This window comes from Pseudomonas sp. SWRI99, assembly GCF_014270125.1.
Taxonomy (GTDB): Bacteria; Pseudomonadota; Gammaproteobacteria; order Pseudomonadales; family Pseudomonadaceae; genus Aquipseudomonas; species Aquipseudomonas hamedanensis.
Genome location: NZ_JABWQR010000024.1, coordinates 1 through 115343, shown reverse-complemented (window position 1 = coordinate 115343; position 115343 = coordinate 1). Strand labels below are relative to the sequence as shown.

The following is a 115343-nucleotide window of genomic DNA, read 5'->3' as shown; positions in this document are numbered from 1 at the left end:
CTCAGCACCTACAACACCAACTTCGGCGGTTCGTACGGCCCGTTGATCCAGCTGCCATCGGTGGCCACTTCGGTTGCCATTCCGTACAAAAAAGCCGGCAACACCACCCTCAACCTCACCAGCGCTCAGTTGTGCGACGCGTTGTCGGGCGCCAAGACCACCTGGGGCCAGTTGTTGGGTACCGCTGATACCACCGCCATTCGCGTGGTTTATCGCTCGACTTCGAGCGGCACCACCGAAATCCTCAGCCGTCACCTGAACTCGGTCTGCCCGACCAAATTCGCCGTTAACACCACCTTCACCAACGCTCGTCTGCCAGCAGGTTCGGCCCTGCCGTCGAACTGGGTAGGGGTGGCCAACACTGCTGACGTTGCTACGGCCGTGAACGCGGTTGACGGCTCGATCGGTTACGTCGGTCCAGACGGTGTCAACGCTGCGAGCAACGCTGTGGTTGCCCGCATCAACGGCGTTCAGCCAACCAGCGCCAACGTCAACACTGCTCTGGCTTCGGCTCCGTTGCCAACCAACGCGGCCAACCCGGCGCAGTGGTCCCCTGTGGTTGCCAATCCATCCAGCGGTTACGCCATGGCGGCTTACACCAACTTCATCTTCGGCCAGTGCTACAAGGATGCAGCCGTGGCCGCTGATGTCAAAGCGTTCCTGACCCAGCACTACAGCACTCCGGGCAACGCCGTAGCCACCGCTGCTCACGGTTTCATTCCGGTTCCGACCAACTGGAAAAACGCTGTGACCGCCAACTTCATCACCAACACCACGGGCAACAACCTGAACATCAACAACGCCAGCGTCTGCAACGCTGTGGGTCGTCCTCTGTAAACCCTGCTTCACTCGCAATGACTGCAGCAGCCTTCGGGCTGCTGCTTTTTTTTGGCTGGCCTTGGTTGATACCGGCAAACCGTGTGCGGTCTCTGACCCGGTCTTTATCGCCGGTTCTGGCCGATCTACTCCTCAATCATGAAGTTTGTGTGACATCCGTTCGGTCTCGCCCCTCGCCAACGGCCTATGTCCTGACAGCAGGTTTTTGCCGGCCTGCAGCTTTATGTGGCAATCAAAAAGGATCTCGTAGTGATGCTCGCTCGCCCATCCCGTCGCAGTACCCGTGCCCAGATTCTCAAGCGTGAGGCCGCCGAACCGGCCTTGTGGCTGCTCAAGCCGCTGGCGCACGCGGTGGCGCTCTGTCTGGTGGCGGGCAGTGCGCAGGCGCAAACGGCGTTCAGTTCCAACTGGTTCGCCGCCAAGGGCGCCGCACAACAAGCGGCGGCAGCGCGGCCGAGTATGGGAGGGCTGCCGGGGATGACGCCGCCGCTGGCGCAGCAGCAGAAAGCCAACCAGCAGTTGCAGCGTTCACTGCAGACGCTCAACAACACCGTGGTGGCGATCGCCGCGCAACAGGCGGCTCAGGCGGCCGGACGCGCGGTGGCGTTGGGCAGTGTGCAAACCGTGCCGGATGGCGTGGGTGAGGGCGGGTTGAAGGTCGACAACAGCCTCACCCAGGGTTGGCTGAACGCCAAGGGGCCGCAGCAGACTCAGGCTGATGGCAAGACCACGGTGAAGATCGAGCAGACCGCCGACAAGGCAATTCTCAACTGGGAAACCTTCAACGTCGGCCGCAACACCACGGTCGAATTCGCTCAGCAGTCCAACTGGGCGGTACTCAACCGGGTCAACGATCCGAACGCGCGCGCCAGTCAGATCCAGGGCCAGATCAAAGGCGACGGCACGGTGATGCTGATCAACCGCAACGGCATCGTGTTCAGCGGCAGCAGCCAGGTGAATGTGCGCAATCTGGTGGCCGCCGCGGCCAACATCACCGATATCCAGTTCCGCGACCGGGGCCTGTACTTCGACAGCAGCGCCACCCAGCCGACCTTCACTGACGCGGCCGGCAAGGTGCTGGTGGAACGTGGCGCCAGTATCCAGACCCGTTCACCCAAGGCATCGACGGACGCGGGTGGCTACGCCTTGCTGTTGGGCAACGAGGTGCAGAACGATGGCAACATCAGCACCCCCAAAGGCCAGGCGCTACTCGGTGCGGGCGATCGCTTTTACATTCGCAAGGGTTCAGGTACCGATGGCAACGCCGTATCCACGACCTTCGGCAACGAAGTTACACCGGGCTTCAAAGCCGGCGCCGTGGCCGGCAAGGTCAGCAACAACGGCCTGATCCAGGCCGCCACTGGCGACATCACCCTGACTGGCCATGAAGTGCTGCAAAACGGTGTATTGCTGTCGAGCACCTCGGTGGCCACGCGCGGCACTGTGCACTTGCTCAACCCGGCGAGCGACAGCGACGGCAGCGTCACGCTCGCTCAGGGCAGCGTCACCGCGATCATGCTCGACAGCAGCGACCTCACCGCGCTCGACAGTCAGCGTGACGCATCGCTACAGGCTGTCAGTGCCAACAACCGAATCCGGGGTGATCAGTCGCGCATCGAGATCGGCAGTGGCGGCAGCGTCGAATTTCAAAACGGTTCGATCACCCTCGCCACCGGTGGCCAGGTGGCGGTATCGGCGGGGCGTCGCAGCCTGGTCCGCGATGGCGCGTTGATCGATGTGGCTGGCGCTGTCGGGGTGAAAGTGGCGATGGAAGCCAACAACATCAAGATCAACGTGCAGGGCAACGAGCAGCGCGATGCACCGGTCAATCGCGAAGGCGGCGCGCTCAACAGTAACGATATCTGGGTCGATGTCCGCGAACTGGTGTACGTGCCGGCCGGCACCAACGGCTATGCCACCGACCGCTGGTACACCGCTGGCGGTTTGCTCGAAGTCGGCGGTTATCTGGGCACTCAGGGGCACACGATCGGCGAGTGGATGGCGCAGGGCGGCAGCGTGAATTTTTCCGGGAATGACGTGGTCACCGAGAAAGGTTCGCTGATCAATTTGTCGGGTGGCACCCTTGATGTGCAGAGCGGCGAGATCCGTCAGAGCTGGTTACGAGGGGCTGATGGACGTTTGTACGAAGTCTCGCGGGCGCCGGGGGATCTGCTCTATACCGGGTTGTACAAAGGCTATGAAGACAGCAGCGAGCGTTGGGGCCAGACGCAGATTTTCTATAATCCGCTGATTGCACCGACATCGCGCCAAGAGTCGGGCTACACCGTCGGCCGCGACGCAGGTCAATTGGTGATTGGTACCCGTAACGCGATGGTCGATGGGCAGATTCTCGGCGACGTGTTCCAGGGCGACCGCCAGACCCAAGCCCCCCGCGCGGTGCTTGATGGTTATGAGCAGAGTCAGACGGCGCGGGCGCGCCGGGCCCAGTTGATCGTGGGGCAATACGATCCGGCCTGGTCGGCGACTGCCGGTGGCCTGCAATACCAGCTCGATGCGCTATTGAACCAAGTGCAGATCGGCGCAAACCCTGCGGCGGTCACAACGCCCGGCCTGGCGGATGCCGTGGCGCAGGAACGGCTCGGTAAACTGTTTCTCGACAGCGACCTGCTCAACGGCTTTCAACTCGGCGCGTTGAAGGTTTCTGCCGCGAAAACCATCGTCATCGATCAGGCCGTGACAGTTGATGCGGGTGGCGACATCACCCTGTTCGGGCCGCAAGTGCAGGTCAATGCGAACCTCACGGCGCGCGGTGGCAGCCTGAATCTGGGTGATGTTTTGACGGGTAACCCCGGATTGACCACGCCAGCCGGGACGCCTGTCGGGGTCACGGTGGCCAGGGATGCGCAACTCGATGCTCGCGGTCTGTGGAGCAATCTGGGCACCGACCCGGACGACGTCAACAGTCTGGCCTACCTCAACGGCGGTGTAGTGTCGCTGCGCAGTACCGGCAAGGTCAGCCTGGGCAGTGGCAGTCTGCTTGACGTGTCGTCCGGCGGTGCGCTGTTGGCCAATGGCAAGACGCGCGGCGGCAAGGGTGGCGACGTCACCCTGGAGTCTACGCCGCTGACAAGCGCGACGCCGTCACAGGTGATCCTTGATGGCGACGTGCGTGGCTACGGTGTGACCGGGGGCGGCAGTCTGACGATTCAGTCCGGCAAGGTTGTGATCGGTGGATCCGGCGTGGCACTCGCCGACAACGCGCTGCATCTGGCCCCGAGTCTGTTCAGCACAGGTTTTGCCCGTTATAGCGTCACCGGCCTGAATGGGCTGGAAGTCGCTGAGGGCGCTCAGGTCGATGTGGTGATGCCGGTTTATCGTTTCCGCGATGTGGCGCCGAACCAGGCCAGCGGCGTCGATCCGCGTGCGGCCCTGGAATCGTGGACCCCGCCGCTGTTTCAGGAGAACCCGGCCAAAGGCGTTCTGACCCAGCGTGGCGGCGCCAGTCTGGCGCTCCAGGCCGGTTCCAGCGATCTGGCGCTGATTGACCCGGCGAGCAGTCCGCTGTCGATCGGCCACGGTGCACGGATCAGCGTCGACCCAGGGCAGCGCATTAATCTGCGCGGTGCCGGACAGATCACGGTCGACGGGCAATTGCAGGCCTGGGGCGGCACCCTCGATATTCGTCAGCAACAGTTTGGCTCGCTGGACGTCGCGACCAGGCTGCAGAACGCCGACCCGCAGGCCCACAACCGGTCGATCTGGATCGGCGAAGACGCGGTGCTGGATGTTGCCGGTCGCGCTTATACCGCCGTGGATGCGTTGGGTCGGGTGTACGGTCAGGTCGGCAAGGGCGGCAGCATTATTCTCGGTGGCGAGATCGATTCGAAGAAACTCACCGCGACGTCGGCCGACGCCTACGTGATCGTGCGCGACGGCGCGCGGCTGGATGCCTCCGGCACGCACGCAGTCCTGGACCTCGCCGGGCTCGGAATGACCGACGTCGCCACCGATGGCGGGCGCATTGCCTTGAGCTCGTACAACGGGGTGTTTCTCGACGGCCAATTGAAGGCTGCTGCGGGCGGCATCGGTGCCTCGGGTGGGCGTCTGGAGATTGTCCAGGACGCGCCGCTCTACCAGATGAATCTGGCGAGCAACGAAGTGCGTGCGCCGCGTGAAATGATCATCAGCCAACGCGCGGATGGATCGTTGCTGCCGGCCGATCTGCAAGCCGGTGAAGGTGCTGCGCAGCTGCGTTACGGTCAGACCCGGTTGAGTGCGGAGCGCTTGATGTCGGCTGGCTTCGATCACCTGAGCCTGATGAGTAACGGCTTGCTGACGTTCGCCGATGATGTCGATCTGCGCATGAATCAAAGCCTGAATGTGTACGCCGGCTCGATCTCGCTGGCGCAGACCGCCCGCGATACGACACGGGTCAATCTGGCCGCGTCGAACATGCGTTTGTCGGGGCTGGGTTTTTACTTGTCGTCGGATATCAGCATGCGCCCACGGGTGCTGGCCACCCCGACCACACAGGTATCGAACGCTCGATTCACCGCCACCGCTGATTTGCTCGATCTGAGCAACACCTTGTCGTTCGGCGCCGAAGGCACGCTTGCGCAGCTCGGTGCGCCGGCCCTTGCCGTCGTCCGTCGAGGTTTCGATCAGGTCACTCTCGAGAGTCGTGGCGACATGCGGTTTCTCGCACCGAACGACAACGAACGCAGCTCGCGCTTGTGGACAGCCGGTGACCTCAATTTGCGCGCGGCGCAGATTTATCCCGCTACCGGGGTGTCGGCCGATGTCCGGGCCGGTTATCAGGGCCCTGTCCCGATCGCCGAGGATGCCCGCACATTGCGCATCAGCGGCCATGGCGAAGCACCGCAGGCCTTGCCGTATTCCGCGTTCGGCAGCCTGTTGCTGGTGGCCGGGAATATCGAGCAGGGCGGCGTCATTCGCGCCCCGTTGGGGTTGATCCAGTTGGGGGAGAACTCGCTGGGCAAAACCCGTGAGCTGCATCTGTTGCCAGGGAGTGTCACCTCGGTCAGCGGCGCGGGTCTGGTCATGCCCTATGGCGGCACCACCGACGGCATCGACTATCGCTACAACGGCAAATCCGTGGCGTTGCACGGCATCGCCGGCGCTCTGGATGGCGTGATCCTCACCGGGCAGTACGTCGATGTACAAAACGATGCGTTGATTGATTTGTCGGGCGGCGGTGATCTGCGAGGCGCAGGTTTCATCTCCGGGCGCGGCGGTTCCACCGACGCCCGGTTCAATCCGCTGGTGCGTAACGCTGCCGATGGCACGTTCAGCTTTCCGGGGCTTGGCAGCAACCCGGTGTACGCCATTGTGCCGGGCAACCAAAGTGCTTTTGCTCCGGCACTTGCCGAGGCGGGTGCGAGCGATCCGCGTCTTGGCCAACAAATCACCGTCGGCGCCGGTGTTCCTGGCCTGGCCGCCGGAACCTACACCTTGCTGCCTTCAACCTTTGCCTTGCTGCCTGGCGCGTTCCGGGTCGAGGTCAATGGCCAGGCAACTCCAGGCATGACCACCGGTGCGCTGAAAATGCGCAACGGGTCCTGGTCCAGTGCGGGGGTGATGTCGATTGCCAACAGCGGTTTGCGCGACAGTCTGCCGAGCCAGGTGATCTTGACCTCGGCCGAGGTTCTGCGCCGCTACTCGCAGTACAACGAAACCAGCTTCACCCAGTTCGTTCAGAGCGATGCAGCCCGTCGGGGTGTGCCACGGGCCTTGGCGCCGATGGATGCGAAGTCGCTGATATTCAAACTGACTGCCGACGATCAATACGACATCGGCATGAATTTCCAGGGCAAGGCCATGTTTGCGCCCGGTGCAGGCGGCGTTGCCGGCACGGCGACCGTGTCAGCCACGCAACTGGAAGTGCTCGGTCAAGGAAAGTCCCACACCCCAGGCTTTGGCGGCGTTTCGGTGTACGCCGACAGCCTCAATCGCCTCGGTGCCGGTCGCCTGAGCCTCGGCGCGACGCCGACAGTCGAGTACGGCACGGCGGGTAACTTCATACGGTTTGACGGTAATGCGTCCGACATTGCTTTGCGTAACGGCGCGGTGTTGTCTGCGCCCGAGGTGCTGATACGCACGACCACCACCAGCGGCGGTATCACCGTCGAAGCGGGGGCGGGTATCAACACGCTTGGCCTGGGCAAAGCACCTTTCGACTCGAACGACGGTTTCATTTATCAGCCGGGCGCCGCCAGCCTGCTGGTCGTGTCCAACGGCTGGACCAATGTCCTTGCGCCGACCGTCGGGAACAGTGTTGATGGGGCCGGCAGTATCCGCATCGGCACGTGCGCAGCACAGCCGTGCACCCAGCCGTCTGTGCTGTATTCCAATGGCAGCATCAGCGCCGCCACCGATAACCGGTTCGAACTCAACGAGGCCGTACGATTTGGTACCCGTCACCTTGCTCTGGCGGTCGGTGCGATTAACGCCGGTAGCGCTGAAGCGATCGCGGCGGCGGGGAACGTTCCGAGTGGTTTGAACCTGAACCAGAACGTTCTGGACCGTCTGTTGCGCGGCGACACGCAGTTCGGTGCGCCGGCGTTGGAAACCCTGAGCCTGACCACCCGCGATGCGTTCAATTTCTACGGTAATGTCAGCCTCGATACGCTCGATCCACAGACCGGCGTCAGTCGCTTGCAGAATCTGGCTCTCTCTACGCCTGCCATTTATGGCATGGGCCAGGCCGGAGACGTGGCGACCATTCGCACCGCCAATCTGATCTGGAGCGGTGCGACCCAGGCGCCGGGTGCGGTGGCCAGCGGCGGGGCGGGAACGGGAAGCGGCACGCTGGACATTCAGGCGCAACGCATCGAGTTCGGTTATGGCCCGAATCCGCAGCCCAACGGCCTGGATCAGAACAACCGGTTGGCGTTGGGCTTTGCCACCGTCAATCTCACCGCCAGCGAGCGCATCACCGCCAACCACATGGGCAGCCTCGCGGTGTACCAGACGCAGGGGGCTTACGATCCTCTGACGGGTTATGCCTACAGCGGCGGCGACCTCAATCTGCGCACGCCGTTGCTCACCGGTGAAGCGGCGTCAGTCAATCTGCTCAAGGCGGGGGGCAACCTGACGGTGAGTGGCGGTGCGAATGCTGCGGTGGCCAATGCCTTGGGTGCGGAGTTGACGCTTGACGGGCGCAATGTGGTGCTCGACGGTCGCATTGCGCTGGCTAGCGGCAAACTGGTGGTCAAGGCGCAAAACGATCTGACCCTGACCGCCGCGGCACAGCTGGACCTGGCCGGGCGCACCTTGCCATTCAATGACATCAGCAAATACAGCTGGGGCGGCGATGTGGCGCTGTACAGCAGCGATGGCAATATCCGCCAGGCCGCCGGTTCGCGTATCGACCTGTCGGCGCACAACAATCAGGCCGGCCATCTCAGTGCGGTGGCGCTGGCAGCGGACGCGGGTGTGGTCGATTTGCAAGGCGAGATCCGTGGCGCCAGCAGCGGTTATTACGATGCCGGTGGCACGCTGGTGCCGTACAAGGCCGGTGGTGTGGACATTCGCGCACAACGACTGGGCGACAATTTGAGCCAGGACTTCGCTGCGTTGAACCAGCGCCTGAACGCCGGCCAGGTGTTCGGCAGCCGCAGCTTCCAGCTCAAGCAGGGCAGCCTGGTGATTGGCGAGGGTTTGAAGGCCGGTGAGGTCAACGTTTCCGTGGACAACGGCAGCTTGACTGTGACCGGGCTGATCGACGCCAGTGGCGAGCGGGTCGGCAGCATTCGTCTGGCCGCCAATAACGGTCTGACGCTGACCGGCAATGCCGTGCTCGATGCCCATGGTCGCGTGCTGCGGGTCGACAGCTACGGCAAGATCATCGATGCCCCCAACCGCGCCATGGTCGAGCTCGATTCCGGTGATGGCCCGCTGACGTTGGCTGCCGGCGCACGGATCGATTTGCGCCACGGCACCGACGCTCCGGTGGGCAGCGCGGCCGGTCAGAACGACGGTTTGCCGCTCGGTACGCTGGAGCTCAATGCCCCGCGTATCGGCGCAGGCGACATTGCCATCGATGCCGGTAGCGTGCTGAATATTCAGGGCGCGCGTTCCATCGGTCTGAATGCCATGCGGCGCTACACCGATGCTGCCGACGGCACCGATGCGGCAGTCAGCGGCCGCCCGTATCAGGTGATCGATCAGGCTTATCTTGACCGTATTCATGGCGACAGCACTGCATTCATCGATGCCGCGCTGGGCAACAGCCAATTGCTTCAGGGCAAACTGGCCGGGCTGAACAATGCCATCTACGCCGACGCTTTCCATGTGCGCCCTGGCGTAGAGATCGCCAGCAAAACCGTCGACGGCGATCTGGTGGTCCAAGGCGATCTGGATTTGTCCGGTTATCGCTATGCCAGCCTCAATCCACACACGCCAAAAACCGCTGTTTATGGTTCGGGAGAATCCGGCAGCCTGCTGATCCGCGCGGGTGGCAATCTGGATATTTACGGCAGCATCAACGATGGCTTCGCACCGCCACCGGAAACCGTGGACGACGCCGGGTGGAAACTGGTTCCGGGCATTCAGCCCTTCGGTGGCGACTTGATCGTTCCGGGCGCCGGGGTGACGCTGGCACCAGGCACTTTGTTTCCGGTCGGCACGACCCTCAATTACGACTTGCCGATACAGGGCGCGACGCTGGCCAGCGGCACGCTGCTGCCAACCCAAGGCATTCTCGCCGGGCCTTACACAATGACCGCCGGCACGGTGTTGGCGGGTGCGGTGCAGGATGCCGCTGGCAACCTGTTATACGCCGCCGGCACCGTGCTCAACGACACCGTGACCTTGCCGGCCGGCAGCCGTCTCGGGGCCGGAACCCGGTTGAACGCCGCCACAGACATGCAGGCGATGCTGTGGCCCAAAGGCGTGCCGTTGCCGGGCACGTTTGCCGATAACCAGATCGTCGGGGTGACATTAAGCACCGAACTGGCATTGTTGCGCGGCTCGCTGATTCCATCGATGACTGACGTCGTGCTGGCCGACGGCACGGCGTACATCGATTTACGTCCGTTGAACGGCACGCAACAGGGACGCAACTGGGCCTTGGCGAGCATGCTGCCGTCGGGCAGCACGTCGTGGTCGATGCGCGTGGTTGCCGGGGCAGATCTTGACGCTGCCGACAGCCGCACCGTGAAACCGCTGACCAGCGAAGGTCACTTGCGCCTGGCGGATACGCATTACGGCATGCTCGTCACCACGAAAGCGCTCGACACCACCTGGGCGGTCGACAATGCGTTGGGGTTCCCCGCCGGGGAGGTGGTCAAGGAAGACGAAATGTTCTGGTGCGATATGATCCCCGGCGTCTGCATCGCGCCTGCCAAGTTCCTCTGGGCGGATGGCAACGTGTTGGGCATGCCGACTGGCACCCCGGTTTCCGAAGGCGATTTGTTCTGGTGCGACATAGATCCCAATTGGTGCCTGCCCAATGTCGGCGGTACCACGGTGTCGACGCATACGCAGATGTTCAGCGTACTGCGCACCGGCACCGGTGACCTCGATGTGCTGGCGGCTGGCAACCTGAGTATGGAATCCCCCTTTGGTGTTTACACGGCGGGTACGCAGTCAGGCGATGTCGAGGCGGGTTACAACCAGCCACGTGGTCGCCTGTCGGACAACGGTTCAGTGCTTGGCAGCGCTGGCAGTGACAACGAGAAATGGGTTGATGGCGGCAGTGACAGCCTCTATCAAGCGTGGTACCCGCAACTGGGCGGCAATCTGACGATCGGGGCCGGCGGGTCGGTGTCGGGCGATGTCGTCGGGCAACGTACGGTGAGCAACAAAGTCGAAACCCGCGAGCAAGTAGCCAGCGTGGCCGTGGGCAATTGGTTGTGGCGTCAGGGCACGGGCAACGACGAGATACCGACCGCCTGGTGGATCAACTTCGGCAGCTACGCAACGCAGCCGTTATCAGGCGAGACTGGTACGGCGCCTTATCTTGTCGGTTTCACCGGGTTCGGTACCCTCGGCGGCGGCAACATCAGCCTGCGCGCGGGTGCCGACGGCGGCATGCTTGATCCGGTCGGCGATGGTCGCTCCAATCTTTATCCAAGGGGGCAGGGGCTGATCGTTGCGGTGGGCAGCACCGGACGAGTGGGGAGCGATGGCAGCCTGCAATTGACCGGTGGCGGCGACATCGATATGCGTTTGGGCGGTTCGCTCAACCCATCGCTACTGGCGCGGGCGCGGGAAACCGGAACGCAAGCGCCGCGCCACGATCTGCAAGGTGCGGTGATCAACCTGCGGGGGGCTGCGCAGGTCAGCGCGAGTGCGTTGGGCGGCGTCAATTTGCAATATGGCGCGTTTGCACAGGATCAGGATCCGAGCGAAGTCCGCGCCTACGACCCGTTCAGCTCAACCCTCAGCAGCGCCACCGGCGGGCTGGTGTTGATTCCCGGTGACTCGGGCATGCGCCTGAGTACGCGAGGCGATCTGGTGCTGGGCGGCGCCGCGGATCCGGGGCGTGTGCGCCTGCAAAACTCCACGGCATTTACCGACGGCAATGGCGTGGCCCATGCGGGCGGCGGTTTGACTGGCTTCTCGCTGTGGACCGAGCACACCGCGATCGATCTGTTCTCGGCGGGGGGCAACCTGACGCCGAGCACGCAGTTGGCCGAAAGCGATCTGCTGACCAATGCCAGCTATAACGTTTCACCCACCGACGGACGCTTTGTATATCCGTCGATCCTGCGTGCGGTGGCGGCCCAGGGCTCCATCTATGCCGGTCCTTCTGCGGCCTACAGTCCCGGCAATGCCCCACCTGCGTTGGGCTACTCGTTGTTGCTGGCGCCGTCCGGTTCGGGTCAGCTGGAAATGCTGGCAGGCGACTCGATCTATGCCGGTGGTTACGCGATCAATCAATCGGGCGCCAGTCCTTCGGCAATCACTACAGTGTTTGCGCCATCCTTTAACGGCTATGACAACAACAATGCGAGCCGGCCGGTCATGACCAATAACAGCCCGGACGGCGTCGCGACGAAAACCAATGCGTTGTACCCGTTGTTTGTGTTCGGGGCCAACAGTTATTCGGGGCTTGCTGGTGTGCGGGGACCGGCTCGGTTCTATGCGTTGACCGGGGACCTGGTGGGGGGGCGCAGCGGCGAAACGCTGACATTCAGCCGATTCGGCGTACCACAGCGCACCTGGTACGAAGCGGCCGGCCCGGTCTGGATGCTCGCCGGCCGCGATATCGTCGCATCCGGCACCTATCTGGGCCAGCCAACCAAAGCACCCACTGACGGGATGGGGCGTAGCGACGAAGACATCGTTTCCAGCGGCAACCTGTTCATTCATAACCGGCCAAACGATGTGTCGCGGGTTTCGGCGGGGCGCGACATTCTTTACAGCAGCTTCGATATCGGCGGCCCAGGCGTACTTGACGTCAGTGCAGGACGCAACATTCTGATGGAAGACCGTGCCAGTATCACCAGCATCGGGCCGGTGTTGGCAGGCGACCGCCGCCCTGGCGCGAGTGTGGTGTTGCAGGCCGGTGTCGGCGCGCAAGGGGCGGACTATTCGCGCTTCATTGCGCGTTATCTGAACCCGCAAAACGTAGCGGACTCAGCGGTGGCCCTCAGCGCGCAGCCGGGCAAAGTGGTGAAGACCTACGTCGAAGAATTGCACAGTTGGCTGAGCCTCGGTTATGGCTTCAAGGGCAGCGATGAACAGGCGCAAGCCTTCTACGCCACACTGCCGAGCACTGAACAAGCCATCTTCGCTCGCCAGGTGTATTTCGCCGAATTGCGTGCCGGTGGCCTGGAATACACCGATGCCAACGGCCCGCGCACAGGCAGTTATCTGCGCGGTCGCAACGCCATTGCGGCGCTGTTCCCGACCACGGATGTCGCGGGCAATCCGATCCGCTACGACGGCGATATCACGATGTACGGCGGCGCCGGGGTCAAGACGCTGTTTGGCGGCGACATCCAGATGCTCACGCCGGGCGGTGGTCAGGTGTTCGGCATCGAAGGCGCGGCGCCGCCGTCCACGGCGGGGATCATCACTCAGGGCTCGGGCGACATTCAGCTGTACTCGCAGGGCAGCATCCTGCTCGGCCAGAGCCGGATCATGACCACCTTCGGCGGCTCTATTCTCGGCTGGTCCGCCGAGGGCGACATCAACGCCGGTCGCGGCTCGAAAACCACCGTGGTCTACACCCCGCCGAAACGCGTCTATGACACGTGGGGCAACGTCACGCTGTCGCCATCGGTGCCGAGTACCGGCGCGGGGATCGCCACGCTCAACCCGATCGCCGAAGTGGCACCGGGCAACATCGACCTGATCGCGCCACTGGGCACCATTGATGCGGGCGAGGCGGGGATTCGCGTGTCAGGCAACGTCAACATCGCCGCGCTGACGGTGGTCAACGCCGCGAACATCTCGGTGCAGGGCAAGGCGACCGGCGTGCCGGTGGTGTCGGCGGTGAATACCGGCGCAATCACCTCGGCCAGCTCGGCGGCTTCCTCGGCCACCCAAGCGGCAGAAGACGTCGCTCGTCAGCAACAAGCGGCGGCGCGGCAGAATCAGGCTTCGGTGTTTACCGTGCAGGTGCTTAGCTTCGGCAACGAGCAACTGTCGCCGTCGCGCGATGGCGCCAGTCGCACGCCGGCGACGGGCTACAACCCGGACAGCCCGGTGCAGGTACTGGGCGCCGGGGCGCTGGATGAACAGGCGAAACAGCAGCTGACCGAGGAGGAGCGTGGGCAGCTGACGTTGTAAAGGACTCTCGTGCAGTACGTTTGGGCGGCCGGTTGGCCGCCTTTTTTTAGAGTGTTTATGGATATTTTTTTCGGGCGTGCAACACGGTCAGAATGTTGATGTGGTCTGTCACCCGATAGACCAGTAAATAATTCGAGTTAATGATCATTTCGCGAGTGCCCGGTATTCGACCGGAGCGAAAACCATGCGGTACCCACGAAAGCCTTTGCGCTGCGGCGCTGAGCTTTTGCTGCAGTGCAACTGAAGCGACAGTGTTGCGTTGTTCAACGTATTCGATGATGTCAGCCAGATCTCCAAGAGCCGGTTTACTCCAGTTAACCGGCAGCGCGTCGATTCTTGCGTCTCTCTTCGAGCATCTGATCGACCAGCACCATTGCCTCATCGTGGGGAACAGGCGGCCGTGGATCATCAAGTGCGGCTTGTACCTTGGCGCGATACCAAAGGTCGTAGCTCGCAGCCTCTTCTTCGGTTTCGAAGTCTGAAACGATAAGTGAAAGTTCAGCGCTCATAATGACCTCCATGATCAATGTGCAGCAGTCTAAGGGGGATGTGGGCTCGTTGTCGTCACTGGCAGGACGAGGAACACATCATCCCTGAACAGACCGTTCATATCTGTCAGACGCTTCGCTTGTGATGGGCGTGAAGTCGATCAGGGGTGTAGTTCGATTCTGTAGGAAATTATCACTTTTCATTGGGCTGATATAAGCCTCCAACGCATGACTCAGCGCCAACCCAAGTCGTCATGGGGCGGCCGGTTGGCCGCCTTTTTCAGGTTGAAGGGGTTCGAGGATATTTTTGTCGAGCGTGAAGCACCCTGAGTATGTCGATCTCCCCATTCACCCGATAAATCAGCAGATAGTTCGGATGAACCACCATTTCGCGAGTGCCAGGCACCCGACCGGATCGGTAGCCATGAGGTATGGAAGAAAGTTTTTGCGCTGCGGCAAGGGCTTTGCGTTGCAAGGAAACCGAAGCAATGGAGTTGTGCTGGTCGATGTAATCAATGATGTCAGCCAGTTGACGAATAGCCTTGTAGCTCCATTTAACCCGCAGCGCGGCGTTTCCTGCGGTTTTCTTCAATCATCTGGTCGAGCATCACCATGGCTTCGGTATGGGGAATGCCCGGGTGCGGATCATCAAGTGCTTCCTGTACCTCAGCACGAAACCAAAGGTCATAATCCGCAGCCTCTTCTTCGGTTTCGAAGTCTGAAACGATAAGTGAAAGTTCAGCGCTCATAATGACCCCCATGATCAATGTGCAGCAGTCTAAGGGGGATGTGGGCTCGTTGTCGTCACTGGCAGGACGAGGAACACATCATCCCTGAACAGACCATTCATATCTGTCAGACGCTTCGTTTGTGATGGGCGTGAAGTCGATCAGGGGTGTAGTTCGATTCTGTAGGAAATGAGCTTTTGGTCATCGAGCTGACAGCCGCCGCTCAAAGCAACGGCCACAGCTACGCCGCCTTCAATTGCCGTCCGCCACCTTGCGCTCGATCTCGTCGACCTTGCGCTGCAACTCTTCCGCTTCCTGCTCTTTGACCCGGTTGGAAGAAGGCGTAATGGTCTTGTCCACGCCCTCGGTGCTGCCGTCGCGGTCCTGAAGATCGCGCTCGACCACGTTCACCGGTTTGCCGCTGGCATCGGTGGGCGGGGCGTTGGGGGTTTTGTCGTCATTGGGATTCATGTCGCTGGCCTCCTGTGGGTGTAAATATTGGAGACAGCGCGGCGGCAGACGTTCGAAATTTTTCAGCGCTACGGCCCTCTCCCGAAGGAGAGGGCACAGCGGCGACTTTTTCAGTCTTTGAGAATGTCGCGATCTTTGGTTTCCGGCAAAAAGAACGTGCCGAGGATCGCGGTCGCCACGGCGATCACGATCGGGTACCACAGCCCGTAATAGATATCGCCGGTGGCCGCGACCATGGCGAACGCGACGGTCGGCAGGAAGCCGCCGAACCAGCCATTACCGATGTGGTAGGGCAGCGACATCGAGGTGTAGCGGATACGTGTCGGGAACAACTCGACCAGCCACGCGGCAATCGGGCCATAAACCATGGTCACGTAGATCACCAGGATTGTCAGCAGAAGCAGCAGCATCGGGTAGTTGGCTTTTGCCGGATCGGCTTTTTCCGGATAGCCGGCTTCTTTCAGCGCGCTGCCCAGGCTGGCGGTGAAGGTGTCGTTGCGGGCCTTGAAGTCGGCGGCCGGCAATGCGCTGCCTTCAAAACTCTCGATGACTTTGTCACCGATGCGCACCTGCGCCACAGTCCCCGGCTCGGCCGTGACGTTCTCGTAAGGAATCGCCCGCTTCGCCAGCAGGGTCTTGGCGACGTCGCAGGAACTGGTGAATCGCGCCTTGCCGACCGGGTCGAACTGGAACGAGCACTGGTCCGGGTTGGCGATGACCTTGACCGGGTTTTTCTCTTGCGCGACGAACACGTCAGGGTTGCCGAATTGGGTCAGCGCAGTAAAGATCGGGAAGTACGTCAGTGCCGCCAGCAGGCAGCCGACCATGATGATCGGCTTGCGTCCGATGCGATCAGACAGGCTGCCGAAAATCACGAAAAACGGCGTGCCGATCAGCAACGAACCGGCGATGAGCAGGTTGGCGGTCTGTGGGTCGATCTTCAGCGTCTGCAACAGGAAAAACAACGCGTAAAACTGTCCGGTGTACCAGACCACCGCTTGCCCGGCGGTGCCGCCGAGCAGCGACATGATCACCACTTTGAGGTTGTCCCAACGGGCGAAGGATTCGGTCAGCGGCGCCTTCGAGGCCTTGCCTTCGTCCTTCATTTTCTGGAACACCGGCGACTCGCTCAGTTGCAGGCGGATGTACACCGACACGGCCAGCAGAATGATCGACAGCAGAAACGGAATCCGCCAGCCCCAGGCTTCGAAAGCTTCGGTGCCCAGCGCCGTGCGGCAGGCGAGGATCACCAGCAGCGACATGAACAGACCGAGGGTGGCGGTGGTTTGAATCCACGAGGTAAAGAAACCGCGCCTGTTACGCGGCGCGTGTTCGGCCACGTAGGTCGCGGCGCCGCCGTATTCGCCACCCAAGGCCAGGCCTTGGAGCAGACGCAGGGTAATCAGGATGACCGGTGCCGCCACGCCAATGGTCGCGTAGCCGGGGAGCAGACCGACGATGGCGGTGGACACGCCCATGATGACGATCGTGATCAGGAAGGTGTGCTTGCGTCCGATCATGTCGCCCAGGCGGCCGAACACGATGGCACCGAACGGCCGTACCGCGAAGCCGGCAGCAAAGGCCAGCAGGGCGAAAATGAACGCGGTGGTTTCGTTGACGCCGGCGAAGAAGTGCTTGGCGATGATCGCCGCCAGAGAGCCGTACAGGTAAAAGTCGTACCACTCGAAAACCGTGCCCAGCGAGGAGGCAAAAATGACTTTGCGTTCCTCCTTGGTGATGCCGCCGCTGCGCGGTGGCGTGCCGGTGGATGCTGTGTCGATTGTGGCCATGGGTGTTCTCCGTCGTGCTTATTGTTGTAGGCCGGAGTCCCCCGTTACTGCCTGTCGCACTCTGGCCCGTTGGCATCTGCCGCCATTGCTGTCGCGTGAAGCTTGCACAGTCTGACCGCCTCGCAGGGCTGCAAGGTTTCCTCAAGCATAATCAGCTTTTGCCAGATATCCACTCGGCCTACGCTTTCACCCAACGCTGGCGGCTCCAGGCACTCAACCAGTCGACCAGAAACACCAGTAACAGCATCGCCAGAATCACCGTACTGGCCTGTGCTTCCTGGAACAGGCTCAGGCTGACATAGAGCATCTGCCCCAGGCCGCCGGCGCCGACAAAACCCAGCACGCTGGCCATGCGGATGTTGTTTTCCCAGCGATACAGGCAGTAGGCGAGCAGTTGCGGGGCGAGGTTGGGCAGCGTGCCGTAGCAGAACGCGAGAATCGGATTACCGCCCTGCAAACGGATCGCTTCGGCCGGTTGCGGCGGGGTGTTTTCCAGCGCTTCGGCAAACAACCGACCGAGTACGCCGGTGGTGTGCAGGGCGAGGGCCAGGGTGCCGGCGTTCGGTCCCAGCCCAGCAGCCAGCACCATCAGCGCCGCCCAGACGAGCTCCGGAATCGCCCGCAAGCCGTTGAGCAGCAGGCGCGCCGCGCTTTGCAGTGGCCAGCCGAAACGCCCGGCGGCGGGCAGCGCCAGAACGATACCAAACAGCGCCGCGAGCAGGGTGCCAAGGGCGGACATGGCCAGGGTTTCCAGCGAACCGTGAGCGACGGCTTTCAGGTAACCAGCGCTTAAGTCGGGGCTGAGAAAACGCTGCACATAAGCACCCATCTGCTTGAGGCTGTTGGCGCTGCCCAGCTCGCCGAGATCCAGCTCCAGATAAGCGAAGGAGGCGACCACGGCGACGGCAATGCCGAGGATCAGCAGTATATTGATCAGGCGGCTCATGTCAGTCTCCAGCGCAACAGACGGCTGAGCTGATCGGCGCACAGCACCAGCAGCAAAAACGTCAGCAACATGCTGGCGACTTCACCGCCGGCGAACATGCGGATCGATAAGTCGATTTGCTGGCCCAGACCGCCGGCCCCGACAAAGCCCATCACCACCGACGCGCGGATTGCACATTCCCAGCGATAGACCGTGTACGACAGCAGCTCTGCGGCAACATTGGGCAGCGTGCCGTAGGCGAACGCCGCCAGCCGACCGCTGCCGGCCTGCAGCAAGGCGTGCGCCGGGCGCTGGTCGGTGGATTCGAAAATCTCCGCGTAAACCTTGCCGAGCATGCCGCTGTAAGTGATGGCGATGGCCAACACACCCGCTGCCGGGCCGAGGCCAACCGCTCGCACGAATAACAGCGCCCAGACGATTTCCGGCACGCTGCGCAGGAAGATCAGCAAGCCGCGCACCGGCCAGCGCAGCAAACGCCCGGGCAGGCTCGGCACGCCGCCGCGTGAGGCGGCAGAAAGTGACAACGCGCGGCTGGCGATCAGGCTTGCCGGCACTGCCAGCAGCAAGGCCAGCGCCATGCCCGCCGTGGCAATCGCCAAGGTTTGCAGGGTGGCTTTGAGCAGCAATTGCAGGAACGCTTCATCGTGCGCAGGCGGCCAGAACGCCGAGACGAAACGGCCCATCTCGCTTTGGCTGTCGGCTTGAAACAGCACACCCAGATCGAGTTCACTGAGGAGAATGCCCGGCCACAGCAGGGCAATCGCCAGGACGGTGAGCAGTAATCGCGGCCACGCCGCAGGGTCGCGTGTATCCGTTTTCAGCATCGCGGGATCTGCACAATCAACGGCGCCACCGCAGCGGTTGGCGATTGCAGTTGTTCGTTGGCGTACAGCGCATCGAGCTTGTCGCGGCTGACCTGATCGGAAGGGCAGTCGAAAAGGACCTGCCCGTCGCGCAAACCGATGATCCGTGGGAAGTGCGCCAGCGCCAGTTCCACCGCGTGCAGATTCGCCACCAGCGTCACGTTATGCTCGCGGGCATGGCGCGCCAGGATCGACAGCGTATGCCCGGCCAGCACCGGGTCCATCGCCGAGACCGGCTCGTCGGCCAGCAGAATTTCCGGCGCCTGATACAACACCCGGGCAATACCGACGCGCTGCAATTGCCCGCCAGACAATTGCTGGCAATGGGCGAATAATTTGTCGCCCAGGTCCAGTTGCGCCAGTGCGGCGCGCGCACCGGCCACATCCAGCGGATGTAGCAGATTCAACAGACTTTTGCCCAGGCTCCACTGACCGAGCTTGCCGGCCAGCACCGCGGTGATGACCCGTTGACGCGGCGGAATCGGCGGCGCCTGATGCACCAGGCCGATGCGCGCCCGCAGGCGCTGGCGTTGCCGGGACGACACGTGCCAGGCGCGTTCGCCAAGCACCTCGATCTCTCCGCCGCTGGGCTTCAGCGCGGTTGCCAGCAGGTTGAGCAAACTCGACTTGCCGGCACCGGACGGGCCGATGATCGCGACCTGTTCGCCGACGCCAATCTGCACGTCGATACCGCGAAGGGCTTCGACGCCGTTGGCATGACGCAGGCTGCCTTGGTGAAGGCGTAGGGTCATTTCAGCAGTTCGGCGGCGCGGGCGGCTTCCTCGATGCCCTTGTAGTTGTCGGGCTGGGTGTCGATAAAGCGGCTGGCGGCTTGCAGGTCGAGGATTTTCTTCTGCTCAGGCTTGGCCGGATCGAGGTCGAGGAAGGCCTTTTTGATCTTCGCCGCAAGCGCCGGGTCGAGGGTACCGCGCACGGTCCAGTTGTAATCGAAGTAGGTTGGCGTGGTGGCGAAGACCTTGACCTTGTTGGTGTCGACCTTGCCGGCATCGACCAGCTTCTGCCAGACGCTGGCGTTCAACACACCGGCATCGACCTTGCCGGCCTGGACCCAGGCGACAGTGGCGTCGTGAGCGCCGGAGTAGGCGACGCGACTGAAATAGGCTTCTGGCTTGATGCCGTCATTCTTGAGCATGAAGTAACGCGGCATCAGGCTGCCGGACGTGGAAGAGACGGAACCGAAAGCGAAGGTCTTGCCCTTCAGATCAGCGAGGCTTTTCACGTTCGGGTCGGCGGTGATGAACTTGCTGGTGAACTGCGCATCCTGTTCGCGCTGCACCAACGGGATTACCGGGGTGGTCGCGTCAGTCTTCAAACGTGCCTGGACAAAAGTGAAACCGCCGAGCCAGGCCATGTCGAGGCGATCGGTGGCCAGGGCTTCAACCACCGCCGGGTAATCGGCAACGGGTACGAACTGCACCTTCATGCCCAGTTGCTGCTCAAGATAGGCACCCAGCGGTTCGAACTTGCGCAGCAGCTCGGTCGGGGCTTCGTCGGGAATCGCGCTGACGCGCAACACATCAGCGGCTTGCGTCATCAGGGCAGAAAAGGACAGCGCCAGACCGGCGGTGAGGGCGAGGGTACGCTTGAACATAGAATTCTCCGTTTCGTAAGCGTCAACATTCGAAGGGCCACCGGTAGTTAACGGCGCGCCACGTCAGGGTAGACGAAACGGCGAGGTTATACGCATTCGCGAGGAGATTGGCCAGCCTCCGTGCCGGCGCGTTGTGTCTGTTTATGTGCTGTACCGGTCAGACCGCTTCGGGCAGTTTCGCAATCACCTTGATTTCAAAATCGAAACCCGCCAGCCAGGTCACGCCGACAGCGGTGACAGTCGGGAACGGTGCTTCGCCCCAGAACTCCGGCACCACACTCCAGATCGTTTCGAACGTCGACTGCGGATCGACCATGAACACCGTGACATCCACTGCATCATCGAAGCTGCAACCAGCCTCAGCGAGAATTGCATTGAGGTTATTAAAAGCCGTGCGCACCTGATCACGCAGATCTGCCTCGGGTGAACCGTCCTCCCGGCTGCCGACTTGTCCCGAGACAAACAGAAAGCCGTTGGAGCGAATCGCCGGCGAATAGCGGTGGCGCTCGTAAAGAGCATGGCGTGCTGGTGGGAAAACAACGTCGCGCTTGGACATGGCATAATTCCATCAGGGGGTTGATGGGGTGACTTTAGGTATTTGCAGTCGCGTGATAAACGCGCAAGCTTGGCGTTCACTGTTTGTTATTCCCAAACAATCGAGGGGCGCGAATGGACCGGTTCGATGCGATGCAGGCCTTTGCCCGGGTGGTCGAGGCGGGCAGTTTCACCAAAGCCGCCGAGACCTTGCACATGAGCAAGACCACCGTTACCCAACTGGTGCAGCAACTGGAGGCCCGCTTGCGGGTCAGGTTGCTCAATCGCACCACGCGCAAAGTCAACGTCACCGCCGACGGCGCGGCGTATTACGAGCGGGTGATCAAGCTGCTGGCCGATCTGGACGACGCCGAAACCAGCCTGCCCGGCGCTGCAGCACTGCCGCGGGGGCGCTTGCGGGTCGACGTACCGAGCCCGTTCGCGCGGCTGATTCTCGTGCCGGCCTTGCCAGCGTTTCATGCACGCTATCCGGATATCCAGATCGACATGGGCGTCAGCGACCGCATCGTCGACATCATTGATGAAAACGTCGATTGCGTGGTGCGCGGCGGCGAACTGCTCGACCAATCGTTGATGGCGCGCAAGGTCGCTGATCTGCCATTGGGCGTGTTTGCCGCGCCAGCGTATCTGGCTCGCGAGGGCACGCCGGCGCATCCGCTGGAACTGGAAGACTCCCATCACCGCGTGGTCGCTTTTCTCTGGGCACGCACGGGCAAACCCGTGCCCTATGCCTTGCACAACGGTACTGAGCGATTGCAAATCAAAGGCCGCCACGTGCTCGCGGTCGACGACGGCAACGCCTACCTCGCGGCGGGCCTCGCCGGGTTGGGCGTGCTGTGGTTGCCCACGTACATGTCTGACGCGCCTGTGGCAAACGGGGAATTGCTGCCGCTATTCGAAGACTGGCAGCTTGAACCGATGCCCCTTTACATCGCCTACCCGCCGAACCGGCATGTCAGCCTCAAGTTGCGGGTGTTTATTGATTGGGTGGTGGAGTTGATGGCGCTGCGAGTGCCGGTTGTGACGCGCCAGTCACTGGCATGATTGACTCCGGCGCATATCCGGCCAACTATCGACGGATAACAACACCATCGATGGACCCGACCTTGATCGAACGACGTCAATTCAGCGGAGGCATGAAGGGCAAAAACCTCCGCTATCTGAATGAGCAGGACACCGCCAGCAGCGGTGTGACCCGCACCGGTTTTTTGCTCCTCGAACATTTTTCGCTACCGGCCTTCACCCAGGCACTGGACACGGTGGTCACCACCAACCTGTTGCGTCCGGGGCTTTTCTCGTCGCGCACTTTCGGCCTGGGCGACGGCGAGGTGATCAGCGATCTGGGTCTGGTCATCCGCCCCGATGCCCGTCTGGATTCTGCTGCGCTTCACGAGCTGGATCTGCTGGTGGTCTGCGGTGGTTATCGCACCGAGCTGCGCGCCAGCGACGAATTCATCGGCTTGCTCAAGTCCGCAGCGGAGCGGGGCGTGAGCCTCGCCGGTTTGTGGAACGGTTCGTGGTTTCTCGGTCGCGCCGGTTTGCTCGACGGCTATCGCTGCGCAATCCACCCGGAACATCGCCCGGCGCTCACCGAGATCGCCAAGAGCACCCACGTCAGCAGCGAACCCTACGTCATTGATCGCGACCGCCTCACCGCCTCCAGCCCGTCCGGGGCGTTCCACATGGCGCTCGACTGGATCAAGGGCTTGCATGGCAAAGCGTTGGTCGAGGGCATTGAAGACATTCTGGCCTTCGAGGAGTCGCGCTACCGGCGGATCAAACCGGACGAAAACATCTGCGTCAGCGCGCCGTTGCGTGAAGTGATCAAGCTGATGGATGCCAACCTCGAAGAGCCGCTGGAACTGGAACAACTGGCGGTCTACGCCGGGCGCTCGCGGCGTCAGCTGGAGCGCCTGTTCAAGGAGCAACTGGGCACCACGCCGCAGCGCTATTACCTGGAGCTGCGCATCACCGAAGCGCGGCGCCTGCTGCAACACACTGAACTGTCGCAGGTGGAAGTGCTGGTGGCCTGCGGATTCGTCTCGCCGAGCCATTTCAGCAAGTGCTACAGCTCATACTTCGGTTATCGCCCGTCGAAAGAAAAACGACTGGTCAAATAGACCCCGCCGTTTTTGCCCTTGAGGATTTTTCTTCAGAGGTGATCGGCATCCACCACAGCCTGGGCGAACGCTTTCGGAGCCTCTTGAGGCAAATTATGCCCAACCCCACCCTCGATCAACCGGAACTGATATTTGCCGGTAAAACGCTTCGCATAATCCTCAGGCTTGGGGTGCGGCGCACCGTTAGCGTCGCCCTCAAGGGTGATGGTCGGCACGCTGATTGACGGCGCGGTGGCGAGTTTCTGTTCCAGCGCTGCGTATTTCGCCTCGCCCTGAACCAGACCGAGCCGCCAGCGATAGTTGAACACGGTGATGTCGACGTGATCGGGGTTCTGCAAGGCCTTGGCGCTGCGGTCGAAGGTCGCGTCATCGAACTTCCACTGTGGCGAAGCGAGTTGCCAGATCAATTTGGCGAAGTCATGGGTGTTTTTCTCGTAGCCGGCGCGGCCCCGGTCGGTGGCGAAGTAGAACTGATACCACCATTGCAGTTCCGCTGCGGGCGGCAACGGGTTCTGCCCGGCAGCCTGATTGCCGATCAGATAACCGCTGACGGCCACCAGCGCCTTCACCCGTTCCGGCCAGAGCGCCGCGACGATGTCGGCCGAACGGGCGCCCCAGTCATAACCGCCGAGCACCGCTTGCTTGATCTTCAGCGCATCCATGAAGTCGATGACGTCGCTGGCCAGCGCCGCCGGTTGGCCGTTGCGCAGGGTGTCTTTGGAGAGGAAGTGCGTATCGCCATAACCGCGCGCATACGGCATCAACACCCGATAACCCTTGGCTGCGAGTAACGGCGCGACGTCGTCGTAGCTGTGAATGTCGTACGGCCATCCGTGCAGCAGGATGACCACCGGGCCATCGGCGGGGCCGGTTTCGGCGTAAGCCACGTCAAGCACGCCGGCCTTGACGTGTTTCAGCGGGCCGAACGGCGAGGGCGTGGTGTAGCTGACGGCCGCCGGTTCAACGGTTTGCGCCTGGACGGCGCTGATTGAACCGAACAGCGACAAGGCCAGCATCGATAAACCGACAGCGGTTTTACGCAAGGGTTGAGCCTTTTTCATGATGACGTCTCCTGCAATTATTGGGTCAGGGGGCTGGACGAGACCCTTGAAACCTTGGCTGCATTGGAGCGCGCAGACGTATCCGCCATGTGTCGAGGGACGGCCATTTTGCAAGGCGTTGTACGGCAGAGGGGCGCGTACACAGTGTGATACACGAGGCGAAGAGGGCATGGCCGCTGCCCGGTTTTCGGCAAAAATAATAAGTCGCTGTTTTAAAACAAAAAATATTTCATTTCGGGCTTCCCAAACGAAATGAATGTTGATAAATTGCGCCCCGTTCTCACAGCGATCTTCTAGGAGTCGCTGGACAGAGCTACAGGGGCGTCGCCAAGCGGTAAGGCAGCAGGTTTTGATCCTGCCATGCGTTGGTTCGAATCCAGCCGCCCCTGCCATCTATTAAGAAACGCCAACTTCGCAAGAAGTTGGCGTTTTTTTATGCCTGCGATTCGCTCAGGCAGAGCGGGGCAGGCGTGCGCGATGCCGAAGCACCGCGCACGCCGTTCACTCAGTGCGGTGCGCGCGGGATGGTTTTCATCAAGTCTTCGGGGCTGATGTGGCCGACCACGCTGCCCGGTTGCGGCAGATTGAGGATATGGCCTTTCATTTTGCCGATGATGTGCATCTCGCACGGCTTGCAGTCGAATTTCAACGTCAGTACCTCGTCGCCGTGGATCAACTGCATCGGGGCGACCTTGGTACGTACGCCGGTCACGCCTTTGGCCTGCTTCGGGCACAGGTTGAAGGAGAAGCGCAGGCAGTGCTTGGTGATCATCACCGGCACTTCGCCCGGTTCTTCGTGCGCTTCATAGGCCGCGTCGATCAGCTTGACGCCGTGGCGGTGATAGAAGTCGCGCGCCTTCTGGTTGTAGACGTTGGCGAGGAAGGTCAGGTGCGAATCCGGGTACACCGGCGGCGGGCTGGTTTCGGCTTTGCGGCTGCCTCGCGGGTGGGCGGCAACACGCGCGGCCGTCAGCGCTTCGATCACTTCGCGGCGCAGGGCCTTGAGCTGCGAGTTGGGGACGAAGAACGCTTGCGGCGCATCGAGTTTGACGTCGGTGGCGTGGTACTGGGTGGTACCGAGCTGGCCGAGCAGGTCGCGCAGTTGTTCCAGCGCCTGTTCCGGTTTGTTGGCGACGCCAAACGGTCCGTTGAGGCTGACGCTGGCGCTGATGCCTTCCTCGCTGGTTGCGGTCACTTCCAGCTGATCTTCACGCAGACGGGCAACCCAGCTCAGGGCCACGCGACGTTCCGACGAGGTCTTTTGCAGCGCCTGTTGCCAGTTGTGATCGAGGTTGCGATTCAACGGGTGGTTCGGCCGCAGCTTGAACAGGCCTTCGGGCATTTCGTTCGGCTCGACGCGATAGCGGTAGCGCTTCTCGCCGTCTTCTTCGAACTCGCCTTTGGCCTCAGCAATGTTGGCGCGGAAACCGACCACTTCGCGTTTGACCAGCACGTTCAGGCCGTCACCGTTGGACAGTGGTTCTTGGGTCACGACCTGCATGTCACGCTTGCCGACTTTTTCCACCGTACCGACCGGCAGGCCGGTAAAGGTTGGCGAGTCGAAAGCGCCGATGTCGATCTTGCGATCAGTGACGAAGTAATCGGTGCTGCCGCGGTGGAAGGTTTTTTCCGGGTCGGGCATGAAGAAATGCACGGTGCGGCCGCTGGAGGCGCGGGCCAGGTCCGGGCGATCTTCGAGCACATCGTCGAGGCGCTGGCGGTAATAGGCCGTGATGTTCTTCACATAGCCCATGTCCTTGTAGCGACCTTCGATCTTGAACGAACGCACACCGGCTTCAACCAGCGCACGAATGTTCGCGCTCTGGTTGTTGTCCTTCATCGACAGCAGGTGCTTTTCGTAGGCGATCACGCCACCTTTTTCGTCTTTGAGGGTGTACGGCAAGCGGCACGCCTGGGAGCAGTCGCCACGGTTGGCACTGCGCCCGGTCTGCGCGTGGGAAATGTTGCATTGGCCGGAGAAGGCCACGCACAACGCGCCATGAATGAAGAATTCGATGGCCGCGTCGGTTTCATCGGCGATGGCACGGATTTCCTGCAGGTTCAGCTCGCGGGCCAGTACCAGTTGCGAAAAGCCGGCCTGATCAAGGAACTTCGCTCGCTCGAGCGTGCGGATGTCGGTCTGGGTCGAGGCGTGCAGTTCGATGGGCGGAATGTCCAGTTCCATTACGCCCAGGTCCTGGACGATCAGCGCATCGACGCCGGCGTCGTACAACTGATGGATCAGCTTGCGCGCCGGCTCCAGTTCGTTGTCGTGCAGGATGGTGTTGATGGTGGTGAAAATCCGCGCATGGTAGCGGCGGGCGAACTCCACCAGATCGGCGATTTCACCGACTTCGTTGCAGGCGTTGTGGCGCGCGCCGAAGCTCGGGCCGCCGATGTACACGGCGTCGGCGCCATGCAGGATCGCCTCACGGGCGATGGCAACATCGCGGGCAGGGCTGAGCAATTCCAGATGATGCTTGGGCAAGGACATAGTTTTTTTAGTCAGGCAGTCACGGTCAGGCGCGCATTCTACTCGCGAAATGCACGGCGGGCACGCATGCGCTGCCCGATGGCGAAAGCCATGCTCAGTTGGCATCGGTCGGCATGGGCCAGGGACCCGTGTCGCTCGGACGAATGCCATCTGTCAGCGACAGATGTGCTGCCTGACCCGGCGCTTTCGCGGGCAAGCCCGCTCCCACAGTTTTTCGGGGTGTCAGGCAGTTTTGTGGATGGCGACAGTCCCTGTGGGAGCGAGCCTGCTCGCGAAGGGGCCATGTCAGGCGACAAATCTGCTCACAGGCTGAACAATCAGGCCTTGGCCGCCATTGCCGTCACTTCCACACGCATCCCCTCGACAGCCAGCGACGCCACGCCCACCGCCGCACGCACCGGCCATGGTTTGGCGAAGAAACGCTGGTAAACCTCATTGAACGCGGCGCGATCGGCCATGTCGGTGAGGTAGATGGTCAGGTGCATGACCCGGTCCATCGAACTGCCGGCGCGCTCCAGAGCGACTTTCAATGCTTGCAGTGTGCATTCGCTTTGCGCGGTGATATCGCCCAGTTCCAGACTGCCGTCGGCGCGGGTCGGGATCTGCGTAGAGACCATGATTCCGCCGAAGGTGGCAACGTCGGAAGAAATCGAGTCAGCGTCCGGATCGGGCGTGAACGTGATGTCTGGAGTGGTCATGGTGGTCCCTTTGAACAAGTTGAGAGCGCGCCAGTTTACAGATTCCATGACGACATGGCCTGCCTGGCAGCGCTTGAGTAAAACTGTGAAGCATTTGTATGAGCGTGTATCAATCCCGCCCGGGTATACACCGCAATAATCAACGCGGTATTCCGGACACATCCCGCGTACATGCCGTGCTCAAAGTAGGGCCACAACCACTACGTTTGAGAGGGTACTACCATGAATCGTCCACTGTTTCTCGCCACCGCTGCTGTCTTCGCTTGTCTGATCGGCTCGGCACAGGCCGCTGACAGCGGGGCCATGAGCTGGCAGAAGGGGCTGAGCCGCACGGACCTGGTGCGCCAGGACGTGGGCGCGGTCGACAGCGAAGTGATCCAGGCGCGGATCGATTTCGAACCGGGTGTCACTTCGCCGAGACACGCCCACCCAGGCGTGGAAATCGCGCACGTGCTCAGCGGCACGTTCGAATACCAACTGGAAGGCCGTGCGCCGGTGATCCTCAAGGCCGGTGAGTCGTTGTTGATTCCACAAGGCGTGGCGCATGTGGCGAAAAACGTCGGCAGCGACAAGGCCTCGGAACTGGCCACTTACGTCGTCAAAAAGGGCGAACCGGTGCTGATTCTCAAGCCCTGAATCGGATGGCCGCATGATCGGGATTGTGAATGGCTGCTCGGGCATCGCCTGGGCAGCCTCCATCCGTCGCCTCGCTTGAACTGTATCGGCGTTGTCGCGTCTTAATTTCGCGATATCAACCTTTATGGAAGCAATCATGCTTTTAAAGAACAAGAGTCTCGTTGCTGTAATGTCCTGCGCCCTGATGCTTGCAGCCGCGCCTCTTCTGCCTGCCGACCTGTCCGTGATGGGTTCGGCATACGCCAAAGACGGTGGCGGCGGCGGTAACGGTGGCGGCGGTGGTGGTAATGGTGGTGGCAACGGTGGCGGTAACGGCGGTGGCAATGGCGGCGGCAACGCTGGCGGTCGCGGCGGCTCAAGCCACTCCGGCGATGCCGGCAGCAATCGTGGCGGAATGAGCAGCGACCCCGCCGGGAAAGCCGTTCGCGATCACGGCCTGAGTGGCAATCACTACGGCGGTGACAAGAATGCGAACAGCAATGGCCACGGTTCGACCACCTCTGCAGTCGCCAACTCCCGAGACACTCGCGGCATCAGCAAAGCCCGGGCCATCTCGACGACCACGCCGGGCGATCACAACGCCAAAGGCTTGAGCAATGCGGGCTCCTCGGTGTCGAAGAAGTCCCACTGAGTTCCAGCATGAAAAAACAAAGCCCTGACTTGTCAGGGCTTTGTTGTATGGGCGAACCGCAAAGACCGTTACGGTCCGCCGGCGATCAGGCCTGTTCCAGCGTCTCGGTCAGCCCCTGATCCTCGCCCAGGAAGCCGCCACTCTGGTGCTGCCAGAGCCGTGCATAGGTGCCGTTCTTTTCCAGCAATTGGGCGTGGGTGCCTTGCTCGATGATGCGCCCTTCATCCATGACAATCAGGCGATCCATGGCCGCAATCGTCGACAATCGATGGGCGATGGCGATGACCGTCTTGCCCTTCATCATCTCATCGAGACTTTCCTGAATCGCGACTTCGACTTCGGAGTCCAGCGCGCTGGTGGCCTCGTCGAGTAACAGAATCGGCGCGTTCTTGAGCATCACCCGGGCGATGGCGATACGTTGGCGCTGGCCTCCCGAAAGCTTGATGCCGCGCTCACCCACCAGGGTGTCGTAACCGTTGTGGCCTTGTTTGTCGCTCAGTTGGCTGATGAAACCGTCGGCCTGGGCATGTGCGGCGGCGCGGCGGATTTGTTCGTCGGTTGCATCCGGGCGGCCATAGGCGATGTTGTCGCGAATCGAACGGTGCAGCAGGGACGTGTCTTGCGTGACCATGCCGATTACGCTGCGCAGGCTGTCTTGCGTGACGTGCGCGATATTTTGCCCATCGATGCGGATCTCGCCGCTGTTCACGTCATAGAATCGCAGCAACAGGTTGATCAGGGTCGATTTGCCCGCACCGGAACGGCCGACCAGGCCGATTTTTTCCCCGGCACGAATGTTCAGGCTCAAACCATCGAGCACCTGGCGTTCACCGTTGTAGTTGAAGCTGACGTTATCGAACGTCACTGCGCCGCCCGCCGGCACCAATACCTTGGCGTCCGGCGCATCCTGCACTTTCGGGCCGCGGGTCAAGGTGTCCATGCCGTCCTGCACGGTGCCGATGTTCTCGAACAGTGAAGTCATCTGCCACATGATCCAGTGCGACATGCCGTTGATGCGCAACGCCATCGCCGTGATTGCCGCCACGGCACCCGTGCCGACCTGGCCCTGGTGCCACAGCCACAGGGCGTAGCCGCCAGCGCCAAGAATCAGCCCGACCACCAGGGCCTGATTGACGATCTCGAACTGGCTGACCAGCCGCATCTGGCGAAATCCGGTGAGCTTGAAATCTTCCATGGCCGCGCGCGCAAAGTGCGCTTCACGTTTGGAATGGGAGAACAGTTTCACCGTGGTGATGTTGGTGTAGGCGTCGGCAATGCGCCCGGTCATCGACGAGCGTGCATCGGCCTGTTCCTGGCCGACCTGGCCCAGGCGCGGTACGAAATACAGCATCGCCAGGCCGAACAGCACGATCCAGGCAAGAAACGGCAGCATGAGCTTGAGCGCGAAGCCGCCGGCCAGAGCGATGATCGCAATGAAATAAACGCCAATGCCGGGCAGGATCTCGATCAGCGTGAACAGCACTTCGCGCACGGCCAGCGCTGTCTGCATCACCTTGGTCGTGACCCGGCCGGAAAATTCATCGGAGAAGAACGACAGGCTTTGTCGCAGCATCAATCGATGGAAATCCCAGCGCAGGCGCAGCGGCAGATTGATCGCCAGGATCTGGTGCTGCACCATCGTGCGCAGCGCCACCAGCCCGATGCTGACAACCAGCACAATGCCGATGCCCCACAGCACACGGCTTTCCTCGTCGCTCGCCGCGCCCCCGGTCTGCCAGGTCGACAGCAGATCGACCACTTGCCCGAGAAAGGAAAACAGCCAGGCCTCGTAGATGGACACGCTGGCGCTGAGCAGGGCGAAGACAAGAATGTAGCGGCGCGCACCGCGCGTACAGGCCCACAGAAACTGGAACAGACCGACTGGCGGTGGTGGGGCCTCGTCGGGAGGAAAGGGGTCAAGCCTTTGTTCAAACAGGCGAAGCATCGTGGTCTCCGAAATGATCAGGGCAGGAAAATGCTGCCATTTAACGGTTGCCTTGAGGGGTTGCAGGTTGGCCGGACAGTACCGGCCAGGTTGTGCTGCATGTTCGAAACGCAATAGCCAAACAGTCTATACCCTACGCCGTACGATCACCCGCCCGAAGCGTTGGTTCAGTCGCAGGTCGGTAGGCGGGGATTGGCCTTCACCACGCAGGCAAAAAATCGAACTGTCGGCGTTGACCTGTCGTCCATTTTGTTAGGAACAACCAGACAAAGGGCGGGCAGAACAATGGATCAGCAGAAAAACGATCTGGTGGTGATTTGTGGCGCGAGCGCAGGCGTAGGGCGTGCCACGGCCCAGCGCTTCGCCGCCGGCGGTTACCGCATCGGCCTGCTGGCACGCGATGAGGTTGCGCTGGCCGAGACGTGCGAAGAACTGGCGCAGTACGGCGTCGCGGTGAAGGCCATCAGTGTCGATGTGGCCGATGCGCAAGCCGTGCAAGCGGCGGCGGATGAACTGGAAACGCAATTGGGGCCGCTGCGGATCTGGATCAATTGCGCCATGACCACGGTGTTTTCACCGGTGGCGACACTCACCGCAGAGGAGATCCGCCGAGTCACCGAAGTGACTTATCTGGGCGCTGTCCACGGCACCTTGGCCGCCTTGCGCTTGATGCGCCCGCGTAATCAGGGGCTGATCATTCAGGTCGGCTCGGCGCTGGCCTATCGGGCAATCCCGTTGCAGGCAGCCTATTGCGCCGCGAAGTTCGCCGTGCGCGGTTTCACCGACGCGTTGCGCTGTGAACTGTTGCATGACCACAGCAGGATTCGCCTGTGCATGGTGCAGCTGCCAGCGGTCAACACGCCGCAGTTCGACTGGGCGCGCAACAAGCTGGAAAAGCGCCCGCAACCGGTGCCGCCTATCCACGATCCCGACGTCGCTGCCCGTGCGATTTTTAGTGTTGTGCGGCGTCCACCCCGAGAGTTGTGGCTGGGCATGGCAACGATCAAAGCAATCGTCGGAACCTGTCTGATGCCAGGCCTGCTCGACCGCATGCTGGCGCGCCAGGCCTGGTCTGGGCAGATGTGCAACGAAAGTGACGACGCCGACCGTGGCGATAATCTATACGAGGCGCAGAGCACTGACCTGCACCGCACACGCGGACGGTTTGTCGGCCGCTCGAAGGACTCGGCGCTGGCGCTGACATCGACGCAGGTCACGGCATTGTCTGCGTTATTGGCGCTGGTGTGCGCGGCGGTGCTGTTGCTGTTTTGAACCGCCGTGGCGAAACCAGCGGTAGCCAAATCCGTTCAGTGTCAGCGCCGTGTTGGCGCTGGCCGGCGGAGGGTAAGTGCCGTCTGCGAGAATCTCTTCGAACCCCTGTAGCGCCTGAATCATTGTCTGCTCAAGCGCGGCTGGAGGGTGCCCGAGATTGGCCAGCATGATCGTCGTCGCCTCGCCCTCGTGGCGAATGGCAAAAACCGCCGGGTGCTCGCAGGGTAGCGGGTGCGCCGTGCCGCTGCCGACTTCTGTCAGCACGGCACGCATCTGGAAAATCGCCTGACAACGGCTGAGCAGAGATTCGGGTTTTTCCTGCTGCATCGCGACATTCAGCATTGGGTAACCGAACGGTCCCTGGTCGATCAGCGGCGCGGGAAAATTTTTCGGTGTCGCCCGGGAAAAACCGCCGTTGCGTTCAGCGCTCCACTGCATCGGCGTGCGCACCGCCAGGCGCTCGGGCCGCAGCAAATCATCGCCCATGCCGATCTCCTCGCCGTAGCGGATGATCGGCGTACCCGGCAACGACGCCAGCAGCGCGTGCGCCAGCGCCTGGTGCCGCACATCCCCGTTGAGCATGGGCGCCAGGCGCCGACGAATGCCGCGACCGTAAGCGCGCATGTGCGGTTGTGGGGCAAACACTTGCATGACTTCCTCGCGCTCCTGTTCCGTCAGGCGCTCCAGATCCAGCTCGTCATGATTGCGCAGCCACAGCGCATAACCGGTACCGTCCGGTGCTGCCGGGCGATGTTGCAAGGCGCGCCACAGCGGCTCCGCGCGCGCTCGGGCGAGTGCCAGAAACACGTGATTGTTGAGCCAGAAATCCAGCGCCAGTTGCAAGCGATTGCCCGTGCCGAAGTAGTGGCGGAAGCGCGCCGGTTCGACATCCACTTCGCCCATCAGCAGGCAGTCGGGATTGATCGAGCGGGCGTGCGCCGCCAGCCGCTCCAGCAGCCACACGCCGTGCTCCTCATTGCCGCCGCCGGCCTGTTCGACCGCATGGGACGCCGCATCGAGCCGAAACCCGGCAACGCCCAGGTGCAGCCAGTGGGCGATGATCTGCTCGATCTCCTCAACCACCGCAGGATTCGCCAGGTTCAGGTCCGGCTCATGTCGGTAAAACAGATGCCGATAAAACTGCCCGGCCTGTTCATCCCACTGCCAGATGCTGTCCTCGACGCCGGGAAAGATCGGCTGGTTGCCGTCGTCGATCGGTTCGTCCGCCCAGATGTAGTAATCGCGATAACGACTGGTGCGGTCCTGACGTGCCTGTTCGAACCAGGGATGTTGCTCGCTGGTGTGTTGCAACACCAATTCGAGGATGACGCGCATGCCGCGTTTGTTCGCCTCGTCAATCAATAGACGAAAATCGTCTTCGCGGCCAAAACGCGGTGCGACGACCCGGTGATCGTCCACGTCATAGCCGCCGTCGCGAAACGGCGAACCAAAGATTGGCAGCAGCCAGAGCGCGCCGACACCCAGCGAGCGCAAGTAATCAAGGCGCTCGACGATGCCGGCGAGGTCGCCGCAGCCATCGTCGTTGCGGTCGAAAAACAGTGAGGGATCGATCTGGTAGATCACCGTGGTGTGCGGCCATTCAGCGCTCATGGGCGACTCCTGTGCGACGCAATATGACGGCTTGCAGCGGGCCGACAATCCCGGCAAACGGCCGGTTCTCACCGTGACGATCACTGGCGACTTCGATCAGCCAGTCACCGGCCAGGGCAAAGGTGTGCTCGGCCTCGTCGAAGTTGATGCAGACAATGCGCTCGTCCTCCTCGCAGTGTCGGCGGTACGCCAGCAATTGCGGGTGCGAGGGCAGCTCCGTCCAGTCGCCGACCCGCAAGGCCGGGCTGTCCTGGCGGCAGCGCAGCAGACGCCGGTACAGGTTGAGCGTCGAGTCGTTGGGGTTTTCCTGCGCCTGCACGGCCAGGGCGGCGGCATCTGGCGGGAAGGGCAGCCACGGCGTTTTGCCGGTCCAGCCGTGAGGCGGTTGCGCTGTCCACGGCAGCGGCGCGCGGCTGCCATCGCGTCCGCCGGGGTCGACGCGGGTTTGCGCGGTCACTTGGGTGTCTTCCAGCGCGAGTTCATCTCCCTGAAAAATAAATGGCGTACCGCGCAGGCTCAGCAGCATGACCGCCGCGGCGTGCGCCTTGGCCCGCGAACCGCCGTAGCGGCTGCGAATCCGGCTGTTGTCGTGGTTGGACAATGCCCAGGTCGGCCACGCTTGCTGCTCGCCCAGGCAACGCTCGACCTCACGGATACACAGGCGGAACACCACCGGATCCCAAGGCGCATCGAGCGGCGGAAAATTGAATGACATGTGTAACTCATCGCTGGCGCCGTAATACGCCGCAACCCGCGCGGTCGAGCGAATATTCACTTCGCCGATCAACACACGGTCGCCGGGATAACGGTCGACCAGGCGCCGTAGCCCGCGCAGCACTTCATGGCTGTAGGGCTGATCATTGATCTGCACCATGGTTTCGCCGGCCAGACAGCGTGGGTCATCGGCGAAACTCGGGTCCTTGCCGACGCAATGCACGACATCGATCCGAAAGCCGTCGACGCCGCGATCCAGCCAGAACCTCAGCACGTTGTGCATGGCTTCGACGACCTGCGGGTTATGCCAGTTGAGGTCGGGCTGCTGCGGCAGAAAAAAATGCAGGAAATACTGCTGACTGCCTTCATCCCACGTCCAGGCGCTGCCGCCGTCGATCGAGGCGCGCCAGTTGTTCGGCTGGTCGCGCCAGATGTACCAGTCGCGCTTGGGATTGTCGCGACTGGCGCGCGATTCGACAAACCAGGGGTGCTGATCCGAGGTGTGATTGGGCACGAAATCCATCAGCACCTTGAGGCCGCGATTGTGTGCCTGCGAAACCAGCTGATCGAGGTCGGCGAGGCTGCCGAACAGCGGATCGATGCCGGTGTAATCGCAAATGTCGTACCCGGCGTCGCACATGGGCGACGGGTAAACCGGTGACAACCACAAGGCGCTGACGCCCAACGCCTTGAGGTAATCGAGCCGGCCGATCAACCCGGGCAGATCGCCAACACCGTCGCCGTTGCCGTCGGCGAATGAACGTGGATACACCTGATAAATCACGACGTTTTTCCACCACGTCAAATGCGGTTCGACAGACATGGTCTTCTCCTTGCATTGACTCCCGCTGATGCCAAGGGGCACTTGGGTGCGCAGTTTCAGGGCTGCTGGTAGTGCCCGGGGATGTTGTCGTCTTCGTCGGGTTTGGTGCGTTTTTGCACTTGAACGTCACTCAGGCGCGCGTCCTTGAGTTCAGAAAAAGTGGTTTTGAGCAGCGCTTCGGCCTGTTGGGGATCGAGGGTGTCGCCGTCGTGTTCCAGCGTTCTGTTATCCGGCTGGTTGTCGATGATGAAACTGACGATGTAGCGGTGCTTTTTATCAAACATGAGTGCCGTCCTTTTTCTGATACATCAAAGGTCAAAGCTCAGCGCCTGGCTTGCCGGTCCTGATCGGCCGGACCCGGCTTGACGCGGGCCCCGTCCTGGCGATCGGACTGTTCGCGACTCGCCCGCTGATCATCTGTCAGGCCGTCGCCGTGGTCTTCAATGTGCAGTTGTCGTTCAGGTTGATCGGTGACGTGTTCAGTCGATGTATCGCGGTTACTGGCGGACATGGGCGCACCTTCAGTTGGTGGGTTTGTGCACGCGCGAGGCAGACAAATTTTCTCGCGCTTTTAGTGATGACGCTGCAAGCGGCAGGTTGTTCCCCTGGATTGACTGAGGCGATGGGCTGCAACGTCGATGAGCGGATCCCTGGCACGATGAATGGCGTTTGTGGCCGGGCGGTAGCGGTTCACGGTGCCACACGTCGATTGGTTCGAGCAGTGTCCGTGCGAGCCGGGTCAACCTCAGACGAAGGTCGACAGCGCATCCGGCGCGAGGAAGGTTTGACATGCGTGTGCATCATTTGAATTGCGGCTGTATGTGCCCACTGGGTGGCGCTTTGTTTGATGGCTACAGCCGCGGCCTGACCGCGTCGGTGGTGTGTCACTGCCTGCTGATCGAAACCGCCAGCAACGGCTTGATTCTGGTGGACACCGGGTTCGGCCAGCAGGACGTGCAGCATCCGCAGCGCCTGAGCGGTTTTTTCCGAACGCTTAATAACATTCGCCTGGAGCACCGCTTTACCGCGCTGGAGCAGATCCGTCGGCTGGGCTTCGACGCCAACGATGTGCACCATATCCTGCTGACCCACCTGGATTTTGATCACGCCGGCGCCCTGCAGGATTTTCCACGTGCGCGCGTGCATGTCATGCAGCAGGAACTTCAGCATGCCACGCGGGCGGGTGGCTGGATCGCGCGGCGGCGCTTTGTGCCCGCGCAATGGCGCGATGTCGTGGATTGGGAGCTGTATGCCCCACAGGGCGATACCTGGTTTGGCTTTGATTCGGTGCGCGCGGTGTTCGGCGCCGAAGAAGAGGACATCTTGCTGGTACCGCTAAGCGGGCACACCGCCGGACACGCCGGCATCGCCTTGCGCACTGCCGAAGGCTGGCAACTGCACGCCGGCGATGCCTATTTTCATCATGACGAAGTGCACCTGCCCACACGCCGCTGCCCACCCGGCATGCGGCTTTACCAATACATGATGGACACCGACCGCCACGCACGCTTGCACAACCAGCAGCGCCTGCGCCAATTGGCGGCGGATCAGCGTGCGGCGGTGAAGATCTATTGCAGCCATGATGCGCGGGAACTGCAGCATGCGACCCATCCTGGCAGTGACGCAGCGGCGCGGGCGAGTGGGCAGGTGGATCGGCTTCGGCATTGGTGAAGGTTCACGGTGGTGCCGCGCCAGACGCGCCGATCAGCCCTTGTCTTGTTCTGCGCCAGCGGCCTGGACGGCGGCTCTTTCGCGGCGCCGACGAAGCCAGCTGAACAAGGCATGGACGGGATGTAAAACGGCCGCCAGCACGCCCAGCAGCATGATGATGAAAATGACAATGAGGGGAAGGCTTTCGTGCGAGAACATGGTGGGGTTACTCCTGTAGTCACTATGTCGGAACCCGCAGGGTAGACGCGTCGAAGGCTCATTTCGATGAACGTATGTTCATCCTTGCGCGGCACAATTGTGCTACGGCAGGGCTTGCTGGATATTCGATCGGTTGCGCGACATGGCCTTGTCCGGAGCTGGCGTGGTGAAGCTTGCCGATTTTCACATCGGGGCGCGGTGCTGGTGACGGCGGGTTCGCTACTGTGCGCGCAAGCGACTCGGCAACGAAAGCCGCCTCCACCATCCGTTGAGATGCTGGAGGCGGAGGGTGAACGTCCCGGGATTCAATAGAACAGGCGCTTTACGGCAGCCCTCTACAACTTGAGGCGCGTCGGTCAGCCAACAGATTTCAACGCAATCGGCCCTTTGAGCCGGTCCAGCATCGTCGCGCAATACCAGTCATCGAACTGACACACGCCGGTCTCGGCCGTTTCCGAATACGGGCCGGGCTCGTACGAGGGCGAGGTCACGCCGCGCTGGGTGCCCTCGACCAGCGTGCGGTCCTGATCATTGGTGGCAATCCATACTTTGGTCAGACGTTCGATGTCGTAGTCAATACCTTCCACGGCGGTGTTGGGCACCAGCCATTTGGTGGTGACCAACGTCTGCGTGGCGCTGATTGGCAGAACGCGGAAACTCAGCGCGTGGTCGCCGAGGAAGTGATTCCAGGTGGAGGGGTAGTGGAAATACAGCAGCGCGCCAATGTCCGCTTCGGTGGTCTTGTCCAGGCGACCGGCCACGGCAGGTTTTCCGTCCATGGTGTAGCTGACGGCACCGGATGACAGGGGAATGCGTGTCATGCGGAACTGGCCGTTGATATCCATGACCAGCCGGCTTGGCAACCCGGCCTTCTCGCACTTGGCCCAATAGGCCGACAGCTCGGGGTCATCTTCGCCACTGATGCCACCCACCGAAAGATTGTCGACGAACGAATGCAGGAGTTCGGGGTGGGAACCGTCGCAGTGATAGCACTCGCGGTTGTTTTCGAAGACCAGTTTCCAGTTGCCTTTCTCGATGATGTTCGACTCGAACGCGACTTTGCAGTTTTCAAGATAATGCGGCGCGATGAAAGGGCTGACGGCTTTGCGGAAACCGTCGAACTCAGGGGCTTTGGCGGCGACGCAGACGTAAATGTAGGTATCGACGATCTCGCAGTGAACGCTTTTCAGGTTGTATTGCGACTTGTCGAAATCCTGGCCCATGTTGCCGGCAAACAACAAGTTGCCATCCAGCTCATAAGTCCACTTGTGGTACGGGCAAACCATTTTCGCGACTTTGCCGTGGTCGGCTTCGCAGATTTTTGCGCCTCGGTGACGGCACGCGTTATGGAACGCGCGAACCTCTCCATCCTTGCCTCGGACGACGGCGACGGGATAGTCACCGATCTGCAGAGTGAAATACTGCCCCGGCTTGGTGATTTCGAACGTGTGGCCGGCAAAGATCCACTCCTTGTGCCAGATTTGCTCAAGGTCCTGACGGTAAACGCTCTCACTGCTGTAAAGCGCGCCCGGCAGTGAGTGCCACGGTTTGCGCTGTGCGATCAGGTCAAATACGGATTCGTTGTTGTTCATTGTTATCCTCCCGGGACATCAATCTTGTGCGGTCACCTTTAACCGTGACTTTTAAAAATCAGCCATCGATAGAACTCAGCCTATCGGGCGCGGGCTGATCATCACAAACGACATTTGCTAGGGGTTATCGATGATGTGTAGTTATGAGTGATTGGCTAGCGGCAAGGCCTGAACCGCTTGGAAAACTGCATCGAGGGCGCTAACAGCGCAGTTCGCTTGAGCGATGTGCCTGATCGTGGTTTTCAACGCATCACTGCGTTGATGGCCGAGGCCACGGGCGAACAGATCAAACTTTTCGTTCAGCTCTTCAGCGCTCAAAGGCGATTCGGGGTCGCCACGTGCGGCGGTAAGCGGACTCACCAGCACTGTGCCGTTCTTCAGCGTGACGCTCACTCGGGAGAGGATTTCGTCAGGGAATCGGGCCGAGATATCAGCGGCTTCAACAATTTCGATGCGGCGGCTCAACGCCAGAATATCCGCCGCGAAAATGGCTTCACCGGTGACTTCTTCCGGCCCCACTTTACCCCTGACAAGCAGCGCAGCGAGTGGAAAGGCAAGGGCGTATTGCGCCTGATCGGCATTACGCGGTGTATGGCCCTGTAAACACATCGACTCGTAGAATGTTTCCACGCGAAGGGTTTCAATCCAATCGGCATCGAGCAGTGGATTTTCACGCCGCAGCTCAAGCATCGCAGTCAGCGCCGGTTGTGCCCAGCGGCAGACCGGCCAGGGCTTGAAGTACTGACTGTCGATCTCCCAGCGGCCACCGATATCGACCCAATGTTCGGCGACCGTGACGTCTTCCACCGTTTCTGCCGGCGCACCGGTGATGCCTGCCATTGCCATGAACAGCGCGTTCAAACCGGTAAAGGCCCCAGCGCCGTGGGCGTCGCGCAGCATCGTCGGCGCTTGCACCACGCGCATCATCGGACAACGCGCGCTGAAGTACTCGGCGATGCCCAGGGCGTGGCGAAACGTCGATTCATCCAGACCCAGCAACCGTGCTCCGGCGCAGACAACTCCGACCGCCGAGAACCCCCCGGATGCGTGATACGTCGGCGAGGTCGCCATCAATGCAGACCCGGCCCGCAACGCGGTTTCGTAACCGATGCACAAGGCAGTCAGTAACTCACGGCCGGTGATTGACTGGCCTTGATGATGCAGCGCATCGGCAAGCGCCAGCACGGCAGGCACCACGGTGGCGCCGGCGTGGCCCTTGGATTTGAAATGGCCTTCATGGGCGTCGAGGCTGTCGGCACTGAACCCGCCGGCCCAGGCTGCGCCGAGCACGTTGACACGCTGCCCGCCGAAGATCAGACGGCTGTTATAAACGCCTGTCGGGTAATGTTGCTGGGCAAAGCGCCGCATCGCGACAGTGGTGTCATTGCTGGCCGCGCCGGCCATGACGCCAACGATATCCAGCAGACTGTCTTGCACGATTGCTTGGGTGTTGCGCGGAGCATCCAGAAAATCAAAGTGGCGACAGAATTCGAAGAGTGACATTCAGCAAGCCCTTCCAGTGAGTTGAGCCGGGCCGGTCTGAACCGGCGGCGCTCAACAATGAGTCAGGGCAGGGCGCCGCTCCAGCGACATTTTCGTCGGGCAATTGATAACCAAAACGCCCGAACGAGTGGCGGGTTGAGTCAACGGCGGGGAAACTTCGTCAGGATCCATTCACGAAAGCGCCGCAATTCATCTTCATTGTCCGAGTTTTCTCGACAGCTGAGGTAATGCCAGCTGTTGCGCAACTGCACCTGTTGCTCGATCGGTCGCACCAGCAGGCCTTGCTGCACCAGCGAGGTGACGAGGTGATTCCAGCCCAGGGCGATGCCCTGATGGGTGAGCACCATGCTGATCAGCAGGTTGTAATCGTTGGCATTGAAAATCTGTGGGCTGTTCGTCGGCCGGTCGTCGATATCGATGGCCTGAAACGCCAGCCACACCCCCCAGTCGACGTGTTCGGCGACTTGCGAGCGGCCGTACGGGCTGAGGTTGAGCAGCGCCGAATCGCGTACACCTTCAATGGTCGAAATCTCCGGGTGCTTCTCCAGGTACTGCGGCGTGCACACTGGATAAATCACATCGTGGCACAGCGGATAGCTTCTATAACCTTCGCGGATGCGTGAAATCTTGGTGATGAAAATGTCCGGCTGCACGCCGGGTTCCATGGTCAAAAAATTCTGCGTGGTGATCAGGTTCAGTTCGATGTCCGGGCACTGGGCGAAGAATTCCTGCAGGTGGTTCGACAGCCACAGTGCGGAAAAGGCCGGTGAGCAGCAGACGGTCAGCACTTTTTTACTCGATTGGCTGCTGCGGATGCGTTCGGCGGCCTGGGCAATGTTAACAAACGAGAGCTGCGCGGCATCAAAGAACACCGCGCCGGCGGCGGTCAATTCAACTGCACGGCCCACGCGGGTAAACAGTTGCGCGCCCAAATAGCTTTCCAGCTCGCGAATCTGTCGGCTGATCGCAGCTTGAGAAACGCATAAAGCCTCGGCGGCACGGGTGAAGCTTTCGTATTTGGCAGCGGCGACAAATGCCTTTACAGCCCTCAAGGAAGGCATTTTCAGCAAGATAGTGTCAGGGTCGACATGCTTGGTCATTCGTACACTCTCCTAACGATAAAGCTCCCCAACGAAGCGCGAGGAGGGTAACGGAACCGACCGCGGACGGCCACGCCAGCGTCGTTTTGGGAATAGACCCGGTCGCTGAGGATGCGAGGCAGCCGATCCTTCATGGCCGCGTCGCAAACCGATAACCCGACGTTATCAAATTGTCCCTGTAAATGTAGTTGGATTAAGCGGGGCGATGCTAATAGATTTGCAACATCCCTTTTTCCTGGGTCCCCAAAAATAATAAAAGGAAGCCCGTCGTGAAAACATTTCTTCATTACCGCTGCCGTTTAAAAACAGTTTCGCTGATTTGCTTGTCGTGCAAAGCAAAAGAGGCGCGACGCGAAGGAGGCAAGGTATGACAAGTTCCGACGAGATCATCTGCGTAAAGAATGTTTTCAAAGTCTTTGGTACGCAGCCGGCCCTGGCGATGAAAATGATAGAAGAGGGCGCCTCGAAAGCCGAAGTATTCAAAAAGACCGGTCAGGCAATTGGTGTTTTCGATGCCAACTTCTCCGTTCGTCGAGGTGAAATCTTTGTGATCATGGGATTGTCCGGCTCCGGCAAATCGACCATGGTCCGATTGTTCAACCGGCTGATCGAACCGACCTGCGGCCACATCTTTCTCAACGGCAAGGAGATCACCGGTCTAGCCGACAAGGACTTGCTGCAGGTCCGGCGCAAGGACATGGGCATGGTCTTCCAGTCGTTCGCGCTGATGCCGCACATGAGCGTCATCGATAATGTCAGTTTCGGCCTGGAAATCAGCGGCGTCAGCGAGAAAGAGCGCTACTGCCGCGCGATGGGCGCGCTCGAGCAGGTCGGGCTTACAGGTCAGGAGTTCAGCTTCCCGCATCAACTCTCCGGCGGTATGCAGCAACGCGTCGGTCTGGCCCGCGCCCTGGCCAACGACCCTGCCATTCTGCTGATGGATGAAGCGTTTTCGGCACTCGATCCGATGATTCGCAGCGAGATGCAGGGCGAGCTGATCAAGCTTCAGGCCGAGCAGGATCGCACCATCATTTTCATTTCCCACGACATTGAAGAGGCGGTTCGCATCGGTCATCGGATCGCGATCATGGAAGGCGGACGCGTGGTGCAGATCGGCACGCCGCGTGAATTGCTGTGCAGTCCCGCGAATAAATATGTGCGCGACTTCTTTAATGGCTTCGACACCAGTCGAATATTGAAAGCCGGCGATATAGCACAGCAGGACTCCAATGTTGTTTATCTGCCAGGCAATCAAGCAACTATCAGGGCCGAAGCTTCATTGCGCGACATCTTTCATATTGTCGCTGCCTCGGCAACACCGATGCCGGTGGTCGACGAAGTTGGCCTTTATAAAGGTTCGATTTCACAGGGCCATTTGCTGAGCTGCCTAAGTAACAGCTGAACACCGAAGAGTCAGGATTGATAAAAGCAGTTTTTGCGGGCGAGGTAGCACCATGTCAGATTTCAATATTCTGGATCCATTCCACAGCATCAATATACCCTTGGGCTCGTGGGTCGAAACCGCACTCAAATATCTGGTCAGTAACTTTCGCGAAGTCTTCCGCTCGATTCGCTGGCCGGTCGACCAGGTTCTGGATGGCGTGCAGTGGGGACTGCTTTCGGTGCCTCCCACGGTCTTCATCATCATTGCCGGACTGATCAGTTGGCAGATCGGCGGCAAGCGTATCGCCATCTTCAGCATCGCGACGCTCACTGGGCTTGGCCTGATCGGCGTATGGAACGATGCCATGGTCACGCTGGCCCTGGTGCTGACATCGCTGTTGTTTTGCGCAGTCATCGGCATCCCGCTGGGCATCCTCTGTGCACGCAGTGATCGCACCGAAATGATCATCCGTCCGGTGCTCGACGCCATGCAGACGCTGCCGGCGTTCGTTTATCTGGTGCCGGTGGTCATGCTCTTTGGCATCGGTAACGTGCCCGGAGTGATCGTCACCATCATCTTCTCTGTCGCGCCGTTGGTGCGGCTGACCAACCTCGGCATCCGCCAAGTGCCTGCCGACAAGGTCGAGGCTGCACGAGCGTTCGGCTGCACGGCCACGCAAGTGTTGCTGAAAGTGCAGTTGCCGCTGGCGGCGCCGACGATGATGGCCGGACTCAACCAGACGTTGATGTTGTCGCTGTCGATGGTGGTGGTCGCCTCGATGATCTCGGTCGGTGGTTTGGGCCTGATGGTGTTGAGCGGCATCGGTCGTCTCGACATGGGCCTGGCCAGTGTTGGCGGCGCCGGGCTGGTACTGCTGGCGGTGTTCCTTGACCGGCTGACCCAGGCCATGGGTGAACGCAGCAGCGATCTGGCCACCGGTCAGCGCTGGTATGAAACCGGCCCGCTGGGGCTGGTGATGAAGCTCAGGAAAAAGAAAACCGTTGCACGTCCGGTGACGAATTAAGTTGGCCTGCTCACCCCTCAAACATTCCAAGCGTGGTGAAAAATGAAACTGACAAATCTGAAGAAAAGCCTGATTGCGAGCCTGGTGGCTACGGTGTTCGGCACGGTGTTGGGCTCGGCGGTTTACGCAGCAGACGCCAACAAACCGGGCGCCGGCGTGTCGATCACACCGATTTTCCCGAGCATCGCCGAAGAGCGCTTCCGGGGTGAGGTCGTGCTCGCCGGTCTCAAGGAACTGGGCTATGACGTCAAGCCGCCGAAAGAGGTCGACTATCCGGCGATGTTCCTCGCGCTCTCTTACGGCGATGCGGATTTCACCGTGCATGAATGGGAACACCTGCACCAAGCGTTTTACGAGAAGGCCGGCGGCGATGACGTAATGGTCAAGGTCGGGCAGATCATGAAAGGCGTGCTGCAGGGCTACATGATCGACAAAAAAACCGCCGAGGCCTACCAGATCAAGGATCTGTCTGACCTGAAGAAACCTGAAATCGCCAAACTGTTCGACAGCAACGGCGATGGCAAAGCCGACCTGACCGGCTGCAACCCGGGCTGGGGCTGCGAGATCATGATCGAGCACCACATGAAAGCCTACGGCCTGGGGCCGACCGTGGTCGATAACCGCGGCTCCTACTTCGCGCTGATGGCCGACACCATTGCGCGTTATCAGCAGGGCAAGCCGGTGCTGTTTTTCACCTGGGTGCCGCAGTGGATTGCCGGCGTGCTGGTGGAAGGGCGGGACGTGGTGTGGCTGCCGGTACCGTTCACTGCGCTGCCCGATGGCAAGGACAGCAAAGAGACTTTCCATGACGGTAAAAATCTCGGATTCCCGGTGGACACCGTCAATGCCGTGATGAACAAGGAGTTCGCCGAGAAAAATCCGGTAGCACGCAAGTTTCTCTCCGAAGTCAGCATTCCCACCAGCGCTGAGAGTGCGCAAAACCTGCGCATGCAAAACGGTGAAAAGTCGCTCGCCGACATCAAGCGTCACGCGGCCGAATGGATCAAGGCCAACCAGCAGGCCTACGACGGCTGGTTGAGCGATGCACGTGCGGCGGCAAAGTAATCGGTTCGACTGCACGTGGCGGCGGGTCAGCCGGTCGCCACTGTTCGCGCCGCGGGTAAGCGTTCAGGCGAGTGAGTAACGAAAGATGGAAACCTTTCAGAGTCCGTTGAAGCAACAGAACATCCGGTTTCGACAATCCACGTCGGTCCCGGGACGTGAACGTGTCGTTCGGGTGGCCTTTGTTCTGCTCGACCATTTTTCGTTGACAACCCTTTCCACGGCGATGGATGCGCTGGTCACGGGTAACCTGATCAATGGTGAGACGCTTTACCAAGTGGCGACCTGCTCGCTCAAGGGCGGGCTGGTCGAAAGCGATATCGGCGTGCCGGTGTCTTCGCAGAGACTGGTCGCGGAAGGCTTAACTCATGATGCGGTGATTGTGGTCGGCGGTCAGCGTGTCAGGCTTGCGTCTCAACCGCTGCTGCGCCGAGTGCTGAAAAAAACTGCCAGCAAAGGCATCGTCGCCGGATGCTGGAACGCCGCGTTCTATCTGGCCGATGCCGGGTTGCTGGACACTCATGAGTTTGCCTGTCACAGCGACAGTTGCGCTTTGATCAGCGAATATTTCCCGCGGTTGAAGGCGTCCGGTCTCGACTTCATCTGCGCTCAGCGCCGAGCCACTTGTGCCAGTGCTCATGCAGCGCTGGGTATGACCCTGGCGATCATGCAGGAACTGGGCTCGCGGAGCGATGCTGCACTGGTCGATGAAATCAAACGGCTTCACCAGCCTGGACAGGGCGAGCCTGCGATAACTGCCGAGAGTGTTCGTCCGGCAGCGATTCCAAAGCCGCTGAACATCGCCCTCGACCTGATGGAAAACAACATTGAGGAGCCGATGGAAATCGATGAGATCGCCAGTCAGACCGGCGTGTCCCGCCGGCAGCTGGAAAGACGGTTTTCCCGCTACCTCAACGCAGCGCCGAATCGGTACTACCTGGAGCTGCGGCTGACTCGGGCTCGACAACTTATTGTGCAAAGTGACCGGTCGCTGACAGATGTAGCGCTGGCCACCGGATTCATCAGTTATCCGCACTTCTATAAGCGTTTCAAGGATCTGTTCGGCTTATCGCCCATGACCTTCAGGGATTATTACTACGCCAGCGATTGTGCCAGCCGCGGACACGCCCTGGCTGCCAGTTCCTGAGTCGAACGGTTAACCCTGACGATAGGGAAAAAGCCGGTTTTGCAAGTTTTCCAAACAACGCCACTGCGTGCGTTTGCTGTGTGCCGCGTGCGTTTTGCAACTTCAACGAATAACGGTTGAACATTATGAAAGTCAGTTCATTGCCTGCCGATGATGATAGTTGTGGCTGGTTTCATCTGAGCAAGCCGCGCAGTCCCCAGCCCGCGCACCGCGGCCACCGTTCGGCGCGCTGGGTGATTATCGGTGCCGGTTTCACCGGACTGGCCTGCGCGCGGCAACTGGCGTTGAATTTCCCCGGCGACGAAGTGGTACTTGTAGAAGCTCAGGAAGTAGGGCTGGGGCCTTCAGGTCGCAACGCCGGTTTTGCGATTGATCTTCCCCATGATATTGGTGCGGATGATTACATCGGCGACATCGCACTTGCCAGGACCAGTCTGAAACTCAATCTGGCCGGACAATCGATACTTCGCGGGCTGGTCGATCAATTCAATATCGACTGTCAGATGAAAGCGTGCGGTAAGTATCAGGCGGCGGTGGAAGATCGCGGTGTTGCGGTACTTGATGCCTATCGACGCGGCCTGGAAAAACTCGATCAGCCATTTCAAATGATCGATGCCGAGGAATTGCCCGAACATCTGGGCACGCGGTTTTACCGCCAGGCATTGTTCACTCCGGGTGCCGTATTGCTGCAGCCGTCCGGCCTGGTGAAAGGTTTGGCCGATCATTTACCGTCGAACGTCACGCTGTATGAACGTACGCCGATTCTCGAAGTGGAATATGGCGCCAAGACCCTTCTTAAACACGCCCACGGCAGCATCACCACCGACAAACTGATTCTGGCGAATAACTCGTTCGGCATGCGCTTCGGTTTTCTGCAGGGGCGCATGTTGCCGATCTACACCTACGCGAGCATCACTCGACCGCTGGCGGATGAAGAACAGGCGCGCCTGGGCGGCAAACCTTTCTGGGGCGCGATCCCGGCAGATCCGTTCGGCACTACCGTGCGCCGCACGCCGGATAACCGCTTGCTCATTCGCAACAGTTTCACCTTCAACCCCGATGGCCGTAGCAACCGCAAATACAACGAGCGTTTCGTTCGTCGGCACAAGGCCTCTTTTGATCAGCGCTTTCCGATGTTGCCGAACGTGACCTTCGACTACACCTGGGGTGGCGCGCTGGCCATGTCGCGCAATCACAACGGCTTCTTCGGTGAACTGGCGCCGAATGTCTATGGCGCGCTGGGCTGCAACGGGCTCGGGGTGACGCGCGGAACTGTCACCGGCAAGTTGCTGGCCGACTGGCTGGGAGGGCAGCGTGACGAACTGATCAATTTTCTGCTGCAAACCCCGGGGCCCAACAGCAACCCGCCAGAACCGTTCCTTTCGCTTGGGGTGAACATGAACCTCAAGTGGGGGCAGTACCGCGCCGGGAGAGAGAGCTGAACCTCCTGTTGCCCGAGTATTTTTTACATTGAACCCCTGGAGAAAACGCGATGAACTTTGATGGAATTTTTACCCCGGCCATTACCCCGTTATCCGCCGATGGCCAGCTCGACTATTCGGCCTTCTCCGACGTGATCGAGTACCTGATCGAGTCCATGGTTCACGGCATCGTGATTGGCGGTTCGACCGGCGAGTACTATGCGCATACCGCTGAGGAGCGCGTGGCAGTGGCCAAGCGGGCAAAAGAGGTGATTGGCGGGCGCTTGCCACTGGTGGTCGGCACTGGCGGCATCCGCACTGAAGACTCGGTGTACTTCGCCGAGAAGGCAAAGACACTGAAAGCGGACGCGATTCTGGTCGGCTCGCCGCCCTATGCCTTGCCAACTCAGAAGGAGATCGCCGCCCACGTGCTCGCTGTCGACAAGGCCGCCGGGCTGCCGATCATGCTGTACAACTATCCGTCGCGCATGGGCGTTGCGATGGGCGATGAGTTTTTCCAGGCCATTGCCGGTTGCAAGAACATCGCTGCCATCAAGGAAAGCTCCGGCGAAATGAGCCGTCTGCATCGACTGGCTCACGCACATCCGCAGATCCAGATCTCCTGCGGCTGGGATGATCAGGCGCTGGAGTTTTTTGCCTGGGGAGCGCGCAGTTGGGTGTGCGCCGGTTCGAACTTCATCCCCCGTGAGCACATTGCGCTTTACGAAGCCTGCGTGATCGAGAAGAACTTCGATAAGGGCCGTCGGATCATGTCGGCGATGTTGCCGCTGATGGATGTCCTTGAAAGTGGCAAGTTTGTCCAATCGATCAAACATGGCAGCGAACTCAGCGGTCTGCGTGCCGGTGGCGTTCGTGCGCCCCTGCAGCCGCTGGAACCTTGCGAAAAGGACGAACTGCAGAGCGTGATCAAAACCCTGCAGTCGAACGTCGCGCGCATCATCGAGGAAGCTTGAAATGGCAGACTTGCTGAGTAAAGAGCAATACCGTGAGCTGGCGGCGACGCTTGAGTTTCGCCATCAAGCGTTTATCAATGGCAGGTTTAGCGCCGCAAAGTCGGGCCAGACCTTTACCACAACCAACCCCGCCACTGGACAGGTCCTGACCGAGATTGCCGCGTGCAATGCCGATGATGTCGATGAGGCCGTCGCGGCGGCTAAAGAGTCGTTCGAAGACGGCCGCTGGCACTCATTGGCGCCGTCAGCCCGTAAATCGGTACTGCTGCGTTTTGCCCGGTTGCTGGAGGACAACGCCCATGAACTGGCGGTGCTCGAAAGCCTGGACAGCGGCAAACCCATTCGCGAATGCCAGAACATCGACGTGCCGGAGACCATCCACACATTGCGGTGGCACGCCGAGCTGATCGACAAGATTTACGACGCGACGGCGCCCGTCGGATCCGGGGCCGTCACCATGGTTGTGCGCGAGCCGATTGGCGTCGTCGGGCTGGTGTTGCCATGGAACTTCCCGCTGCTGATGCTCGCCTGGAAAATCGGCCCTTCGCTGGCCGCAGGCTGTTCGATTGTGGTCAAACCGGCCAAGGAAACCACGCTGAGCACCTTGCGCGTGGCCGAACTGGCGCATCAGGCAGGTATTCCCGCCGGTGTCTTCAACGTCGTGCCCGGCGGCGGCAAAGAAGCGGGCGAACCGCTGGGGCGTCACCCCGACGTGGCGATGGTCAGCTTCACCGGTTCGACCGACACCGGGCGGCTGTTCCTCAAATATTCCAGCGAATCCAACCTCAAGCGCATCGTGCTCGAATGTGGCGGCAAGAACCCCGCCGTCGTGATGAATGATGTCGAAGATATCGACCTGGTCGCCCAGCACGTGGTCAACGGTGCGTTCTGGAATATGGGCGAAAACTGCTCGGCCTCGTCCCGCTTGCTCGTTCATACCGACATCAAGGACGAGCTGTTACAGCGTGTGCAGGTGCATCTTGGCGACTGGAAAATGGGCGACCCACTGGACCCTGAAAACCGCTTGGGTTCGATGATCAGCAAAGCGCACTTCGACAAGGTACGGTCTTATCTTGACGTGGCCAGGGACGAAAACCTCAGCGTACTGGCGGGCGGCAATACGACTAACGATATTTTCGTCGAGCCCACCATCATCGATGGCGTGAGCCGCGACAGTCGCCTGTTCCAGGAAGAAATCTTCGGCCCGGTCTTGAGCGTCACCACTTTCCGGACGGTAGACGAAGCCATCGCTCTGGCCAATGACACTGCCTATGGTCTGGCGGCCTCTGCGTACACCGGCAACCTGCGCCATGCACTGAAACTCTCGCGTGGCATCCGCGCCGGGATTGTCACGGTTAATTGCTTCGGCGAGGGTGACGCTTCGACGCCGTTCGGCGGCTATAAAGAATCGGGATTTGGCGGCCGCGACAAATCGATCTGGGCGCACGACCAGTACACTGAAATAAAGACGATATGGATTGATGCATCCTGAGGCCAGAGCGTCGGGGAAGCTAAACCGCAACAAACGACAAAGCCCTGATAATCAGGGCTTTGTCGTACATAAGACGCTCAAATCTTCCAAGCGCAGGATTACATTCTTTCGCTCGCGGCCTCTGCAGAACGATAGCGTTCGGCCAAAAGCGGACACTGAGCTCCGCGTATTTACCTGAGACCCGTCGCGCGAGTAGAATGCGAGTAATTATCAGTTATGTACTTTCCGGGATTCCGATGCGCAGCGATGAAACACTAGGTACTGCAGATCTAGGGCTGCTCTATCGCACCCATCACTCGTGGTTACACGGCTGGCTAGTCCGACGCATTGGATGTCGTGATAACGCAGCAGATTTGGCGCAGGACACCTTCGTGCGTCTGCTCAAATCCCGCCAGGCCAGCCCCTTGCGCGAACCACGCGCCTATTTGAGCAGTATCGCCCGCGGACTGATGATCGATCAGTATCGTCGTCGCGAACTCGAACGTGCCTACCTGGAAAGCATCACGTTGCTGCCTCAACACGAGGTTCCCTCGGAAGAGAGCCGGCTGATGATTCTTGATGCGCTCGAGCGCATAGACCGCATGCTCGGTTCGCTTAAACCGAGAGTTCGCCAGGCGTTTTTATTGGCCCGACTCGACGGCCTGACGTGCGCGCAAATAGCCGAAAAGCTGGGTGTTTCCCGCGCGACGGTGGAGCGCGACCTCGCCACGGCCCTGCAACACTGCTATCGCGTGCGTTATGTCGAGTCGTGAGCCGCAGGCGCCAGATCCGGCGATTGTCGAGCAGGCGATCCAATGGCTGGTGCGCCTTCGCTTCAATCAAGCCGATGAACAGACACAGCGCACTTTTGAGCACTGGCTGCAGCAGCACCCGGAGCATGGGTTGGCGTGGCAGCGTGTGGAAACGCTTGGGGATGAACTCGCAGGCGTGCCAGCTCAGCTGGCCCGACAAACCCTTAACGGCACCCATCAAGGAATGCGACGGCGGGAAAGCCTGAAGCTACTGGGCCTATTGGCGACTGTTGGCACGGCAGCCTGGCTCGGCCGGGACTACACGCCCGTACCCGCCATGCTTGCGCAACAGCGCAGCAGCACCGGCGAGCAACGACGCTTCCAGCTCGATGATGGCAGCCTTGTCCAGCTCAATAGCGATAGCGCCGTCGACAGCGATTTCGACGCCCAGCGACGCCTGATCATTCTGCGACGTGGTGAAATCATCGTGAATGTCGGTGCGGATCAACACTCGCCTCAAGCGCGACCGTTCTGGGTGCAATCACGTGACGGGATCATGCGTGCTCAGAGTTCCCGCTTTCTGGTCCGCGAGCGTGACGATGGCACTCTCATCGCGGCTCAGCAAGGATCGGTCACGGTTTTCCCCGGCTCCAGCCAAACGGCTGCGAGTCCCAGCGTCCAGGCGGGAAATCAGCTGCTGTTCACATCAAGTGGTGCCCGAATGCTTGGGGACAATGGCCTTGATTTGTGGAGTTGGGGGGACGGAGTAATCAGTGCGCGCAATATGCGCCTCAGTGATTTCATCGCGGAGTTGTCGCGTTATCGTCCCGGGATACTGCGCTGCGCCGACGAAGTCGCTGATCGTCGCGTTTCCGGCACCTTCCAGCTCGCCGACAATGATCAGGTCCTGGCATTGATCGCGCAGTCACTGCGCTTGCACATTGATTACCGGACCCGTTACTGGGTGACCCTGACCGCTGCCACCTGAATCCATCAGAACGTGTGCACCCTGAAAAATAATGAGGTGGTTTCTCATTCTCGTTCGACCTCTAAGGAAGGCCGGAATACAGGCCAGTTGCCGATGTCCTTTCTTGGAGCGAGAAAATGAGTTCGTCCCCTGTTTCACAGCGCCATCCATTAAATCGTGCCTTGCACGGCGCGATTCTAGGTTTGATCGTGAGCAGCTACGCATTGCCATCGCTGGCGCAAACCTCAGGCGCTGACCACAGCAATCAAGTCAAGCAGTGGAACATCGCAGCCGGCCCACTGGCGCCGGCGCTTGACCGCTTTGCGCGCGAGGCGGGCATCAGTCTTTCCTTCGACGCATCGAGTGTAATGAACCGCACCACGGCCGGCGTGAATGGCACGCTCGATACGTCGGCAGCGCTGTCATCGTTGCTACAGGGAAGCGAACTGCAGGTCGAACAGCAAGGCCCGAATGCTTACCTGCTGGTCCCTCAAGCAAAGTCCGCCGGCCCGCTGGAGCTCGACGCAACGGCCGTCGAGGACTATCGCCTTGCTCCCCTCATCATCAATGCCAAGGTCAGGGTCAGCGCCGACGACGACGCCAACTCGGTGGTCGCCAAGGAGCTTTGGGTTGGCGGCAAAGTGGCAACCAGCATTCTCAATACACCGGCATCGGTATCAGTTGTTACCAACAAGGAAATGCAACAGCGCAGCGTCAGCACCACGGAGGAGGCGCTGCAATACACGCCGGGCGTGGTCAGTGACTTCTATGGCACGGATGACCGCAACGACTATTTCCAGATCCGCGGCTTCCAGGCCACCACCTACCGTGACGGCTTGACCCTGAGTTCGATGCGCGGCGTACGCGAAGATCCATTCGCTTATGAGCGCATCGAGATTCTGCGGGGCGCCAACTCCACGCTGTTTGGCCCCGCGGACCCGGGCGGCTCGGTGAATTTCGTGACCAAACAGCCGCGCTTCGAGCAGTTTGGCCAAGGCTATGTGACCTACGGTTCGTTTGACCATGTCGAGACAGGCATCGATGTGGGGGACGCACTGAACGACGAGAAAACCCTGGCTGGCCGCTTTACTGCCAAAGGTCAAAACAGCGATCGCGAGTACGATCACTCACAGGACGACAACCAGTTGTTTATGGGGGGCCTGACCTGGGCACCGACGGATTACACGTCCGCCACCGTGATTCTGGACTATCTGAAAACTGAAAGTTCGCCCAACAGCGGCGGTTATCCGCTGGATAAAGAGTACGACCGCAGCAAGTTTTATGGCGAGCCCAGCTACAACTTCCACGATGTCGAGCGCACCAGCCTCAGCGGTAACGTCACCCATGATTTCGACAACGGCTTCGTACTGCGCAGCAATCTGCGTTACAGCAAGTTGACCGATGATTTTGGCTACGTTTATATCAGCGACAGCGCCGCACGTGTCGGTACTAGCGTTGACCGGTACCTGTTTGGAACAGACACTGAAGCCGACCAGTTCAACGGCAATCTGATGCTGCAATACGATGCGCGTTTCGAGAACATCGACAGCAGCAGCCTGGTGGGCGTGGAGTACCTCGATTCGACCACCAAGGAAAGCTCGGTCTACGCCCTGACGGCCCCGATTGACATTGCAAACCCCGTGTTTACGGGCGTTTCTCGCTCAATCACGCCGTATGCGGTCAACAAGCGAGACGCGACCACCAAGGCTGTATTCCTTCAGCAGAACCTGTCGTTCTACGAGCGGTTCATCGTCACCGGGGGGGTGCGCAACGACTCGATGGACCTTACCAGCAAAGGTTTGCAGTCCACTGAGAAAGACACCTTCTCCGAAACCTCCTACCGAGGTGCGTTGACCTATATCGTCAACGATGAGGTGTCCACCTATGTGAGCATGGTCGAATCCGTATCGCCGCCGCAGGTTGGCGTAACACCGCAGACGGGCAGGCAGTACGAAGTGGGCGTGAAGTATGCGCCGATGGGGATGGACGCCCTGTTTTCCGCCGCCGTTTACGACCTGACCCAGGAAAACGTGACCATCGCCGTGGTGCTGCCGAGCGGCATCATTGAGCAACAGACAGTGGGCGAGTCGCGGGCGCGTGGCCTCGACCTGGAGGCCAAGGCGCAAGTGACGCAGAACCTCAGCCTGATCGGTGGCTATTCCTATATGGAGTCCGAGGTACTGCGCGGTTCGTTGTACGACGGCACTTCTTTGAAGGGTAATGAGTTCTCCACGGCGCCCAAGCATTCCGCGTCGCTCTGGAGTTATTACGACGTGCCCGGCACTGACGTCAGCGTTGGCCTGGGGGCGCGCTACGTCGGCTCTTATTACTTCGATGCAGCCAACTCCGGCAAAAGCGATGGCACCACGCTGTTCGACGCCGCCTTCAACTACAAGATCGCCAAGGGCACCGACCTTGCGGTGAACGTCAGCAACTTGCTGGATGAGCAACACGTGGTCGGTTCCGGCACCGCGAACTTCTACAACCCGGGTCGCGAGATTACCGCCAAAGTGAGTTACAACTGGTAAGCAGGCGTCGAGGACTTTTTCCCATACAGGAAGCGGTGCCCGCTTTAGGGCGGGCACCGTTAACCTGGCCAGCAATCGGCGAGGTGAAAGCAAGGGCGATGGGTTTCATCGTTGCGCGCGCTTTCGGCCATAAGCTGCCATTCGCTGACCCCGAACAAGTCACCATACATCTTATAGATGCAGAACCGGGGCGCCCCCTGCGCCGTGCCTTGGCGCTTCGACCTTGACTCGCATCCCGATCAACAGCGCTGCGAGCAGCATCAGGATGCCAGCGGCGACAAATACGCCTGCGATGCCGCTGACACTGAACATAGCGCCCCCGGCAGCAGCACCCGCAGCGATCGCAGACTGCACCGAGGCCACTACCATTCCTCCCGCACTTTCCGCCTGATCTGGCACCGACCGGGCTACCCAGTTTGACCACGCCACTGGTACACCGCCGAAAGCCATGCCCCAGAGTGCCAACAACAACGCCTGACACGGCACAGAAGCAGGCAGCAACACCAGGGCTAAAGCTGCAACACCGACCAGCGCAGGCATCATTACCATCGTCCCGCGCGGGCTGCGTTCAAGTAGCCAGCCAGCCAGCAGCGTGCCGACGAAATTAGCCGCGCCGAAACCCAGCAGCATCAACGCCAACCCTTCTGCCCCTACGCCGGTTGTGCTTTCCAGAAACGGCCGGATGTAGGTGAACAACGCGAAGTGCCCTGTGTGCACCAGCACGCAACCCAGCATGCCCACGGCAATGCCCGGACGCAGCAGCACTTCAAGCACCGTTCTCAACCGCGCCGTCCTGCGCGGTGCCAAAGGCGGCAGCGTGAAAAGCTGAAAAACCAGCGTCACTACCCCGACGGCGGCGGCGGCCACAAAAGCACTGCGCCAGCCATACAGCCCGCCCAAATAGCTGCCGAGCGGCACCGCCACCACAGTGCCCACTGCAATACCGCTGAAAATAATCGACAGGGCTCGTGGCAGCAGCGCCGCCGGCACCAGGCGCATCGCCACTGCCGCCGCCATGCTCCAGAAGCCGCCCAGTGCGATGCCCAGCAAAATCCGCATGATCAATAGCACCATCAGGCTGGAGGAGAAAGCCACCAGCAAGTTAGAGGCAATCATCAGCGTGGAAAAACACAGCAATACCACTCGCCGGTCGATCCCTCGCGTCAAGCCTGGCACCAGTAGTCCGGAGAACAGGGCCACTACCGCCGTCACTGTCACCGCCTGCCCCGCCAAGGCCTCCGACACCCCCAATTCACCGGCCATCGGCGTCAGCAAGCTGGCCGGAAGGTACTCCGCCGTCAACAATCCAAACACGCCCATCGCCAGCGAGAATACCGCCATCCAGGCCGGCATCGCTGGCTCGACATCAGTCTCATTGCCAAAGCGCGCATCAGCTACAACGTCACACACCCCATTACTCATCATTAAATACCTCTGGAAATTATCTCAACCAGAAGTCTATGGACGCAGACCAGGATGTTCTATGATGCAAAGTCTTTAGTTTTTGACCGAAACCCCGAAATGACACCTCTAAATCAGTTCGCCTTATCGTCCGATCTCATCAGCGAACTATTACGCGGTATGCGCCTGCGGGGCGTCGAGTACCATCGCATCCAGGCCGGACCCTCCTTCGGGCTGGGTTTTGCTGCCAAACCGGGACACGCTTACTTCCACTTCCTCGCCGTCGGCACAGCCGTCCTGCGTGCGCAGAACGGCTCTTTGTACGAGTTGTCGGCCGGCAACGCCGTGTTCATGGCCCAGGGTGAAGCCCATCAGCTTCTCTCAAGCCAGGACGTACCCGCCCATGACATCGGCAGCTTCGACGCGGCCCCACTCAGCGAGGCGGTCTGCGCGGTGGATGCTTCCCCTGGTGCCGAAGTCAGCCCCAGCACCCTTATCTTTAGCGGCTGCATGGAGTTCGAACTCGGAAGCATGCAAGGCCTCGGCGGGTTGATGCCAGATCTGATGCTGATTGATGCCAGGGGGCAGCGTTACCCTGGGCTTATGCCAATTCTCGCGACCATGGAGCACGAAGTTCGCTCCGCACGCATCGGCTTCGCAGGCATCCTCGCTCGTCTCGCCGACGTAGTGGCAGCGATGATCGTCCGTGGCTGGGTTGAATGCGCCTGCGGCAACGCCTCTGGCCTGGTGGCCGCGTTACGAGACCCCAGGCTGGCCCGCGCGCTCCTGGCCTTGCATCGGGAGCCGGCGCGTGACTGGACGGTAGCGGGACTGGCTGCGCAATGTAACACCTCTCGCTCGGTCTTCGCGGAACGCTTCCAGGCCACTATCGGCATCCCCCCGCTGCGCTATGTGACTGAACTGCGGATGCGCCTCGCCAATCAATGGCTAAGTCTCGAGCGACTGCCTATTGAGGCCGTGGCGCAGCGCCTGGGCTACACCTCTCAGGCAGCCTTCAGCCGCGCCTTCAAGCGCATCACCGGACAGCCACCCGGCGCCAGCCGGCAAATGGCTCGTTCTATTGCACCCTGAAGAACGAAGACGTGGAGTGTGCATTGACACTTGTATCGATCTGGTAATCCCCGATGTGTAGAAAAGGGGACTGATTTATTTTCTGAGAAATAAATCTGAGAAATAAATCAGTCCCCTTTTGTTTTAGAGCGGCAACGAATCCTGTGCCCTTTAACGCTGATTCATCGCTCTAGATACCCCACCGTCGCTCACCGGTTCAGGAACTTGATGACAGCACTGGCGAACAGTTCTGGCTGATCAAGCATGATGAAGTGAAAACTGCCGTCAATGCGCCTGAAGCTGATATTTGGGGTCGAGGCATAGGCGTTATGGAACATTGCATCAATGTGGGATGCCTCTACGCCGTAAAGCAGGTCGTAGGCATAGACGACCTCGACAGGCACCTTGATGCGTTCAAGCTCAGGCCGGAGGTCGGTGACCATCAGTTCATACATGGCATCGGCCATCGTCTTTCGGTCCGAGTTCATCCCAGCTGCGACCAGGCCTGGCCTGACCGCTTCAGTTTTAGCGAGACGGGCGATGGCGGCCTGCTGCATGGCGTGCGCCTGCTCAGGCGTTGCCGCCAACATTGCATCGCGCATCGCAGCAGCATGCGGGGTCGCCGTTTCACTGGTCGCGGACGGGTAAAAGAGCAACGTATAGAAGGGCATCGCATCGACAATCATCAGGCGTCCCACTTGATCGGGATGACGCGCACCCAGCATCAGTGCCACCTCACCACCCAACGAATGACCGATGATCACCGGCGCCTCGATGCGCTGGCTGCGGAGGTATTCAGCGATCGCCTCGACCGTCGGCGCGACGACTCTCCCGTCTGGATTGGATACGGCAGGCGAGCCGGCAAAGCCAGCTACCTGCACGAGATGGAGACGGTGGCTGTGCCGTAATCCGGAGGCCAAATCAGCCCAGACTTCGTAGGACGACGCAAATCCTGGAATTAAGATGATATCTGTTCCCGAGCCTTGTACCAGCACTGAGATACCACCCTGGTTGACAGTGACTGGCGGCAGGGGTGCAGGCTGGGCTGGCGATGCAGACAACAGCGCCAACGTGGTGCCAATCCCGGCAAGAGTCACGCCTGCACGCATGGCGTTCTCCTTTTCGCGCAATGCGACGTGACATTTACAGTGTCACGGTCGCCGATCACACCGACGGGTAGGCCGCTTAGCGGGTTCATAGCCATTCCTTTGACCGAAAAAAGTATTGCCACTATACGGCGCACAAAGGCATCAGGAAACTCTCCCCGCCGGCAATCCTTGGCGTCCGCTTCGGGTCGAAAGCTGCCCATTTTCCGGAGTTAATGCAACGAATGCGCTTTGCTTGGATTGATTTGATCAACGCCAACGTAACGGTGCCGGAAGGGCAGGGTGGCGGAAATGGCTGAGAATGCGGAAGCGATCTTCGTGAGGGGAGCCGGTTTTCCTGAACGCCAGAAACGACAAAGCCCTGAATAATCAGGGCTTTGTCGGTACAAATATGGCGGAGGCGATGGGATTCGAACTCATGGACCTGTTACAGTCGACGGTTTTCAAGACCGTTGCCTTAAACCACTCGGCCACACCTCCGTTTGCGTTGCGGGCGCCATAATACCTGAATGAAACACACTGTCAAACTCTCTGCATGGCTTGTTACAGAGCGTCTGTTATGATCTTTGCATCTGAACGTTTCCAACCAACAGGAGTGTCGCCATGCGCGAACAGGATTACGCAGTTAATAACAGCGTGCAGGCTGAGCAGCTAGAGGTTAGCCGCGTCCTGCGCAACACTTACGGCCTGCTGGCTCTGACCCTCGCATTCAGCGGCGTGATGGCTTTCGTGGCGCAGCAGATGCGTGTCGGCTACCCGAATATCTTCGTGGTGCTGATCGGCTTCTACGGGCTGTTCTTCCTCACCAACAAACTCCGTGACTCCGCGTGGGGCCTGGTGTCGGCGTTTGCGCTGACCGGTTTCATGGGCTTCCTGCTCGGTCCGATTCTCAACCGTTACCTGGGCATGCAGGGCGGCGCCGAAGTGGTCAGCTCGGCTTTCGCCATGACCGCACTGGTATTCGGTGGTCTGTCGGCCTACGTGCTGATCTCCCGCAAGGACATGAGCTTCCTCAGCGGCTTCATCACCGCCGGGTTCTTCGTGTTACTGGGCGCGGTCGTCGCAAGCTTCTTCTTCCAGATCAGCGGTCTGCAACTGGCGATCAGCGCCGGCTTCGTGCTGTTCTCGTCGGTCTGCATTCTGTTCCAGACCAGCGCGATCATCCACGGCGGCGAACGCAACTACATCATGGCGACCATCAGCCTGTATGTATCGATCTACAACCTGTTCGTCAGCCTGCTGCAACTGTTTGGCATCATGAGCCGCGACGACTGATCGCAGCCACGCAACAACGGAAAAACCCGCTTCGGCGGGTTTTTTCTTGTCCGCAAAAAAGTGCCTCGGCTACGCCATCGGCGGCAAACGACGTTTGACCGGGGTTTTCTTGACGATGGCGGTGTTGGTTTCCGCCAGGGTATTGAGGCGGTCGAGGAGGGTGTCGAGCTGTTCCATCGAACGCACATGCAGGCGCGCGATGAAGCAATCTTCGCCGGTGACCTTGTCGCATTCGGTAAATTCGGGGATCGACAGGATCTGCCGTTCGACCTCCTGCAACTGCCCCGGCAGCGGCCGCACTCGGACGATTGCCTGCAACTGATAGCCGAAGCACTTTGGATCGATCTCCACCGTGTAGCCCTTGAGCACGCCGCGTTCTTCCAGACGGCGCAAGCGTTCGGCAACGCTCGGCGAAGACAAACCGCTTATCTGCGCCAGTGCTTTGAGCGAGCGCCGCGAATCTTCCATCAGCGCGCTGATGAGAATCTGATCAATATCATCAGTCATGAGCAACTCCGGCATTAGGCGTTTGTTAAAAAACACCCGCGATAAAAAAGGTGAAGCGCAAGTTTAGCCTTGTTTATGCGCTGGAGAAGCCCCGCGCGCGCCGGGCATACTTTTGCCATGTTTTCGCCACAGGCTCAGGAGATAAAAGATGGACAAGACACTCCGTCGCGGTTCGCTGGAAATGACCGCTGCCATGCTGATATCCGGGACGATCGGCTGGTTTGTGCTGGTCTCCGGGCAACCGGTACTCGACGTGGTGTTCTGGCGTTGCGTGTTCGGCGCCGGGACGTTGTTGCTGATTTGCGCGGCGTTCGGCTTTCTGCGCCCGGGCATTCTGACCCGTACCACGTTTCTGCTGGCGGTGCTCAGCGGCATGGCGATTGTCGGCAACTGGGTGTTGTTGTTTGCCTCGTACTCCAAAGCCTCTATCGCGATCGGCACGGCGGTCTACAACGTACAGCCGTTTATGCTGGTAGGGCTGGCGGCGCTGTTTCTGGGGGAAAAAATCACTCTGCAGAAGCTGTTCTGGCTGGTGATTTCGTTCATGGGCATGCTGGCGATTGTCAGCGCTCACGGCACTCAAGGTGAGAGCGGCAACGATTATCTGACGGGTATCGCCCTGGCATTGGGCGCGGCGCTGCTCTATGCGATTGCGGCGCTGATCATCAAGCGCCTGACGGGCACGCCGCCTCATCTGATTGCACTGATTCAAGTATGCACCGGGGTGCTGTTGCTGGCGCCGTTTGCGCATTTCAGCGCATTGCCGCAAGCGCCGAGTGCCTGGGCCAGTCTGATCACGCTGGGGATCGTGCACACCGGCCTGATGTATGTCTTGCTCTACGGCGCGATTCAGAAATTGCCAACCGCGTTGACCGGCGCGCTGTCATTCATCTACCCGATTGCCGCGATCTTTGTTGACTGGTTCGCCTTCGGTCATCGCCTCGAAACCCTGCAATGGCTCGGCGTCGCCGCGATTCTGCTGGCCGCGGCGGGTATGCAACAGGGCTGGGGCCTGAAGACGCGGCGCCTGGCTGCGCAATGACGGTCAGATGTTCCAGCGCGGTGCGGTCACGGCCAGGCGCTGGCGCAGTTCGCTGACATTCGCCGCCAATTGGCGGGTCAGTAACCGGTAACCGTCCAGCGTGTTGTCAACCGGTGCATCCAGATGGACCTGCAGCAGTTCCACAGGCCGATCCAGACGCTGGGTCGCGCCGCTTTTCAAGGCGCGGGCCATGCCGATCAGTTGCACGCGAATCTGCCGATGCTCGGCCTTCAACGCGGTTTGCAAATGGGCCATGGCGTGCGCATCGCTGGCGTTCGGGCGGATGTTGCCGAGGATCTCCAGGGTGCTGATGCACATGCGCAGGTTGCGCTGGATCGCATCGAGTTCGGTCATGGAAATTTTCACTTCCTTGGACACTGACGGCATCAGCGAGCGCAGTTGCACCATCACCGCGCCGAGGCGGCTCATCAGCTTCACGTGCTCGTCGGCACTGACCGGTTGGCCGCTGATGATGCGCCCGTACACCGTGGCGCAGTCGCGCAGGGCATCAGCGAGGTTGTAGCGCCACGAGTACACCGCATACAGCGGCAAGGCAAACGAGAAGGCGAGGGCGAGGGCGATGCCGATCAGGATATCGACGCCGCGCCACAAACCATCGGTGATCGGGTTGTCGCCGTGTCCGGCCACGATAAACACGGTAATGGCTGAAAGTAGCGCGGTGTAGCCGCCCTTGCCAATGGCGTGATAGGAAAAGAACCCGCAGACCACAGCCATCGAGAAATAGGTCAGCCAGGGCATGCCGAGCCACGCGTGCTGGGCTACCAGAGCCAACCCGACTCCGGCACCGATCAACGTGCCAATGGCTCGCTCGGCGGCTTTTTTGCCGATATTTCCGTGATGCTGCAAGCCGCCGATCACCACCAGCATGGTCACCGAAGCCCATTCACCGTGGGGCAGGTTGATGCCGGTGGTCAACAGAATCGTCGCCAGCAACCCCAGCGCCACCCGCACCGCATGTATCAGACGGGCGTGGCGATAGCGCCGAAACGGATCGAGCAACGGCCGCAGGACGCGGCGTAAAAGCGGTGGCAGTCGATGGGTGCGGAAAGTGCTCAGTGCGAACCTCGCTTTCAAACCTGCAATCAATGGAAAGGGAAAATGTAATTCATCCATGCCGACATGCGCAGCAGGATTTTGCGCATCGCGCCGATGTGATGAAAGTGCTGGCTGTACAGCGCCGCCTGCCCGTAAGCGCCTCCCGGCATGAGTTGGCTGTATTGGGCGAAGTTGGGGTCGGTGATTTCGATGATCACCGGCACCCGCCCGGCCGGCGGGGAACCGGTATAGCCGATCAGCGTGCCGGAAGGCTGCACCTGGCCTTCGGCGATCACCCCAATGACATTTTTTACCCGACCGGCGAAGACCTTGCCGGGAATGCCATCGAACGCAACTTCGGCTTCATCGCCGACGGTCAGGCGCAACAGGCTGTTCTGGCGCATCCACGCAGCGAAATACTGGCCTTCCTGCGGAATAAACACCATCGAGGGGCGCAACGGCAGCTTGCTCGCCATCATGCCCGGGCGCAGCGACACATGGGTCACGAAGCCCTTGCTTGGCGCGCGCACCACGGTGTTGTCGAGTTCAAACTGGGCGTTGTCCAACTGCGCTTGCAGATCATCGGTGCGCGCGATGGCGGCATCCAGTTCGCGTTGAGTGCCGAAGTTGCGGCGGATCAGTTCGGTGATGCGATAACGATCGCCTTTGGCCGCGATCAATTGTGCCTTGAGCGATTTCACCCGGTTTTCAAAAGGCGTCGGGTCGATGCGAAACAGCACATCACCTTTTTCCAGGGGTTCGTTGCCCTGTACCGGCACCTCGATGACCTGGCCGCTGATAATCGGAATCACCGGCACCGAGACGAAATACGAGCGCGCCACCTCAGAGTACGGGTGGTTGTAGTTCATCGTAAAAATCAGCGCGCCGACCAGCACAATGCCACCGAGCACCGCCGTGGGCACGGTCCATTTGTTCAGCGGAATGCGAAAAATCTTGAACAGCGCGACGCAGAAAGCGGCATAGGTCAGGACAAGGAGAAGATCCATGGTTCAGATCCCCTCGCCGTGTGGACGGGCGGGCGGTTCAGTTCCGGGAGAGCGGGTTTCCAGTTTCTCCAACCGGGTTTGCAGTTGCAGCACTTGCTGTTCCAGGCGCAGCACATGGCTCTGCACCGACTTGCCGTCGCCGAAGCCCCAGCCGCGATCTTCTCGATAGGCCATCGCCCAGATCCACAGGAACGGCCAGAGCGCATGCAAGGTGAACAGACTGACCCAGCCGGTGGCATGGATCGCATCCTGGTGCGGATGCTTGCGGTGAACGGCGATCTCGTACGGAATGTCATGCAACACGATGATCCCGTAAAACAGCACGAGACCGACGAACACCAACAAACCCAACGCGAAGTAGTCGAGCATCATCGCCTCCCGGCATCCAGCAGTGCTGGCCTCAGTGTAGACACTGGTTTTACCGGGAGCGGTGTGTTTCAGGCGGGAATTTTCAATCCTGCCGGTTTGCCGGTCAGAAGATGTAGTCGGTGGTCAGGAAGCTCGAATCGCGCCCGCGAATGATCTCGCTGATCAGGTCCTTGTTGCTCTCCTGGAATTTCGTCGCCACCAGCGTACGGATTGAAAACACGCGCAACGCATCGTGCACCGAAAGCGTACCTTCGGCGGAGTTTTTGCGGCCGTTGAACGGGTAGGTGTCCGGGCCGCGCTGGCACTGCGCGTTGAGGTTGATTCGTCCGACCTGATTGGCGAAGGTGTCGACCAGACGGCCGACGGCCACCGGGTTGGTGCCAAAGATACTCAGCTGTTGACCGAAGTCCGACTCCAGCACGTAATCGATCACGGTATCGAGGTGACGGTACGGCACGATCGGCACCACCGGGCCGAACTGCTCTTCCTGGTAGACACGCATCTGCGGCGTGACCGGATAGAGCACTGCCGGGTAGAAGAACGAAGCCCGGGATGCACCACCATTCGGGTTGACCACCTGCGCGCCCTTGCTTTGCGCGTCGGCGACCAGCGCGTGCAGGTAATCGACCTTGCCCGATTCCGGCAGCGGCGTCAGCGACACACCGCTGTCCCATGGCATGCCCGGTTTCAGCGTGGCCAGGCGGGCGTTGAATTTTTCGATGAAGCGATCGACCACGTCTTCATGAACAAAGAGGATTTTCAGCGCGGTGCAGCGCTGGCCGTTGAACGACAACGAGCCGGTCACCGCTTCGCTGACTGCGTTATCCAGATCGACCTCCGGCAGCACGATGCCAGGGTTCTTCGCATCCAGGCCAAGGGCAGCACGCAAGCGGTGCGGTTTGGGGTGCAGTTTTTTCAGGTCGCTGGCGGCCTTGTTGGTGCCGATGAAGGCGAAGATGTCGATCTTGCCGCTGGCCATCAGCGCGCTGACGGTCTCGCGGCCGCTGCCGTAGATCACGTTGATCACGCCAGTGGGGAAGCTGTCGCGGAACGCTTCGAGCAGCGGGCGAATCAGCAAAACGCCGAGCTTGGCCGGTTTGAACACCACGGTGTTGCCCATGATCAGCGCCGGGATCAGCGTGGTGAACGTCTCGTTCAGCGGATAGTTGTAAGGGCCCATGCACAGGGCGACGCCGAGCGGCACGCGGCGGATCTGGCCGAGGGTGTCCTGTTCCAGTTCGAAACGGCTGGAGCGGCGGTCGAGTTCTTTCAGGGCATTGATGGTGTCGACGATGTAATCGCAGGTGCGGTCGAACTCTTTTTCCGAGTCCTTGAGATTTTTGCCGATCTCCCACATCAGCAGCTTTACCACCGCTTCGCGCTGCTCGCGCATACGGCTGAGGAAAGCTTCGACATGCTGGATGCGCTCGGCGACGCGCATGGTTGGCCACAAGCCCTGGCCCCGGTCATAGGCGCGCACTGCAGCGTCGAGGGCGGTGAGGGCGGTGTCGGCATCCAGCAGCGGCGTGCTGCCGAGAATCACTTGTTCGTCGCCGTTGGCGCCTTGCAAATACACCGGGCTGCGCACTTGCGCGAGCGGGCCGTCCCAGCGGCGCAACTCACCGTCGACCAGGTATTCGCGCTGCTCAAGCTGCGCATCGAGGCGGTATTTTTCCGGGATGTCGCTGACTGAAGGGAACAGGTTGCCAAGGATGTTTGCTGTGGTCATGTCGCTACCCCGTGTTGATTTGCGCATGTAGATCAAAAAGTCTCTACAGGTTATACGCCTGAATGCCTGTGGATTTAACCCCGCAAATGTCATGTGAATGTCACGCAGAGGTGCAGAACAGAAGGGCAGGTGCAACGCCGATCCCCTGTAGGAGTGAGCCTGCTCGCGATAGCGTCAGGTCAGCCAACTCCTTTTTGACGGACACACCGCCATCGGGAGCAGGCTCACTCCCACAGGGTTTTTGCGTGGCGTGTAATGAAGCTTTTATGACAAAAGTTCGGTAGCACATAGCCAGTCCGGTCATGCCTGTGTAACGCGCTTGAGGGGCCCAACGGGGCGCTTTTCACAAGCCGAGGCGGGACGCCGGGAGTGAGGCAGTGGGGACTATGGAACGCTACTCGAAAGTGGGCATGCAGGAGCTTGATCAACGCCTGTCGAAGATCGTCGAAGCCGCGCGCAAGAAGCCGGTTTCGGTGTATCGCTACGGCGCGCCGTGGGTCTGGATCGTCTCGCAGGATGACTGGCAAGGCGCCTTGAAGGAAGTGTCGAGCTACATTCCGCCGGGGCATTCGCTGGTCTTGTTGCGCCCGCAGATCGACGACCTGCTCGACGCCCACCGCGACCTGCTGCACGACCTCAATGCCGAACCCGGCATGCTCATTCCCGCGCAAACGGTCATGCACATCCTGCTCCTGCAACTGCTGTATTCGGTGCCCAGTGAACAACAACTCTATGAGCAACTGAACTACAACCTGCTGTTCCGCTGGTTCGTCGGCCTGGGCCTGAACCAGAAAGTCTGGAGCTTCAACGCCCTCAGTCGCGACATCGCCACGCTGCTCAACGAGCCGCGGGCGGTGCTGCTCATTCAGAAAATCATCGGCGAAGTGTTCTGTGGTGCCTTGCTGCAAATGCCCGAGTTCTCCTTGAACTTCGCGCTCTTGCACACCTGGCTGGGCAAGCACGCCTGCGCGACAACGATCAGCAATTGACGCAACACACCGGGGCGACAAACGCCAACAGGTCATCGCGAATTTCAGGGGGTAGTGTGGAACGGATTTTCACGTCACGGCTGGCGCTGTGGGGCTGGTTGCTGGTGGCGGCGGGCGCGCAGCCGGCGTTGGCCGAGGAGGGCGCAGAAGCGCCGGCCGCTCCGCGTCTGGTCGACGTCAACGAATACTTCGTGCGCGGCAACACCGTGCTCGATGCGCGGGCCATCGAGGAAGCGGTGTACCCGTTCCTCGGCCCGCAAAAAGCCCTGAGCGACATTGAAGGCGCGCGCGACGCGTTGCAGAAGGCCTATCAGGAACGCGGCTATCAGTCGGTGTTCGTCGAGTTGCCCGAACAGGCTGTGGCCGATGGCATCGTCTACCTGCAAGTCAGCGAAACCAAGGTCGGTCGCGTGCGTGTGGTCGGCGCAAAACACTATTCGCCACTGGACATTCGCGACAACGTGCCGGCGCTGAAGGAGGGCGAGGTGCCGGACTTCGCCAAGGTTCAGGGCGAACTGGCGCAGCTCAACAAAACCCCCGGCCGCCAAGTCATGCCGCTGGTGCGCGAAGGTCAGCGCCCCGGCACCATGGATGTTGATTTGCAGGTCGAAGACCAGAACCCGTGGACCGCCAGCGTCGGCCTGAACAACGACTACAGCGCCGACACCGAAAAGCTGCGCACGGTCACCAGCCTCGGTTACAACAACCTCTGGCAACTGGGGCACAGCGTCAACCTGACGTTCTTCACCGCGCCGCAGGAAACCGACAATGCCAAGGTCTGGTCCGGTTCCTATACCGCGCCGTTGAGCGAGCGCTGGAGTGTGCAGTTCTCCGGTTATCAGTCCGACAGCAACGTCGCCACCATCGGCGGCAGCAACGTCCTCGGCAAGGGTCACAGCTACGGCGTCGCAGCGATCTACACGCTGCCCTCAAGCGGCAACTGGTCGAACTCGCTGTCGGCCGGCATCGACTTCAAGGACTTCGACGAGCGCCTGAGCCTGTCCGGCGAAAGCGACAAGGTGCCGCTGCAATACGCACCGTTCACCTTCGCCTACAACGGTTATCGCTACAGCGAAAAGAGCCAGCTCGGCCTTGGCCTGAGCCTCGTCGCAGCCACGCGCAGCGTCTTCGGCTACGGCAGCGACGATGAAGATTTCGACTACAAACGCTACCGCGCCAAGCCGAGTTTCGCCGTGCTCAAGGGCGACACGAATTACACCTGGACCTTCGACAGCGACTGGCAGAGCGCAAGCAAAGCCGCGTTTCAACTGGCCTCCGGTCCATTGGTTTCCAACGAACAATTCTCCGCCGGCGGCGCCACGTCGGTGCGCGGCTATCTGGCCGCCGAACGCACGGCGGACGACGGCTATCTGCTCAGCCAGGAACTGCGCACGCCGTCGCTGGCGAAGTACGCCGGCACCTGGATGCAGGACTGGCGCTTCTACGCCTTCGCCGAGGGCGCGCAACTGTACCTGCGCGACGAACTGCCGGATCAGGACGCCAATTACGCCCTCGCCAGTGTCGGCCTCGGCACCCGCGCCAGCCTCAGCAAATGGCTGTCCGGCAGCCTCGACTGGGGCTATCCGCTACTCGAAGGGCCGAACACCTCGAAACAGGAATCGCGCCTGCACTTCAACCTTCAAGCCACTTTCTAACGGAGCACGTCCATGCAACGCCTCTTTCTTTCGTTGTTGATCTGCCTGGGCTTCGTGCTCCCGGCCACGGCCCAGGCCTGGTGGCAGGACGACTGGCATTACCGCAAACAGATTGCCGTCGACACCACACCGCAAGGCGCGGCGATCAATCAGGCTCTGGGCCGCACCGCGCTGCTGGTGCGCCTGCACACCGGCAACTTCACGTTCGATGGTGTGAAAGAGGACGGCTCGGATCTGCGCTTTGTTGCCGCCGATGACAAAACCGTGCTCAACCACCAGATCGAAAGTTTCGATGCGCTGATGGGCATGGCGCTGATCTGGGTCGATGTGCCGAACGTCGAGGGCGGTCAGCGTCAGGACATCTGGATGTACTACGGCAACCAGAAGGCGCCGGCCACCGGCAACGGCCAATTGACCTTCGATCCGAATTACACCGCGCTCTATCACTTCGACGGCGCCACCGGCACGCCGGCCAAAGACACCACCGCCTACGGCAACACCGCACAAAGCGCGACCGGCGCGGCAATTGACGGCGTAGTAGGGCGCGCATTGCAGCTCAGTGGTCAGCCATTGCTGCTGCCGGCCAGTCCTTCGCTGCAACACAACACCGATAGTGCGTTTACGTTCAGTGCCTGGTTGCGTCTGGATCAGGCCAATGGCGAACAATTGATTCTCGCTCGTCGCGAGGGCACGCAAAGTCTGCTGATCGGTGTCAACCAGGGCGTGCCGTTCGTGGAGATCGACGGCCAGCGCGCCGCTGCCACGCAAGCGCTGACTCCGGCGCAATGGCAACACGTCGCCCTGACCGCTCAAGGCTCGAAGGTGACGCTGTACCTCAACGGTCGTGAAAGCGCAGTGTTGGCCCAAGCGATGCCGGCATTCAACTCGGTCATGGCCATCGGCGCCGATCTGCACGAAGGTGCGTTCCAGCCATTCGTGGGCGCCATCGATGAGCTGCGCCTGTCCAAAGTCGCCCGCCCGGCCGCGCTGTTGCTGGCCGATGCGACCTCGCAAGGCGCCGAGTCGAAACTGGTGGCTTACGGTGTCGATGAAGAACAGTCCGGTTTTGGTTTCGGCAGCCTCGGCTTTCTGCTCAACGCAGTACCAATCGACGCCTGGGTGATCATCGCGGTGCTGGTGCTGATGATGTTCCAGTCGTGGGTCATCATGCTGCGCAAGAACCGCACCCTCGGCCGCGTCACCGCCGCCAATGAAGATTTCCGCGTGCAATTCGCCAAGGTCGGCACGCGCCTGGAGATGTTCGCCGACGACGCGCAACTCGCCCAGCGCTTGCAGCATTCGCCATTGTGGCGCCTGTATCTGGTGGCGGTAAAAGAGATCCGCACCCGCCGCGAGCAGGGCGCCGACACGTCATCGGTTTCCGGGGCAACCATCGAAGCGATCCGCTGTTCCATGGACGGCGTGCGCACCCGCGAAAACCAGCAACTGAGTTCGAAACTCTCGACCCTGTCCAACGCCATCGCTGGCGGTCCGTATATCGGCCTGCTCGGCACGGTGCTGGGGATCATGGTGGTGTTTCTCGGCACGGCCATGGCCGGCGACGTCAACATCAACGCCATTGCGCCGGGCATGGCCGCCGCTCTGCTGGCCACGGCGATGGGCCTGTTCGTCGCGATCCCGGCGCTGTTTGGCTACAACCGCCTGATCACCCGCAACAAGGAAGTCAGTGCCGACATGCGCATCTTCGTCGACGAGTTCATCACTCGCCTGGCGGAGTTGCACGGCGAGAGCCAGCTCAGTGAGTCGGCGCATGCGCGCGGCCATCACGCCAACCACTCTGTACCGGCCTGAGGAGCACTGACATGGCGTCCGTAAATGCCTCCCACGACGATGAAGAAGATGCCGCCGTCGACAGCATCAACATCACTCCGCTGGTCGATGTGCTGATGGTGGTGCTGGTGATGTTCATTCTTACCGCCACGGCGCAGGTTTCCGGGATTCAGATCAACCTGCCCAAAGCCAGCGCCTCGGTGTCGCTGTCGGAAGCGAAAACCAAGGCGATTTCGGTCAACGACGGCGGCCAGGTGTTTCTCGATGCCTACCCGGTGACGCTCGCCGAGCTGGAAGAGCGCCTGCGCATCGAGAAGGCGCAGAGCCCGGATTTTCCGGTGATCGTGCGCGGTGACGCGACCGTGCAATACCAGAAAGTCATTGAGGTGCTGGACCTGTTGCGCCGGCTGGAACTGTCGCAAGTCGGTCTCGTGACCGGCAAACCGAGCCAGGGCTGAGCCATGACTGCACAACTCCCGATCGAGCCGCCGCCCGTGAAAAAGTCGCCGCTGCGCTTTGCCAAGTGGGGCGCCGGGTTGCTGATCGGCGCGCTCGCCGCGTGGTTCCTCTGGCAGTGGGCCAACGACATGAGCGGTATCCGCCGTGAAGCGCCGAAGGTGCCGACGATCATTCCGCTGCCGCCACCACCGCCTCCGCCGCCGGAGAAACCGCCGGAGCCGGAAACCCCGGTGGAAGAAAAAGTCGTCGAGCCAGAACCGACGCCTGAACCGCAAGAGGTCAAGCCTGAAGAAGAGGCGCCGCCATCGCCGGCGGATGATCTGGCCAACCCGATGCAAATGGACGGCGATGCGCAAAGTGGCAACGACGCGTTCAACATCGGCGCGGGCAAGGGCGGCGGCATGGCCGGTGCTGGCGGCGGGCGTCTGGGCACGGGTACGTACAGCCAGTTTCTGGCGTTCACTTTTCAGCGTCTGCTGCGCGAGAACCCCGACCTGCGCAACCTCGCGTTTTCGCTGCAAGCGGATGTGTGGCTGAGCAGCGTCGGCGAGATCACCCGCGTCGAGCTGATCAAGTCCAGCGGCAATCCGCAAATCGATACCCAGGTGCTGGCCGCGTTACGCGGCGCGCCGGCCCTCAGCGAACGGCCTCCGGCCTCCATTACTTTGCCTGTGCGCTTGTCCCTGCAAGGGCGACGTCCGGGTTAATTCATTTATTCGAGCTTTGGCAAAAGGAGTTGTGTGCAGATGATTTCCAACGTGAATCGATTGTCCCTGGCGGTCGGCATGGTCATTGCGACCCTGATCGGTCAGGCCGTGGCAGCGCCTGCGCCCTCGGAAAACGCCACGATCAATCTGATCCGCTTGCTGGTCGAGCAGGGCATTCTGAAACAGGACAAGGCTGACGCGCTGATCGCTCAGGCGCAGAACGAAGCGGCCCAGGCCAAGCAGGCTGCGGCGTCTACCGCTGTGGCGGCCGGGCCGGTCGCGGCGCCGGGCGATGTACGCGTGCAATATGTGCCAGCGGCGGTGCGTGACCAGATCCGCGATCAGGTCAAAGCCGAAGTCATGGCCACCGCCAAACAGGAGAACTGGGCGGCGCCCAACAGCTTCCCGGAATGGGCTGCGCGCATCAGCTTCGACGGCGACATCCGCCTGCGTGACGAATCGCGTTATTACTCGGGCAACAACAGTAACGAAATCGTCGACTTCGCCAAGCTCAACAACAACGGCCCGTACGACGTGAACCCCAACAGCAGCACCAGCCTGCCGCCGTTGCTCAATACCCGCGAAGATCGCGAAAACCTGTTCCGCCTGCGCGCCCGGCTGGGCATGAAAGCGGTGATATCGCCCGAGTGGACCGCCGGTATCCGCATCGGCACCGGCTCGGACAACAACCCGGTTTCGACCACGCAAAACCTCGGCGGCGGTTTCGCCAAGAAAGACATCTGGCTCGATCAGGGCTATCTGAGCTGGAAGCCGATGGATGAATTGACGCTGACGGGCGGGCGCTTCGCCAACCCGTTCATGTCCACCGACATGCTCTATTCCAACGACTTGAACTTCGACGGTGTGGCAGCGATTTTCGACCACAAGCTCAACCACGATTGGGGCGTGTTCGGCACGGTCGGCGCGTTCCCGGTCGATTACACCAACGACAGCGCCAGCAGCAATGGCTTCGATAAGGAAGAGAGCGACAACAAGTGGCTGTACGGCGCGCAACTCGGCGCGAAATGGGCGATCAACAGCAACAACCGCTTGAAAGGTGCGCTGGCTTACTACCGCTTCGACGACATTCAGGGCCAGCGCTCCAGCCCTTGCGAGCCGTGGGCCGGTGCGCCGGGCTGCGACAGCGACGGCACGCGCGCGGCGTTCATGCAGAAGGGTAACAGCGTGTTCCTGCTGCGTGACATCACACCGAACCCGCTCAACCCGACCACGACGCCACAACCGCAGTACGTGGGGCTGGCGTCCGAGTTCAACCTGCTCGACCTCAACCTGGTCTGGGACGCCGACCTGCCGCAAGACTTCAAGCTGCGCAGCCAGGGCAACTACATCCACAACCTCAGCTACGACGAAGGCGAGATGCGCAAGCGCTCGGCCGGGCAGATCGTCAACAACCTCGACAGCAATGGCGACATCGAAAGCGGCGCCAACGCGTGGATGGTGCAGTTCACCCTTGGCAACGCGCTGGACCTCAAACGCAAGGGCGACTGGAACCTGTTCGCCGGCTACAAGTACATCCAGCCGGACGCCTTGCCGGACGGCTTCAACGACTCGTCATTCCACCTCGGCGGCACCAACGCCAAGGGCTATTTCATGGGCGGCAACTATGGCCTGGCGAAAAACGTGTCGGCCACCGGACGCTGGATGAGTACCGAGGCGGTGTATGGCGCGCCGTTCGACATCGACGTCTTGCAGCTTGAGATCAACACGCGCTTTTAAGCGCCGGGAGAGGTTATGAAAAACCGCTTGTTAGGGCTCGGACTCGGCCTGTTGATCGCCACCGGGGCGAGCGCCGAAGGCATGGAAGAACGCTTGCGCACGCAACTGCGCAGCACCGCCCAACAGTTGCAGGCCCTGCAAAGCCAGCAGGCCCAGGCCAGCGCCGCGCAATTGGCGGCGCAAAACGAGGCCCAGGCTGCCCAGGCGCAAATCAAGCAATTGACGGCCGAACTGGCCAAAGCCAAAGGCCTCGCCGAGCAACTGGCCGGGCAACAACAGAGCCTGCACAGTCAGGCCCAGGCGCAAGTCGCGGCCAGTGCCGAGCAGACCGGCAAGTTCAAAAAGGCCTATGACGATTTGCTGGTTCTCGCGCGCGGCAAAGAAGCCGAACGCGCGAAGCTGCAAGCGCAATTGGCTGAACGTGACACACAAGTGCAGCAATGTTCAGTCAAGAATCAGCAAATGTACGACGTCGCCAAACAGATCCTCACGGCCTACGAAAACATCGATGTCGCCGAGGTGATGAAAATCCGCCAGCCCTTTGCCGGTAGCGCCCGGGTCAAGTTCGAAGAGCTGGCCCAAGGCTTTGGCGACGACCTTTACAAGACGCAATTCGACGCGCCGCAAGCAGCGCTCGCTCACTGATGAACAAGGAAGCAGTCATGACTCAATTGATCACCCACGTTTCACCGCAATCACTGACCGATGTGCTGCAAGCCGCCGGTTATCGCGTCAACCCGAGTGAGCAGAACGGCATCGTCCAGTTGCTCAGCGCCAGCCAGGGCATTGGCTACGCCGTACGTTTCGGTAATGCGGCGGTGGAGCAGGGCAGTTACGTCGATTTCACGTTCAGTTGCGCGCTGCGTGTGCAAGGTGAGTTGCCCCAAGGCGTAGCCGAGGAATGGAACGCTACCCGACGTTTTGCCCGGTTGTCGTTGCAAGGCGAATTTCTGGTCATGGAAATGGACGTGGTGGTGGCTGCGGGTGTGAGCAACGATCACCTGCGTGGCAATCTGGAGTTGTGGGATCGGCTGTTGCAGGAATTCATCGTTTACCTGCGCGACTTCAGTCAGGCCCCGGCGGCGCAGGCGGCGAAAGTTGTCGTTACTGAAGAAGAGGAAGTGACGCTGTGAAAAAGCCTGCCATGGTAGTCAGCGCTGCCGCCGTGGCGCTGTTGGTGGTGGCCGTGGCGCTGGTGCTGCGACCTGGAAGTGATCCGGTCGCTGCCCAGCAACCGTCGTCGGCAGCCGCGATTGCGAGCGGGCCAGCGGTGGCACGACTGGGCAATCAACAGGTCTCGCCTGAAGAATTGCAAGCATTGCTCGCGGCGGTCCCGCAGCAGACCCGCGAGCAACTGCGCGGCAACCGTGAGGCGCTGGAGCGCTGGATTCGCACACGTCTGGCCGAGAAAGCAGTGTTGGAGCAGGCGGATGCGCAGGGCTGGGCGCAGCGGCCCGACATCGCCCGGCAGACCCGGGCGGCGACCGAGCAGATCGTGTTTCGTGATTATTTGCGCTCGGTGAGTCAGGTGCCGGCCGACTATCCGAGTGCGGCCGAGTTGCAGCAGGCGTATGACTCCGGCAAGGCCAACTGGCAGACGCCGGCGCTGTACCGGGTCAGTCAGATTTTCCTCGGCGTCAGTGAGGCTTCGAATGTGGAATCGGTGCGCAAACAAGCGCTTGAGTTGAGCAAGAAAGCCCAGTCAGCACCGGGCGAATTTGCAGCGCTCGCTACGCAATATTCGCAGGATCGCGTGACGGCAGAGCGGGGTGGTGATACCGGCCTGCAACCGTTGCAGCAACTGGTGCCAGAAGTGCGCGGCGCGGTGGCGCGGCTCAAGGTGGGCGCCGTCTCCGATCCCGTACAAAGCATTGCCGGATTCCACATCATCAAACTCACCGAGCAACAACCGGCGCGCACTGCGACGCTGGACGAACTGCGCGACCAACTGACCCAGGCCTTGCGCGCGCAACGTCAGGAGCAGATCGCCCAGGCCTACCTCGACGGCATGCTCAACACCGCCACGCTGAGCATCGATGGTGCTGAACTCAACAAAATTCTTGAGGAAAAACCCTGATCCCAGCCCCCACACAAATCCCCCTGTAGGAGTGAGCCTGCTCGCGATAGCAGTGTGTCAGGTTTAGTGATGTCGACTGAAACACCGCTATCGCGGGCAGGCTCACTCCTACAAGGGAATTGCGTAACGACAACCACATAGATCGACAGGGAGTCATCGATGTCATTCACCGAACCCGCAGGACGCGCCAACACCGGCGATTACCGCTCGCCGTCCAACAAACCCGAACCCTGGCTCACCCAGGCCGCGACCATCGACAATGAAGTCGCGCAATACTTCCTGGTCAGCGCCCGCTGCGGCTGTTTCATGCAAGCAGCGCGCAGCCTCAACGTACGCTCGACCCTGTTGCGCAAACAACTGGCGCAACTCGAACAGCAACTGCAACACAGTCTGTTCAGCTTCCAGGGCAGCGCCCTCAGCCTGACCCGCGAAGGCCAGCAGCTACAGGCGAAACTGATCGCCCTGGCCCATGAACGCAAACTTCCGGTGGTCGAGCAGCCACTGATTCGCCTGGCCGTCGCCGAATCGATCCTCCACGACATCCTCGGTCGCGACCTCATCGCATTGCTGCGCCGCAACGCCAGCGTGCGCCTGGAAATCATCGCGCTGGACAGCGAACTGTCGCTACGCGCCGTCAGCGCCGACGTCGTCCTCTGGCTGGCTCATGGCGACACTCCACAACCCGGCCCGACCTTCGCCACCAGCGAACCCCAACAACTCGCGCGTCTCGACTATCTGCCCCACATCGCCAAACGCTACAGCCGCGTCACCGCCCGCCCCGAAACCACCGACGACCTCGCCGATTTCATGCTGGTGCAATGGCAGCATGATCGACAGATCGATAGTTTTCGCCCGTGGAATGAATTGGTCGAACAGCGTCTGGCCGGGGTGGTGCAGATGCAGAGTTATGAGCTGATGCTTGAGATGATTCGCTGCAGCGCGTGCATCGGGTTGTTGCCTGCGTATATGAGCCGGTTTGATCGGGGGTTGATTGCGTTGCCTGGGTTGTTTGCCGAGCCCATGCAGCTACAAGCATGGCTGGCGATCAGTACCGATTCGCAACACACGCCCGAAGTCCGGATGCTCGCCGACCTCATCCATCACACCTTTTCCGAGCGCCTGGACTGGTTTCAGTCCTGACCTTGATCCCAAAGGATCTGCACTGGGCCACATTTTTTGCGTCCGACAGAGATCAAATGTGGGAGCGAGCCTGCTCGCGAAGAGGCCAGCACGGCCACCGCCTGATTCAGCCGGCCGACATCACCCCGGCAACTCCGGATTATCCAGTACCCGGTTCGTGGATTGGATGTGGGTTCAGTAGAACCCACATTTTTAATCTCGCCAGACTCAATACCTCCAGTTTAGAGTGATCGGCCACACCTCGATCACGGACAGATCCTCATGCCAGACCCGAACCCCGTCATCCACCTCGATCGCTTCAACGAATCCCATCTCGAGGGTATTACCGCGCTATACAACGACCCCGCCGTGGCGCGGCAGGTGTTGCAGATGCCGTTCCAGTCCACCGAAATCTGGCGTCAACGGCTGCTGACGGACAATGAACGCGCTGTGAAATTGGTCGCTCTGCATCAGGGCGTGGTGATTGGCAATCTGGGGCTGGAAGCGCACTCGCGGATGCGCCGGGCGCATGCCGGCAGTTTGGGCATGGCCGTCGCCGTGGCGTGGCACGGCAAAGGCGTGGGTTCGAAGTTGTTGGCGGCGGCGCTGGATGTCGCCGACAACTGGATGAATCTGCACCGCGTCGAACTCACGGTGTATGCCGATAACGAGGCGGCTATCGGACTTTATCGCAAGTTCGGCTTTGAGACCGAAGGCCTGTTTCGCGATTACGCGGTGCGCGACGGGCAGTGGGTCGACACCCTGAGCATGGCCCGTCTGCGCGGTTCGTCGAAGGCCTGACTCAGTCGCCCAAGGCGAACGCCACCGCCGACTGCGCATGCAGTTCGGTGGTGTCGAGCAGAGGCACGGCGCTGTGTTCGGGTTTGATCAGCAGGCCGATTTCCGTGCAGCCGAGAATGATCGCCTGGGCACCGCGTGCGGTGAGGGATTCGATCACCCGCTGATAGATTTGCCGCGACTGATCGCTGATCACCCCGACGCAAAGTTCGTCGTAGATGATCCGGTGCACGTCCTTGCGTTCGGCGTCGTCGGGCACCAGTACGGTCAGGCCTTGGGCGATCAGGCGTTGCTTGAGAAAGTCCTGCTCCATGGTGAACGCCGTGCCGAGCAAGCCGACCGTATGCGCATTGATCGCCAATGCAGCCTGAGCCGCCGGTTCGGCAATGTGCAGAAACGGAATACTGATCGCCGCCTGAATCTGCTCGGCGACCTTGTGCATGGTGTTGGTACACAGCACCACGCATTCGGCGCCGCCGGCTTCGAGCCTGCGTGCAGCATCGACCAGGATCGCCGCCGCGTCGTCCCAGCGCCCGGCGTGCTGGGCCTGTTCCACCGGGCCGAAGTCGACGCTGTGCATCAGCAATTGCGCCGAGCGCAACGGCCCGAGACGATCACGGACCTGCTGGTTGATCAGGCGATAATACTCGGCGCTGGACTCCCAGCTCATGCCGCCGATAAGGCCGATGGTGCGCATTGAAATTCCTCGGGCAGTGGTTGGGTTCAAAAACTCTGGACATGCCCGAAGTGTCCTGTGATTCAAGTCGACACACCAGTGTCCGATGAACTGTATCGCTCATTTTTCACGCACGTGTCATGGTGCCTTTTCCGGCAACGGGGTGACGTGATTACAGCCCGCCTCCAGTGTTTTGGCGTAACCGACGTCCGGGCGCCAGGGTTCGAGGATCCATTGCGGCTTGTCGCGTGCGATCGCCATGTGGCAAATAAGCTGGTGGCGCAGGCCGTGTGTATTTCGCCAGAAGCGGCTGTTGGAGTAATCGCGCGACAGTTCATCCCAGATAAAGGGCGTAGCCGGTTCCGTTGTTCTTCTTGCACACGTAGTCGGTGTAATGGCAAAAGCCCATTGATAGTCCCGATAAAACCAGTAAGCACTTTCTATGTACCGGTTACAGCGCTCGACGGTAAGGATGAAACTCTCATCGGCAGCAGCCTGCGGCGTATCAGCCGCGTTGGCGCCGCAAGCGACGGGTCCCAGACCTGCCAGCGTCCAGAGGAACAAATTGCGTGGTGTCCAGAGCTTGTTCATTGGGTGACCTCCTGGTCAGTTGCAACGTAAGTGAAAGTGGCCGTCCCGGTGGCGCTATTGGGTGGTAACAGGCGAATGATCGGCACCCATCGTTTCGGATTGGTTGAATTGTAAAAGTCGCGCTGGTTGTACTTGGCATCCGCGAGCGGTTTAGGGTCACTGCCACCGGAGATATAAAAGAACGCCAGAATGGGAAAGGTGTTGGCCCGGCCCGCAAGCCATGTCTTGATGATGACTTCGTTGTGCTCGTTGAAACCCACCGCCCCCAACATGCCTTTGGCGCGCAACGATTGATAGAACGCGGGCGCAGCCAGGGTATTGCGCTCGTCGCGAACATCGAAAGCGCATTGGCGAAGATTCTTGTTATCGGGTGCTCTGTCCCACGCTGCTTTGAATTGTTCTGCGGTGGTCACATTCGCGGTATGGCAGTAGCCGCTCTCCGGATACGAAGGGCTAGGGATGCAGACACCGTTTTTTCCGCGATGCCAGCCCCAGGAGTCCATTGGGTAGGAGCACAGTACTAGCAGTTGGTCGGTCGTGGCTGGGCGTTCGAGTACGGGATAAAGAATGTAGCCGTTGCCATAGCCCCAGGCCAACCGACCGAAGTTGGTATCCGCTCTGAGATACGAAAACGAAACGCCGCCGCTGGTTGTGGAGATAGGACTGGGTTCCCAGACTTTGTAAGCGTTGGCAGGATCTTTCACCGTCACTCGGAGCATCACACCAGAGCATAGAAAAGACGGTTGCGAGTCCACTTTGTTGCAATTGGGAAACTTGCGAGCGTACAGCGTGGTGAGATAGGCAGCGGTGGCGGGACCATCCAAGGCCAGAGTGCCACTGCTGTTTGTTACTTCGGGCAGTTGCGATGGGCTTTGTGAGCAACCGAGCAGCAGCGCGACCAGCAATGAGGCGATTATTGTCCGCATGACTTATTCCTTGTCTCGTCAATGAAAAACTGAAGCGACATCCGAAAAAAGGTTTCGCTCCAGGTCTGACGTACTTAAAGCCAGACCCTGCGGCACCATGAAAAAATCAAGGGTTCGTTTGTCCCGGTTCGCTTGAGTGTGTAGTTGAACAACACAACCCTGCCGCGGTTTTCTGTGATCCATGCCGACGGAATCGGGATGTTTGTGTAATCCGGATCGCGGATCACCAGCTCTTCGCCGTAGCGCACAAAAACACCATGCAATGCCACGCGTACCGTATAGGGGCCGTCGATTAATGCAGGGTAATAAGCCCTTAAATTGGTAAGGTCGGAGTTCAGTGTGGGCTCGACCAGCAGATGTTTCTGGCCGGTAACGGTCAGATCCAGATCACGCGAAGTAAGGTCTTGTGTGGTACCGGGCAGTCTGGCGGTATAGGTCAACTCGGCATGACCTGAGCCAGCCGTATCGATCACCTCCAGGCGTGGAATCAGAAACGTTAATGTCTGCCCGGGACGGCTAACGGTCTGCGTATCTGTCAGGTAGGTAAAGGTACGTCCCAGCCATTTGACTTTTACTGTTTGCCCTATGTCGGAGCCGGTGTAATTGACTTCAACGGTGGCGAACTCGGCGGTATAAAAATCTCTGACGAAGTTCAGTTGAGTGCCGTTGAGCTCCTTCGCCTCCAGCACTCGCGGTGACCGAAGATCGAGTTCCGGTTGCTTACGGATATGCACATTTACCAGCGTGGCGACGGACCAGATCGCCTGCGGCCCTGATGAATTGCCGAGTTGGTCGATAACCCTGAAGCGCAACGCAAATCCGGGGTTGTCTTGCCAGAAGTCATCGGCAAAGAGTTTTATTACTACTGCACCTGTGGCTACCTGAGAAGCAGTGACGGTGTGTGATTTAGTCTGCCCGTCACAATCAAGCGTAATGATGTCTTGCTCGCGTATATGGATGTAGCGCAGCGTGACATCAACGCCCGCTGCCGCACGTGCAGCGTCGATACCCTTACTGATGACATCGGCCGGTAGCGTCATGACGAGGTTCGCGTTCGCCCCGCTTCCTGCAACCTCGCCACCGGGACGCGGGCGGTTGTACAGGACTTTCAGCGCGAGCGACTCCACGGGGTCTTGGGGTGGGCGCGTCACTTGCAGACGGATGCGATTGATGCCGTTTTTGATCAGATCAGCGGGCAGGTCCAAGGTGAACTGCTGGTTTTCTTCGCCCCGCTGGATAGTTTTGGTAATTACCGGTATTTGGGAATCTTCGAGCAATACACCGGCCGTGTCGAAAGCGGCCTGGTTCAGCCAAGGATCGATGAGCAACTTGAGGTAGCCATCGGCAACTAGTGACAGCGGCACGCCACCGTGTGGATTTTCCGGATGCTGTATCGCTGTTACCCAACCTGGAATGATCACGGGCGCGATGTTTTGCGGTAGCGCATCAGGGTTGCTGTCTGCTGGCATGGTCTTCGTCCGGTTGGCGCAATCAGGGGTTATCTAAATCCCTTTGGCGCCGGCTGCCTACTGTCAGATATGACAGGTAAAACGGGAATATCATTACCGTTCGTCGTATTTGTGCCAACACGTCGGCGATGCCTTTGGCAGCCCGCCGACGCTCGAACTATTTGACCTGATCAGCCGCGCTGTATACGAATCGTGCATCGGCGCTCGGGCTGGTGGGCAGAATGATTTTTATGATCGGCACTACCTTGCCGCCGGTTGAATCGAAAAAATCTTTCTGGTCGAACTGCGCGCCTGCCAGGCCACCTTCCAGATAAAAGAACGCTTCGATGGGCAATTCTTTCGGAATGTTTTGCGGCCACGTTGCCAGAATCAGTTCGAGGTAATCGTGCTGACCGGCAAAGAATCCTTCCAGTTGATGGGCGCGGATGGTCTGGTAAAAAGAATCTGCACCCTGATTGTTCATGGAGTCGCGTACATCGAAACTGCAAAGATTCCAGGTGTTGCTCCGGCGATTCGCTATCCAGCCTTCGGCCGTGGTGATGCCGATGGTCTGGCAACGTCTGCTTCGGTCAGGTGAATAGGGATGGGCGCCGCAACCGGGGGCTTCTCTGAGCTGTGTCGCGCCGTCGAGGGGGTAAGAGCAAAGCACTTCGATTTGGCGTGTGCCGATCGGACGTGACAACACCGGATAGAAGATGTAGCCGTTCTTCTGGCCAAACACGAGGCCGGTAAATTTGGCGTCCTTGCTCAAATACGAAAAAGACACGCCACCGCTTTTCTGCGAATGCGGGCTGGGGTTCCAGGCCTTGTACGCGGTGGAGGGAACAGTTGAGCGTAAAACGATGCCTCGACACAGGAATGCCGGCATCGACGATGCACCACAGTTGGTCCTGACATCGTTGTAACGAGCGGTCAGGCTGGTCGCAACTTCGGCGCCGTTTTGCGCAGTGCTGGCTACGCTGCTGGTGATGGGTGGTTCGTGGTCCGCAGGGGCTGATGATACGTCCCCGTCACTTTTGCATCCCGCCAGAAACAGCGCCAATACCAGCAGCAGTGGATAATGCTTGTTCATGTGCCAATCTCCTTGCTCATGCGGTATCGCGGTTCACAGGTGGCCGGACGGCGTGGCCGTTCAGGGTTTTACTAACTGATCGGCTTCGACGTATTCGAACCGGGCCTGATCAGCTACGGTTGACGGTGGAAACAAGCGAATGACCGGCACCCAGAGCCTGGCAGTAGTCGAGTCGTAGAAATCCTTCTGATTGCCTTGAGCCTCGGCCAGGCCGGCATTCGAGCCTCCGGCGACAAAGAAAAACGCCATGAGCGGAAAAATGTCTTGCTGGTTTTGCGGCCAGGTGCTGGCGACGATTTCGTTCTGTTCAACGAAATGCGTCGGGTTCTGACTCAACATCCCGCGAGCCCTCACCGATTCGTAAAATGGCGCTGCGGCTGGCTTGCCGGTTGCTTCCGACACGTCGAATCCGCATTGCCGCAGGTGATGTGCGTTGGGAAAAGTGTCCCATCTGGTTTTCCATTGTTCAACGCTGGCTACACCGGCACTCTGGCAGCGCTTGCTGGTGTCGGGGTAAGAGACGTAATGACCGCAAGGCGTTGTCCGATTCCAGGTCCAGCCATCGATGGGAAAGGAACACAATATGTCTAGATCGACTTTGTTGGGCGCGGGCGTATCGAGGATGGGATACACCATGTAACCGTTGCCGTGCCCCCAGGCCAGTCGACCGAACTTCGAATCTGTTCTGAGAAAGGAAAACGACACTCCGCCGTTTTTCACCGAGGTTGGGCTTGGGTTCCATACATGGTGAGTCTCGCCAGGGTTTTTTTTCGTTACTCGAAAAATAATGCCGGAACACAGGAATGCTGGCTGGTTGGCTGAGTTGTTGCAGTTGGTAAATTTGCGGTTGTAGTACGTGGTCAGCAACGACACGACTTGTGGCCCCGTCATGGCCGCGCGGGGGTTGTGGCTACCGTGAGATTCGGATGCAGGCTGCTTGTCGACCTGAGCACATGCTGTAAGCATCGCGAACAAACCGACCAGAAAAATGTTTTTCATAAAGTGTTCCTAGGCGATGTTGCTGTCGAATCACCCGTTCAGTCATACCTCGATTAGATCCCAGGGAAGCGAGTAGGGGTACTGTCATATCTGACAGGTAAATAATCTAAATTCATACCGTCTGTCGGATGGGCGCGATGCGCACGCCACGTGAAGTTGCGCTTTATCGTACGTAGACGTTTCGATCTGCCACTATCGAAGCTCGCAACGCCTCCAAAGGAACACCGCAATGAACGACGTACAGCAACTGGGCGAAATGCTTCGCCACTATGCCGAGAGCGAAGCGCACAAGAAGCAACTGTTCGAGACGCAATCGGCGACATGGACCACGCGCATCGCCGCGTTGTTCGGCGATATTCAACAATGGCTGGAGCCCGTGCAGGCACCGCATCTGCTGGAGGTGACTCGTGAAGCCTATGTGGCGTTCGGGCCGAGCGCTCCGGTGGAAACATCGACCTTTAAAACTGAAAAGCTGAGCATCGTGATTGCCGGCAAAGCGGTGGAGTTCGTACCGGATGTGATGGGCAGCGGCGGGCAGATTTCGCTGGCGGTGATGGGGCTGACGGCGGCGCGCTACGGCAGTATCTCGCTGGTGGGCCTGGCGGATGGCGGATGGCAATGGCGCAAGACCAATGGCCTCAAGGATCCGGATACGTTTGTGTTTGATGCGAACTTCCTCGCTCAGCAACTGCAAAGCCTGATCCCTAGAGACCGCGCATAGTCCTCACGGACTGACTCCATTCCCCTGCGGGAGCGGGCTTGCTCGCGAAAGCGGTGTTTCATCCAACATCTTCGGTGACTGAACCACCGCCTTCGCGAGCAAGCCCGCTCCCACAGAGGGGCTGCGACAAGGCTACATATCGAGGTTGGTCCAGCCCGGTCTGGTTTCTTCCGGCGCCACCGCGTTCACGGTTTTCCCGGTCGCCAACTCCACCCGCCGCGCCACCTCCGGGTCATCGGCAAAGGGCACCATGCTCGCTTCATCCAGACTGTCCGCGGTTTCGCGACGCAGGCAGTACTCCACCGCCAGCCACAACAACACCACGCCCAGCACATCGAACACAACCTCAACCATGACCGACTCCCGTCTCAGGCAATCTGCGCTTCACGCTGCGCCACGGCAACGTCCGCCACGCGCACCGTGCGCCAGACGTTGTAGGCCATCAGCAACATGCCGGTCAGAAAGAACACGCCACCGGCAAAGCGCACGACGAAGCCCGGGTGACTGGCCTGCAGCGCTTCGACAAACGAATAAGTCAGCGTGCCGTCCTCGTTGATTGCTCGCCACATCAGGCCTTGCGTGATGCCGTTGACCCACATCGAGGCGATGTACAACACGGTGCCGATGGTTGCCAGCCAGAAGTGCAGGTTGATCAGCGGCGTGCTGTACATCTGCTCGCGGCCGAACACTTTCGGCACCATGTGATAAGTCGCGCCGAACGTGATCATCGCCACCCAGCCCAAGGCCCCGGCGTGAACGTGGCCAATGGTCCAGTCGGTGTAGTGGGAGAGGGCGTTGACCGTTTTGATCGCCATCATCGGCCCTTCGAACGTCGACATCCCGTAGAACGCCAGCGACAACACCAAAAAGCGCAAAATCGGATCGGTGCGCAACTTATGCCAGGCGCCGGACAGCGTCATCATGCCGTTGATCATCCCGCCCCAGCTCGGCGCCAGCAGGATCAGCGACATGGCCATGCCTAGCGACTGCGCCCAGTCGGGCAGGGCGGTGTAGTGCAAATGGTGCGGGCCGGCCCAGATGTACAGGGTGATCAGCGCCCAGAAATGCACGATCGATAACCGGTACGAATACACCGGCCGGTTGACCTGTTTCGGCACGAAGTAATACATCATCCCGAGAAACCCCGTGGTGAGGAAAAAGCCCACGGCGTTGTGCCCGTACCACCATTGCACCATGGCGTCCGTGGCCCCGGAATACACCGGATAGGACTTGAACCAATCCACCGGGATCGACAGATGATTGACCACATGAAGCATGGCAATCACTAGAATGAACGCGCCGAAAAACCAGTTGCCGACGTAGATGTGCCTGGTTTTGCGCCGCACCACCGTGGTGAAGAACACCACGGCGTAGGCGACCCAGACCACGGCCATCCACACCGCACCGGAGAACTCGATCTCGGCGTACTCCTTGGTGGTGGTGTAGCCCAGCGGCAAGGTGATGAGCATGACCACAATCACCGATTGCCAGCCCCAGAAGGTGAACGCGGCGAGGCTGTCCGAGAACAGCCGCACCTGACAGGTACGCTGCACCGCGTAATAACTGGCGGCAAATTGCGCGCTGCCGGCAAAACCGAAAATCACCAGGCTGGTGTGCAGTGGGCGCAAGCGCCCGAAAGTGGTCCACGGCAGGTCCAGATTCATTTCCGGCCACACCAGTTGCGAGGCGATCCACACGCCCATCGCCATGCCCACCACACCCCAGAAAACGGTTGCAATGACGAATTGGCGGACGACCTTGTAGTTGTAGGCCTGCCCGACTGTTGCTGTGCTCATGGTCAGTTCATCCACGGTTGCCAAGTCTTGCCAGGCCTCCTGGTCTGGCATGGGGTGCACTGTAGGAACCGCGGCGCCAACAAAACAGGCTCAGGAAATGTTGATTTGAGCAGATCAGATTCCGAGGCGATCTGCGGCGGGTTTGCCGCTTTTGATCGGGTGCCTTGCCTATTCGATGCTTCTGTTCCATGCCCCGGTCCCTGTAGGAGTGAGCCTGCTCGCGATAGTGGAGGGTCAGTCGCCTCATTTCTAACTGACAGACCGCTATCGCGAGCAGGCTCACTCCTACAGGGAGAGAAGGCACATACCGGGGAAACCCTTAGATCCCGGCCCAACCCGGCATTTCCCCTTGGGTCGATGGTGGCCTTTTGGTAGAGTCGCCGTCGCCAGCGGGTTTTCGGCTGGACGAGGGAATCGAAGAAGGGAGTCTGATCAGTGAGTCCGGGCAAAAAAATCCTCGGCCTCACGGCGTTGCTGTTGATGGTGACGCTGTGGGCCAGCTACTTTTACGTCTTTACCGAAAACCGCGACGGCCAGCTCGGCGGTGTCGGTGAAAGCACCGCGTGGTGCGGCACACCGCCGACCACGGAAGCGGCGTTGCTGGGCAAGGACCAGCTGACCTTGCGTATCACCAACAACCTGCGCGGTGAGTTCATGCTCAGCGGCTCTGTGGTGGTCTCGGAGCGCACCTTCAACCGTTATGATCTGAGCCGCAACGAATTGCGCCTGCGTCTGGAACCGCTGCAGTGGTCTTACGGCGCCACGCCGATTTTCCTCGAGCAGGTCAAGGTTCAGCCGCTGAGTCGCAATCTCTCATCGACCAACAAAAGTGCGTTCGCCGAGCTTGAACCGCGACCGATCGGTGTGCGCGGGCAGGTCACCGGGTTTCCCTTCGACACCTATCGCTACGGCTACAAACCGGTGCTGTATTACCTCAAGGGCAGCGAACGCGTCGACCTGCGCTTCAAGAACATCACCACGCTGATGGAGATGTCCAACACCTTCACGCCGATCCAGAAGTACAACCGCGTCGAGTACATCAACGAACCCAACACGATGATCCGCGACGACGATTACAAACCTTACGCAGCGCATGAATGCGCCTTCAGCGTCGAGCGCAAGGGCGCGTTCAAGGCCGTGGTGTTGTTGCTGCTGCTGGTGCTGTGCCTGCCGCTGATGCTGGTGTTCTATCGTGATGAGCCTGGGATCGACTTTCTGGCGACACTGGTCGGGGTTGCGCTGGTGCGGGTGCTGCTCATCGGGCCGGTGCAGGATTTCCGTCTGTACAACATTGATTTTCTGTTCGGCGCGGCAATTTTGCTGGTGGGCACGGTGTCGCTGATCAAGGCGATGCGTATCAATAGCCGGCGAGAGATCGCGTTGCGCAGTGGCGAGACGTCTGCCTGGTAGAGCGATGTCGTTGAAAAGCCTCTCACTTTGACGCTCTCCCGAGGGTGAGGGTGAGGGTGGGGTGAGGGGCCCGTCTACAGCTGGTCACGTCTATCAAATGAGCGCTGTGATCGCGTGCGCAGCGTTGCGTGAACTTTGTGATTTGTAATCGCAATTGCCGCGCTTTTAGCTATACCTGTAGCTCCCCCTCTATAAAAGTTTGGGCCTTCTGACAGGAGTTACAGCATGAAGCTAGCAGTAATGGTGGGCACGCTGTGCATTGCCACCCTGGGTGTGGTGGGTTGTTCGAGCAAAACCGTCGCTCCCGACCAGTACTCCGGATTTCTCAAGGACTACAGCCAACTGAAAGAGACCAAGTCACCGTCCGGTGCCGAAGTGATGCGCTGGATGGACCCGAAACTGGACATCAACAAATTCTCCAGTGTCTACGTCGAACCCAGCCAGCTCTACCCCAAGCCGCAAGCGACCGAAAAGATTCCACAGCAAACCCTCAATGGCATCACCAGTTATTACGATCAGGCGCTCAAGCGTGAGTTGAGCAAATCGCTGCCACTGGCCACCGGCCCCGGTCCTGGCGTAATTGTTGTGCGCCCGGCGATTACCGCCGTCAGCAGCAAGACCGAAGGCCTGCACGTATATGAGGTGATTCCGATTGCGTTGGTGGCCGCCGCGGTGAGCACCGCTACCGGTATCCGCGATCAGGAAACCACCCTGGCCACCGAGGCGGTGTTCATGGATGGCGCCAGTAACAAGGTGGTGGCGCAAGTGGTGCGCAAGGGCACCGGTCAGCCACTGGAAAACTCATCGCAGGTGATGAAAGCGACTGACGTCAAAGCAGTGATCGATGGCTGGGCGTCGGATATGCATCAGACCTGGCTGAAGCTCAAGGCTGAAGCCAAGTAATGCGTCGAGGCTGACGGCCTCTTCGCGAGCAGGCTCGCTCCCACTCCAAGTCAAAGTGAACTCAAGTGTGGGAGCGAGCCTGCTCGCGAAAGCGGCCTGACGGTCGCCGATTTACTGCCCGACAAACCAGCGAAAATACGGATTGCCTAGCCGTTCGCAGGGATTAATTGTTTGGTTTTGTGCCGCGAGTCGCCTTCACGGGGGAACGAGGGCTAAAGTTTCGCCGCGTGCAAATCGAGCCACTCATAGACAGCGTTCATTCGTACGCCTATGAACGACCCGGCCTTACGCTCCAGCTCGATAAGAATCGCGACCGCGCAGGTAGGATAAAAACCATTGCTGCGCGGGATATAGTCGAAGCAGCCCTGGATCAGGCCACCGCTCATGCCATCGGGGTCAGGCGCCTGAAGGGGCAGATTGTCATCGTTGAAGTTGCCGGTTTTGGAAAACTCCAGTGCGACATGGTATTCGGGCAGGAAACGGTGGTGGGGGAAGACCTTGGCGCTTGTATCATTGGTGCCGTAGACGAAGCATTCGGGGATGAACATGCGATTGAGCCGAGCGGCTTTTTTTGCCAGTTGCGTATTTTTCGGACCGGGGTAACCAATGAGTTGGTAAAACTTGATCCGTTCACTGTTTGCCGGGGTTTCAATCAAGTCGCGCTGGATGAAATTGATCTCGCCGTTGCATTCATCCAGAACTTCATCCGGCACCACCATTGCGCCGATGTCGAACGGGTCTTTGCTCCGGCTGCCCTGTGTCGCACTGGTGTTGGAGACCAAGGCTTTGATATAGGGAAGTTTGAACACCTTGTTGGCGGCGTACAGATAGGCTGCTTCTTCGCCCTCGAGGTCTTCGAAAACATGGGCGGCACTGATAATGAGCAACTTGCCGTCATGAAAGAAGAACGTCCCGGAACCGATGGGGTCGTACACATCGCCTTTTTTCAGCATGAACATCACAACAGACTTTCTAAGCATGCAGCATAACCCCTGATCCTTGAGCACCGACGCGTCCGTTAAATGGCCGCGTCGCGAGTTTATGACAGGGAGGGGGTATGGCAAAGCAACCCGTTGCCGGGTCGGTCTCAGGTGTTTTTCTTTGCCAGTTCGCGGACGCGCTCCGCTCTTCTGTAGGCCTTGGCCTGCTCGCGATAGCGGTGTGTCAGCCAGTACATATGGCACAGATACACCGCTATCGCGAGCAGGCCAAGGCCTACAAGGGAGTGCGGTGGGTTGTATACAATCGCGGTCGCCAGCAACCAACAATTTCACACAGGGCATAGGTCGGCGGCCGATTTCGTGGTTAACTTCCGCCTCTTGCATGTTTTCCAATCACACCATCAGAAGGACTCAAGTCATGGCTCAAGTCACCCTTAAAGGCAATCCGGTTCAAGTCAACGGCCAATTGCCACAAGCCGGTTCCAAGGCGCCAGCCTTTTCCCTGGTCGCCGGCAATCTGTCCGACGTTTCCCTGCAAGACTTCGCCGGCAAGCGCAAAGTCCTGAACATTTTCCCAAGCGTTGACACGCCGACCTGCGCGACCTCCGTGCGCAAGTTCAACGCTCAAGCCAACGAACTCGCCAACACCGTGGTGCTGTGCATTTCCGCTGACCTGCCGTTCGCCCAGGCACGTTTCTGCGGCGCTGAAGGTCTGGAAAACGTGCAGAACCTGTCGACCCTGCGCGGCGCCGAGTTCATCGAGAACTACGGCGTGGCCATTGCCGACGGCCCGCTGAAAGGCCTGACCGCTCGCGCCGTGGTGGTGCTGGACGAAAACGACAACGTCCTGCACAGCGAACTGGTCAAGGAAATCGCTGAAGAGCCGAACTACGAAGCGGCACTGTCCGTTCTCAAGTAAGGCTTTTACAATTGTTAACGGCCTGGCCCTGTCCAGGCCGTTTTCATTTGTGTATCAGTGTTTTGCCTCACACCTTGAAACGTCAGTGGAAGGTAAATTGCCGGTAAAGCTGCTTTGCTAAATCCCTGCCAGTGCTTATCGTTCAGCCTCCCGTAAAAGAAGCCCACGCGCCCAATGGTTAATCACTCCATGCAATCGTCCCCCCGTCACTCCCGTCGCTGGCTGATCAGCCTGCTGGTCTTGTTGGTCATCGCCGTCCTGTGCTGGAAATTCTGGCCCGCCGGTTCCGCTGACAAGGCTGGCGGCGACAAAGCCGCCGGGCATACCGGGCGTTCGGGGATGATGCGGCCGGGCTTCGGCGGCGGCAGCGGGCCGGTGCCGGTGCGTGTGGCGCCGGCGGTCACGGGCGATTTCCCGCTGTACTACAAGGCGCTGGGCACCGTCACCGCGCTCAACACGATCAACGTGCGCAGCCGGGTCGGCGGCGAATTGGTGAAAATCCATTTTGAAGAAGGGCAGATGGTCAAGGCCGGCGACTTGCTGGCGGAAATCGATCCGCGTCCCTACCAGAATGCCTTGCTCCAGGCCGAAGGTACGCTGCTGCAAAATCAGGCGCAGCTGAAAAACGCCCAGGTCGACGTCGAGCGCTATCGCGGTCTTTATAAAGAAGACAGCATCGCCAAACAGACCCTGGACACCGCTGAAGCGCTGGTCGGTCAGTACCTGGGCACGGTCAAGACCAACCAGGCGGCGGTCAACGACGCCAGGCTCAATCTCGAATTCACCAAGATCCGCGCGCCGATTGCCGGTCGCGTCGGCCTGCGTCAAGTCGATGTCGGCAACCTCGTCACAGCGAACGACACCACGTTCATCGCCGTCATCACTCAGACCCAGCCGATCAGCGTCGCCTTCACCTTGCCGGAAAACAGCCTGGAAACCGTGCTGGCCCGTTACCGCAGCGGCGCGAAACTGCCGGCGGAGGCGTGGGATCGCGGCGATACCAAACTGCAAGCCACCGGCGTGCTGCAAAGCCTCGACAACCAGATCGATGTCGCCACCGGCACCCTGAAATTCAAGGCCCGTTACGACAACCGCGATCAAGCGCTGTTTCCCAACCAGTTCGTCAACGTGCACTTGCTGGCCGACACGCTCAAGGGCGTGGTGCTGGCCCCGTCGGCGGCGATTCAGTTCGGCACTAACGGCACCTTCGTCTACGCGCTGGACGGCGACAAGAAAGTCACCATCCGCCAACTGAAGATCGGCGCCAGCGATGGCGAAAACACCGTCGTCACCGAAGGCCTGGCCGCAGGCGACCGTGTGGTGCTTGAAGGCACCGACCGCTTGAAGGAAGGCAGCGAGGTGGAAGTGGTCAACGACAGCAATCAAGTGCCGACCACGCCGACCGAACACCTGCAAGGCAAGTCCGCCGCCAGCACCCCGGACGCCGCCGTGACTGACAAGGCCAAGAAGGGCGCATGAACATTTCGCGGCTGTTCATCCTCCGTCCGGTAGCCACCACCCTGAGCATGCTGGCGATCGTCCTGGCCGGTCTGATCGCCTATCGGCTGCTGCCGGTGTCGGCGCTGCCGCAGGTCGATTACCCGACCATCCGCGTCATGACCCTGTATCCCGGCGCCAGCCCGGACGTGATGACCAGTGCGGTCACCGCGCCACTCGAGCGCCAGTTCGGCCAGATGCCGGGCCTCACGCAGATGGCCTCGACCAGTTCCGGTGGCGCCTCGGTGCTGACCCTGCGTTTCAGCCTCGACATCAACATGGACGTCGCCGAGCAACAGGTGCAGGCCGCAATCAACGCCGCGACCAACCTGCTGCCGACGGACTTGCCGGCGCCGCCGGTGTACAACAAGGTCAACCCGGCGGACACGCCGGTACTGACCCTGGCCATCACCTCGAAAACCATGCTGCTGCCCAAGCTCAACGACCTGGTCGATACGCGCATGGCGCAGAAAATCGCCCAGATCAGCGGGGTCGGCATGGTCAGCATTGCCGGCGGCCAGCGCCAGGCCGTGCGGATCAAGGTCAATCCCGAGGCTCTGGCCGCCGCCAGCCTGAACCTGTCCGATGTGCGCGCGCTGATTGCTGCCTCCAACGTCAACCAGCCGAAAGGTAATTTTGACGGCCCGACGCGGGTGTCAATGCTTGATGCCAACGACCAACTGACCTCGCCCGAGGATTACGCCAACCTGATCCTCGCCTACAAGAACGGCGCGCCGTTGCGGCTCAAGGACGTCGCCGAAATTGTCGATGGCGCCGAAAACGAGCGCTTGGCCGCTTGGGCCAACCAGAATCAGGCGGTCCTGCTGAACATCCAGCGCCAGCCCGGCGCCAACGTGATCGAGGTGGTTGACCGCATCAAGGCGCTGCTGCCGAGCATCACCGACAACCTGCCGGCCGGCCTCGATGTGACGGTGCTGACTGACCGCACCCAGACCATCCGCGCCTCGGTCACGGACGTGCAGCACGAACTGCTGATCGCCATCGCGCTGGTGGTGATGGTGACGTTCCTGTTCCTGCGCCGCGCCAGTGCGACGATCATTCCGTCGGTGGCCGTGCCGCTGTCGTTGATCGGCACCTTCGGCGTGATGTACCTGGCCGGCTTCTCGGTCAATAACCTGACGCTTATGGCGTTGACCATCGCTACCGGTTTCGTCGTCGACGATGCCATCGTGATGCTCGAGAACATCTCGCGCTATATCGAAGAAGGCGACAGCCCGATGCAGGCCGCGCTCAAGGGGGCGAAGCAGATCGGCTTCACCCTGATCTCCCTGACGCTGTCGTTGATCGCAGTGCTGATTCCCCTGCTGTTCATGGGCGATGTGGTCGGCCGCTTGTTCCGCGAGTTCGCCATTACCCTGGCGGTGGCGATCCTGATTTCCCTGGTCGTCTCGCTGACGCTGACACCCATGATGTGCGCGCGACTGCTCAAACGTGAGCCTGAGGCCCATGAGCAGGGCCGTTTCTACCGCACCAGCGGCGCCTTCATCGACTGGATGATTGCTGAATACGGGCGGATGTTGCGCTGGGTACTCAAGCACCAGCCGCTGACCTTGCTGGTGGCGATCGGCACGCTGGCGCTGACCGTGTTCCTTTATATGGTCGTGCCCAAGGGCTTCTTTCCGGTGCAGGACACCGGGGTGATCCAGGGCATTTCCGAAGCGCCGCAGTCGATTTCCTTTGCGGCAATGGGCGAGCGTCAGCAGGCGCTGGCGAAGATCATTCTCGAAGACCCTGACGTGCAAAGCCTGTCGTCGTACATCGGTGTCGATGGCGACAACGCCACGCTCAACAGCGGGCGCCTGCTGATCAACCTCAAGCCCCACGGCGAGCGCGATCTGACCGCGACTGAAGTGATCGCCCGCCTGCAACCGCAACTGGACAAACTGGTCGGCATCCGCCTGTTCATGCAGCCGGTGCAAGACTTGACCATCGAGGACCGCGTCAGCCGTACCCAGTACCAGTTCAGCCTGTCCTCGCCGGATTCCGAGCTGCTCAGCCAGTGGAGCGGGCGGCTGGTCGAAGCGCTGGCACAGCGTCCGGAGCTGACCGACGTTGCCAGCGACTTGCAGGACAAGGGCTTGCAGGTCTATCTGGTGATCGACCGCGACGCCGCGTCACGCCTCGGCGTTTCGGTGTCGAACATCACCGATGCGTTGTACGACGCCTTCGGTCAGCGGCAGATCTCGACCATTTACACCCAGGCCAGCCAGTATCGCGTGGTGCTGCAAGCGCAGGCCGGCGAGAGGATCGGCCCGCAGGCGCTGGATCAGATCCATGTGAAAACCACTGACGACGCCCAGGTGCGGCTGTCCAGCTTGGCGCATATCGAGGAGCGTCAGGCGCAATTGGCGATCAGCCACATCGGCCAGTTCCCGGCGGTGATGATGTCGTTCAACCTCGCGCCCGGCGTGGCGCTGGGGCATGCGGTGGACGTCATCGAACAGGTGCAGCAAGAGATCGGCATGCCGGTTGGCGTACAAACCCGCTTCCAGGGGGCGGCCGAAGCGTTCCAGGCTTCGCTGTCGAGTACCTTGCTGTTGATCCTGGCGGCGGTGGTGACCATGTACATCGTGCTTGGCGTGCTTTACGAGAGTTATATCCACCCGATCACCATTCTCTCGACGTTGCCGTCGGCGGCGGTAGGCGCTTTGCTCGCCTTGCTGCTCAGCGGTAACGATCTGGGGATGATTGCGATCATCGGCATCATTCTGCTGATCGGTATCGTCAAGAAGAACGCGATCATGATGATCGACTTCGCCCTCGACGCCGAGCGCAACCAGGGCATGGCGCCGCAGGAGGCGATCTATCAGGCGGCGCTGTTGCGCTTCCGGCCGATCCTCATGACTACGCTGGCGGCGTTGTTCGGCGCGGTGCCGCTGATGCTCGCCACCGGTTCGGGCGCCGAACTGCGCCAGCCGCTGGGCCTGGTGATGGTCGGCGGGTTGCTCATGAGCCAGGTGCTGACTCTGTTCACTACGCCGGTGATTTACCTGTACTTCGACCGCCTTGGCCGTCGGTTTGGCAAGAGCAAGACTGAAGGCGAAGAGGTCGCGGTATGACTGGGAAAACAGCTGCAAGCTTCAAGCTTAAAGCTGCAAGAGAAAAGCGGGTTCAGCGCAGGTTTCTAGCTTGCGGCTTGCGGCTTGCGGCTAGTGGTTGCCACTTATGAATCTTTCAGGCCCATTCATCAAGCGCCCGGTCGCGACGATGCTGCTGTCCCTGGCAATCATGCTGCTGGGCGGTGTCAGCTTCGGGCTGCTGCCAGTCTCGCCGCTGCCACAGATGGACTTCCCGGTCATCGTCGTGCAGGCCAGCCTGCCCGGTGCCAGCCCGGAGGTCATGGCCTCGACGGTGGCGACGCCGCTGGAGCGCTCGTTCGGCGCGATTGCCGGTGTCAACACCATGAGCAGTCGCTCCAGTCAGGGTTCGACGCGGGTGATTTTGCAATTCGACCTCGACCGCGACATCAACGGCGCGGCGCGGGAAGTGCAGGCGGCGATCAACGCCTCGCGCAATTTGCTGCCGAGCGGGATGCGCAGCATGCCGACCTATAAAAAGGTCAACCCGTCGCAGGCTCCGATCATGGTGCTGTCGCTAACGTCGGACGTGCTGGAAAAGGGCCAACTGTACGATCTGGCCTCGACCATTCTTTCGCAAAGCCTGTCCCAGGTGCAGGGCGTCGGTGAAGTGCAGATCGGCGGCAGTTCGCTGCCGGCGGTGCGCATCGAACTCGAACCGCAGGCACTCAACCAGTACGGTGTCGCCCTCGATGATGTGCGCAAGACCATCGCCGACGCCAACGTGCGCCGGCCCAAGGGTTCGGTGGAAGACGCGCAGCGGCTGTGGCAGATCCAGGCCAACGACCAACTGGAAAAAGCCAAGGATTACGAATCGCTGATCATCCACTACGCCGACGGCGCCGCGCTGCGCCTCAAAGACGTGGCGAAGGTGAGCGACGGTGTCGAAGACCGCTACAACAGCGGTTTCTTCAACGATGACGCAGCGGTGCTGCTGGTGATCAATCGGCAGGCGGGCGCCAACATCATCGAGACGGTCAACGAGATCAAAGCGCAGTTGCCGGCCCTGCAAGCGGTGCTGCCGGCCAGCGTCAAGCTGAACCTGGCGATGGACCGCTCGCCAGTAATCAAGGCCACATTGCACGAAGCAGAAATGACCCTGCTGATCGCCGTCGTCCTGGTGGTGCTGGTGGTGTTTCTGTTCCTCGGCAATTTCCGCGCCTCGCTGATTCCGACGCTGGCGGTGCCGGTGTCGCTGGTCGGCACCTTTGCGGTGATGTACCTCTACGGTTTTTCGCTGAATAACCTGTCGCTGATGGCGCTGATTCTTGCCACCGGCCTGGTGGTGGACGACGCCATTGTTGTGCTGGAGAACATTTCCCGGCACATCGACGAGGGCGTCAAACCGATGCAGGCCGCGTATCTCGGCGCCAAGGAAGTCGGTTTTACCTTACTGTCAATGAACGTGTCGCTGGTGGCAGTATTTCTGTCGATCCTGTTCATGGGTGGCATTGTCGAAAGTCTGTTCCGCGAGTTCTCCATCACCCTGGCCGCGGCGATTGTCGTGTCGCTGGTGGTGTCCCTGACGTTGACGCCGATGCTCTGCGCCCGTTGGCTCAAGCCACACACGCCGGGGCAGGAAAACCGCCTGCAACGCTGGAGTCGGCGCACCAACGACTGGATGGTCGGCAAATACGCCGTGAGCCTCGACTGGGTCTTGCGCCACCGCCGCCTGACGCTGCTCAGTCTATTGATCACGGTCGGCGTCAACGTCGCGCTGTATGTGGTGGTGCCGAAAACCTTCATGCCCCAGCAGGACACCGGACAGTTGATCGGTTTTGTGCGCGGCGACGACGGTCTGTCGTTCAGCGTCATGCAGCCGAAAATGGAAATTTTCCGCCGCGCCGTGCTCAAGGATGAGGCGGTGGAGAGCGTCGCCGGCTTCATCGGTGGCGGCAACGGCACCAACAACGCCTTCATGATCGTGCGCCTGAAACCGATCAAGGAACGCCAGTTGTCGGCACAGAAAGTCATTGAACGCCTGCGCAAGGAAATGCCCAAGGTACCCGGCGCGCAGTTGATGCTGATGGCCGACCAGGACCTGCAATTTGGCGGCGGGCGCGAGCAGACCTCGTCGCAGTACAGCTACATCCTGCAAAGCGGCGATCTCGGTGAGTTGCGCAAGTGGTACCCGAAAGTGGTCACGGCATTGCGCGCCTTGCCCGAACTGACCGCCATCGATGCCCGCGAAGGCGCGGGGGCACAGCAGGTGACGCTGATTGTCGACCGCGACCAGGCCAAACGCTTGGGCGTGGACATGGACATGGTCACGGCGGTGCTGAACAACGCCTACAGTCAGCGGCAGATTTCGACGATCTACGACAGCCTCAACCAGTATCAGGTGGTGATGGAGGTCAATCCGAAATACGCTCAGGACCCGGTGACACTCAAGCAGGTGCAGGTCATTACCGCTGACGGCGCGCGCGTGCCGTTGTCGACGTTCGCTCATTACGAAAACAGCCTGGAAGACGATCGGGTCAGCCACGAAGGCCAGTTCGCGTCCGAGTCGATTGCCTTCGACATGGCCGAAGGCGTGACGGTGGAGCAGGGCAGTGCCGCCATCGAGCGGGCAATTGCCAAGGTCGGGCTGCCGGAAGATGTCATTGCGAAAATGGCCGGTACGGCTGATGCCTTCGCCGCGACGCAGAAGAGCCAGCCGTTCATGATCCTCGGCGCGCTGCTCGCGGTGTACCTTGTGCTCGGCGTGCTGTACGAAAGCTACATCCACCCACTGACCATTCTGTCGACGCTGCCGTCGGCCGGGGTCGGCGCGTTGCTGTCGATCTATGCGCTGGGTGGCGAATTCAGCCTGATTTCCCTGCTCGGGCTGTTCCTGCTGATCGGCGTGGTGAAGAAAAACGCCATTCTGATGATCGACCTCGCGCTGCAACTGGAGCGCCATCAGGGCCTGTCGCCGCTGGAGTCGATCCGCAGCGCATGCCTGCAACGTTTGCGGCCGATCCTGATGACCACGCTGGCGGCGATCCTCGGCGCCTTGCCGCTGCTGCTCGGCCGGGCCGAGGGCGCGGAAATGCGCCAGCCGCTGGGGCTGACCATCATTGGCGGTCTGGTCTTCAGCCAGGTCCTGACCCTTTACACCACACCTGTGGTTTACCTCTATCTCGACAAGCTGCGCCATCGCTTCAACCATTGGCGTGGCGTGCGCACTGACGCCGCTCTGGAAACTCCGCTATGACTGACCGTTCGCTTTTCAACCTGGCCACTGTTCGCGGTTCGCGGCTGTTGAGCCTGTCGCTGTGCGTGGCGATGCTCAGTGCCTGTGCTGTCGGTCCCGATTACCAGCGTCCGCAGACCGCTGAAATCGCTCAGTACAAGGAAGCCGAAAGCTGGCGCCAGGCCAACCCGAGCGATTCGCTGGCCCGCGGGGCCTGGTGGGAGTTGTACGGCGATCAGCAGCTCAATGCTTTGATCGAGAAACTCAACAGATCCAACCAGACGGTGGCGCAGTCCGAAGCCCAGTATCGTCAGGCTCAGGCGTTGGTGCGCAGCGCACGCGGGGCGTTCTATCCCAGTGTCGACCTGAGCCTGGGCAAGACCCGCTCCAGTCAGGGCACCGGCAGCAGCAGTTCGAGCCTGAGCAGTTCTTCCAGCGGGATTCGTGACACCTACAACGCGCAACTGGGCGTGAGTTGGGAGGCCGATGTATGGGGTAAGCTGCGCCGAGGCCTGGAGGCGGACGAAGCCAGTGCCCAGGCGAGCTTTGCGGACCTGGCGGCCATGCGCCTGAGCCAACAGTCGGAACTGGTGCAGAACTACCTGCAACTGCGTGTGATCGATCAGCAGAAACGGTTGCTCGAGGCCACCGTTGCCGCTTACGAACGCTCGCTGAGAATGACCGAGAACCAATACCGCGCCGGGGTTTCCGGGCGTGACGCGGTGGCACAGGCGCAGACCCAGTTAAAAAGTACTCAGGCCGATCTGGTCGACCTGATCTGGCAGCGCGCGCAATTTGAAAACGCTATCGCCGTGCTGACCGGCGAAGCGCCGGCGAACTTCAGCATTGCCGAAAGCCAGACCATCCCGAACTTGCCGCAAGTGCCGCTGAGCCTGCCTTCGCAGTTGCTTGAACGGCGTCCGGACATTGCCTCTGCCGAGCGCTCGGTGATCGCCGCCAACGCCAACATCGGCGTGGCGAAAGCCGCCTATTATCCGGATCTGACCCTGAGTCTGAGCGGGGGCTACAGCAGCAGTACATCGAACAACCTGATCAGCCTGCCGAACCGTTTCTGGTCGGTTGGCCCGCAGCTGTCGTTGCCGCTGTTCGACGGCGGCATTCGTTCGGCCGAGGTTGATCGCACTGAAGCGGCCTACGACCAGACCGTCGCCAAATACCGCCAGACCGTACTCGACGGTTTCCGCGAAGTGGAAAACTATCTGGTGCAGCTGAAGGTGTATGCCGACGAAGCGGCCGTGCGCCAGGAAGCGCTGGATGCCGCGCGCGATTCCCTGCGCCTGACGGAGAACCAGTACAAGGCCGGACTGATTGCCTACATCGATGTAGTGGTGGTGCAGGCGACGGCGTTGAACAACGAGCGCAGTGTCTTGAACATTCTGCAAAACCGCCTGATTGCCAGCGTGCAACTGATCGCCGCGCTGGGCGGTGGCTGGGACGGCCAACTGGATGTCAGCGACAAGCGCTGAGCCTTGTGGGAGTGAGCCTGCTCACGAAAGCAGTGGGTCAGGCAACCACGATGGTGGCTGTACTGGCGTCATCGCGAGCAGGCTCGCTCCTACATGGGATTTGTGCCTGGCGCGGAAATTCGGGTAACGCAGGCCACTGTAGGAGTGAGCCTGCTCGCGATAGCGGTTAGTCATTCAGCACATTATCAACTGACCCGCCGCCTTCGCGAGCAGGCTCGCTCCCACAAAGTGGCTTAAAGTCCATTCCTGAGCCTTGTAGGACGATCGAACAAGCGTTTCATCGGCCTGATGGCAAAATGATTACTTTGTCAGTGCGTTCTTCCGCGCAATCAGTACAATCGCCGGATTTTCCTGACCGAGAATGGATGCAATACGGTCTTGGTCGGCACGAGAATCCCCATGCTCATCGGCAGCTACTCCTTCACCCTGGTTTTCATTTCGCTGTGCGTGGCGATTCTCGCCTCCTACACGGCGCTCGACCTGACCGGGCGCATCGCTACCGCCAAGGGCCGCGCCGTGCATTTCTGGACGGCGGGCGGGGCGTTGGCGATGGGGGTGGGCGTCTGGTCGATGCACTTTATCGGCATGCTCGCCTTCAAGTTGCCGATCGATCTGGGTTACGACATCGCCCTCACGGCGCTGTCGCTGCTGATCGCCGTGCTGTCCTGCGGATTCGCCTTGTGGCTGGTCAGCCAGCCAAAACTGCCGCTGCTGCAACTGGCCTTCGGTGCGTTGATCATGGGCGCGGGCATCAGCGCCATGCATTACACCGGTATGGCGGCGCTGCGCATGACCCCCGGCATCGACTATGACCCGACGTTATTCAGCGCCTCGTTGCTGATTGCCGTGGGTGCTTCGGCGGCCGCGTTGTGGATCGCCTTTCGCCTGCGCCAGCATTCGCCCTATGTACGCCTGATCCGCGCCGGCGCGGCGGTGATCATGGGCATTGCCATCGTCGGCATGCACTACACCGGCATGGCGGCGGCACAGTTTCCCGATGGCAGTTTCTGCGGCGCGACGGTCAATGGCCTGAAAGGCAACGGGCTCGACAGTCTGGTGTTGGTCACCACGCTGGCGGTGTTGTCGATCGCCTTGCTCACGTCGATCCTCGATGCTCGCCTCGAAGCACGCACCGCTGATCTGGCGCACTCGCTGACGGTGGCCAACCGCGAACTCACGCAACTGGCCCTGCACGACACCCTCACCGGCCTGCCCAACCGCATGCTGCTCGACGACCGCATCAGTCAGGCGATCAACAAGGTTCACGAGCAGGGCGGTTGTTTCGCCTTGATGTTCATCGATCTGGACGGTTTCAAGCCGGTCAACGATGCCTTCGGCCACCACATGGGCGACCAACTGCTGCGCGAGGTCGGTGTGCGCCTGCGCGAGGATCTGCGCAGCCAGGACACGCTGGCGCGGATCGGCGGCGATGAATTCGTCCTGCTGGTGCGCCTCACCGAGCCCGACGATGCCGTGAGTCTGGCGGCGCGTCAGGTCGGCTTGATTGCCCAGGCGTTCCGTGTTGCTGAACATGACTTGCAGATTTCTGCCAGTGTCGGCATCGCCCTGTATCCGGGCAACGGCCAGAGCGCGCAAGAGCTGCTGATGAACGCCGATGCGGCGATGTACCACGCCAAGGGCGGCGGCAAGAACGGCTACAGCTTTTTCGACGCCTCGATGAATAACAATGCCCGCAAGCAATTGCAGTTGGTGCAGGATCTGCGCGCGGCGCTGGAACACAATCAGTTCAGCCTGCATTACCAGCCCAAGTTTGACGCCGCCAATGGTCGCGCGGTCGGCGCCGAAGCGTTGCTGCGCTGGGAGCATCCCGTCCACGGCTTGCTGATGCCCGACACGTTTATCGATCTGGCAGAGAAAACCGGTTTGATCATCCCGATGGGCGAGTGGGTGCTCAACGAAGCGTGTCGGCAGATGCGCGAGTGGTACGTGCTCGGCTACACCGATTGGCGCATTGCGGTAAACCTCTCGGCGTTGCAGTTTTGTAATGCCGGACTGGTGCGCAGCGTTGCCAAGGCGCTGCGCACGCACCACCTGCCGGCGAACAGCCTGACCCTGGAGATCACCGAAACCACCGCCATGAGCGATGCCGATGCGAGCATGACGGTGTTGCAGGAACTGTCGGACATGGGCGTCGACCTGTCGATTGACGACTTCGGCACCGGTTATTCCAGCCTGATGTACCTCAAGCGCCTGCCGGCCAATGAGCTGAAGATCGACCGCGGTTTCGTTCGCGATCTGGAGCACGACAGTGATGATGCGGCGATCGTTTCGGCGATTGTCGCGCTCGGCCAGGCGCTGGGGTTGCGCATCGTTGCCGAAGGCGTCGAAACCGGTGTGCAGCAGGATTTCCTGACCAGACTGGGCTGTGATTCGTTACAGGGCTACCTGCTTGGGCATCCGCTGCCGGCTGAGCGCTTCTTGCAGGACATCGTGCGCGGGGAGCGCTTGGCGGTGGTCTGACAGACCCTGTGGCAGCGTGCCTGCTCGCGAAGGCGTCCGGACAGGCGCCACAGACTCCATGCAAAACCTGCCAATGGCAGTTATTCTTGCCCCGACTGTTACGTGTGCACGTGGGGGAAAGCCAGCATGGATAAAGTCATTGTCATCACCGGTGGCGGGCGCGGGATTGGCGCAGCTACGGCGCTGTTGGCTGCCGAACAAGGCTATCGGATCTGCATCAATTACCAGTCCGATGAACAGGCCGCGCACGCCGTGCTGGAACAGGTTCGTGCCTTGGGCGCCCAGGCCATCGCAGTGCGCGCCGACGTCAGCATCGAAGACGAAGTGGTTGCGATGTTTCACCGCGTCGACAGCGAACTGGGCCGCGTCACCGCACTGGTGAACAACGCGGGCACCGTCGCGCACAAATCGCGGGTCGACGAAATGTCCGAGTTCCGCATTCTCAAAATCATGAAAACCAACGTCCTGGCACCGATCCTCTGCGCCAAGCACGCGATCCTGCGCATGTCGCCCAAACATGGTGGGCAGGGTGGCAGCATCGTCAACGTTTCATCGGTGGCAGCACGCCTGGGCTCGCCAAACGAATACGTCGACTACGCCGCCTCCAAAGGCGCGCTCGATACCTTCACCATCGGCCTGTCCAAGGAAGTAGCCGGCGAGGGGATTCGCGTCAACGCGGTGCGTCCGGGCTACATCTACACCGACTTCCACGCGCTGAGCGGCGATCCGGACCGGGTCAGCAAGCTCGAATCGGCGATCCCCATGGCGCGGGGCGGACGCCCGGATGAAGTGGCGGAGGCGATTGTCTGGTTGCTGTCGGACAAGGCGTCGTATGCAACGGGGACGTTTGTTGATTTGGGGGGTGGGCGTTAGACCGCTGAATGTGCTTCGTTAGCGCCGGCCCCTTCGCGAGCAAGCCCGCTCCCACATTCGACCCGGTTCCTTCAGATGGAATCCGGTTAAATGTGGGAGCGGGCTTGCTCGCGAAGGGGCCAGTGCGGCCAACATCAAACCATCAAAACGACCGCACAATCCGCCCCAGCGTCTCCATGGCCTTTTCCGAATCCTCGGTCCACGGGCTGCCGTAGTTCAACCGAATGCAGTTCCTGAAGCGCTGGGTCGGCGAGAAGATCGGCCCCGGGGCGATGCTGATGCCTTGCGCCAGCGCCATTTGAAACCGGAACGTCTTTGGGTTTTGGAGGGGCGGTAGCTCTACAACGCTGACGCTAATACGCGGCAGCAACTATAAAATAAGTCTATTCTTTCGGCGCATGCCGTCTTGCTAGTCGCCTTGAAGCGGACGCAAAGTCCTCACTCATATTTCCTTAATGTGATTTGATTTATAGATCATATTTAATATCTCGCTGATTCTTTTTTCGAGATCGAGCACATCCATGTCCGCTTTCTTTAAGGTGATGGCATGAGCGATTTTGACTTTATCTACTTTGTGTTGAATTTGTTTATCTTGCTTCTCAAAAGGTAACACGTGATCGAATTGTCCCGTAGCCACCTGCTTTGAGAAAGAGCTGTAAGCCTTGCTGAGCGCTGTTTCCATTTTTGGTTGGGGGATGTAGTTTTCTATTTCTCGACCAGCGGTGATCCAGCAAATCCCGCCATGGTTTTTAACTTCGGCTTTAATGCGGAGTTTCGTTTTGTTTATTGGGTCGATGCTGCTGGCCTTGTCGCTATCAATTACAAAGGCAAGGTTTTGGTTCAATCTGTGAACTGCGATGAGAGCCTTTACGCTATCATCAATATCGTCATCACTATCACTGTGTAGGTGACTAAGTAGACGGCCACCATAGAACATAATTGAATAGTGCACTCCTTCGATGAGCTTGTTGTCTTTCGCGGCTATCCAGCGATTGAGATATAGACGATCTGATGGGCCTTCTACCCATAATATGCAATTTGTTTGAAGCAGATCCGAAGGCTTGTATCCAAGGTCCTGAAGCAGGCCGTGTTTCGATGAGTTGCAGTTTGCTTTGGCTATTTTTGTTGTGCCGTCAATATTTGTCACATGGAATATCGCTGCGTCCGGGGTGTCGATGATTGAAGCTGAATGTGTGGCTATAAAATACTGGTTCGACGTTTCCGTTTGCAGGTAATTGATCAGGCGCCTCTGCAAGGCAGGGTGAAGATGAATTTCTGGTTCTTCGATACAAAGGATTTGGTGTTCCAGAAGTGTGCAAAATGTAGCGAGCATCACGACCTCATGAATTCCTGTTCCGAGAGCGGCCAATGGGAAAGCTCGATCATCTATGTGGACTAATATTTCACTTCGATCATGAGGTATTTCAATTTTTGCATCATTTTTTCCAAGAACGCTTCTCAGAAAGTTATTTATCTTATCAAATTCGTGATGTCGATTTTTTCCATGTTTTGCTGGGTTCTGTAGCTGAGCTATTTTTTCAATCAGTCCTTTGCCCGAGTAATCATCAAACTCTGCTCCGCTCGGTGATACTTGGCGAATCGCTGGAATGATGTTTGCTTTGGGAAGATTAATTTTTGATCTTGAGAATAGCCTTTGAATAATAAAGGAGAACTGATGCTCGCGGAGTTGAGCTTGGCTACCACCAAAATGTCCGGTGATAAACCCTAAGGTTTCACTGTGTTTTTGGATGTGTTGAATGTCGCCGAGGGAAATTTCTATGTCTGTGAACAGGTTTTGAGTTTTTGGTATTGTGGTTCCTTTTAACCAAATGAGCTGTTCGTCAGCTACTAGTTTTTCTGTGATGACATTGATGATCTCCATTGTGGCAGTATCTTGTGATAAGGCAGGGTTTTCAATCACTGCTTCAATAAATTGGGTCTTTGTTATTCCTAAGTTTGACTTGATTGCTGTTGGGTTGCAGTCTATGTTTAACTCGTTTCCAACCGAATTGAACGAAATGTCTGGGCTGCTTCCGTAGTTTATCTTGGTGAAAGAATGAACGTGTCGGGAGATGAAATCCAGAATCGTTGATTTTCCAGAGTTATTAGCTCCTATGAAAAAATTGAAACGTTGGAAAGGAGCGATCGTTTGCAGTTCTTCTCCTAAGCCCTTGAATCCCGACAGTTGGAGCCCCTTAAGGTAAATATTGTCTGTCTTGATTTCCGATCGCATCCTGCTTTCCATCTTTAGATATAAGGGAGCTCAACACATGAGTGATTGAGATGATGGCTATATGGTATCGGCCAGCGCAGGTCTGTGCTAGCTAGAGCTTTAAGAGAAACCATCAAAACGACCGCACAATCCGCCCCAGCGTCTCCATGGCCTGTTCCGAATCCTCGGTCCACGGGCTGCCATAGTTCAAACGAATGCAGTTCCTGAAGCGCTGGGTCGGCGAGAAGATCGGCCCAGGGGCAATGCTGATGCCTTGCGCCAGCGCCATCTGAAACAACTTCAGCGAGTCCATCTGCTCCGGTAATTCCAGCCACAAAAAGTAGCCGCCGGCCGGTTGGCTGACCCGGGTCTGTGCCGGAAAATAACGGGCAATCGCTGCGAGCATCGCGCTTTGCTGTTCTTCAAGGGCGTAGCGCAGTTTGCGCAGGTGGCGGTCGTAGCCGCCGTGTTGCAGGTAGTCGGCAATCGCCGCTTGCGCCGGCATAGAGGCGCATAGCGAGGTCATCAGTTTCAGCCGCTCGATTTTCTGCGCGTAGCGCCCGGCGGCGACCCAGCCGATGCGGTAGCCGGGGGCGAGGCTTTTGGCGAACGAGCCGCAATGCATCACCAGGCCCTCCGTGTCGAACGCCTTGGCCGGTTTTGGCGCCTGCTGACCGTAATAGAGTTCGGCGTAGACGTCGTCTTCGATCAGCGGCACCTGATGCTGGCGCAGCAGTTCGACCAGTTCCTGCTTCTTCGCCTCGGGCATGGTTGCGCCCATCGGATTCTGGAAACTGGTCATGCACCAGCACGCCTTGATCGGGTGCCGCGCTAGGGTTTGCGCGAGGACGCCGAGGTCGATGCCGTCGCGCGGGTGCACGGGGATTTCCACGGCTTTGAGCTTTAGGCGCTCAAGCACTTGCAGGCTGGCATAAAACGCCGGGGCTTCGATGGCCACCAGATCGCCCGGCTCGGTCACTGCTTGCAGGCACAGGTTCAGCGCTTCGAGGGCGCCGTTGGTGATCAGCAATTCTTCCATCGGCAACATCAGGCCGCCGACCATGTAGCGCAGGGCGATTTGCCGACGCAACTGCGGGTTGCCCGGCGACATGTCGGTGACGACCATGCGCGGGTCCATTTCCCGGGCGGCGCTGGCCAATGAGCGTGACAGGCGCTGCAACGGGAACAAACCCGGACTTGGGAACGCCGAGCCGAAAGGCACGGTGCTCGGGTACTTGATTGAGTCGAGTACCGAGAACACCAACTCGCTGACGTCGACTTCGGTGGATTCGTTGACCTGGCTGCTGATCACCGGCTCGGAAAACGGGCTCGGCGCATGGGTGTTGACGAAGTACCCGGAGCGCGGCCGCGCGCGGATCAGCCCGCGCCGTTCCAACAGGTAATAAGCCTGAAACACCGTCGACGGGCTGACGCCGTAGGTCTGGCTGGCATAGCGCACCGAGGGTACCCGCTGGCCGGGACCGAGTACGCCGGAGCGGATCAGTTCTGCGATGTCGTCGGCGAATTTTTCGTAGCGTTTCATGGTGGATCCGGATGGGTGCTTATTAGGGGAATCGCGGCGGCTTCATTCGCGAGCAGGCTCGCTCCCACAAGGGAACGTGGTCAATGGTGCGAGCGAGCCTGCTAGCGAATGAAAGCACTGCAGTCTATGGGCAATCAGCGATTCATCGGCGCAACAAATCGGCTCTTCGCCACGCTGTAAACCTGCGGCTCGTCAGTGTCTTCAATCCTGAAATTCAATGTCTGCGAGCTGCTGGCCGGCCGCTCGGTAGTCATCGCCACCGATACCGGCACGTCGACAATCTCCCCCGGCGCCAAGCTCAGTGCCGTTTTGCCCTGCAATTCGAACCCATCGCCATCAAGCAGACTCAACCGGTACTCCTGCCGCTGCTGAGTCTTGTTGATCACCTTGAGCGAATAGATATTCTCGATCCGCCCCTGAGCATTCTCGCGAAACAATCCGCGATCCTTGGTCACATCCAGCGACACCATTGGCCGCTCGACCAGTGCCAGCGCCAAGGCGCCGATCATCACCAGCAGCAGCGCCGTGTAGCCAATCAGGCGCGGGCGCAGCAGATGCGTCTTGCCGCCCTGCAATTCGCGTTCGGAACTGTAGCGGATCAAGCCGCGCGGGTAATGCATTTTGTCCATGATCGAGTCGCAGGCATCGATGCACGCCGCGCAACCGATGCACTCCATCTGCAAACCGTTGCGTATGTCGATACCGGTCGGGCAGACCTGCACGCACAGTTGGCAATCGATGCAATCGCCCAGGCCTGCGTCTTGCGGCTTGACGTCACGTTTGCGTGGGCCACGGCTTTCGCCCCGGGCGACGTCGTAGGCGATGGTCAGGGTGTCCTTGTCGAACATCACACTCTGAAACCGCGCATACGGGCACATGTGCATGCACACCGCTTCGCGCAGCCAGCCGGCATTGATGTAGGTGGCGGCGGTGAAAAACAGCACCCAGAACAGGCTGACGCCACCGATCTGCAAGGTCAGCAGTTCTTCGGCCAGCGGCCGGATCGGGGTGAAGTAGCCGACAAAGGTCAGCCCGGTCAGCACACTGATCGCCAGCCACAGGGTGTGCTTGGCGGCGCGCCGGGCCAGCTTGTTCAGGCCCCACGGTGCCGCTTGCAGTTTGATCCGCTGGTTGCGTTCGCCTTCGGTGATTTTCTCGCACCACATGAAAATCCATGTCCAGGAACTTTGCGGGCAGGTGTACCCGCACCAGACCCGCCCGGCGAACACGGTGATGGCGAACAGGCCGAACGCGGCAATGATCAGCAGGGCCGACAGCAGAATGAAATCCTGCGGCCAGAACGTCGCGCCGAAGATGTGGAATTTGCTTTGCGAGAGGTCCCACAGCACCGCCTGACGACCGCCCCAGTTCAGCCACACCGTCCCGAAAAACAGCACGAACAACAGTCCCGCGCCGCTCATGCGCAGGGTGCGGAACAGACCGGTGAAACTGCGGGTCTGGATCGGCTGGTCACTGGGCCTTGCCGTCGCCTTCATCGGGCGTGCGGGCACGCTTTTTATCGTTGGCGGCGCTTCTACGGTTCGGACGGGGATTTGTTCGCTCATGGTCGTTTGCTCATCAGCCTCCATCAGGCCGAGGCACTATGAGCGCCGATCTGTTTGCATAACAGACTCAGGTCTGGCAATAAAAAGCGGATCAGATGAGGTTTTGCGTAACGCCTGCGACAACTTGAAGCAACTTGCCGAATGAGGCGCAAACGGCTAACGCAGGCGCTTGCGCGGGGTGTTGATCAGGGTCAGTCAAATCACCGAATCACCCGTGTCTGCTTTCAGGTGTTCACGACCGTCCCTGGCTCCGGCGACGATCAAGGCGTCGGCTTCTGCTTCGGTGATGTAGACCCGTTTGCCTTCTATCTCCACGAACGACATGGCTTTTTCGCTATCGGTCATGACTTCCAGCGTGTCGCAGATGCGAATTTCTTCGCCATGTTCGACGGTGAAAAAACAGACTTTCTGCTCGGGGTTGGATTCATCGATTCGAACGGGCATCGCGGCAGTCCTTTTTTCCATTGAGGTCTGCACATTAGGAAGCGAAGCGCGTGGATCGTTCGGCGCAACCGACTAATGGTCGACGTTGTCCATCCTTTATCAAGCCAATAACAAGGACTGCACGATGGAAGACTGGTGGGATGAAGTGTGGAAAACCCTGGAAGCCGAATTTGCCGACATCGGCGACACCGCGCAAATGACCCGCATTACCGTGCGTTTGCTGATGGCGGCGATTCTTGGCGGCATTCTCGGTTTCGAGCGTGAACACAAAGGCAAGGCAGCAGGTGTGCGCACGCACATGCTGGTGGCGTTGGGTGCTGCACTGTTCGTACTGGTGCCGCAGACATCGGGTGCAGAATCCGATGCCATGAGCAGGGTATTGCAGGGTGTGATCGCCGGGATCGGTTTTCTCGGCGCGGGCACAATCCTGAAAAATCAGCAGGGCGACGAATCCCATGTCAAAGGCCTGACCACGGCCGCCGGGTTATGGATGACAGCGGCAATCGGTGTGGCAGTGGGGCTGGGCAAGGAAGCGACAGCGCTACTGAGCACCATCCTGGCGCTGGCGATTTTCAGTGTGATGCCGTATGTGGTTCGGATGTTCGAAAAAGATGTCGACAAGAACGACCACCTCTAGCTCCCGGATGCCTGATCGTTCCCACGCTCTGCGTTCGGCTTTGAGTGGGACGCGGAGCGTCCCGGGCTGCATACCCACGCGGAGCGTGGGAACGATCAGTTGGGCGCAGGCTTAGACGATTACCGGCGGCATTGTCGTTGGTGGTTCTTCCTTGGGGGGCGGTGTGGTGCCGGGCGGTTCCTGTTCCGGCACCGGTGGTGGTTCGGTCTCGGGCAACGTCGGTTTGTCGATGTTGGGATCGGGCGTTTCCGCCGGGATCGGAATGTTCATCTGATGACCTCCGTATGGCACATGGCGTGAGAAGTGCTTAAGTGGATTGACCGTCTCGCGGTGAATTCGATCCGCGTTGCGCCCCGGCAATTTCGTCTGAACTTTTCCCCGAGCCGGTTGCTCGGAAGCTAAGTGAGTTGATCACGGGGCCGGCGCTTCGTGGCGAATACTGATCCGGCACAAGAGCGTCCTTGGGGCGTTAAGGAGAGATGCTCAATGACTGCTGAAACATCTTCAGAACTGAACTACAACCCGCATTTGCCGTTGGCCCAGGCGTTGCTGCTGCCGCGCATCGTCATCGAAAACACCATGCCGACCCTGGAGGGCGGCCAGTTCGCCGCCAAATCGATTGCCGGGCGCGAGATCGTCGTCACCAGCAAGGTTTTTGCCGACGGCCACGACAAGCTCGCGGTGCGCATCCGCTGGCGCGCCGAAGGTGATGAGAGCTGGCACAGCGAGGTCATGAGCGATCAAGGCAATAATGGCTGGCTGGGCCGCTTCCGCCCCGAGCATCAGGGACGGTATGTCTACTGCATCGAAGCGTGGATCGATCATTTCGCCAGTTTTCAGTATGAGCTGGAGAAAAAACACAGCGCCGCCGTGCCGGTGTCGCTGGAGTTGCAGGAAGGCCGCACCATGGTGCTCCAGGCCGCCGAGCGCAGCGAAGGACAACTCAGCGAACAACTTCACGCGCTGCACCACGAATTGTCCGGCTTGCTCGAAACCGAGCAGGTCGCGCTGTTTCTGCACTCGCGCAGTGCGCAGTTGATGGCCGAGGCCGACCTGCGTGCGTACCTGAGTGTCAGCCCGCAATATCCCATGGATGTCGAACGTGAACTCGCCGAGTTCGCCAGTTGGTATGAGCTGTTTCCGCGCTCGATCACCGACGATCCGCGCCGCCACGGTACTTTCAACGATGTCCATTCGCGTCTGCCGATGATTCAGGACATGGGCTTCGACGTGCTGTATTTCACCCCGATCCATCCGATCGGTCGCGCCCACCGCAAGGGGCGCAACAATTCTCTGACCGCCGGCCCGGACGATCCCGGCAGCCCGTATGCGATCGGCAGCGAGGAGGGCGGTCACGAGGCGATTCACTCGCAACTCGGCACCCGCGAAGACTTCCGCCGACTGGTCGCCGCTGCCGCCGATCATGGTCTGGAGATCGCCCTCGATTTCGCCATCCAGTGTTCCCAGGACCACCCGTGGCTCAAACAGCATCCGGGCTGGTTCAACTGGCGCCCGGACGGCACGATCAAATACGCCGAGAACCCGCCGAAGAAATACCAGGACATCGTCAACGTCGACTTCTATGCGCCGGACGCGATTCCGAGCCTGTGGGTGGAGTTGCGTGACATTGTCATCGGCTGGGTCAAAGAGGGCGTGAAGATCTTTCGCGTCGACAATCCGCACACCAAACCGCTGCCGTTCTGGCAGTGGCTGATTGCCGATGTGCGCGCGCTGTACCCGGAAGTGATCTTCCTGGCTGAAGCCTTCACCACGCCGGCGATGATGGCGCGGCTGGGTAAGGTCGGTTATTCGCAGAGCTACACCTATTTCACCTGGCGCAACACCAAGGCTGAACTGGCCACGTACTTCACCGAGCTGAACCAGTCGCCGTGGCGCGAGTGCTACCGGCCGAACTTTTTCGTGAATACCCCGGACATCAACCCGGCATTCCTGCACGACTCCGGGCGCCCCGGTTTCTTGATCCGCGCCGCGCTGGCGACCATGGGCTCAGGCTTGTGGGGCATGTATTCGGGGTTCGAGCTGTGCGAATCGGCGCCGGTCCCGGGCAAGGAGGAATACCTCGATTCGGAGAAGTACGAAATCCGCGTCCGCGATTTCACGGCGCCCGGCAACATCATTGCCGAAATCGCTCAGCTCAACCGCATCCGCCGCCAGAACCCGGCGCTGCACAGCCATCTGGGCCTGAAGATCTATAACGCCTGGAACGACAACATCCTGTATTTCGGCAAACGCAGCGCTGACGGCAGCAACTTCATTCTGGTGGCGGTCAGCCTCGATCCGCATAACGTCCAGGAAGCGAATTTCGAATTGCCGCTGTGGGAAATGGGCCTGCCGGACGATGCCACAACCCACGGCGAGGACTTGATGAACGGCCACCGCTGGGACTGGTATGGCAAATACCAGTTCATGCGCATCGACCCGGCGTATCAGCCGTTCGGGATTTGGCGAATCACTGCTTCGTAAGGTACTGCGTCGCTCCCTCGCCACAGGAGACTGCTGTGGCATCCAGAATTTTTCAGGAGTTTCACATGGCGAAGAAACCCAAGGCAGCTGCCTTCATCAAAGACCCGCTCTGGTACAAGGATGCGGTGATCTATCAGGTTCACGTCAAATCGTTTTTCGACTCCAACAACGACGGTATCGGCGATTTTCCCGGGCTGATCGCCAAGCTCGATTACATCGCCGACCTGGGCGTCAACACCATCTGGCTGTTGCCGTTCTATCCTTCGCCGCGCCGTGACGATGGCTACGACATTGCCGAATACCGTGGGGTGCACAGCGATTACGGGACCATGGCCGACGCCAAGCGTTTCATCGCCGAAGCCCACAAGCGCGGTTTGCGGGTGATCACTGAGTTGGTCATCAACCACACCTCTGATCAGCACCCGTGGTTCCAGCGCGCGCGCAAAGCCAAGCCGGGTTCGGCGGCGCGGGATTTTTACGTGTGGTCCGATGACGATCAGAAATACGACGGCACGCGGATCATTTTTCTCGACACGGAAAAATCCAACTGGACCTGGGACCCCGTCGCCGGCCAGTACTTCTGGCATCGTTTCTACTCGCACCAGCCGGACTTGAACTTTGATAACCCGCAGGTGATGAAAGCGGTGCTGTCGGTGATGCGTTACTGGCTGGACATGGGCATCGATGGCCTGCGCCTGGACGCGATCCCGTACCTGATCGAACGCGATGGCACCAACAACGAAAACCTCCCCGAAACCCATGACGTACTCAAGCAGATTCGCGCCGAAATCGACGCCAACTATCCCGATCGCATGTTGCTGGCCGAGGCCAATCAGTGGCCGGAGGACACCCAGCTGTATTTCGGAGACACCGACGCTGCCGGGGTGAATGGCGATGAGTGCCACATGGCCTTTCACTTCCCGCTGATGCCGCGCATGTACATGGCGCTGGCTCAGGAGGATCGCTTCCCGATCACTGACATTTTGCGTCAGACCCCGGAAATCCCTGCGAACTGCCAATGGGCGATTTTCCTGCGCAACCACGATGAATTGACCTTGGAAATGGTCACCGACCGCGAGCGCGACTACCTGTGGAATTACTACGCGGCTGACCGTCGCGCACGAATCAACCTGGGTATTCGCCGTCGTCTCGCGCCGTTGATGGAGCGTGATCGCCGTCGCATCGAACTGCTCAACAGTCTGCTGCTGTCGATGCCCGGCACGCCGACCCTATATTACGGTGACGAAATCGGCATGGGCGATAACATCTACCTCGGCGACCGTGACGGCGTGCGCACGCCGATGCAGTGGTCGATCGACCGCAATGGCGGTTTCTCCCGCGCCGATCCGGCCAGCCTGGTGCTGCCGCCGATCATGGACCCGTTGTACGGCTATCAGTCGGTCAACGTCGAGACCCAGTCCGGCGATCCACATTCGCTGCTGAACTGGACGCGGCGCCTGCTGGCCGTGCGCAAGCAGTCAAAAGCCTTCGGCCGTGGCACGTTGAAAATGCTCTCGCCGACCAACCGCCGCGTGCTGGCTTACACCCGCGAATACACCGACGCCGACGGCAAGCATGAAATCATCCTGTGCGTGGCCAACGTCTCGCGCAGTGCGCAGGCCGTGGAACTGGACCTGTCGGCTTACGTCGGCATGGTGCCGGTGGAAATGCTCGGCGGTAACGCGTTTCCGCCGATCGGCCAGTTGAATTTCCTGCTGACCTTGGCGCCGTACGGCTTCTACTGGTTCGCCCTTGCAGCGGAAAACCAGATGCCGAGCTGGCACGTGGAACCGGCGCAGAGCCTGCCGGACTTCACCACGCTGGTGCTGAAAAAACGCATGGAAGAACTGCTCGAAGCGCCGTCGCGCACGACGCTGGAGCAAAACATCCTGCCGAGCTGGCTGCAGAACCGTCGCTGGTTCGCCGGCAAGGACGCGGCCATCGAGAAGGTCAATCTGGCCTACGGCGTGCGCTTCGGCGACGCGCAGCATCCGGTGCTGCTCAGCGAGATCGACGTCACCAGCGCGGGCCAGACCAGCCGCTATCAGCTGCCGTTCGGCTTCATTGCCGAAGATCACGTCGGCCCACCGTTGCCGCAGCAATTGGCGCTGTCGCGCGTGCGCCGTGTGCGTCAGGTCGGCTTGATCACCGATGCGTTCAGCCTGGAAACCTTCGTCCGCGCTGTGCTGCAAGGCATGCAGAACAACACCGTGCTGGCATCGAGCGAGGGTGAAATCCGCTTCGAACAGACCCCGCACCTGGAAAAACTCGGCCTCGGCGCCGAGCCGGACGTGCGTTACCTGTCCGCCGAGCAATCGAACAGCTCAGTGGTGATCGGCAACAGCCTGGTGCTTAAGCTGATACGTAAAGTCGCTTCTGGCGTACACCCGGAACTGGAGATGAGCGCTTACCTGACCGAGGCCGGATTTGCCAATATCTCTCCGTTGCTGGGTTCGGTGATTCGCCGCGATGCGCAGGGGCAGGACAACCTGTTGATGATCGCTCAGGGTTATCTGAGTAATCAGGGCGACGCCTGGGAGTGGACACAGAACAACCTTGAACGGGCGCTGCGCGATGAGCTGGCCGACGCCGTCTCGGAACAGGAGCAGCATTACAACGCCTTGGGCGAGTTGAAGGATTTTGCCGGCATGCTCGGGCAGCGTCTGGGCGAGATGCATCAGATGCTCGCCGCGCCAACCGACAATGCCGACTTTGCTGCGCAAGTGTCTTCAGGCAAAGACATGCAAGCCACTGGCAAGGATGTTACTGCGCAGGTCGAGCACGCCTTGAAATTGCTCAAGGAGCATCAGGGCGAACTGAACGCAGCGGACCAGAAACTGGTCAAGCGTCTGCTCGACGAGAAGAAAACCATCCTCGCCCATGTGCAGGATCTGGCGAAAAAAGCCACCGGCGGTTTGCGCATTCGTGTGCATGGCGACTTGCATTTGGGCCAGGTGCTGGTGATCAAGGGCGATGCCTATCTGATCGACTTCGAGGGCGAACCGGCGCGGCCGTTGAGTGAGCGTCGTGGCAAGCACAGCCCGTACAAGGATGTCAGCGGTGTGCTGCGTTCCTTCGATTACGCGGCGGCGATGACCATCAACGTGCACAACGTCGACAACAGCCCTGAAGCCGAAGCGGCGCGCAAACGGGTCGCTGAGCGCTATCTGCGAGAAGCCCGCGAGGCATTTGTGCAGGCATATCGCGAGGCGGCAGCTAGTCTTGAACATGCCTGGCAAGACCCTGAAGGCGCCGACGCTGCGCTGGCGTTGTTCGGCCTGGAAAAAGCGGCCTATGAAGTGGCCTATGAGGCGGAGAACCGCCCGACGTGGCTGCCCGTGCCATTGCACGGTTTGTATGGATTATTGACAGGGCTTAAACCCTTTTCCGATCTTGGTGGAGAGTAGTCATGAGTTTCTCGAACAAGGAACAGGGTGTGGTCAAACAAACATTGTTGCCCTCGGCACGTGATATCGACGCGTTGGTGCGGGCAGAACATCAGGACCCGTTTTCGATTCTTGGCCCCCACGGCGATGGCGTCGGCGGGGAGTACATCCGTGCCTACCTGCCCGGTGCGCTGAGCGTTGTCGTGCTGGACAAGGACAGCGGTGAAGAACGCGGGCCGCTGCAGATGACCGAAACGCCGGGATTGTTTGTCGGCCATTTCGATCAGGCACGGCCGTATCTGTTGCGCACGCGCTGGGCGGGCGGCGAACAGGTTACGGAAGATCCCTACAGCTTCGGTCAGTTGCTCGGCGAGATGGACTTGTACCTGTTTGCCGAGGGCAATCACCGCGATCTCAGCGCTTGTCTCGGCGCCCAGCTGAAAACCGTCGATGGCGTCGACGGGGTGCGCTTTGCGGTCTGGGCGCCGAATGCCCGGCGGGTGTCGGTGGTCGGCGATTTCAACGTCTGGGACGGGCGCCGGCATCCGATGCGTCTGCGCCATCCGTCCGGGGTCTGGGAGCTGTTCATTCCGCGCCTGCAAGCCGGCGAGCTGTACAAATACGAAATCCTTGGCGCCCACGGCATTCTGCCGCTCAAGGCCGACCCGATGGCGCTGGCCACCAGCCTACCACCGGACACCGCCTCGAAAGTCGCGTCGCCCTTGCAGATCGACTGGCAGGATCAGGACTGGATGAGTGCGCGCCAGGATCGGCACCAGCATTCAAAGCCATTGTCGATCTACGAGCTGCACGCCGGTTCCTGGCAGTGCGAGCTGGACGACCTGGGCGAAGTCGCGCGCCAGTACACCTGGCCGGAACTGGCCGAAAGGCTGATTCCCTACGTCAAGGAGCTGGGGTTCACCCACATCGAACTGATGCCGATCATGGAACACCCGTTCGGCGGCTCCTGGGGTTATCAGTTGCTCTCGCAGTTCGCCCCGAGCGCGCGTTACGGCACGCCGGAGCAATTCGCTGCGTTCGTCAATGCCTGCCACCAGGCGGACATTGGCGTGATCCTCGACTGGGTGCCGGCGCATTTCCCTACCGATACCCACGGTCTGGCGCAGTTCGACGGCACCGCCCTGTACGAATACGGCAATCCGCTGGAGGGTTTCCATCAGGATTGGGACACGCTGATCTACAACCTCGGCCGTACCGAAGTGCACGGCTACATGCTGGCGTCCGCGCTGCACTGGCTCAAGCATTTCCACGTCGATGGCCTGCGCGTCGACGCGGTGGCCTCGATGCTCTATCGCGACTATTCACGCAAGGCCGGTGAGTGGGTGCCGAACCGCCATGGCGGACGCGAGAACCTTGAAGCCATCGACTTCCTGCGGCATTTGAACGACGTGGTCGCGCTGGAGGCGCCGGGCGCACTGGTGATTGCCGAGGAGTCGACCGCCTGGCCGGGCGTCAGCCAAAGCACGCAGCAGGGCGGACTGGGCTTTGCCTATAAATGGAACATGGGCTGGATGCACGATTCGCTGCATTACATTCAGCAGGACCCGGTATACCGCGCGCACCACCACAACGAACTGAGTTTCGGTCTGGTCTACGCCTGGTCCGAGCGTTTCATCCTGCCGATTTCCCATGATGAAGTGGTGCACGGCAAGCACTCGCTGATCGACAAGATGCCCGGCGATCGCTGGCAGAAGTTCGCCAACCTGCGCGCCTACCTGAGTTTCATGTGGACTCATCCGGGCAAGAAGCTCCTGTTCATGGGCTGCGAGTTCGGCCAGTGGCGTGAGTGGAACCACGATCAGCAACTGGACTGGTACCTGCTGCAGTATTCCGAGCACAAGGGCGTGCAGAAACTGGTTGGCGATCTCAACCGCCTGTACCGCGAAGAGCCGGCCCTGCACGATCAGGACGACGCGCCTCAAGGCTTCCAGTGGTTGATTGGCGATGATGCGATCAACAGCGTTTATGCGTGGCTGCGCTGGAGCAAGGACGGTGCGCCAGTGCTGGTGGTCGCCAACTTCACGCCCGTGCCGCGTCAGGGCTACCGGGTGGGCGTGCCGTTTGCCGGACGCTGGGCAGAGTTGCTCAACAGCGATGCCGACATTTATGCCGGCTCCAATTACGGCAACGGCGGCGGGGCGCTTGCCGAAGAAGTGCCGAGCCATGGCCAGGCCTTGTCGCTGGAGCTGAATCTGCCGCCGTTGGCGGTGTTGATCCTTAAGCCGCAGGGCTGATCCGAAACCGCGTCGCTGCCATCGCGAGCAGGCTCACTCCTACAATTTGGAATGCGTTCACCTGTAGGAGTGAGCC

At 60.2% G+C, this 115343-nt stretch carries 89 protein-coding genes, 2 tRNA genes and 2 pseudogenes (1 of these 93 running past the window's edge); 47 read left to right on the top strand and 46 right to left on the bottom strand.

What is annotated here, in order from left to right:
* Positions 1–837 carry the 3' portion of a substrate-binding domain-containing protein gene (locus tag HU743_RS19705; RefSeq protein ID WP_186650690.1) on the top strand. The gene continues 267 nt to the left of window position 1, outside the view, so 837 of the gene's 1104 nt are visible here — the last part of the coding sequence; the start codon falls outside the window, past its left edge; the stop codon is at positions 835–837.
* Positions 838–1089: 252 nt separating this feature from the next.
* Positions 1090–13560 carry a filamentous haemagglutinin family protein gene (locus HU743_RS19700; RefSeq protein WP_186650688.1) on the top strand — a complete coding sequence of 4157 codons (12471 nt, stop codon included), beginning with the start codon at positions 1090–1092 and terminating at the stop codon, positions 13558–13560.
* Positions 13561–13615: 55 nt separating this feature from the next.
* Here HU743_RS19700 and HU743_RS19695 read toward each other — a convergent pair whose 3' ends face one another.
* From HU743_RS19695 to HU743_RS19645, 11 genes are all read right to left on the bottom strand, one after another.
* Entirely contained in the window at positions 13616–13942 is a 327-nt protein-coding gene (locus tag HU743_RS19695; RefSeq protein WP_186650686.1) for a type II toxin-antitoxin system RelE/ParE family toxin, read from the bottom strand.
* A complete protein-coding gene (locus HU743_RS19690; protein ID WP_186650684.1) occupies positions 13875–14069 on the bottom strand; it encodes a stability determinant in 195 nt (64 codons plus the stop codon). Before HU743_RS19690 ends, HU743_RS19695 begins: the two co-directional genes overlap by 68 nt.
* Before the next feature lie 259 nt (positions 14070–14328).
* Positions 14329–14640 carry a type II toxin-antitoxin system RelE/ParE family toxin gene (locus HU743_RS19685; RefSeq protein WP_238351763.1) on the bottom strand — a complete coding sequence of 104 codons (312 nt, stop codon included), beginning with the start codon at positions 14638–14640 and terminating at the stop codon, positions 14329–14331.
* A complete protein-coding gene (locus HU743_RS19680; RefSeq protein ID WP_186650682.1) occupies positions 14603–14797 on the bottom strand; it encodes a stability determinant in 195 nt (64 codons plus the stop codon). The genes HU743_RS19685 and HU743_RS19680 overlap by 38 nt, the downstream gene beginning before the upstream one ends.
* Positions 14798–15028: 231 nt before the next feature.
* Positions 15029–15247: a hypothetical protein gene (locus HU743_RS19675; protein WP_186650680.1), complete on the bottom strand. Its 219-nt coding sequence runs from the start codon at positions 15245–15247 to the stop codon at positions 15029–15031.
* Between the two features lie 110 nt (positions 15248–15357).
* On the bottom strand, positions 15358–17037 hold the full coding sequence (locus HU743_RS19670) for an MFS transporter (RefSeq protein WP_186620070.1): 1680 nt from the start codon (positions 17035–17037) through the stop codon (positions 15358–15360).
* A gap of 178 nt (positions 17038–17215) precedes the next feature.
* Positions 17216–17983, bottom strand: coding sequence for a phosphonate ABC transporter, permease protein PhnE (gene phnE, locus HU743_RS19665; protein WP_186650678.1), 768 nt, complete (start codon positions 17981–17983; stop codon positions 17216–17218).
* A complete protein-coding gene (locus tag HU743_RS19660; RefSeq protein ID WP_186551342.1) occupies positions 17980–18807 on the bottom strand; it encodes an ABC transporter permease in 828 nt (275 codons plus the stop codon). Before HU743_RS19660 ends, phnE begins: the two co-directional genes overlap by 4 nt.
* Positions 18801–19598, bottom strand: a complete 798-nt coding sequence (locus tag HU743_RS19655) for an ATP-binding cassette domain-containing protein (RefSeq protein WP_186650676.1) — start codon at positions 19596–19598, stop codon at positions 18801–18803. Before HU743_RS19655 ends, HU743_RS19660 begins: the two co-directional genes overlap by 7 nt.
* On the bottom strand, positions 19595–20458 hold the full coding sequence (locus tag HU743_RS19650) for a putative selenate ABC transporter substrate-binding protein (protein WP_186650674.1): 864 nt from the start codon (positions 20456–20458) through the stop codon (positions 19595–19597). Before HU743_RS19650 ends, HU743_RS19655 begins: the two co-directional genes overlap by 4 nt.
* Before the next feature lie 157 nt (positions 20459–20615).
* On the bottom strand, positions 20616–21014 hold the full coding sequence (locus tag HU743_RS19645) for a RidA family protein (RefSeq protein ID WP_186650672.1): 399 nt from the start codon (positions 21012–21014) through the stop codon (positions 20616–20618).
* A 113-nt stretch (positions 21015–21127) separates the two neighbouring features.
* Between HU743_RS19645 and HU743_RS19640 the strand changes: the two genes are divergently transcribed.
* Entirely contained in the window at positions 21128–22057 is a 930-nt protein-coding gene (locus tag HU743_RS19640; protein WP_186650670.1) for a LysR family transcriptional regulator, read from the top strand.
* A 50-nt stretch (positions 22058–22107) separates the two neighbouring features.
* The gene (locus tag HU743_RS19635) at positions 22108–23133 is read left to right on the top strand and encodes a GlxA family transcriptional regulator (RefSeq protein ID WP_186650668.1); all 1026 of its coding nucleotides are present in this window, start codon (positions 22108–22110) and stop codon (positions 23131–23133) included.
* A gap of 32 nt (positions 23134–23165) precedes the next feature.
* On the opposite strand, the gene HU743_RS19630 is transcribed toward HU743_RS19635, so the two are convergent.
* On the bottom strand, positions 23166–24194 hold the full coding sequence (locus HU743_RS19630) for an alpha/beta hydrolase (RefSeq protein WP_186650666.1): 1029 nt from the start codon (positions 24192–24194) through the stop codon (positions 23166–23168).
* A gap of 317 nt (positions 24195–24511) precedes the next feature.
* Here HU743_RS19630 and HU743_RS19625 point away from each other — a divergent pair.
* Positions 24512–24586 (top strand) — tRNA-Gln (locus HU743_RS19625).
* Between the two features lie 113 nt (positions 24587–24699).
* On the opposite strand, the gene HU743_RS19620 is transcribed toward HU743_RS19625, so the two are convergent.
* Positions 24700–26688 (bottom strand): U32 family peptidase, encoded by a 1989-nt coding sequence (locus tag HU743_RS19620; protein ID WP_186650664.1) that lies wholly within the window; start codon positions 26686–26688, stop codon positions 24700–24702.
* Positions 26689–27005: 317 nt separating this feature from the next.
* Positions 27006–27386, bottom strand: a complete 381-nt coding sequence (locus tag HU743_RS19615) for a RidA family protein (protein ID WP_186650662.1) — start codon at positions 27384–27386, stop codon at positions 27006–27008.
* Between the two features lie 222 nt (positions 27387–27608).
* Between HU743_RS19615 and HU743_RS19610 the strand changes: the two genes are divergently transcribed.
* Positions 27609–28022 carry a cupin domain-containing protein gene (locus tag HU743_RS19610; RefSeq protein WP_186650660.1) on the top strand — a complete coding sequence of 138 codons (414 nt, stop codon included), beginning with the start codon at positions 27609–27611 and terminating at the stop codon, positions 28020–28022.
* Positions 28023–28158: 136 nt separating this feature from the next.
* Positions 28159–28653 carry a hypothetical protein gene (locus tag HU743_RS19605; RefSeq protein ID WP_186650658.1) on the top strand — a complete coding sequence of 165 codons (495 nt, stop codon included), beginning with the start codon at positions 28159–28161 and terminating at the stop codon, positions 28651–28653.
* A gap of 85 nt (positions 28654–28738) precedes the next feature.
* Here the strand turns inward: HU743_RS19605 and HU743_RS19600 are convergent, their stop codons facing one another.
* A complete protein-coding gene (locus HU743_RS19600; RefSeq protein WP_186650656.1) occupies positions 28739–30598 on the bottom strand; it encodes an ABC transporter ATP-binding protein in 1860 nt (619 codons plus the stop codon).
* Positions 30599–30883: 285 nt separating this feature from the next.
* Here HU743_RS19600 and HU743_RS19595 point away from each other — a divergent pair, with 285 nt between their 5' ends.
* Positions 30884–31870, top strand: coding sequence for an SDR family oxidoreductase (locus HU743_RS19595; protein ID WP_186650654.1), 987 nt, complete (start codon positions 30884–30886; stop codon positions 31868–31870).
* On the opposite strand, the gene HU743_RS19590 is transcribed toward HU743_RS19595, so the two are convergent.
* Genes HU743_RS19590 through HU743_RS19575 form a run of 4 tightly spaced genes read right to left on the bottom strand, consistent with a single transcriptional unit; the run spans position 31829 to position 35529 of the window.
* Complete coding sequence (locus HU743_RS19590; protein WP_186650652.1) at positions 31829–33481, bottom strand: alpha-amylase family protein; 1653 nt, start codon at positions 33479–33481, stop codon at positions 31829–31831. The two genes, HU743_RS19595 and HU743_RS19590, sit on opposite strands and share 42 nt — an antisense overlap.
* Positions 33471–35018, bottom strand: coding sequence for an alpha-amylase family glycosyl hydrolase (locus HU743_RS19585; protein WP_186650650.1), 1548 nt, complete (start codon positions 35016–35018; stop codon positions 33471–33473). Before HU743_RS19585 ends, HU743_RS19590 begins: the two co-directional genes overlap by 11 nt.
* Before the next feature lie 56 nt (positions 35019–35074).
* A complete protein-coding gene (locus HU743_RS19580) occupies positions 35075–35302 on the bottom strand; it encodes a hypothetical protein (RefSeq protein WP_186650648.1) in 228 nt (75 codons plus the stop codon).
* Positions 35303–35340: 38 nt separating this feature from the next.
* Positions 35341–35529, bottom strand: coding sequence for a hypothetical protein (locus tag HU743_RS19575; RefSeq protein ID WP_186650646.1), 189 nt, complete (start codon positions 35527–35529; stop codon positions 35341–35343).
* A gap of 278 nt (positions 35530–35807) precedes the next feature.
* Here HU743_RS19575 and HU743_RS19570 point away from each other — a divergent pair, with 278 nt between their 5' ends.
* Complete coding sequence (locus tag HU743_RS19570) at positions 35808–36689, top strand: MBL fold metallo-hydrolase (RefSeq protein WP_186551359.1); 882 nt, start codon at positions 35808–35810, stop codon at positions 36687–36689.
* A 33-nt stretch (positions 36690–36722) separates the two neighbouring features.
* Here HU743_RS19570 and HU743_RS19565 read toward each other — a convergent pair whose 3' ends face one another.
* The 4 genes from HU743_RS19565 to HU743_RS19550 all read right to left on the bottom strand — a co-directional run bounded on the left by HU743_RS19565 (position 36723) and on the right by HU743_RS19550 (position 41082).
* Entirely contained in the window at positions 36723–36887 is a 165-nt protein-coding gene (locus HU743_RS19565) for a hypothetical protein (RefSeq protein ID WP_186619921.1), read from the bottom strand.
* Between the two features lie 356 nt (positions 36888–37243).
* Positions 37244–38479, bottom strand: coding sequence for an aromatic ring-hydroxylating dioxygenase subunit alpha (locus HU743_RS19560; RefSeq protein WP_186619919.1), 1236 nt, complete (start codon positions 38477–38479; stop codon positions 37244–37246).
* A 141-nt stretch (positions 38480–38620) separates the two neighbouring features.
* Positions 38621–39982, bottom strand: a complete 1362-nt coding sequence (locus tag HU743_RS19555; RefSeq protein ID WP_186650643.1) for an MmgE/PrpD family protein — start codon at positions 39980–39982, stop codon at positions 38621–38623.
* Positions 39983–40122: 140 nt separating this feature from the next.
* Positions 40123–41082, bottom strand: coding sequence for a LysR family transcriptional regulator (locus tag HU743_RS19550; protein WP_186551363.1), 960 nt, complete (start codon positions 41080–41082; stop codon positions 40123–40125).
* Between the two features lie 367 nt (positions 41083–41449).
* Between HU743_RS19550 and HU743_RS19545 the strand changes: the two genes are divergently transcribed.
* From HU743_RS19545 to HU743_RS19500, 10 genes are all read left to right on the top strand, one after another.
* The gene (locus HU743_RS19545; RefSeq protein ID WP_186650642.1) at positions 41450–42484 is read left to right on the top strand and encodes a glycine betaine/L-proline ABC transporter ATP-binding protein; all 1035 of its coding nucleotides are present in this window, start codon (positions 41450–41452) and stop codon (positions 42482–42484) included.
* Positions 42485–42536: 52 nt separating this feature from the next.
* Positions 42537–43490, top strand: coding sequence for a glycine betaine/L-proline ABC transporter permease ProW (gene proW, locus HU743_RS19540; protein ID WP_186650640.1), 954 nt, complete (start codon positions 42537–42539; stop codon positions 43488–43490).
* Between the two features lie 42 nt (positions 43491–43532).
* A complete protein-coding gene (gene proX / locus HU743_RS19535) occupies positions 43533–44555 on the top strand; it encodes a glycine betaine/L-proline ABC transporter substrate-binding protein ProX (RefSeq protein WP_186551365.1) in 1023 nt (340 codons plus the stop codon).
* An 85-nt stretch (positions 44556–44640) separates the two neighbouring features.
* Entirely contained in the window at positions 44641–45699 is a 1059-nt protein-coding gene (locus HU743_RS19530; protein ID WP_186650638.1) for a helix-turn-helix domain-containing protein, read from the top strand.
* A gap of 122 nt (positions 45700–45821) precedes the next feature.
* Positions 45822–47141: an FAD-dependent oxidoreductase gene (locus HU743_RS19525; protein WP_186620179.1), complete on the top strand. Its 1320-nt coding sequence runs from the start codon at positions 45822–45824 to the stop codon at positions 47139–47141.
* Positions 47142–47191: 50 nt separating this feature from the next.
* Positions 47192–48094 carry a dihydrodipicolinate synthase family protein gene (locus HU743_RS19520; RefSeq protein WP_186650636.1) on the top strand — a complete coding sequence of 301 codons (903 nt, stop codon included), beginning with the start codon at positions 47192–47194 and terminating at the stop codon, positions 48092–48094.
* Between the two features lies 1 nt (position 48095).
* Positions 48096–49586, top strand: coding sequence for an aldehyde dehydrogenase (locus tag HU743_RS19515; RefSeq protein WP_186619912.1), 1491 nt, complete (start codon positions 48096–48098; stop codon positions 49584–49586).
* Positions 49587–49822: 236 nt separating this feature from the next.
* Positions 49823–50338: a sigma-70 family RNA polymerase sigma factor gene (locus HU743_RS19510; protein ID WP_186650634.1), complete on the top strand. Its 516-nt coding sequence runs from the start codon at positions 49823–49825 to the stop codon at positions 50336–50338.
* Positions 50325–51305 carry a FecR domain-containing protein gene (locus HU743_RS19505; RefSeq protein ID WP_186650632.1) on the top strand — a complete coding sequence of 327 codons (981 nt, stop codon included), beginning with the start codon at positions 50325–50327 and terminating at the stop codon, positions 51303–51305. Before HU743_RS19510 ends, HU743_RS19505 begins: the two co-directional genes overlap by 14 nt.
* 116 nt (positions 51306–51421) lie before the next feature.
* The gene (locus HU743_RS19500; RefSeq protein ID WP_186650630.1) at positions 51422–53812 is read left to right on the top strand and encodes a TonB-dependent siderophore receptor; all 2391 of its coding nucleotides are present in this window, start codon (positions 51422–51424) and stop codon (positions 53810–53812) included.
* 171 nt (positions 53813–53983) lie between these two features.
* On the opposite strand, the gene HU743_RS19495 is transcribed toward HU743_RS19500, so the two are convergent.
* Positions 53984–55234 (bottom strand): MFS transporter, encoded by a 1251-nt coding sequence (locus HU743_RS19495; RefSeq protein WP_186650628.1) that lies wholly within the window; start codon positions 55232–55234, stop codon positions 53984–53986.
* A 99-nt stretch (positions 55235–55333) separates the two neighbouring features.
* Here HU743_RS19495 and HU743_RS19490 point away from each other — a divergent pair, with 99 nt between their 5' ends.
* Entirely contained in the window at positions 55334–56305 is a 972-nt protein-coding gene (locus HU743_RS19490) for an AraC family transcriptional regulator (RefSeq protein WP_186650696.1), read from the top strand.
* A 188-nt stretch (positions 56306–56493) separates the two neighbouring features.
* Here HU743_RS19490 and HU743_RS19485 read toward each other — a convergent pair whose 3' ends face one another.
* Together HU743_RS19485 and HU743_RS19480 are read right to left on the bottom strand one after the other, a co-directional pair.
* The gene (locus HU743_RS19485) at positions 56494–57393 is read right to left on the bottom strand and encodes an alpha/beta hydrolase (protein ID WP_186650626.1); all 900 of its coding nucleotides are present in this window, start codon (positions 57391–57393) and stop codon (positions 56494–56496) included.
* A 389-nt stretch (positions 57394–57782) separates the two neighbouring features.
* A tRNA-Ser gene (locus HU743_RS19480) sits at positions 57783–57870 on the bottom strand.
* A 123-nt stretch (positions 57871–57993) separates the two neighbouring features.
* On the opposite strand from HU743_RS19480, the gene HU743_RS19475 reads away from it, so the two are divergent.
* On the top strand, positions 57994–58665 hold the full coding sequence (locus HU743_RS19475) for a Bax inhibitor-1/YccA family protein (protein ID WP_042609827.1): 672 nt from the start codon (positions 57994–57996) through the stop codon (positions 58663–58665).
* Positions 58666–58734: 69 nt separating this feature from the next.
* On the opposite strand, the gene HU743_RS19470 is transcribed toward HU743_RS19475, so the two are convergent.
* Complete coding sequence (locus HU743_RS19470; protein WP_007915449.1) at positions 58735–59172, bottom strand: Lrp/AsnC family transcriptional regulator; 438 nt, start codon at positions 59170–59172, stop codon at positions 58735–58737.
* A gap of 148 nt (positions 59173–59320) precedes the next feature.
* Between HU743_RS19470 and HU743_RS19465 the strand changes: the two genes are divergently transcribed.
* Complete coding sequence (locus HU743_RS19465) at positions 59321–60214, top strand: DMT family transporter (RefSeq protein ID WP_186650624.1); 894 nt, start codon at positions 59321–59323, stop codon at positions 60212–60214.
* Between the two features lie 3 nt (positions 60215–60217).
* Here HU743_RS19465 and HU743_RS19460 read toward each other — a convergent pair whose 3' ends face one another.
* From HU743_RS19460 to HU743_RS19445, 4 genes are all read right to left on the bottom strand, one after another.
* Positions 60218–61267, bottom strand: coding sequence for an FUSC family protein (locus HU743_RS19460; protein ID WP_186650694.1), 1050 nt, complete (start codon positions 61265–61267; stop codon positions 60218–60220).
* A gap of 50 nt (positions 61268–61317) precedes the next feature.
* Positions 61318–62277, bottom strand: a complete 960-nt coding sequence (locus tag HU743_RS19455; protein ID WP_186650622.1) for a biotin/lipoyl-binding protein — start codon at positions 62275–62277, stop codon at positions 61318–61320.
* A gap of 3 nt (positions 62278–62280) precedes the next feature.
* Positions 62281–62646: a DUF3302 domain-containing protein gene (locus tag HU743_RS19450; RefSeq protein ID WP_186650620.1), complete on the bottom strand. Its 366-nt coding sequence runs from the start codon at positions 62644–62646 to the stop codon at positions 62281–62283.
* Positions 62647–62749: 103 nt separating this feature from the next.
* The gene (locus tag HU743_RS19445) at positions 62750–64375 is read right to left on the bottom strand and encodes an NADP-dependent glyceraldehyde-3-phosphate dehydrogenase (protein ID WP_186650618.1); all 1626 of its coding nucleotides are present in this window, start codon (positions 64373–64375) and stop codon (positions 62750–62752) included.
* 659 nt (positions 64376–65034) lie between these two features.
* Here HU743_RS19445 and HU743_RS27375 point away from each other — a divergent pair.
* The 11 genes and pseudogenes from HU743_RS27375 to HU743_RS19390 all read left to right on the top strand — a co-directional run.
* Positions 65035–65364: pseudogene (locus tag HU743_RS27375) on the top strand (transposase); the annotation flags it as partial.
* A gap of 56 nt (positions 65365–65420) precedes the next feature.
* Positions 65421–67019: a ShlB/FhaC/HecB family hemolysin secretion/activation protein gene (locus tag HU743_RS19435; RefSeq protein WP_186650616.1), complete on the top strand. Its 1599-nt coding sequence runs from the start codon at positions 65421–65423 to the stop codon at positions 67017–67019.
* Positions 67020–67031: 12 nt separating this feature from the next.
* Entirely contained in the window at positions 67032–68831 is a 1800-nt protein-coding gene (locus HU743_RS19430) for a MotA/TolQ/ExbB proton channel family protein (protein WP_186619904.1), read from the top strand.
* Positions 68832–68842: 11 nt separating this feature from the next.
* The gene (locus HU743_RS19425) at positions 68843–69268 is read left to right on the top strand and encodes a biopolymer transporter ExbD (RefSeq protein WP_186551381.1); all 426 of its coding nucleotides are present in this window, start codon (positions 68843–68845) and stop codon (positions 69266–69268) included.
* A gap of 3 nt (positions 69269–69271) precedes the next feature.
* Complete coding sequence (locus tag HU743_RS19420) at positions 69272–69976, top strand: energy transducer TonB (RefSeq protein WP_186619903.1); 705 nt, start codon at positions 69272–69274, stop codon at positions 69974–69976.
* Positions 69977–70015: 39 nt separating this feature from the next.
* Entirely contained in the window at positions 70016–71713 is a 1698-nt protein-coding gene (locus HU743_RS19415; RefSeq protein ID WP_186650614.1) for a putative porin, read from the top strand.
* Between the two features lie 15 nt (positions 71714–71728).
* A complete protein-coding gene (locus tag HU743_RS19410) occupies positions 71729–72358 on the top strand; it encodes a DNA repair protein (protein ID WP_186650612.1) in 630 nt (209 codons plus the stop codon).
* A gap of 17 nt (positions 72359–72375) precedes the next feature.
* Positions 72376–72846 carry a YbjN domain-containing protein gene (locus HU743_RS19405; RefSeq protein WP_186650610.1) on the top strand — a complete coding sequence of 157 codons (471 nt, stop codon included), beginning with the start codon at positions 72376–72378 and terminating at the stop codon, positions 72844–72846.
* Positions 72843–73790, top strand: coding sequence for a peptidylprolyl isomerase (locus HU743_RS19400; RefSeq protein WP_186650608.1), 948 nt, complete (start codon positions 72843–72845; stop codon positions 73788–73790). Before HU743_RS19405 ends, HU743_RS19400 begins: the two co-directional genes overlap by 4 nt.
* A gap of 159 nt (positions 73791–73949) precedes the next feature.
* Entirely contained in the window at positions 73950–74930 is a 981-nt protein-coding gene (locus tag HU743_RS19395) for a LysR family transcriptional regulator (protein ID WP_186650606.1), read from the top strand.
* A gap of 261 nt (positions 74931–75191) precedes the next feature.
* Positions 75192–75710 (top strand): GNAT family N-acetyltransferase, encoded by a 519-nt coding sequence (locus tag HU743_RS19390; protein WP_186650604.1) that lies wholly within the window; start codon positions 75192–75194, stop codon positions 75708–75710.
* 1 nt (position 75711) lies between these two features.
* On the opposite strand, the gene HU743_RS19385 is transcribed toward HU743_RS19390, so the two are convergent.
* The 6 genes from HU743_RS19385 to HU743_RS19360 all read right to left on the bottom strand — a co-directional run bounded on the left by HU743_RS19385 (position 75712) and on the right by HU743_RS19360 (position 81440).
* The gene (locus tag HU743_RS19385; protein ID WP_186650602.1) at positions 75712–76404 is read right to left on the bottom strand and encodes an aspartate/glutamate racemase family protein; all 693 of its coding nucleotides are present in this window, start codon (positions 76402–76404) and stop codon (positions 75712–75714) included.
* Between the two features lie 117 nt (positions 76405–76521).
* The gene (locus HU743_RS19380) at positions 76522–76974 is read right to left on the bottom strand and encodes a DUF2599 domain-containing protein (protein WP_186650600.1); all 453 of its coding nucleotides are present in this window, start codon (positions 76972–76974) and stop codon (positions 76522–76524) included.
* Positions 76971–77900, bottom strand: a complete 930-nt coding sequence (locus HU743_RS19375; RefSeq protein WP_186650598.1) for a halovibrin HvnC — start codon at positions 77898–77900, stop codon at positions 76971–76973. Before HU743_RS19375 ends, HU743_RS19380 begins: the two co-directional genes overlap by 4 nt.
* 74 nt (positions 77901–77974) lie before the next feature.
* Positions 77975–79369: a hypothetical protein gene (locus HU743_RS19370; RefSeq protein WP_189684931.1), complete on the bottom strand. Its 1395-nt coding sequence runs from the start codon at positions 79367–79369 to the stop codon at positions 77975–77977.
* A 157-nt stretch (positions 79370–79526) separates the two neighbouring features.
* Complete coding sequence (locus HU743_RS19365) at positions 79527–80441, bottom strand: halovibrin HvnA (RefSeq protein WP_186650596.1); 915 nt, start codon at positions 80439–80441, stop codon at positions 79527–79529.
* 60 nt (positions 80442–80501) lie between these two features.
* Positions 80502–81440: a halovibrin HvnC gene (locus HU743_RS19360; RefSeq protein WP_186650594.1), complete on the bottom strand. Its 939-nt coding sequence runs from the start codon at positions 81438–81440 to the stop codon at positions 80502–80504.
* Positions 81441–81669: 229 nt separating this feature from the next.
* On the opposite strand from HU743_RS19360, the gene HU743_RS19355 reads away from it, so the two are divergent.
* Positions 81670–82161, top strand: a complete 492-nt coding sequence (locus tag HU743_RS19355) for a hypothetical protein (RefSeq protein WP_186650592.1) — start codon at positions 81670–81672, stop codon at positions 82159–82161.
* 132 nt (positions 82162–82293) lie between these two features.
* On the opposite strand, the gene HU743_RS19350 is transcribed toward HU743_RS19355, so the two are convergent.
* Both HU743_RS19350 and ccoN read right to left on the bottom strand, forming a co-directional pair.
* A complete protein-coding gene (locus tag HU743_RS19350) occupies positions 82294–82515 on the bottom strand; it encodes a cbb3-type cytochrome c oxidase subunit 3 (RefSeq protein WP_186650590.1) in 222 nt (73 codons plus the stop codon).
* 14 nt (positions 82516–82529) lie between these two features.
* On the bottom strand, positions 82530–83957 hold the full coding sequence (gene ccoN, locus HU743_RS19345) for a cytochrome-c oxidase, cbb3-type subunit I (RefSeq protein WP_186650588.1): 1428 nt from the start codon (positions 83955–83957) through the stop codon (positions 82530–82532).
* Positions 83958–84392: 435 nt separating this feature from the next.
* Here ccoN and HU743_RS19340 point away from each other — a divergent pair, with 435 nt between their 5' ends.
* Both HU743_RS19340 and HU743_RS19335 read left to right on the top strand, forming a co-directional pair.
* Positions 84393–85367 carry a hypothetical protein gene (locus tag HU743_RS19340; protein ID WP_186650586.1) on the top strand — a complete coding sequence of 325 codons (975 nt, stop codon included), beginning with the start codon at positions 84393–84395 and terminating at the stop codon, positions 85365–85367.
* Between the two features lie 225 nt (positions 85368–85592).
* Complete coding sequence (locus HU743_RS19335) at positions 85593–86270, top strand: DUF3313 domain-containing protein (protein WP_186623637.1); 678 nt, start codon at positions 85593–85595, stop codon at positions 86268–86270.
* Between the two features lie 212 nt (positions 86271–86482).
* Here the strand turns inward: HU743_RS19335 and HU743_RS19330 are convergent, their stop codons facing one another.
* Positions 86483–87277 (bottom strand): hypothetical protein, encoded by a 795-nt coding sequence (locus HU743_RS19330; protein WP_186650584.1) that lies wholly within the window; start codon positions 87275–87277, stop codon positions 86483–86485.
* A 352-nt stretch (positions 87278–87629) separates the two neighbouring features.
* Here HU743_RS19330 and tpx point away from each other — a divergent pair, with 352 nt between their 5' ends.
* From tpx to HU743_RS19295, 7 genes are all read left to right on the top strand, one after another.
* Entirely contained in the window at positions 87630–88130 is a 501-nt protein-coding gene (gene tpx, locus HU743_RS19325; protein ID WP_186552307.1) for a thiol peroxidase, read from the top strand.
* Between the two features lie 174 nt (positions 88131–88304).
* Positions 88305–89609: an MdtA/MuxA family multidrug efflux RND transporter periplasmic adaptor subunit gene (locus HU743_RS19320; RefSeq protein ID WP_186552306.1), complete on the top strand. Its 1305-nt coding sequence runs from the start codon at positions 88305–88307 to the stop codon at positions 89607–89609.
* On the top strand, positions 89606–92707 hold the full coding sequence (locus tag HU743_RS19315; protein ID WP_186650582.1) for an MdtB/MuxB family multidrug efflux RND transporter permease subunit: 3102 nt from the start codon (positions 89606–89608) through the stop codon (positions 92705–92707). The genes HU743_RS19320 and HU743_RS19315 overlap by 4 nt, the downstream gene beginning before the upstream one ends.
* A 106-nt stretch (positions 92708–92813) precedes the next feature.
* Positions 92814–95921 carry an efflux RND transporter permease subunit gene (locus HU743_RS19310; protein WP_186552189.1) on the top strand — a complete coding sequence of 1036 codons (3108 nt, stop codon included), beginning with the start codon at positions 92814–92816 and terminating at the stop codon, positions 95919–95921.
* Positions 95918–97387, top strand: coding sequence for an efflux transporter outer membrane subunit (locus tag HU743_RS19305; RefSeq protein WP_186650580.1), 1470 nt, complete (start codon positions 95918–95920; stop codon positions 97385–97387). Before HU743_RS19310 ends, HU743_RS19305 begins: the two co-directional genes overlap by 4 nt.
* A 399-nt stretch (positions 97388–97786) precedes the next feature.
* The gene (locus HU743_RS19300; RefSeq protein ID WP_186650578.1) at positions 97787–99868 is read left to right on the top strand and encodes an EAL domain-containing protein; all 2082 of its coding nucleotides are present in this window, start codon (positions 97787–97789) and stop codon (positions 99866–99868) included.
* Positions 99869–99994: 126 nt separating this feature from the next.
* The gene (locus HU743_RS19295; RefSeq protein WP_186552186.1) at positions 99995–100741 is read left to right on the top strand and encodes an SDR family oxidoreductase; all 747 of its coding nucleotides are present in this window, start codon (positions 99995–99997) and stop codon (positions 100739–100741) included.
* 142 nt (positions 100742–100883) lie between these two features.
* On the opposite strand, the pseudogene HU743_RS19290 reads toward HU743_RS19295, so the two are convergent.
* The 5 genes and pseudogenes from HU743_RS19290 to HU743_RS19270 form a co-directional block, all read right to left on the bottom strand.
* A pseudogene (locus tag HU743_RS19290) lies at positions 100884–101045 on the bottom strand (PLP-dependent aminotransferase family protein); the annotation flags it as partial.
* A gap of 138 nt (positions 101046–101183) precedes the next feature.
* On the bottom strand, positions 101184–102974 hold the full coding sequence (locus HU743_RS19285) for an AAA family ATPase (RefSeq protein ID WP_186650577.1): 1791 nt from the start codon (positions 102972–102974) through the stop codon (positions 101184–101186).
* A 112-nt stretch (positions 102975–103086) separates the two neighbouring features.
* A complete protein-coding gene (gene mapR, locus HU743_RS19280) occupies positions 103087–104496 on the bottom strand; it encodes a GntR family transcriptional regulator MpaR (RefSeq protein WP_186650575.1) in 1410 nt (469 codons plus the stop codon).
* Between the two features lie 134 nt (positions 104497–104630).
* Positions 104631–106061, bottom strand: a complete 1431-nt coding sequence (gene ccoG / locus HU743_RS19275; protein ID WP_186650573.1) for a cytochrome c oxidase accessory protein CcoG — start codon at positions 106059–106061, stop codon at positions 104631–104633.
* A 195-nt stretch (positions 106062–106256) separates the two neighbouring features.
* Complete coding sequence (locus HU743_RS19270) at positions 106257–106505, bottom strand: DUF3203 family protein (RefSeq protein ID WP_186650571.1); 249 nt, start codon at positions 106503–106505, stop codon at positions 106257–106259.
* A 124-nt stretch (positions 106506–106629) separates the two neighbouring features.
* Between HU743_RS19270 and HU743_RS19265 the strand changes: the two genes are divergently transcribed.
* The gene (locus HU743_RS19265; protein WP_186552181.1) at positions 106630–107142 is read left to right on the top strand and encodes an MgtC/SapB family protein; all 513 of its coding nucleotides are present in this window, start codon (positions 106630–106632) and stop codon (positions 107140–107142) included.
* 111 nt (positions 107143–107253) lie between these two features.
* Here the strand turns inward: HU743_RS19265 and HU743_RS19260 are convergent, their stop codons facing one another.
* Entirely contained in the window at positions 107254–107412 is a 159-nt protein-coding gene (locus tag HU743_RS19260) for a hypothetical protein (protein ID WP_186630428.1), read from the bottom strand.
* A gap of 216 nt (positions 107413–107628) precedes the next feature.
* Between HU743_RS19260 and HU743_RS19255 the strand changes: the two genes are divergently transcribed.
* The 3 genes from HU743_RS19255 to glgB all read left to right on the top strand — a co-directional run bounded on the left by HU743_RS19255 (position 107629) and on the right by glgB (position 115267).
* Entirely contained in the window at positions 107629–109626 is a 1998-nt protein-coding gene (locus tag HU743_RS19255; RefSeq protein ID WP_186650569.1) for an alpha-1,4-glucan--maltose-1-phosphate maltosyltransferase, read from the top strand.
* A 65-nt stretch (positions 109627–109691) separates the two neighbouring features.
* Positions 109692–113033, top strand: coding sequence for a maltose alpha-D-glucosyltransferase (treS, locus tag HU743_RS19250; protein WP_186650567.1), 3342 nt, complete (start codon positions 109692–109694; stop codon positions 113031–113033).
* Between the two features lie 2 nt (positions 113034–113035).
* The gene (glgB, locus tag HU743_RS19245) at positions 113036–115267 is read left to right on the top strand and encodes a 1,4-alpha-glucan branching protein GlgB (RefSeq protein WP_186650565.1); all 2232 of its coding nucleotides are present in this window, start codon (positions 113036–113038) and stop codon (positions 115265–115267) included.
* Positions 115268–115343 lie beyond the last annotated feature (76 nt).

Coding starts and splice junctions, on each gene's coding strand:
- glgB (WP_186650565.1), top strand. CDS start 113,036: ATGAGTTTCTCGAACAAGGAACAGGGTGTGGTCAAACAAACATTGTTG.
- HU743_RS19375 (WP_186650598.1), bottom strand. CDS start 77,900: ATGCGGACAATAATCGCCTCATTGCTGGTCGCGCTGCTGCTCGGTTGC.
- HU743_RS19410 (WP_186650612.1), top strand. CDS start 71,729: ATGAAAAACCGCTTGTTAGGGCTCGGACTCGGCCTGTTGATCGCCACC.
- HU743_RS19630 (WP_186650666.1), bottom strand. CDS start 24,194: ATGAAAAAGGCTCAACCCTTGCGTAAAACCGCTGTCGGTTTATCGATG.
- HU743_RS19600 (WP_186650656.1), bottom strand. CDS start 30,598: ATGCTTCGCCTGTTTGAACAAAGGCTTGACCCCTTTCCTCCCGACGAG.
- HU743_RS19505 (WP_186650632.1), top strand. CDS start 50,325: ATGTCGAGTCGTGAGCCGCAGGCGCCAGATCCGGCGATTGTCGAGCAG.
- phnE (WP_186650678.1), bottom strand. CDS start 17,983: ATGAGCCGCCTGATCAATATACTGCTGATCCTCGGCATTGCCGTCGCC.
- HU743_RS19255 (WP_186650569.1), top strand. CDS start 107,629: ATGACTGCTGAAACATCTTCAGAACTGAACTACAACCCGCATTTGCCG.
- HU743_RS19270 (WP_186650571.1), bottom strand. CDS start 106,505: ATGCCCGTTCGAATCGATGAATCCAACCCCGAGCAGAAAGTCTGTTTT.
- HU743_RS19465 (WP_186650624.1), top strand. CDS start 59,321: ATGGACAAGACACTCCGTCGCGGTTCGCTGGAAATGACCGCTGCCATG.
- proW (WP_186650640.1), top strand. CDS start 42,537: ATGTCAGATTTCAATATTCTGGATCCATTCCACAGCATCAATATACCC.
- HU743_RS19315 (WP_186650582.1), top strand. CDS start 89,606: ATGAACATTTCGCGGCTGTTCATCCTCCGTCCGGTAGCCACCACCCTG.
- HU743_RS19485 (WP_186650626.1), bottom strand. CDS start 57,393: ATGCGTGCAGGCGTGACTCTTGCCGGGATTGGCACCACGTTGGCGCTG.
- HU743_RS19490 (WP_186650696.1), top strand. CDS start 55,334: ATGACACCTCTAAATCAGTTCGCCTTATCGTCCGATCTCATCAGCGAA.
- HU743_RS19575 (WP_186650646.1), bottom strand. CDS start 35,529: ATGTCCGCCAGTAACCGCGATACATCGACTGAACACGTCACCGATCAA.
- HU743_RS19640 (WP_186650670.1), top strand. CDS start 21,128: ATGGACCGGTTCGATGCGATGCAGGCCTTTGCCCGGGTGGTCGAGGCG.
- HU743_RS19510 (WP_186650634.1), top strand. CDS start 49,823: ATGCGCAGCGATGAAACACTAGGTACTGCAGATCTAGGGCTGCTCTAT.
- HU743_RS19520 (WP_186650636.1), top strand. CDS start 47,192: ATGAACTTTGATGGAATTTTTACCCCGGCCATTACCCCGTTATCCGCC.
- HU743_RS19580 (WP_186650648.1), bottom strand. CDS start 35,302: ATGTTTGATAAAAAGCACCGCTACATCGTCAGTTTCATCATCGACAAC.
- HU743_RS19500 (WP_186650630.1), top strand. CDS start 51,422: ATGAGTTCGTCCCCTGTTTCACAGCGCCATCCATTAAATCGTGCCTTG.
- HU743_RS19265 (WP_186552181.1), top strand. CDS start 106,630: ATGGAAGACTGGTGGGATGAAGTGTGGAAAACCCTGGAAGCCGAATTT.
- HU743_RS19590 (WP_186650652.1), bottom strand. CDS start 33,481: ATGAGCGCTGAATGGCCGCACACCACGGTGATCTACCAGATCGATCCC.
- HU743_RS19360 (WP_186650594.1), bottom strand. CDS start 81,440: ATGAAAAACATTTTTCTGGTCGGTTTGTTCGCGATGCTTACAGCATGT.
- HU743_RS19655 (WP_186650676.1), bottom strand. CDS start 19,598: ATGACCCTACGCCTTCACCAAGGCAGCCTGCGTCATGCCAACGGCGTC.
- HU743_RS19445 (WP_186650618.1), bottom strand. CDS start 64,375: ATGACCACAGCAAACATCCTTGGCAACCTGTTCCCTTCAGTCAGCGAC.
- HU743_RS19370 (WP_189684931.1), bottom strand. CDS start 79,369: ATGCCAGCAGACAGCAACCCTGATGCGCTACCGCAAAACATCGCGCCC.
- HU743_RS19620 (WP_186650664.1), bottom strand. CDS start 26,688: ATGTCCTTGCCCAAGCATCATCTGGAATTGCTCAGCCCTGCCCGCGAT.
- HU743_RS19635 (WP_186650668.1), top strand. CDS start 22,108: ATGGACCCGACCTTGATCGAACGACGTCAATTCAGCGGAGGCATGAAG.
- ccoN (WP_186650588.1), bottom strand. CDS start 83,957: ATGAGCACAGCAACAGTCGGGCAGGCCTACAACTACAAGGTCGTCCGC.
- HU743_RS19690 (WP_186650684.1), bottom strand. CDS start 14,069: ATGAGCGCTGAACTTTCACTTATCGTTTCAGACTTCGAAACCGAAGAA.
- HU743_RS19395 (WP_186650606.1), top strand. CDS start 73,950: ATGTCATTCACCGAACCCGCAGGACGCGCCAACACCGGCGATTACCGC.
- HU743_RS19405 (WP_186650610.1), top strand. CDS start 72,376: ATGACTCAATTGATCACCCACGTTTCACCGCAATCACTGACCGATGTG.
- HU743_RS19555 (WP_186650643.1), bottom strand. CDS start 39,982: ATGTCACTCTTCGAATTCTGTCGCCACTTTGATTTTCTGGATGCTCCG.
- HU743_RS19650 (WP_186650674.1), bottom strand. CDS start 20,458: ATGTTCAAGCGTACCCTCGCCCTCACCGCCGGTCTGGCGCTGTCCTTT.
- HU743_RS19550 (WP_186551363.1), bottom strand. CDS start 41,082: ATGACCAAGCATGTCGACCCTGACACTATCTTGCTGAAAATGCCTTCC.
- proX (WP_186551365.1), top strand. CDS start 43,533: ATGAAACTGACAAATCTGAAGAAAAGCCTGATTGCGAGCCTGGTGGCT.
- HU743_RS19385 (WP_186650602.1), bottom strand. CDS start 76,404: ATGCGCACCATCGGCCTTATCGGCGGCATGAGCTGGGAGTCCAGCGCC.
- treS (WP_186650567.1), top strand. CDS start 109,692: ATGGCGAAGAAACCCAAGGCAGCTGCCTTCATCAAAGACCCGCTCTGG.
- HU743_RS19430 (WP_186619904.1), top strand. CDS start 67,032: ATGCAACGCCTCTTTCTTTCGTTGTTGATCTGCCTGGGCTTCGTGCTC.
- mapR (WP_186650575.1), bottom strand. CDS start 104,496: ATGAAACGCTACGAAAAATTCGCCGACGACATCGCAGAACTGATCCGC.
- tpx (WP_186552307.1), top strand. CDS start 87,630: ATGGCTCAAGTCACCCTTAAAGGCAATCCGGTTCAAGTCAACGGCCAA.
- HU743_RS19545 (WP_186650642.1), top strand. CDS start 41,450: ATGACAAGTTCCGACGAGATCATCTGCGTAAAGAATGTTTTCAAAGTC.
- HU743_RS19570 (WP_186551359.1), top strand. CDS start 35,808: ATGCGTGTGCATCATTTGAATTGCGGCTGTATGTGCCCACTGGGTGGC.
- HU743_RS19450 (WP_186650620.1), bottom strand. CDS start 62,646: ATGCTCGACTACTTCGCGTTGGGTTTGTTGGTGTTCGTCGGTCTCGTG.
- HU743_RS19335 (WP_186623637.1), top strand. CDS start 85,593: ATGAAGCTAGCAGTAATGGTGGGCACGCTGTGCATTGCCACCCTGGGT.
- HU743_RS19355 (WP_186650592.1), top strand. CDS start 81,670: ATGAACGACGTACAGCAACTGGGCGAAATGCTTCGCCACTATGCCGAG.
- HU743_RS19420 (WP_186619903.1), top strand. CDS start 69,272: ATGACTGCACAACTCCCGATCGAGCCGCCGCCCGTGAAAAAGTCGCCG.
- HU743_RS19305 (WP_186650580.1), top strand. CDS start 95,918: ATGACTGACCGTTCGCTTTTCAACCTGGCCACTGTTCGCGGTTCGCGG.
- HU743_RS19695 (WP_186650686.1), bottom strand. CDS start 13,942: ATGAGGCAATGGTGCTGGTCGATCAGATGCTCGAAGAGAGACGCAAGA.
- HU743_RS19260 (WP_186630428.1), bottom strand. CDS start 107,412: ATGAACATTCCGATCCCGGCGGAAACGCCCGATCCCAACATCGACAAA.
- HU743_RS19295 (WP_186552186.1), top strand. CDS start 99,995: ATGGATAAAGTCATTGTCATCACCGGTGGCGGGCGCGGGATTGGCGCA.
- HU743_RS19700 (WP_186650688.1), top strand. CDS start 1,090: ATGCTCGCTCGCCCATCCCGTCGCAGTACCCGTGCCCAGATTCTCAAG.
- HU743_RS19530 (WP_186650638.1), top strand. CDS start 44,641: ATGGAAACCTTTCAGAGTCCGTTGAAGCAACAGAACATCCGGTTTCGA.
- HU743_RS19300 (WP_186650578.1), top strand. CDS start 97,787: ATGCTCATCGGCAGCTACTCCTTCACCCTGGTTTTCATTTCGCTGTGC.
- HU743_RS19350 (WP_186650590.1), bottom strand. CDS start 82,515: ATGGTTGAGGTTGTGTTCGATGTGCTGGGCGTGGTGTTGTTGTGGCTG.
- HU743_RS19470 (WP_007915449.1), bottom strand. CDS start 59,172: ATGACTGATGATATTGATCAGATTCTCATCAGCGCGCTGATGGAAGAT.
- HU743_RS19595 (WP_186650654.1), top strand. CDS start 30,884: ATGGATCAGCAGAAAAACGATCTGGTGGTGATTTGTGGCGCGAGCGCA.
- HU743_RS19415 (WP_186650614.1), top strand. CDS start 70,016: ATGATTTCCAACGTGAATCGATTGTCCCTGGCGGTCGGCATGGTCATT.
- HU743_RS19495 (WP_186650628.1), bottom strand. CDS start 55,234: ATGAGTAATGGGGTGTGTGACGTTGTAGCTGATGCGCGCTTTGGCAAT.
- HU743_RS19425 (WP_186551381.1), top strand. CDS start 68,843: ATGGCGTCCGTAAATGCCTCCCACGACGATGAAGAAGATGCCGCCGTC.
- HU743_RS19585 (WP_186650650.1), bottom strand. CDS start 35,018: ATGTCTGTCGAACCGCATTTGACGTGGTGGAAAAACGTCGTGATTTAT.
- HU743_RS19515 (WP_186619912.1), top strand. CDS start 48,096: ATGGCAGACTTGCTGAGTAAAGAGCAATACCGTGAGCTGGCGGCGACG.
- HU743_RS19675 (WP_186650680.1), bottom strand. CDS start 15,247: ATGAATCCCAATGACGACAAAACCCCCAACGCCCCGCCCACCGATGCC.
- HU743_RS19310 (WP_186552189.1), top strand. CDS start 92,814: ATGAATCTTTCAGGCCCATTCATCAAGCGCCCGGTCGCGACGATGCTG.
- ccoG (WP_186650573.1), bottom strand. CDS start 106,061: ATGAGCGAACAAATCCCCGTCCGAACCGTAGAAGCGCCGCCAACGATA.
- HU743_RS19670 (WP_186620070.1), bottom strand. CDS start 17,037: ATGGCCACAATCGACACAGCATCCACCGGCACGCCACCGCGCAGCGGC.
- HU743_RS19615 (WP_186650662.1), bottom strand. CDS start 27,386: ATGACCACTCCAGACATCACGTTCACGCCCGATCCGGACGCTGACTCG.
- HU743_RS19320 (WP_186552306.1), top strand. CDS start 88,305: ATGGTTAATCACTCCATGCAATCGTCCCCCCGTCACTCCCGTCGCTGG.
- HU743_RS19380 (WP_186650600.1), bottom strand. CDS start 76,974: ATGAACAAGCTCTGGACACCACGCAATTTGTTCCTCTGGACGCTGGCA.
- HU743_RS19560 (WP_186619919.1), bottom strand. CDS start 38,479: ATGAACAACAACGAATCCGTATTTGACCTGATCGCACAGCGCAAACCG.
- HU743_RS19660 (WP_186551342.1), bottom strand. CDS start 18,807: ATGCTGAAAACGGATACACGCGACCCTGCGGCGTGGCCGCGATTACTG.
- HU743_RS19475 (WP_042609827.1), top strand. CDS start 57,994: ATGCGCGAACAGGATTACGCAGTTAATAACAGCGTGCAGGCTGAGCAG.
- HU743_RS19565 (WP_186619921.1), bottom strand. CDS start 36,887: ATGTTCTCGCACGAAAGCCTTCCCCTCATTGTCATTTTCATCATCATG.
- HU743_RS19680 (WP_186650682.1), bottom strand. CDS start 14,797: ATGAGCGCTGAACTTTCACTTATCGTTTCAGACTTCGAAACCGAAGAA.
- HU743_RS19645 (WP_186650672.1), bottom strand. CDS start 21,014: ATGTCCAAGCGCGACGTTGTTTTCCCACCAGCACGCCATGCTCTTTAC.
- HU743_RS19365 (WP_186650596.1), bottom strand. CDS start 80,441: ATGAACAAGCATTATCCACTGCTGCTGGTATTGGCGCTGTTTCTGGCG.
- HU743_RS19285 (WP_186650577.1), bottom strand. CDS start 102,974: ATGCGATCGGAAATCAAGACAGACAATATTTACCTTAAGGGGCTCCAA.
- HU743_RS19605 (WP_186650658.1), top strand. CDS start 28,159: ATGCTTTTAAAGAACAAGAGTCTCGTTGCTGTAATGTCCTGCGCCCTG.
- HU743_RS19610 (WP_186650660.1), top strand. CDS start 27,609: ATGAATCGTCCACTGTTTCTCGCCACCGCTGCTGTCTTCGCTTGTCTG.
- HU743_RS19455 (WP_186650622.1), bottom strand. CDS start 62,277: ATGGATCTTCTCCTTGTCCTGACCTATGCCGCTTTCTGCGTCGCGCTG.
- HU743_RS19390 (WP_186650604.1), top strand. CDS start 75,192: ATGCCAGACCCGAACCCCGTCATCCACCTCGATCGCTTCAACGAATCC.